Source organism: Pedobacter sp. UYP30, assembly GCF_040547165.1.
GTDB lineage: Bacteria > Bacteroidota > Bacteroidia > Sphingobacteriales > Sphingobacteriaceae > Pedobacter.
Map to the genome: position 1 here is coordinate 115,344 of NZ_JBEPPD010000006.1, position 115,343 is coordinate 230,686.

Annotated in this window: 102 protein-coding genes and 5 tRNA genes (2 of these 107 cut by a window edge); 49 read left to right on the forward strand and 58 right to left on the reverse strand. The window is 38.4% G+C overall.

From position 1 onward, the window contains the following. Positions 1 to 1,183, forward strand: the 3' portion of a protein-coding gene (locus ABIB40_RS09090; protein ID WP_354358220.1) for an ABC1 kinase family protein. The gene continues 119 nt to the left of window position 1, outside the view; only the last 1,183 of its 1,302 coding nucleotides appear in the window; the start codon falls outside the window, past its left edge; the stop codon is at positions 1,181 to 1,183. A gap of 18 nt (positions 1,184 to 1,201) precedes the next feature. Here ABIB40_RS09090 and ABIB40_RS09095 read toward each other — a convergent pair whose 3' ends face one another. Then, positions 1,202 to 1,558: a response regulator gene (locus tag ABIB40_RS09095; RefSeq protein ID WP_354358222.1), complete on the reverse strand. Its 357-nt coding sequence runs from the start codon at positions 1,556 to 1,558 to the stop codon at positions 1,202 to 1,204. A gap of 229 nt (positions 1,559 to 1,787) precedes the next feature. Here ABIB40_RS09095 and ABIB40_RS09100 point away from each other — a divergent pair, with 229 nt between their 5' ends. Then, positions 1,788 to 2,390 carry a GIN domain-containing protein gene (locus ABIB40_RS09100; protein ID WP_354358224.1) on the forward strand — a complete coding sequence of 201 codons (603 nt, stop codon included), beginning with the start codon at positions 1,788 to 1,790 and terminating at the stop codon, positions 2,388 to 2,390. An 81-nt stretch (positions 2,391 to 2,471) separates the two neighbouring features. On the opposite strand, the gene ABIB40_RS09105 is transcribed toward ABIB40_RS09100, so the two are convergent. Both ABIB40_RS09105 and ABIB40_RS09110 read right to left on the reverse strand, forming a co-directional pair. Next, positions 2,472 to 3,317 carry an aminotransferase class IV gene (locus ABIB40_RS09105; protein WP_354358226.1) on the reverse strand — a complete coding sequence of 282 codons (846 nt, stop codon included), beginning with the start codon at positions 3,315 to 3,317 and terminating at the stop codon, positions 2,472 to 2,474. A gap of 5 nt (positions 3,318 to 3,322) precedes the next feature. Next, on the reverse strand, positions 3,323 to 4,348 hold the full coding sequence (locus ABIB40_RS09110; protein ID WP_354358228.1) for an RluA family pseudouridine synthase: 1,026 nt from the start codon (positions 4,346 to 4,348) through the stop codon (positions 3,323 to 3,325). Positions 4,349 to 4,832: 484 nt separating this feature from the next. Here ABIB40_RS09110 and ABIB40_RS09115 point away from each other — a divergent pair, with 484 nt between their 5' ends. Both ABIB40_RS09115 and lat read left to right on the forward strand, forming a co-directional pair. Then, positions 4,833 to 5,702, forward strand: coding sequence for a 1-aminocyclopropane-1-carboxylate deaminase/D-cysteine desulfhydrase (locus ABIB40_RS09115; RefSeq protein WP_354358230.1), 870 nt, complete (start codon positions 4,833 to 4,835; stop codon positions 5,700 to 5,702). A 168-nt stretch (positions 5,703 to 5,870) separates the two neighbouring features. Continuing rightward, entirely contained in the window at positions 5,871 to 7,202 is a 1,332-nt protein-coding gene (gene lat / locus ABIB40_RS09120) for an L-lysine 6-transaminase (protein WP_354358232.1), read from the forward strand. A gap of 550 nt (positions 7,203 to 7,752) precedes the next feature. Here the strand turns inward: lat and ABIB40_RS09125 are convergent. Together ABIB40_RS09125 and ABIB40_RS09130 are read right to left on the reverse strand one after the other, a co-directional pair. Then, complete coding sequence (locus ABIB40_RS09125; RefSeq protein ID WP_354358234.1) at positions 7,753 to 8,181, reverse strand: retropepsin-like aspartic protease; 429 nt, start codon at positions 8,179 to 8,181, stop codon at positions 7,753 to 7,755. Positions 8,182 to 8,197: 16 nt separating this feature from the next. Further along, the gene (locus ABIB40_RS09130; RefSeq protein ID WP_354358236.1) at positions 8,198 to 9,136 is read right to left on the reverse strand and encodes a malate dehydrogenase; all 939 of its coding nucleotides are present in this window, start codon (positions 9,134 to 9,136) and stop codon (positions 8,198 to 8,200) included. A gap of 249 nt (positions 9,137 to 9,385) precedes the next feature. Here ABIB40_RS09130 and ABIB40_RS09135 point away from each other — a divergent pair, with 249 nt between their 5' ends. Further along, the gene (locus ABIB40_RS09135) at positions 9,386 to 9,994 is read left to right on the forward strand and encodes an OmpH/Skp family outer membrane protein (protein WP_354358238.1); all 609 of its coding nucleotides are present in this window, start codon (positions 9,386 to 9,388) and stop codon (positions 9,992 to 9,994) included. A gap of 107 nt (positions 9,995 to 10,101) precedes the next feature. Here the strand turns inward: ABIB40_RS09135 and ABIB40_RS09140 are convergent, their stop codons facing one another. After that, entirely contained in the window at positions 10,102 to 10,500 is a 399-nt protein-coding gene (locus tag ABIB40_RS09140; protein WP_354358240.1) for an RNA-binding S4 domain-containing protein, read from the reverse strand. 95 nt (positions 10,501 to 10,595) lie between these two features. Between ABIB40_RS09140 and ABIB40_RS09145 the strand changes: the two genes are divergently transcribed. The 6 genes from ABIB40_RS09145 to miaA all read left to right on the forward strand — a co-directional run bounded on the left by ABIB40_RS09145 (position 10,596) and on the right by miaA (position 16,580). Beyond that, positions 10,596 to 11,414 carry a 2,3,4,5-tetrahydropyridine-2,6-dicarboxylate N-succinyltransferase gene (locus tag ABIB40_RS09145; RefSeq protein ID WP_354358242.1) on the forward strand — a complete coding sequence of 273 codons (819 nt, stop codon included), beginning with the start codon at positions 10,596 to 10,598 and terminating at the stop codon, positions 11,412 to 11,414. 15 nt (positions 11,415 to 11,429) lie between these two features. Further along, a complete protein-coding gene (locus ABIB40_RS09150) occupies positions 11,430 to 12,647 on the forward strand; it encodes a glycosyltransferase family 4 protein (RefSeq protein ID WP_354358244.1) in 1,218 nt (405 codons plus the stop codon). Positions 12,648 to 12,658: 11 nt separating this feature from the next. Continuing rightward, positions 12,659 to 13,225, forward strand: coding sequence for an L-threonylcarbamoyladenylate synthase (locus ABIB40_RS09155; protein ID WP_354358246.1), 567 nt, complete (start codon positions 12,659 to 12,661; stop codon positions 13,223 to 13,225). 90 nt (positions 13,226 to 13,315) lie between these two features. Then, entirely contained in the window at positions 13,316 to 14,761 is a 1,446-nt protein-coding gene (locus ABIB40_RS09160; protein ID WP_354358248.1) for a CCA tRNA nucleotidyltransferase, read from the forward strand. A 99-nt stretch (positions 14,762 to 14,860) separates the two neighbouring features. After that, complete coding sequence (locus tag ABIB40_RS09165) at positions 14,861 to 15,493, forward strand: IS1096 element passenger TnpR family protein (RefSeq protein WP_354358250.1); 633 nt, start codon at positions 14,861 to 14,863, stop codon at positions 15,491 to 15,493. Positions 15,494 to 15,662: 169 nt separating this feature from the next. Continuing rightward, the gene (gene miaA / locus ABIB40_RS09170) at positions 15,663 to 16,580 is read left to right on the forward strand and encodes a tRNA (adenosine(37)-N6)-dimethylallyltransferase MiaA (RefSeq protein ID WP_354358252.1); all 918 of its coding nucleotides are present in this window, start codon (positions 15,663 to 15,665) and stop codon (positions 16,578 to 16,580) included. On the opposite strand, the gene ABIB40_RS09175 is transcribed toward miaA, so the two are convergent. The 7 genes from ABIB40_RS09175 to rplK all read right to left on the reverse strand — a co-directional run bounded on the left by ABIB40_RS09175 (position 16,577) and on the right by rplK (position 27,424). Beyond that, the gene (locus tag ABIB40_RS09175; protein WP_354358254.1) at positions 16,577 to 16,891 is read right to left on the reverse strand and encodes a DUF3467 domain-containing protein; all 315 of its coding nucleotides are present in this window, start codon (positions 16,889 to 16,891) and stop codon (positions 16,577 to 16,579) included. The genes miaA and ABIB40_RS09175 overlap by 4 nt on opposite strands. 69 nt (positions 16,892 to 16,960) lie before the next feature. Next, positions 16,961 to 21,250 carry a DNA-directed RNA polymerase subunit beta' gene (gene rpoC, locus ABIB40_RS09180; protein WP_354358256.1) on the reverse strand — a complete coding sequence of 1,430 codons (4,290 nt, stop codon included), beginning with the start codon at positions 21,248 to 21,250 and terminating at the stop codon, positions 16,961 to 16,963. Positions 21,251 to 21,333: 83 nt separating this feature from the next. Beyond that, positions 21,334 to 25,137: a DNA-directed RNA polymerase subunit beta gene (gene rpoB / locus ABIB40_RS09185; RefSeq protein ID WP_354358258.1), complete on the reverse strand. Its 3,804-nt coding sequence runs from the start codon at positions 25,135 to 25,137 to the stop codon at positions 21,334 to 21,336. Between the two features lie 156 nt (positions 25,138 to 25,293). Beyond that, on the reverse strand, positions 25,294 to 25,671 hold the full coding sequence (gene rplL, locus ABIB40_RS09190) for a 50S ribosomal protein L7/L12 (protein WP_354358260.1): 378 nt from the start codon (positions 25,669 to 25,671) through the stop codon (positions 25,294 to 25,296). 63 nt (positions 25,672 to 25,734) lie between these two features. After that, the gene (gene rplJ / locus ABIB40_RS09195; RefSeq protein WP_354358262.1) at positions 25,735 to 26,256 is read right to left on the reverse strand and encodes a 50S ribosomal protein L10; all 522 of its coding nucleotides are present in this window, start codon (positions 26,254 to 26,256) and stop codon (positions 25,735 to 25,737) included. Between the two features lie 5 nt (positions 26,257 to 26,261). Continuing rightward, positions 26,262 to 26,960, reverse strand: coding sequence for a 50S ribosomal protein L1 (rplA, locus tag ABIB40_RS09200; RefSeq protein ID WP_354358264.1), 699 nt, complete (start codon positions 26,958 to 26,960; stop codon positions 26,262 to 26,264). A 20-nt stretch (positions 26,961 to 26,980) separates the two neighbouring features. Beyond that, positions 26,981 to 27,424 (reverse strand): 50S ribosomal protein L11, encoded by a 444-nt coding sequence (rplK, locus tag ABIB40_RS09205; protein ID WP_354358266.1) that lies wholly within the window; start codon positions 27,422 to 27,424, stop codon positions 26,981 to 26,983. A 1,151-nt stretch (positions 27,425 to 28,575) separates the two neighbouring features. On the opposite strand from rplK, the gene ABIB40_RS09210 reads away from it, so the two are divergent. After that, on the forward strand, positions 28,576 to 29,133 hold the full coding sequence (locus ABIB40_RS09210; protein ID WP_354358268.1) for a LemA family protein: 558 nt from the start codon (positions 28,576 to 28,578) through the stop codon (positions 29,131 to 29,133). After that, complete coding sequence (locus tag ABIB40_RS09215) at positions 29,133 to 30,086, forward strand: DUF3137 domain-containing protein (protein ID WP_354358270.1); 954 nt, start codon at positions 29,133 to 29,135, stop codon at positions 30,084 to 30,086. Before ABIB40_RS09210 ends, ABIB40_RS09215 begins: the two co-directional genes overlap by 1 nt. A 217-nt stretch (positions 30,087 to 30,303) precedes the next feature. On the opposite strand, the gene ABIB40_RS09220 is transcribed toward ABIB40_RS09215, so the two are convergent. The 14 genes from ABIB40_RS09220 to ABIB40_RS09285 form a co-directional block, all read right to left on the reverse strand. Beyond that, on the reverse strand, positions 30,304 to 30,837 hold the full coding sequence (locus ABIB40_RS09220; protein WP_354358272.1) for a hypothetical protein: 534 nt from the start codon (positions 30,835 to 30,837) through the stop codon (positions 30,304 to 30,306). A 169-nt stretch (positions 30,838 to 31,006) separates the two neighbouring features. Beyond that, on the reverse strand, positions 31,007 to 31,510 hold the full coding sequence (locus tag ABIB40_RS09225; protein WP_354358274.1) for a hypothetical protein: 504 nt from the start codon (positions 31,508 to 31,510) through the stop codon (positions 31,007 to 31,009). A 429-nt stretch (positions 31,511 to 31,939) separates the two neighbouring features. Further along, a complete protein-coding gene (nusG, locus tag ABIB40_RS09230; RefSeq protein WP_354358276.1) occupies positions 31,940 to 32,479 on the reverse strand; it encodes a transcription termination/antitermination protein NusG in 540 nt (179 codons plus the stop codon). Between the two features lie 9 nt (positions 32,480 to 32,488). After that, a complete protein-coding gene (gene secE, locus ABIB40_RS09235; RefSeq protein ID WP_354358278.1) occupies positions 32,489 to 32,683 on the reverse strand; it encodes a preprotein translocase subunit SecE in 195 nt (64 codons plus the stop codon). A 93-nt stretch (positions 32,684 to 32,776) separates the two neighbouring features. Further along, positions 32,777 to 32,850, reverse strand: a tRNA-Trp gene (locus tag ABIB40_RS09240). 207 nt (positions 32,851 to 33,057) lie between these two features. Next, positions 33,058 to 34,245 carry an elongation factor Tu gene (gene tuf, locus ABIB40_RS09245; protein WP_354358280.1) on the reverse strand — a complete coding sequence of 396 codons (1,188 nt, stop codon included), beginning with the start codon at positions 34,243 to 34,245 and terminating at the stop codon, positions 33,058 to 33,060. A 123-nt stretch (positions 34,246 to 34,368) separates the two neighbouring features. Continuing rightward, positions 34,369 to 34,440 (reverse strand) — tRNA-Thr (locus ABIB40_RS09250). 78 nt (positions 34,441 to 34,518) lie between these two features. After that, positions 34,519 to 34,591: transfer RNA gene (locus ABIB40_RS09255), tRNA-Gly, on the reverse strand. A gap of 174 nt (positions 34,592 to 34,765) precedes the next feature. Then, positions 34,766 to 34,848: transfer RNA gene (locus ABIB40_RS09260), tRNA-Tyr, on the reverse strand. 77 nt (positions 34,849 to 34,925) lie between these two features. Next, a tRNA-Thr gene (locus tag ABIB40_RS09265) sits at positions 34,926 to 34,998 on the reverse strand. 672 nt (positions 34,999 to 35,670) lie between these two features. Then, positions 35,671 to 36,018, reverse strand: a complete 348-nt coding sequence (hpf, locus tag ABIB40_RS09270) for a ribosome hibernation-promoting factor, HPF/YfiA family (protein ID WP_354358282.1) — start codon at positions 36,016 to 36,018, stop codon at positions 35,671 to 35,673. Between the two features lie 13 nt (positions 36,019 to 36,031). Next, on the reverse strand, positions 36,032 to 36,916 hold the full coding sequence (locus tag ABIB40_RS09275) for a tyrosine-type recombinase/integrase (protein WP_354358284.1): 885 nt from the start codon (positions 36,914 to 36,916) through the stop codon (positions 36,032 to 36,034). A gap of 352 nt (positions 36,917 to 37,268) precedes the next feature. Then, positions 37,269 to 37,463 carry a 30S ribosomal protein S21 gene (rpsU, locus tag ABIB40_RS09280; RefSeq protein ID WP_354358286.1) on the reverse strand — a complete coding sequence of 65 codons (195 nt, stop codon included), beginning with the start codon at positions 37,461 to 37,463 and terminating at the stop codon, positions 37,269 to 37,271. A gap of 164 nt (positions 37,464 to 37,627) precedes the next feature. Continuing rightward, entirely contained in the window at positions 37,628 to 40,477 is a 2,850-nt protein-coding gene (locus ABIB40_RS09285) for a carboxypeptidase-like regulatory domain-containing protein (RefSeq protein ID WP_354358288.1), read from the reverse strand. Positions 40,478 to 40,715: 238 nt separating this feature from the next. On the opposite strand from ABIB40_RS09285, the gene ABIB40_RS09290 reads away from it, so the two are divergent. The 16 genes from ABIB40_RS09290 to ABIB40_RS09365 all read left to right on the forward strand — a co-directional run bounded on the left by ABIB40_RS09290 (position 40,716) and on the right by ABIB40_RS09365 (position 57,119). Further along, complete coding sequence (locus ABIB40_RS09290; RefSeq protein WP_354358290.1) at positions 40,716 to 41,114, forward strand: hypothetical protein; 399 nt, start codon at positions 40,716 to 40,718, stop codon at positions 41,112 to 41,114. 373 nt (positions 41,115 to 41,487) lie between these two features. Beyond that, a complete protein-coding gene (locus ABIB40_RS09295) occupies positions 41,488 to 42,603 on the forward strand; it encodes an acyltransferase family protein (protein ID WP_354358292.1) in 1,116 nt (371 codons plus the stop codon). A gap of 163 nt (positions 42,604 to 42,766) precedes the next feature. Next, positions 42,767 to 43,864: an acyltransferase family protein gene (locus ABIB40_RS09300; RefSeq protein ID WP_354358294.1), complete on the forward strand. Its 1,098-nt coding sequence runs from the start codon at positions 42,767 to 42,769 to the stop codon at positions 43,862 to 43,864. A gap of 567 nt (positions 43,865 to 44,431) precedes the next feature. Further along, a complete protein-coding gene (locus tag ABIB40_RS09305) occupies positions 44,432 to 45,628 on the forward strand; it encodes an acetate/propionate family kinase (protein ID WP_354358296.1) in 1,197 nt (398 codons plus the stop codon). Between the two features lies 1 nt (position 45,629). Next, positions 45,630 to 48,014: a phosphoketolase family protein gene (locus ABIB40_RS09310; protein ID WP_354358298.1), complete on the forward strand. Its 2,385-nt coding sequence runs from the start codon at positions 45,630 to 45,632 to the stop codon at positions 48,012 to 48,014. Continuing rightward, entirely contained in the window at positions 48,011 to 49,063 is a 1,053-nt protein-coding gene (locus ABIB40_RS09315; RefSeq protein ID WP_354358300.1) for a class I fructose-bisphosphate aldolase, read from the forward strand. The genes ABIB40_RS09310 and ABIB40_RS09315 overlap by 4 nt, the downstream gene beginning before the upstream one ends. 119 nt (positions 49,064 to 49,182) lie before the next feature. After that, complete coding sequence (gene atpD / locus ABIB40_RS09320) at positions 49,183 to 50,646, forward strand: F0F1 ATP synthase subunit beta (RefSeq protein ID WP_354358302.1); 1,464 nt, start codon at positions 49,183 to 49,185, stop codon at positions 50,644 to 50,646. Then, positions 50,643 to 51,026, forward strand: coding sequence for a F0F1 ATP synthase subunit epsilon (locus ABIB40_RS09325; RefSeq protein WP_354358304.1), 384 nt, complete (start codon positions 50,643 to 50,645; stop codon positions 51,024 to 51,026). Before atpD ends, ABIB40_RS09325 begins: the two co-directional genes overlap by 4 nt. 1 nt (position 51,027) lies before the next feature. Beyond that, positions 51,028 to 51,318 carry an AtpZ/AtpI family protein gene (locus tag ABIB40_RS09330; protein ID WP_354358306.1) on the forward strand — a complete coding sequence of 97 codons (291 nt, stop codon included), beginning with the start codon at positions 51,028 to 51,030 and terminating at the stop codon, positions 51,316 to 51,318. Positions 51,319 to 51,335: 17 nt separating this feature from the next. Beyond that, entirely contained in the window at positions 51,336 to 51,629 is a 294-nt protein-coding gene (locus tag ABIB40_RS09335) for an N-ATPase subunit AtpR (protein ID WP_354358308.1), read from the forward strand. Then, entirely contained in the window at positions 51,626 to 52,330 is a 705-nt protein-coding gene (locus ABIB40_RS09340) for a F0F1 ATP synthase subunit A (RefSeq protein WP_354358310.1), read from the forward strand. The genes ABIB40_RS09335 and ABIB40_RS09340 overlap by 4 nt, the downstream gene beginning before the upstream one ends. A 14-nt stretch (positions 52,331 to 52,344) precedes the next feature. After that, a complete protein-coding gene (locus tag ABIB40_RS09345; protein WP_354358312.1) occupies positions 52,345 to 52,614 on the forward strand; it encodes a F0F1 ATP synthase subunit C in 270 nt (89 codons plus the stop codon). An 8-nt stretch (positions 52,615 to 52,622) separates the two neighbouring features. Further along, positions 52,623 to 53,399, forward strand: a complete 777-nt coding sequence (locus ABIB40_RS09350; RefSeq protein ID WP_354358314.1) for a F0F1 ATP synthase subunit B family protein — start codon at positions 52,623 to 52,625, stop codon at positions 53,397 to 53,399. A gap of 4 nt (positions 53,400 to 53,403) precedes the next feature. Then, the gene (locus ABIB40_RS09355) at positions 53,404 to 54,951 is read left to right on the forward strand and encodes an alternate F1F0 ATPase, F1 subunit alpha (protein ID WP_354358316.1); all 1,548 of its coding nucleotides are present in this window, start codon (positions 53,404 to 53,406) and stop codon (positions 54,949 to 54,951) included. Next, complete coding sequence (locus ABIB40_RS09360) at positions 54,951 to 55,844, forward strand: F0F1 ATP synthase subunit gamma (protein ID WP_354358318.1); 894 nt, start codon at positions 54,951 to 54,953, stop codon at positions 55,842 to 55,844. Before ABIB40_RS09355 ends, ABIB40_RS09360 begins: the two co-directional genes overlap by 1 nt. A gap of 276 nt (positions 55,845 to 56,120) precedes the next feature. After that, complete coding sequence (locus ABIB40_RS09365; RefSeq protein ID WP_354358320.1) at positions 56,121 to 57,119, forward strand: type I phosphomannose isomerase catalytic subunit; 999 nt, start codon at positions 56,121 to 56,123, stop codon at positions 57,117 to 57,119. A gap of 393 nt (positions 57,120 to 57,512) precedes the next feature. On the opposite strand, the gene ABIB40_RS09370 is transcribed toward ABIB40_RS09365, so the two are convergent. The 8 genes from ABIB40_RS09370 to ABIB40_RS09405 all read right to left on the reverse strand — a co-directional run bounded on the left by ABIB40_RS09370 (position 57,513) and on the right by ABIB40_RS09405 (position 70,061). Continuing rightward, a complete protein-coding gene (locus tag ABIB40_RS09370) occupies positions 57,513 to 57,728 on the reverse strand; it encodes a hypothetical protein (protein ID WP_354358322.1) in 216 nt (71 codons plus the stop codon). A gap of 694 nt (positions 57,729 to 58,422) precedes the next feature. Beyond that, entirely contained in the window at positions 58,423 to 61,953 is a 3,531-nt protein-coding gene (locus tag ABIB40_RS09375; RefSeq protein ID WP_354358324.1) for a chemotaxis protein CheB, read from the reverse strand. A 154-nt stretch (positions 61,954 to 62,107) separates the two neighbouring features. After that, positions 62,108 to 62,863 (reverse strand): YoaK family protein, encoded by a 756-nt coding sequence (locus tag ABIB40_RS09380; RefSeq protein WP_354358326.1) that lies wholly within the window; start codon positions 62,861 to 62,863, stop codon positions 62,108 to 62,110. Between the two features lie 94 nt (positions 62,864 to 62,957). Further along, positions 62,958 to 64,478 carry a L,D-transpeptidase scaffold domain-containing protein gene (locus ABIB40_RS09385; RefSeq protein ID WP_354358328.1) on the reverse strand — a complete coding sequence of 507 codons (1,521 nt, stop codon included), beginning with the start codon at positions 64,476 to 64,478 and terminating at the stop codon, positions 62,958 to 62,960. A gap of 55 nt (positions 64,479 to 64,533) precedes the next feature. Next, positions 64,534 to 64,899: a hypothetical protein gene (locus ABIB40_RS09390; protein ID WP_354358330.1), complete on the reverse strand. Its 366-nt coding sequence runs from the start codon at positions 64,897 to 64,899 to the stop codon at positions 64,534 to 64,536. Further along, a complete protein-coding gene (locus ABIB40_RS09395) occupies positions 64,896 to 65,363 on the reverse strand; it encodes an adenine nucleotide alpha hydrolase family protein (protein ID WP_354358332.1) in 468 nt (155 codons plus the stop codon). The genes ABIB40_RS09390 and ABIB40_RS09395 overlap by 4 nt, the downstream gene beginning before the upstream one ends. Before the next feature lie 296 nt (positions 65,364 to 65,659). After that, a complete protein-coding gene (gene glgP / locus ABIB40_RS09400; RefSeq protein WP_354358334.1) occupies positions 65,660 to 67,315 on the reverse strand; it encodes an alpha-glucan family phosphorylase in 1,656 nt (551 codons plus the stop codon). Positions 67,316 to 67,364: 49 nt separating this feature from the next. Continuing rightward, complete coding sequence (locus ABIB40_RS09405; RefSeq protein ID WP_354358336.1) at positions 67,365 to 70,061, reverse strand: cation-translocating P-type ATPase; 2,697 nt, start codon at positions 70,059 to 70,061, stop codon at positions 67,365 to 67,367. A 373-nt stretch (positions 70,062 to 70,434) separates the two neighbouring features. Between ABIB40_RS09405 and ABIB40_RS09410 the strand changes: the two genes are divergently transcribed. Together ABIB40_RS09410 and ABIB40_RS09415 are read left to right on the forward strand one after the other, a co-directional pair. Next, complete coding sequence (locus ABIB40_RS09410; protein ID WP_354358338.1) at positions 70,435 to 71,652, forward strand: PAS domain-containing sensor histidine kinase; 1,218 nt, start codon at positions 70,435 to 70,437, stop codon at positions 71,650 to 71,652. After that, positions 71,627 to 72,676 carry a response regulator gene (locus ABIB40_RS09415; RefSeq protein ID WP_354358340.1) on the forward strand — a complete coding sequence of 350 codons (1,050 nt, stop codon included), beginning with the start codon at positions 71,627 to 71,629 and terminating at the stop codon, positions 72,674 to 72,676. Before ABIB40_RS09410 ends, ABIB40_RS09415 begins: the two co-directional genes overlap by 26 nt. 18 nt (positions 72,677 to 72,694) lie before the next feature. Here the strand turns inward: ABIB40_RS09415 and ABIB40_RS09420 are convergent, their stop codons facing one another. Beyond that, entirely contained in the window at positions 72,695 to 73,435 is a 741-nt protein-coding gene (locus tag ABIB40_RS09420; protein WP_354358342.1) for an SDR family NAD(P)-dependent oxidoreductase, read from the reverse strand. A gap of 410 nt (positions 73,436 to 73,845) precedes the next feature. Between ABIB40_RS09420 and ABIB40_RS09425 the strand changes: the two genes are divergently transcribed. From ABIB40_RS09425 to ABIB40_RS09445, 5 genes are all read left to right on the forward strand, one after another. After that, positions 73,846 to 74,937, forward strand: a complete 1,092-nt coding sequence (locus ABIB40_RS09425) for a glycoside hydrolase family 130 protein (RefSeq protein ID WP_354358344.1) — start codon at positions 73,846 to 73,848, stop codon at positions 74,935 to 74,937. A 177-nt stretch (positions 74,938 to 75,114) separates the two neighbouring features. Next, positions 75,115 to 75,885: an MlaE family ABC transporter permease gene (locus tag ABIB40_RS09430; protein ID WP_354358346.1), complete on the forward strand. Its 771-nt coding sequence runs from the start codon at positions 75,115 to 75,117 to the stop codon at positions 75,883 to 75,885. 5 nt (positions 75,886 to 75,890) lie between these two features. Next, positions 75,891 to 76,670 carry an ABC transporter ATP-binding protein gene (locus ABIB40_RS09435; RefSeq protein WP_354358348.1) on the forward strand — a complete coding sequence of 260 codons (780 nt, stop codon included), beginning with the start codon at positions 75,891 to 75,893 and terminating at the stop codon, positions 76,668 to 76,670. A gap of 5 nt (positions 76,671 to 76,675) precedes the next feature. Next, a complete protein-coding gene (locus ABIB40_RS09440; RefSeq protein WP_354358350.1) occupies positions 76,676 to 77,662 on the forward strand; it encodes an MlaD family protein in 987 nt (328 codons plus the stop codon). A 33-nt stretch (positions 77,663 to 77,695) separates the two neighbouring features. Further along, positions 77,696 to 78,379 carry a PRC-barrel domain-containing protein gene (locus ABIB40_RS09445; RefSeq protein WP_354358352.1) on the forward strand — a complete coding sequence of 228 codons (684 nt, stop codon included), beginning with the start codon at positions 77,696 to 77,698 and terminating at the stop codon, positions 78,377 to 78,379. Between the two features lie 181 nt (positions 78,380 to 78,560). On the opposite strand, the gene ABIB40_RS09450 is transcribed toward ABIB40_RS09445, so the two are convergent. Continuing rightward, complete coding sequence (locus tag ABIB40_RS09450) at positions 78,561 to 79,007, reverse strand: BON domain-containing protein (protein ID WP_354358354.1); 447 nt, start codon at positions 79,005 to 79,007, stop codon at positions 78,561 to 78,563. Between the two features lie 406 nt (positions 79,008 to 79,413). Here ABIB40_RS09450 and ABIB40_RS09455 point away from each other — a divergent pair, with 406 nt between their 5' ends. The 8 genes from ABIB40_RS09455 to nirK all read left to right on the forward strand — a co-directional run bounded on the left by ABIB40_RS09455 (position 79,414) and on the right by nirK (position 87,271). Then, positions 79,414 to 79,974 carry a helix-turn-helix domain-containing protein gene (locus ABIB40_RS09455; RefSeq protein WP_354358356.1) on the forward strand — a complete coding sequence of 187 codons (561 nt, stop codon included), beginning with the start codon at positions 79,414 to 79,416 and terminating at the stop codon, positions 79,972 to 79,974. 84 nt (positions 79,975 to 80,058) lie between these two features. Next, positions 80,059 to 80,871, forward strand: coding sequence for a DUF2231 domain-containing protein (locus ABIB40_RS09460; protein WP_354358358.1), 813 nt, complete (start codon positions 80,059 to 80,061; stop codon positions 80,869 to 80,871). Positions 80,872 to 81,236: 365 nt separating this feature from the next. Next, positions 81,237 to 81,485 carry a hypothetical protein gene (locus ABIB40_RS09465; protein WP_354358360.1) on the forward strand — a complete coding sequence of 83 codons (249 nt, stop codon included), beginning with the start codon at positions 81,237 to 81,239 and terminating at the stop codon, positions 81,483 to 81,485. 195 nt (positions 81,486 to 81,680) lie between these two features. Next, positions 81,681 to 82,157 (forward strand): Dps family protein, encoded by a 477-nt coding sequence (locus tag ABIB40_RS09470; RefSeq protein WP_354358362.1) that lies wholly within the window; start codon positions 81,681 to 81,683, stop codon positions 82,155 to 82,157. 226 nt (positions 82,158 to 82,383) lie between these two features. Beyond that, entirely contained in the window at positions 82,384 to 82,998 is a 615-nt protein-coding gene (locus ABIB40_RS09475; protein WP_354358364.1) for an HAD family hydrolase, read from the forward strand. Positions 82,999 to 83,022: 24 nt separating this feature from the next. Continuing rightward, positions 83,023 to 83,532: an RNA polymerase sigma factor gene (locus tag ABIB40_RS09480; protein ID WP_354358366.1), complete on the forward strand. Its 510-nt coding sequence runs from the start codon at positions 83,023 to 83,025 to the stop codon at positions 83,530 to 83,532. Between the two features lies 1 nt (position 83,533). Next, positions 83,534 to 86,071 carry a cation-translocating P-type ATPase gene (locus ABIB40_RS09485; RefSeq protein WP_354358368.1) on the forward strand — a complete coding sequence of 846 codons (2,538 nt, stop codon included), beginning with the start codon at positions 83,534 to 83,536 and terminating at the stop codon, positions 86,069 to 86,071. Between the two features lie 69 nt (positions 86,072 to 86,140). Continuing rightward, positions 86,141 to 87,271: a copper-containing nitrite reductase gene (gene nirK, locus ABIB40_RS09490; RefSeq protein ID WP_354358370.1), complete on the forward strand. Its 1,131-nt coding sequence runs from the start codon at positions 86,141 to 86,143 to the stop codon at positions 87,269 to 87,271. 109 nt (positions 87,272 to 87,380) lie between these two features. Here the strand turns inward: nirK and ABIB40_RS09495 are convergent, their stop codons facing one another. Next, positions 87,381 to 88,388, reverse strand: coding sequence for an NADP-dependent oxidoreductase (locus ABIB40_RS09495; protein ID WP_354358372.1), 1,008 nt, complete (start codon positions 88,386 to 88,388; stop codon positions 87,381 to 87,383). A 110-nt stretch (positions 88,389 to 88,498) separates the two neighbouring features. Further along, entirely contained in the window at positions 88,499 to 88,939 is a 441-nt protein-coding gene (locus ABIB40_RS09500; protein WP_354358374.1) for a pyridoxamine 5'-phosphate oxidase family protein, read from the reverse strand. 489 nt (positions 88,940 to 89,428) lie between these two features. Here ABIB40_RS09500 and ABIB40_RS09505 point away from each other — a divergent pair, with 489 nt between their 5' ends. Beyond that, the gene (locus tag ABIB40_RS09505; protein ID WP_354358376.1) at positions 89,429 to 89,827 is read left to right on the forward strand and encodes a hypothetical protein; all 399 of its coding nucleotides are present in this window, start codon (positions 89,429 to 89,431) and stop codon (positions 89,825 to 89,827) included. Positions 89,828 to 89,988: 161 nt separating this feature from the next. Here the strand turns inward: ABIB40_RS09505 and ABIB40_RS09510 are convergent, their stop codons facing one another. Then, positions 89,989 to 91,140 carry an acyl-CoA dehydrogenase family protein gene (locus tag ABIB40_RS09510; RefSeq protein WP_354358378.1) on the reverse strand — a complete coding sequence of 384 codons (1,152 nt, stop codon included), beginning with the start codon at positions 91,138 to 91,140 and terminating at the stop codon, positions 89,989 to 89,991. Between the two features lie 813 nt (positions 91,141 to 91,953). Then, positions 91,954 to 92,859: a ComEA family DNA-binding protein gene (locus tag ABIB40_RS09515; RefSeq protein WP_354358380.1), complete on the reverse strand. Its 906-nt coding sequence runs from the start codon at positions 92,857 to 92,859 to the stop codon at positions 91,954 to 91,956. An 86-nt stretch (positions 92,860 to 92,945) separates the two neighbouring features. Here ABIB40_RS09515 and ABIB40_RS09520 point away from each other — a divergent pair, with 86 nt between their 5' ends. Beyond that, positions 92,946 to 94,706 (forward strand): bifunctional lysophospholipid acyltransferase family protein/GNAT family N-acetyltransferase, encoded by a 1,761-nt coding sequence (locus tag ABIB40_RS09520; protein WP_354358382.1) that lies wholly within the window; start codon positions 92,946 to 92,948, stop codon positions 94,704 to 94,706. Between the two features lie 32 nt (positions 94,707 to 94,738). Here ABIB40_RS09520 and ABIB40_RS09525 read toward each other — a convergent pair whose 3' ends face one another. From ABIB40_RS09525 to ABIB40_RS09560, 8 genes are all read right to left on the reverse strand, one after another. Next, positions 94,739 to 94,954, reverse strand: a complete 216-nt coding sequence (locus ABIB40_RS09525; protein WP_354358384.1) for a hypothetical protein — start codon at positions 94,952 to 94,954, stop codon at positions 94,739 to 94,741. Positions 94,955 to 95,220: 266 nt separating this feature from the next. Then, on the reverse strand, positions 95,221 to 95,886 hold the full coding sequence (gene phoU / locus ABIB40_RS09530; RefSeq protein WP_354358386.1) for a phosphate signaling complex protein PhoU: 666 nt from the start codon (positions 95,884 to 95,886) through the stop codon (positions 95,221 to 95,223). A gap of 26 nt (positions 95,887 to 95,912) precedes the next feature. Further along, complete coding sequence (gene pstB / locus ABIB40_RS09535) at positions 95,913 to 96,671, reverse strand: phosphate ABC transporter ATP-binding protein PstB (RefSeq protein ID WP_354358388.1); 759 nt, start codon at positions 96,669 to 96,671, stop codon at positions 95,913 to 95,915. Next, positions 96,653 to 97,498, reverse strand: coding sequence for a phosphate ABC transporter permease PstA (pstA, locus tag ABIB40_RS09540; RefSeq protein WP_354358390.1), 846 nt, complete (start codon positions 97,496 to 97,498; stop codon positions 96,653 to 96,655). Before pstA ends, pstB begins: the two co-directional genes overlap by 19 nt. Positions 97,499 to 97,500: 2 nt before the next feature. Beyond that, positions 97,501 to 98,490, reverse strand: coding sequence for a phosphate ABC transporter permease subunit PstC (gene pstC / locus ABIB40_RS09545; RefSeq protein ID WP_354358392.1), 990 nt, complete (start codon positions 98,488 to 98,490; stop codon positions 97,501 to 97,503). A gap of 20 nt (positions 98,491 to 98,510) precedes the next feature. Continuing rightward, positions 98,511 to 99,623, reverse strand: a complete 1,113-nt coding sequence (gene pstS, locus ABIB40_RS09550; protein ID WP_354358394.1) for a phosphate ABC transporter substrate-binding protein PstS — start codon at positions 99,621 to 99,623, stop codon at positions 98,511 to 98,513. 64 nt (positions 99,624 to 99,687) lie between these two features. Next, positions 99,688 to 100,878 (reverse strand): hypothetical protein, encoded by a 1,191-nt coding sequence (locus tag ABIB40_RS09555; protein ID WP_354358396.1) that lies wholly within the window; start codon positions 100,876 to 100,878, stop codon positions 99,688 to 99,690. 222 nt (positions 100,879 to 101,100) lie between these two features. After that, positions 101,101 to 101,250 carry a hypothetical protein gene (locus ABIB40_RS09560; protein WP_354358398.1) on the reverse strand — a complete coding sequence of 50 codons (150 nt, stop codon included), beginning with the start codon at positions 101,248 to 101,250 and terminating at the stop codon, positions 101,101 to 101,103. Between the two features lie 740 nt (positions 101,251 to 101,990). Here ABIB40_RS09560 and ABIB40_RS09565 point away from each other — a divergent pair. Further along, a complete protein-coding gene (locus ABIB40_RS09565) occupies positions 101,991 to 103,184 on the forward strand; it encodes a hypothetical protein (RefSeq protein WP_354358400.1) in 1,194 nt (397 codons plus the stop codon). 116 nt (positions 103,185 to 103,300) lie between these two features. After that, positions 103,301 to 103,579 carry a hypothetical protein gene (locus tag ABIB40_RS09570; protein WP_354358401.1) on the forward strand — a complete coding sequence of 93 codons (279 nt, stop codon included), beginning with the start codon at positions 103,301 to 103,303 and terminating at the stop codon, positions 103,577 to 103,579. A gap of 204 nt (positions 103,580 to 103,783) precedes the next feature. Here ABIB40_RS09570 and ABIB40_RS09575 read toward each other — a convergent pair whose 3' ends face one another. The 4 genes from ABIB40_RS09575 to ABIB40_RS09590 all read right to left on the reverse strand — a co-directional run bounded on the left by ABIB40_RS09575 (position 103,784) and on the right by ABIB40_RS09590 (position 109,684). Then, positions 103,784 to 104,755 (reverse strand): hypothetical protein, encoded by a 972-nt coding sequence (locus ABIB40_RS09575; RefSeq protein WP_354358403.1) that lies wholly within the window; start codon positions 104,753 to 104,755, stop codon positions 103,784 to 103,786. A gap of 2 nt (positions 104,756 to 104,757) precedes the next feature. After that, positions 104,758 to 105,072, reverse strand: a complete 315-nt coding sequence (locus ABIB40_RS09580) for a hypothetical protein (protein WP_354358405.1) — start codon at positions 105,070 to 105,072, stop codon at positions 104,758 to 104,760. Between the two features lie 342 nt (positions 105,073 to 105,414). Further along, complete coding sequence (locus tag ABIB40_RS09585; protein WP_354358407.1) at positions 105,415 to 106,797, reverse strand: beta-helix domain-containing protein; 1,383 nt, start codon at positions 106,795 to 106,797, stop codon at positions 105,415 to 105,417. A 103-nt stretch (positions 106,798 to 106,900) separates the two neighbouring features. Further along, positions 106,901 to 109,684, reverse strand: a complete 2,784-nt coding sequence (locus ABIB40_RS09590; RefSeq protein WP_354358409.1) for a TonB-dependent receptor — start codon at positions 109,682 to 109,684, stop codon at positions 106,901 to 106,903. 358 nt (positions 109,685 to 110,042) lie between these two features. Here ABIB40_RS09590 and ABIB40_RS09595 point away from each other — a divergent pair, with 358 nt between their 5' ends. Next, positions 110,043 to 110,192, forward strand: coding sequence for a hypothetical protein (locus tag ABIB40_RS09595; protein WP_354358411.1), 150 nt, complete (start codon positions 110,043 to 110,045; stop codon positions 110,190 to 110,192). 562 nt (positions 110,193 to 110,754) lie between these two features. On the opposite strand, the gene ABIB40_RS09600 is transcribed toward ABIB40_RS09595, so the two are convergent. From ABIB40_RS09600 to pheT, 5 genes are all read right to left on the reverse strand, one after another. Next, on the reverse strand, positions 110,755 to 111,270 hold the full coding sequence (locus ABIB40_RS09600; RefSeq protein ID WP_354358413.1) for an Mpo1 family 2-hydroxy fatty acid dioxygenase: 516 nt from the start codon (positions 111,268 to 111,270) through the stop codon (positions 110,755 to 110,757). 168 nt (positions 111,271 to 111,438) lie between these two features. Next, positions 111,439 to 112,992: a ribonuclease Y gene (rny, locus tag ABIB40_RS09605; protein WP_354358415.1), complete on the reverse strand. Its 1,554-nt coding sequence runs from the start codon at positions 112,990 to 112,992 to the stop codon at positions 111,439 to 111,441. A 286-nt stretch (positions 112,993 to 113,278) separates the two neighbouring features. Then, a complete protein-coding gene (locus ABIB40_RS09610) occupies positions 113,279 to 113,569 on the reverse strand; it encodes a cell division protein ZapA (protein WP_354358417.1) in 291 nt (96 codons plus the stop codon). A gap of 33 nt (positions 113,570 to 113,602) precedes the next feature. Next, positions 113,603 to 113,893 (reverse strand): hypothetical protein, encoded by a 291-nt coding sequence (locus tag ABIB40_RS09615; RefSeq protein WP_354358419.1) that lies wholly within the window; start codon positions 113,891 to 113,893, stop codon positions 113,603 to 113,605. 31 nt (positions 113,894 to 113,924) lie between these two features. Further along, positions 113,925 to 115,343: the 3' portion of a phenylalanine--tRNA ligase subunit beta gene (gene pheT / locus ABIB40_RS09620; protein ID WP_354358421.1), read on the reverse strand. It continues 981 nt past the right edge of the window; only the last 1,419 of its 2,400 coding nucleotides appear in the window; its start codon lies off the right edge, out of view; its stop codon occupies positions 113,925 to 113,927.

The window sequence follows — 115,343 nt, forward strand, 5'->3', positions numbered from 1 at the left end:
AAATTTGGATGATAAAGAGCTAAATGAAGACAATGCGATAGACATTTATAATTCGCTAAGCGAACTTAAGGGAAGTGCGTTAAAAATAGCTCAAATGTTAAGTATGGATAAGAATATTCTACCAAAATCTTATGTAGATAGGTTTTCTCAATCGCAATATAATGCACCGCCCCTATCAGGACCGCTAATTGTTCGAACCTTCACAAAAAACTTTGGCAAATCTCCAGAAAAGATTTTTGATAGTTTCAACTTAAAGTCTAGTAACGCAGCTTCCATTGGCCAAGTACATCAGGCAACGCTTAACGGCAAAAAGCTCGCAGTCAAAATACAATATCCCGGCGTTGGAGACAGCATTGCAAGTGACCTTAAGTTGGTTAAGCCTTTTGCGTTTAGGTTGTTGGGAATGAGCGAAAAGGAATTAAATGTGTACATTAATGAGGTACAAGAACGCTTATTGGAAGAAACCGATTACGATTTAGAGGTTAGGCGGTCTATAGAATTTTCTGAGGCCTGCAAAAACCTAGACAATATCGTGTTTCCTAAATATTATCCAGAGCTCTCGGGTAACCGCATCATTACTATGGATTGGCTGGATGGATTACACCTTAAAGAATTCTTGCGTACAAACCCGTCTCAAGAACTTTGCAATAAAATTGGTCAAGCCTTGTGGGATTTTTACAACTTCCAGCAACACGAAATGCGCGCGGTACACGCAGACCCACATCCAGGTAATTTTTTAATTACTCCTGAAGAAAAATTGGGAGTGATAGATTTTGGCTGTATAAAGGAACTGCCTGATGATTTCTATGTGCCGTTTTTTTCGCTAATTTCTACTGATGTAATTAACGATAAAGAGCTTACGTTAGATGCATTTAGAAAGTTAGAAATGATTAGCAGCAAAGACACGCCCGCACAAGTTCAATTTTATTATAACTCTTATAAAGAGATGATAGAATTGTTTGCTAAACCTTATAGCAGTAGCACCTTTGACTTTAGCAAACCAGAATTTTTTGACCAAATCTATGCTTATGGTGATAAGATAGCCAAGATTCCAGAGTTTAAGCAAGCCCGTGGAGTGAAACACTTTATTTATGTAAACAGGACAAACTTTGGGCTCTACACCATTTTACACGATTTAAAAGCAACCATAAAAACCGACACTTACAAACCGCACTTTGACTAAAGTTCATCTAAAGTTCATCTAAGTATTTCTTTTTACCACGCTTATCATCTCGTCCAAATCAAACGGCTTTTGGATGTAGTCGTCTGCATCGCATAGTTTTGCTTGCTCTGGTAATTTACCCGAAGTAGAAGTAAGAACGGCAGCAACCTTTGCTGTTTTTTTATTGTCTTTAACTTCTTTAATCACTTCAGAACCTCGCTTTTTACCTTTGATATGGTCGTCTACCACAATGGCATCCGGTTTTATTTGCTCAATTTCTTCAATGGGCTTGGGAGCAAGTAAAGCAGTAACTTCGAAACCTTCGTCTTCCAACGCTTCATCCATTATTTCTAGAATTTCCTCATTATCTTGAACAAGAATAACTTTTTTCTTCATAAATCTTTTGGGGCGATTAGAATGTTTAAAGGTAACTATATTTTTAAATGTTTCTAAAACAGATTGAACACCTCCTTTACTAATTTTGGTAGCGTTTTTTTGCCCGTTGGTCGAGTTGTTTTTTACGCTGGTATAAAACCAACATTATTGATGCAACATTTTCTGCCTGCGCCAGTCTCACATACAAAACCTTAAAAAATTAAAATCATTTAATTAAAAGTTAAACATTATGAAAACTCAGATCAAAAACCTTATCGCAGCATCTTTTACCGTACTATTGTTAGGCGGTACAGTTTTATCTTTAAGTGCAAGTCCAATAAAAAACATCATTACAAAAACTACTCCTATTAAGCCGTTTAAAAAAATAACGGTAACAGGAAATGTGCAGGTTACCATAATACAAATAGGAAAAGAAGGTGTTTCTTATGCCGATGATAGCAACGGGACTGCAAAAGTTACGCAACAAGGCGACTTAATAACTATAAGCCCTGCTGATAATGGCATGGCGAAAGTAATTGTATATGTTAAAGATATTTATAGAATAACTGGAGATGATAATGCCCTGGTTAAAACAGAAGGCCTGTTAGAAACGACCTATTTACAAGTTTTTTTAAATGGAAATGCCAAAGCAGATTTAAATACCACTACATCAGGCCTTTGCACAATATTGGCAGATAGTTCTACATTAAGCTTAAGCGGGGCAACGGCATCTCACTCCTTGGCGAAAAGCACACAAAGCGTTTTAAAAATAGGACGGTTTGCCGCATTAAAAACAGAAATTAACAGAACAGATTACCCCGGAATAAATCAAGAAATGGCGGCCATTAAGTAGCTAATACTATTTTCAAACTAAAAGAGCGATTGATTTACCAATCGCTTTTTTGATGTTTAAAAGAATTAAGCCAATTTTCAGCTATTTTAAGCTAGCGTTTAATTTTCCTGAAAGAAGTTTAGCAACTTTATCAAAATAACGCTTTCTACCATAGCCCATTACCCATTGTAAGCCTTTTGTGGCATTTGTTATAAAGACTTCATCGGCCTCTGCCAAAATTTTTGGACTAATCTCTGCTTCAATTATCTCTATGTCGTTTATCTTAGAAAGGTGCAAGACGGCGCTACGCATCACTCCAGCAACACAACCTTCAGTAAGTGCTGGCGTATAAATTTTTTTATCATAAACTACAAATATGTTTGCGCTAATGCTTTCGCACAAAAAGCCTTTTTCGTTTAATATAAATGCCTCATCCAAACTATTTTGCTGTTTAAATAAACCTGCCATTACATAAAGTAAAGCATTTGCAGTTTTTAAGCTTGAAAACTTGTTTATTGGCTTTGACAAATCAGTAAACAAATCTACAATAAGTCCTTTTTTGTTTAATTCGTAAGTGCTAGAGGGTAGCACATTTCCCTCTAATAGATAACCATTTTTGTTGTGTTCTGGAGTATACAGGCCGGCTCCAGCCCTATAAACAGCCAATCGAAAGCGGGCGTTTCCAGCCCATTTGTTTCTCTTAGCTAAATCTGTTGTTTTCTGTTTCAAAAAATAGGCATCCATTAAAGAATGTCCCTCAATTTTAAGAGCTTTCATTCCGGCTGCCAGTCTATCTGCATGAAGTTCTGCAAATTGTAACTTGCCATCTATCATACGCATGCTTTCAAACAAGCCATCGCCAAATCTAAAGGCCCTATTTTCGGCGGTTATAATTGGAGTGTTTAAGGGATGAAAAATATCGTTATACAATAAATATTGTTGAGGCATAATGTCTAACTAACGGTATAAGCTCTCCATTTATTTAGCGCACTAGAAAAATCTTCTGGCAAAGCCGAGGTAAACTCGATAAACTGATGAGTGCTAGGGTGTAAAAAACCAAGAGATTTTGCGTGGAGCGCCTGTCTGGGTAAAAGATTGAAGCAATTTTCTACAAACTGCTTATATTTTGAAAAAGTAGTACCTTTTAAAATCTTATCGCCACCATAGCTTGCATCATTAAACAGCGGATGGCCAATATGCTTCATGTGCGCACGTATTTGATGCGTTCGACCAGTTTCTAGATGACAACTAATTAGCGTAACATATCCTAAACGTTCCAAGACTTTGTAGTGGGTAACCGACCACTTTCCCTTATCTGGCTCATCATAAACCTGCATAATTCTTCGGTCTTTCAAACTCCTCCCAATATAGCCGGTAATGGTACCATCTTCTAAAATATCTCCCCAAACAAGCGCAAGGTATTCTCTTTTTATGCTATGATCGAAAAATTGCTTGGCTAGGTAAGTAATGGAGCGTTCGTTCTTGCTCACTAGCAGTAGGCCAGATGTATCTTTATCTATGCGGTGTACCAGACCCGGTCGCCCGTCATTGCCAGGTAATTGCGGTAACTTCTCAAAATGGAAAGCAAGTGCATTAACAAGCGTGCCATTATAATTGTTAAAGCCAGGGTGTACCACCATTCCTGCAACTTTGTTTACAATTAGCAAATCACTATCCTCATAAATAATATCAATCGGCAAATCTTCAGGATAAACATGAGTATCTCTCGGAGGATGCGGCAATACGATAGAAATCGCATCAAAAGGCTTTACCTTGTAGCTGGATTTAACTGTGCTTCCATTTACCAACACATTTCCGAGTTCTATAGCATTTTGAATACGGCTACGTGAAGCATTTTCTATACGATGCATCAAAAACTTGTCTATTCTTAACAAAGACTGTCCTTTATCTGCAACAACTTTAAAATGTTCGTATAAATCTTGTTCTTCCGCGTCTTGAAGTTCTTCTCCGGTTTCCATGTTTGCAAAAGTATAGTTTTTCTTAGTAAAGTAATGTTGGAAACGCAAATTTCAGTACAGGTAATTGCCAAAAAAACAAGCTGATAAAATAACATAATTTAAAAAGAAACCCAGAAAACAGTAGGAATAATCGTTAGAATACACTTATTTTATCAGTCGCAAAACTTTCGATAAAAAACTGGTGTCTTTACAACCTTTAGGTGTGCAACAGTAATTATCCGTCGAAAAAAAGATGGAATTAAGAAACTAGCTTTTTCAAGTACGAGCCGATAAATACCTAAATCTAAGTATTTTAACAAAAAAAATAATTTTTGGCGCTATAATTGACGTAGAGAGGTGTCCCAAAACATACTTATTATGAAAAACTTTACTAAATCCCTGGTCATTGTCCTCAATTTTTTCCCTTATCTTATTAGGAAAATTTATTTTAAATAGAAACAGTCTGAAGACGCCTCATCAATAAAATAGTGTCTACCTTTATTTAGTGTTTAAAACCTTATATAGTCCGGTAGAAAAGCTTGATATTTTTCCGTTTAGCAACCTGTTTGTAAAACGAGATGACCTAATAGACCCGTTTATTTCTGGAAACAAGTGGCGCAAGCTAAAATATATTTTAGCCAAAGTCAATAGGTTAGGAAAGCCGCATTTAGTAACTTTTGGAGGCGCCTACAGCAACCATCTTGTTGCCACTGCCGCTGCTGCCGCAAAAAGTAATCTGAAATGCACTGCATTTGTTAGAGGCGAGATTGTAAGCAATGAAATGCTGTTTTTGTGCAGGCTTTACGGCGCTAAACTGATTTTTGTAAGCAGAGATGACTATAAACAAAAAGAGAAACTCTTCAAAAACTATTTTGAGCATGACCCAGAGGCATTTTTTATAGATGAAGGGGGAGCAAGTGAGGAGGCCGTACAAGGCTGCGCCGAAATTATCTCAGAACTACCAACAACCTATAAATACATATTCTGTGCAGCAGGCACAGGAACTACAGCCGCAGGCTTACTACAGGGCATAACGTCAGCTAAGCTCGATACAGAACTACACATTATTAATGTGTTAAAAAATGGAGAATGGCTAAATACAGAAATCGCCAAATATACCGACGTAACCAAAAAACTTGTAATCCATCAAGATTATCACTGTGGCGGATATGCCAAAGCAACCCCTCAACTTATTGATTTTATAAAAAACTTCGTGGCAACCACGGGCGTGCTTTTAGACCCAGTTTACACCGCAAAAATATTTTATGCCATTGTAGATCTGCAAGCAAAGGGTGCGCTGAAAGCTTCAGACAAAATTTTGGCAATTCATAGCGGTGGTTTGCTGGGATTAATGGGCATGAAAGACAAATTCTAAGGCTAGCTGTTAAAAAAGTTTTCCACATTTTACAGTTTTCGCGTGATGATTTTTCTAAACCCTACTTTAAACGGTTTAAAGCTATTTTATCGATTTTACATAAAAACCCCCTTCGATTGGAATTGGAGGGCGTTTTGATTAAATTTGAGTCTGACCAAAATAGCTAACATGTACAAATTAGAAATAACACCAGACCGAGTTAGGGAAACCCTCAGCAAGCACGTATTGGCAGATGGATTCGACATGACTTATGACATTGAAAAAAGCGAGGGGTCTTTCCTATATGATTCTAAATACAACAGAAGCTTATTGGACTTTTTTAGCTGTTTTGCTTCTGTACCCTTGGGGTATAATCATCCCAAAATGATGCAAGACGAGGCGTTCAAAAAAAATCTGCTCGAAGCGGCGATGGCAAATCCATCAAATTCTGATGTTTATACGCAACAGTATGCTCAATTTGTAGAAACATTTGGCAACACTGGGATCCCGAATTATTTGCCGCATGCATTTTTTATTGCCGGCGGTGGATTAGCGGTGGAAAATGCGCTAAAAGCAGCCATGGATTGGAAAGTGCAAAAGAATTTTGCGCGTGGCATTAAAGAAGAGAAAGGCACGAAAGTGCTTCATTTCGAAAAAGCTTTTCACGGACGGACAGGCTACACGCTTAGCTTAACCAATACCTTGCCCAATAAAACAAAATGGTTTGCAAAATTCGATTGGCCACGTGTCAGTGTACCCCAAGTGAAGTTTCCATTAGATGGGGAAAACTTAGAAACTGCGAAACAAACCGAAGAGCGTTCAATCGCGCAAATTAAGGAGGCCTTTAAAAAGTATCCAAATGAAATATGCGCCATTTTAATTGAGCCCATCCAATCTGAAGGTGGAGACAGCCACTTGCGTGAGGAATTTTTGATAGCGCTTAAAACCTTAGCCGACGAAAATGAAGCTTGTTTGATTTATGATGAAGTACAAACTGGGGTTGGTTTAACCGGAAAATTTTGGTGCCATCAAAATTTTAGCGAAAGGGCACGTCCAGACATTTTAGCTTTTGGAAAAAAAATGCAAGTTTGCGGCATCCTGGCCGGCAAAAAGCTCGATGAAATAGAAAAAAATGTATTTAAAGTGCCAAGCCGCATTAATTCTACCTGGGGCGGAAATTTGGTTGATATGGTTCGCGCAACAAAAATACTTCAAATTGTAGAAGAAGATAAGCTTTGTGAAAATGCTGCTACCGTGGGTAGTTATCTTCAAGAAAACTTAAAAAGCTTAGCTACAAAATTTGATAAGGTAAGCAATGTGCGTGGTCGTGGGTTACTTACTGCGTTTGACTTTCCTTCTAAAGAAATGCGAGATGAATTTCTAAAAAAAGGAATGGAGCACAATGTATTGTTTTTAGGTTGCGGAAACCGCACAATCAGATTTAGACCTGCACTTTGTATAGAAAAGAAACATGTAGATTTAGGAATAGAAGTAATGGAGAAAATATTGCCGGGACTTTAAAGATTAGATGTGAGACGATAGATATGAGATGTGAGATGCCTGCATTGCCCCAACTTATAGGTTAAAATTGTCGCTGCGCTACAATCGACGGATTCATGCAATTTATTAATTATCAGCTGGTTGCATACTGTGTTGTTTTTGTTCTTTCTCCCGGCAGTCTGACCAAGATTTACCTCCGATTTACCCAACGCTGTCCTTTCCGGACGGGAGTCCTAATTTTTCTTAAAAAAAAAGTAGCAAGACCGAGCATTTTTGCGAGCTCATAAATGCAATTAAAACAATAAACGCTGATCAATAAATTCAAGGATGGCACCTCTTTGGGTAAAAATTCGCCAAGTTGCCTAATATCGATGCTTCGAGGCCTTTCCCAGCGCGCCGGCTATAGCGACTTTGTTTCATCGAATTCTAAACAGACTCTCAGAGTAAAAGGTTAAAAAAGAATTTGGAGATTTGGAATTTCAACTTTTGTCAGACAAGACTTGTAAGCAATAGTCTCTTTATCATCCTAAAATATCATATCTGGTTCATCCAACCATGCGCAAATGCCGCCCTATTTCTTTCTCAACACCAACATTAACTTTTTATAATCAATCTTCGCTTTGTATTCCATTAGAATATCTCCTCCAACAATACAAGAAATTGGTGGATGCCCGAATTGCTCGTAAGTTTGACTTACCGATTGTAGATCAAATGCAACTGCTTCGTATTTTTTAATTTTAAGCTTCCCAATTTTCCAATATGGAATTTGGGCCTGTATGGTTGTGGTAGAAGTAAATAAAGTTGCCGCACTAATGTCTTCATTAACCATTTTCTCGGTTGGCAGATGTTCCTCTAGCAACGCTTTATCAAATACTGACCTAGAAGCGCCCGTATCGAGAACGGCGTAATGCATCTTCTTAAAAACAACAACTTCCATCAAAAGATGGAAGCCGTCGTCGTTTAAATTTATTAATCTAAGCGGAATTTTAAATTTTTTCATTCAAAATTAAAAGCAATTATATCAATTTCATATCAACCAACACATCGTTCATTTTACGAACAGCATCTGCGCTCTTATTAAAGCGTGTTTGTTCCTCTTCATTAAGTTCAAAATCAATGATTTTTTCCCAACCATTTCTTCCAATCACCACAGGTACGCCAAGGCTAATGTCTTTTTGTCCGTATTCTCCTTCAAGCGAAACGCAGCAGGTAAACAATTTTTTCTCATCGCGCAAAATGGCTTGCACCAATGCTGCTCCAGCTGCTCCTGGCGCATACCAAGCAGAAGTACCAATTAATCCCGTTAAAGTAGCTCCGCCAACCATGGTATCTGCAGCAACTTTATCTAGCGTAGCTTGATCTAGCAAATGGCTAACAGGCAAACTTTGGTATGTTGCCAAACGAGTTAAAGGAATCATCGTAGTATCGCCGTGGCCACCAATTACAAAGCCTTGTAAATCGTTAGGGCTACAATTTAATGCTTGCGATAGATAAAATTTGAATCTTGCACTGTCTAAGGTACCGCCCATACCTATGATGCGATTTTTTGGTAAACCCAAAGATTTTAAAGCCAAGTAGGCCATGGTATCCATTGGATTGCTTATTACAATAAAGATTGTTTCTGGAGAATATTTTAAAATGTTTTCTGCAACGCCTTTTACTATTCCCGCATTAATGCCAATCAATTCTTCGCGGGTCATCCCTGGTTTTCGAGGCAGACCCGAAGTAATAATCACTACATCAGATCCCTCTGTTTGGCTGTAATCGTTGGTTACGCCTTTTATTTTTGTATCGAAACCCAACAAAGTCGAGCCTTGCATCATATCCATTGCTTTGCCTTCTGCAAAACCTTGCTTAATATCTAGCAAAACCACTTCGTTTGCCAATGCCTTTCTCGCAATATTATCGGCACATGTGGCGCCTACCGCACCCGCGCCCACAACAGTAACTTTCATGTCTATTTTTTTAAGTTTATAATTCTACCAATATAAAAATAATAACAGGAAGACACCAATTCTGTTTCGTTTTTATGGCAATGAAATAGAATTCTTACAAATGAAAGCTTTTTTAAAACAGCGCTTTCTTTTTTCGAGGATTTGTAGAAAACATCGACACAAATCATCCAGACTTCTCCAATTAATCAAAATGTATGGTGTTGCTATTCAGCTCAATTTTATATATGTTTGCCAAAATTTTAAATCAAAATGAAACAAAAAAATTTTACACATCTTGCTGCAATTAGCGCCTTTGCATTAGCAATAACTTTTTCAGCCTGCCAAAACAACACGTCGAAAACTGGCTCTACAACGCCGAAGAAAGATAGTTCTACCGCAACTGTTGATCCAAGCCAAAAAATTGTTTTTGTTAACTCAGACTCCTTGTTAAGCAAATACGATTATTATAAAGATTTAAAGACCAAATTCGACTCAAAAACCAAATCTGCGCAAGCAGACATGCAGTCTAAAACTCAAGCATTTCAGCGAGAAGTAGCTGAGTACCAAAAAAATGCAGCCACTTTGGCCGCAGATGTTAGAAAATCGACCGAAGAACGTTTAGGCCGCAAACAACAAGAACTGCAAACTTACCAACAAAATGCAGGCGGGTCTTTGCAAAATGACCAAGCGGCAGAAAATGAAAAGCTATACAACAAAATTGCCGACTATTTAAAAGGCTATGCTAAAGATAAAGGCTACAAGATGGTAATGACCTATGCCAAAGGAAGCAGTGCAATTCTATATGCTGATGATAGTTTAGACGTAACCTCTGAAGTGATTAAAGGATTGAATGAAGATTACGCAAAAACAAAAAAATAAGCGTGCTTTTTTCTAACAGAACAAAATGCCCCAAAATATTTTGGGGCATTTTGTTTATATAACGTGTTCAAAATTTAAAGGTAAAAAAACGAGTTGGCACATAGAATTTACTGATCCTCAAAAAGCCCTTCTATTAAACCGTCTGTTTCTCTCCTATCTTTCTTGGTGGGTCTGCCTATACCACGCGCACGTTTAAGTACAGGCGCATGAAACGTACTTTTAAAACCCTGAGTTTCTTCAATAGGTGTAAGGTCTTTATATTTTGTTAGAGCTGTGGGAGAATCGGTTCGTTGATACGAGAAATCTATCACTTCTATTAATTTCTTCTCTATGCCTTTATTTACTTGATAGATATCGCCTATTTTAACAATGGCTGATGGTTTTAAGTTTTGCCCATTAAGTTTCACCCGACCCGCTTTACAGGCTTCTGTTGCCAAACTGCGGGTTTTGAACAGCCTAATAGACCATAAATACTTATCGATTCTAAGTTTTTCTTGAGCTGCCATCGCGTCAAAATTACATAACAAAAGACAATTTCTTCTACTAAAACCGTGCTTAATAGATAAAAATGGTTTATTTTGCGTAAAATTTAAAAACGAACATGTACTCAGATTTAAAAAAATTAATAGAAGCCGCTTGGGAAGATAGAAACCTTTTAAAATACAGCAACTATTGCGAAGCGATCGAATCTGTCATCTCGCGATTGAACAAAGGAGAAATCCGCGTTGCAGAACCGGTTTTAAATGCCTGGGGCGTTAACGATTGGGTTAAAAAGGCAGTGATTCTTTATTTCCCAATTAGGGTTATGAAAGAAATAAAAACAGGCCCTTTTGTTTTCCACGACAAAATGGAGCTCAAATCAGATTATAAAGAAAGCGGTGTACGGGTTGTACCAATGGCCAGCGCCAGGTATGGCTCATTTTTAGCAAAGGGAGTAATCATGATGCCATCTTACGTAAATATTGGTGCTTATGTAGACGAAGATACCATGATAGATACTTGGGCTACCGTAGGCTCTTGTGCACAAATTGGCAAGCGGGTACACCTTAGTGGTGGCGTAGGTATTGGAGGGGTATTAGAGCCCGTACAAAGTGCCCCTGTAATTATAGAAGATGACTGTTTTCTAGGCTCCCGCGCAATTGTGGTAGAAGGTGTAAAATTAGAAAAAGAAGTAGTTTTAGGCGCCAATGTTGTGTTAACAGCTTCGACCAAAATTATCGACGTAACAGGCGATACTCCTAAAGAATATAAAGGAATAGTACCCTCTAGATCCGTTGTAATTCCAGGTAGTTATACAAAGAAGTTTCCTGCAGGCGAATACCACGTACCCTGCGCACTGATTATAGGCAAACGGAAAGAAAGCACCGATAAAAAAACCTCGCTAAACGACGCACTTAGAGAAAATAATGTAGCAGTTTAAGCCAAAAGCAGAAAGGTGAAAGCTGAAAGCGAAAAGCAACTTCTAAAGGCCGAAAGTTCTGAACTTGAGCAATCAAGCATTGGTCTTTTGGCTCTAAGCTCTAAGCTTAATATAGGTTTCGATGGAAAACGTGCAACCAACAACCTTACTGGTCTTGGCAACTACAGCAGGTCGCTTATTAAACTTTTGGCAGAAAAGAGACCCGAAAATAGGTATTTGGTTTATACACCAAAAGTAAAATCTAACTTACGCATTGCCAGCTTTGTTGAGACTAAGGGTTTAGAGGTAAAAACTCCAAAAACCAGCAATTTTTTATGGCGTAGTTTTGGTATATTAAAAGACCTCATCAATGATGGAGTTGACCTCTATCATGGTTTAAGTCAAGAAATTCCTTTCGCAATAAATCACTCTAAAATCAAATCGGTGGTAACCATTCACGATTTGATTTTCTTGCGTTTCCCAAAATATTATAAATTTTTGGATCGAAAAATCTACACGTTTAAGAGCAAATATGCTTGCAAAAATGCCAATTCGATTATCGCGATAAGCGAAAAAACAAAAGCAGATATTGTTGAGCTCTATGGAATACCTGAAGATAAAATCAAAGTAATCTATCAAACTTGCGACGATATTTTTAAAACAGCTTCAACAGAAGAAGAGCTAGAACTGGTCTCGGCAAAATATAAATTACCATCAAGCTACCTATTAAATGTAGGCACAATAGAAGAGCGCAAAAACTTATTAAGTCTGATAAGAGCACTTCCGCAACTAAGCCAAGCAAATAAACTCGTGGTTATTGGCAAAGAAACCAGCTATAAAAAATTAGTGCTAGAAGAAATAAAAAAGCTGAAACTGCAAAAACAGGTTATCTTTCTGAAAAATGTTCCTTTTAATGATTTACCAGCCATCTATCAACTTTCAAAAGCCTTTATTTATCCCTCAAAATATGAAGGATTTGGTATCCCAATTCTGGAGGCACTTTATTCAAAAACACCTGTAATTGCAGCAACTGGATCATGTTTGGAAGAAGCCGGTGGACCAACCAGTTTATACGTCCATCCAGATGATGATCTGGCACTCGCAAAAGCCATAGAAACCGTTTTACATTCTACCGCATTGCGGAATGCGATGATTGAAAAAGGATTGCTGCACGCAAGTAAGTTTAACAGCGAAAAAATTACAGCAGACGTTATGAACACTTATTTGGCAGTAATGCAAGAAAATTTGAATTAAGAATTGAAGGAATGCTACAAGATGAAATAAAAAAAAGTTTAGAGGTTCTAAAATCCGGGGGAGTAATCCTCTATCCTACTGATACCATTTGGGGATTGGGCTGCGATGCTACAAATGAAGAGGCTGTACAGAAATTGTTAGGTTTAAAGAATCGTCCGCCAGAAAAAAGCTTGATCGTATTATTAGATACAGATAACAAATTGCAAAGCTACGTAACAGAAATTCCAGAAGTGGCGTACGAATTAATTGAATATGCAGAAAGCCCTTTAACAATAATATTCTCTGGCGCTAAAAACCTTGCTAAAAGTGTAGTAAATAAAGATGGAAGTGTGGGGATTAGGATTGTTAAGCACGATTTCTGCACCACCTTATTACAGCGCTTTCGCAAGCCTATTGTTTCTACCTCGGCAAATTTAAGTGGGCAACCTTCCCCACGCATCTTTGATGAGATGGATCCCGAAATATTATCTGGGGTGGATTATATAGTAGATTTTGAGCAACAAAACCGCACTCTGAATAAGCCCTCTACCATTGTTAAACTTGGTCCTTCGGGGCAATTTGAGTTCATTAGAAAATAGCGATAACTCTGTAGATTTCTAAAAATAACAAATAGAGCTGCAAATGTTTTATTATTTTCGCAGAAATAGCGTAACGATTCGATTTACCAGATGTTAAACTTAACCGAAGATATGGCAGAATTTCCCGATTTAAGCATTCATCTCCAGCATCCAATTTTTAAGGCGCTTAAAGACGTGGCAGACGAAAGTGCGATAGATGCTTATGTTGTGGGCGGTTTTGTAAGAGATCTTTTATTAGAAAGACCTTCAAAAGACATAGACGTGGTGGTGCTTGGCAGCGGCATTTCTTTTGCACAAAATGTAGGCAAAAAGCTAAACGAACAAGTTTCCATATTCAAAAACTTTGGCACAGCAAATCTTAAGCATCAAGGTTTGGAGGTTGAGTTTGTGGGCGCTAGAAAAGAGTCCTATCGCACTGAATCGCGAAAACCGATTGTTGAAAATGGCACCTTAGCCGATGATCAGTTAAGAAGAGATTTTAGCATAAACGCCATGGCCATCCAACTAAATTCGGCGCAGTTTGGTAAAATGCTCGACCCTTTTGAAGGTATAGAAGATTTAGAAAAAAAGCTTATTAAAACACCGGTAAATCCAGAAGTGACATTTTCTGACGACCCATTAAGAATGCTTAGAGCTATACGGTTTGCCACACAATTAGATTTTTTGATAGATCCTTTGGCTATTGCCGCTATAAAAGGAAAGAAAGAGCGGATAAAAATTATTTCTCAAGAGCGGATTACAGATGAACTGAATAAAATCATCTCTTCGCCTAAACCTTCTATTGGATTTAAACTACTGTTCGACACTGGTTTACTGGAAATTATCTTTCCACAAATGGCAAATCTATACGGTGTAGATTACATTGCTGGCAAAGGACATAAAGACAATTTCTACCACACCTTAGAAGTGCTGGATAATATTTGTACCGCTACAGACGACCTTTGGCTTAGGTGGGCGGCCATTTTACACGATATTGCCAAACCAGCTACAAAACGCTTTGAACCTAGTCATGGCTGGACTTTCCACGGCCACGAAGATCGAGGAGCGCGTATGGTTCCAAAAATATTTGGCCAACTAAAACTTCCTCAAAATGAGAAAATGAAGTACGTGCAAAAACTGGTAAGGTTACATTTAAGGCCAATTGTTTTAGCGCAAGAAACGGTAACAGACTCTGCCGTTAGAAGGCTTTTGTTTGATGCAGGCGAAGAGATAGATAGCTTAATGATGCTCTGTAATGCAGATGTAACGACCAAAAACGAATACAAAAAAACAAAATACCGCAGAAATTTTCTTTTGGTCGTTCAGAAATTAAAAGATGTAGAAGAGCGCGATCAATTGAGAAATTGGCAGCCTCCTGTTACTGGTCAAAACATTATGGAAACTTTTAATCTAGCACCAGGCAAAGAGGTTGGAGAAATTAAAAATGCAATTAGAGAGGCTATTTTAGAAGGAGAAATAAAAAATGATTTTAACGACGCCCACCAATTTATGCTCGATTACGCAAAAAACCTAGGTCTACACCCCACCATAAATTAAATAAACCTAAACACAAAGCAAATTAAATTGTTAATCGAACGCTTCGACTTTTTGCGATGCAGGAAATTAACTTTAATTTTACAAGTTGAAAACACACAAATGGCGATTTATAAATTTAAAATTACTTTCGAAGATTTCGATGATGTGATACAAGAGATTGATATAAAATCTAATCAAACCTTTCTGGACCTACATCGTGCGATTCATAAAACCACAGGATATGATGTAGAGAAGGCTTCCTCTTTCTATGTTAGCACAGATAATTGGTTAAAAGGAGACGAAATTGCCTACTTGCCAAATGATCGAAAAAAAGACCGTGTGGTATTGATGGAAAATTCTAAATTAAGCGGCTTTATAGAAGATCCACACCAAAAATTTTATTACATCTATAACTTTGAGCGGTCTTACGAATTCCACGTAGAACTTATCAAAATAATTTTAGAATCCAACCCGAACATCCAATATCCATATTTGGCAAAAAGTGTTGGTATTGCGCCAAAAATGATGGTTCAAAATAGTTCGGCAGAGGCAGATTCAACGGGGGAAACTTCTTCTGAATTTGACTTTTTAAACGCTATGGATTTTGTACCAGAAGATGCCGATGAGATAGAGTCAATGGGCGGGCTTGGAATTAATGAAGAGGAAAAAGAAGGTGCTGACGAAGAGGAAAATGAAGATGAATTTGGTGGAGATGACGAAGCTTACGGAGAAGAAGAGGAGAAAGACTATTAATTTGACTTCGATAAACACATCCAGACTGAAATACTAGTTAAATATAGAGTTAACTTTATTTAAATGAATAGTAATGATTGAGCCCAGGTTACCTATATTCTCAAATTGTAAATAATAGACCAAACCGGTAACGCAGAATAAGCTAGGGGTTTTTTTTTATAATTAACGTATGACGAAGCTTAAAACACTTATTGCTATTGTTGGGCCAACTGCTATTGGAAAAACCTGCATGGGCATAAAAGTTGCCAACTATTTTGATACTGAAATCATTTCTGCAGACTCGCGCCAATTTTATAGCGAAATGTCTATCGGCACCGCAAAACCCACCGTAGAAGAGCTTAGCCAAGCCAAACATCATTTTATAAATTCGACCTCCATCAACGAACTCTTCAGCATTGGCGATTTTGAAACAAATGCTTTACATGTATTAGACAAAATTTTCGCGACCAGAAATGTTGCCGTACTGGTAGGTGGTTCTGGTATGTATGTAAATGCCTTGTTAAACGGGCTAGATGACATGCCAGAGATTGACCTATCCATTAGAGAAAAACTAAATATACAGTTGGCTACTGAAGGAATAGAATCGATTAAGTCTCAATTGCAAGAAATAGACCCCGAATATTTTGAACAAGTAGATCAATACAACCCCCAAAGAATGATTAGGGGATTGGAAGTATTTCTATCTACCGGACAAAAACTATCTGCTCTGCGTTCTAAAACTAAAAAAAAACGCTCTTTTTCCGTGATAAAAATAGGTTTAAACACCGATAGAGAAAAGCTTTATCAACAAATAAATAAACGGGTTGATGAAATGATGGCCGCTGGGTTGCTAAGCGAAGTAACTTCACTTAAAGAATTTAGACAGCTAAATGCTTTAAAAACCGTTGGCTACAACGAGCTTTTTGAGCATTTAGATGGGAAAATTTCGCTAGAACAAGCAGTTACCTCCATTAAACAAAACACCAGGCGCTTTGCCAAAAGGCAACTTACTTGGTTTAGAAAAGATGAAGAGATACATTGGTTTGAATCTAACGATCAGCCAAAAATAATTAGCTTCCTCAACTCAGCGTTGGCGAACACCAACTAAGCCTGCGCAGTTGGCCCACCAAATCCCATTGGGAAAGACTGGTCTTCTTGCACTTTTATTTTACCATTTACCGATTCAAATTTGCTAATATTATCCTCTAGTGCTTCAGCCAATCTCTTTGCGTGAGTTGGTGTGAGGATAATTCTAGATTTCACTTTTGCTTTTGGAATGCCTGGCATTACTCTAATAAAATCTAAAATGAATTCTGTGTTGGAATGGGTAATAATCGCCAGATTAGAAAAAATTCCTTCTGCCACTTCTTCTGATAATTCTATGTTTAGTTGATTCTCTTCTTGTGCATTGTTTTCCATAAACAAAAATAGCAAAAAAAAGCCCTCAACGTGGAATGTTGAGGGCTAAACTTTTAGAAAAAATATTATTTATGCTTCTACTTCTTCCTCTTTTTTAGATGCTAGAAGTTTATCGTATTCTTCTTGAGAACCAACAATAATACGCTCATACCCTCTAACTCCAGTTCCAGAAGGAATTAAATGTCCAACAATTACATTTTCCTTTAATCCAAGCATATTGTCACGCTTACCAGCAATTGCTGCCTCGTTTAACACTTTAGTTGTTTCTTGGAAAGATGCTGCAGAAATGAATGATTTAGTACCCAACGACGCACGAGTTATACCTTGCAAAATTGAGCTTGCGGTCGCTGGTTTAGCATCTCTTACTTGAATCTGCTTCAAATCTTGACGTTTCAATTGAGAATTTGCATCTCTTAAGTTACGTAAAGAAATTATTTGACCAGCTTTAGCTTCGTTAGAATCTCCTGGATCTTCAACAACCTTCTTATCGTACATCAAATCGTTTTCGTCTCCAAAATCCCAACGATCCACCGCATTATTTTCTAAGAAAATGGTATCACCTGGATCTTCGATGTGAACTTTCTGCATCATTTGGTGAACAATCACCTCAAAATGCTTATCGTTAATCTTTACACCTTGTAAACGGTAAACTTCTTGTATACCATTAACCAAGTACTCTTGTACCGCAGCCGGGCCTTTAATTTTTAGAATGTCTGCAGGAGAAATAGAACCATCAGATAAAGGCATACCAGCCTTCACAAAATCGTTATCCTGAACCAAAATGTGTTTAGACAATGGTACCAAGTATTTTTTAATTTCTCCGTCTTTAGATTCAATGGTAATCTCGCGATTACCACGTTTAACGCCTCCAAGAGTTACCACACCGTCAATCTCTGTAACTACAGCAGGATTTGAAGGGTTACGTGCCTCGAATAATTCTGTTACACGTGGCAAACCACCTGTAATATCTCGGGTTTTACCAGTTGCTCTCGGAATTTTAGCAATAATTCTTCCGGTTTGAATGGTATCACCTTCATCTACAGAAACGTGTGCACCTACCGGGATGTTATAACCTTTAACTACTTCGCCTTTCTTGTCCAAAATTTGAACCGATGGATTTTTAGTTTTATCACGAGTATCTATAATTACCTTTTCACGGTGACCAGTTTGCTCATCAGATTCCTCGCGGAAAGTTACGCCTTCTATAACTGCATCGAAGCCAATCTTACCCGCAAACTCTGAAATGATTACCGCGTTGTATGGATCCCAAGAACAGATCTTGTCGCCTTTTGATAACTTATCTCCTTCTTTAACGAACAAAAATGCTCCATAAGGAATGTTGTTTGTTACAATAACACGTCCAGTTCCTGCCTCAATAATCTTAAATTCACCAGATCTACCAAGTACAATTTGAATAATACCGTCGTCAGTTTGTGTATCTACTGTACGAATGTTTTCAAATTCGATAACTCCATCAAATTTAGCTACAATGTTAGATTCTGCTGCAATGTTAGATGCAGTACCACCCACGTGGAAAGTACGTAATGTTAACTGTGTACCTGGCTCTCCAATAGATTGAGCTGCAATTACACCAACAGCCTCCCCTATCTGAACTTCTTTACCAGAAGCCAAATTACGTCCGTAACATAGACCACAAACGCCACGTTTAGCTTCGCAAGTTAATACAGAACGAATTTCTATTCCTTCTAACGGAGATTCCTCAATTGTTTTACCAATTTCTTCAGTAATCTGAGCTCCGGCGCTAACCAAAAGGGTATTATCTAATGGATTATAAACATCATGTAGCGAAGTACGACCTAAAATTCTATCGTATAACGACTCCACAATGTCTTCTTGATCTTTCAACGCCGTAGTGTACATCCCTCTCAAGGTACCACAATCTACATCGTTCACAATCATATCTTGTGCAACGTCATGCAATCTACGCGTTAAGTAACCAGCATCTGCAGTTTTTAACGCCGTATCTGCCAAACCTTTACGTGCACCGTGAGTAGATATAAAGTATTCTAATACCGATAAACCTTCCTTAAAGTTAGAAAGAATTGGATTTTCGATGATGTCTCCACCAGAACCAGATTTTTGTGGCTTAGCCATCAATCCACGCATTCCGCAAAGCTGACGAATTTGCTCTTTCGAACCACGTGCACCAGAATCCAACATCATGTAAACCGAATTGAACCCTTGGTTATCGCTAGACAACTGACTCATTACAAACGTAGTCAACCTGTTGTTTATACGTGTCCAGATATCGATAATTTGGTTGTAACGTTCGTTGTTTGTAATGAAACCCATGTTATAGTTGTTTCTTACTTCCTCAACTTCTGCTGCAGCCTGCTCTAATAACGTATGTTTCTCTACCGGAATATTAACATCTTGAAGGTTAAATGACAAGCCACCTTGGAAAGCCATTCTAAATCCTAATTCTTTAATATCGTCTAAGAAATGAGAAGCACGTGCCATACCGGTCATCTTAACCACTTCACCAATAATATCTCTAAGAGATTTTTTAGTTAAAAGTTCGTTAATGTATCCTAGTTCTTCTGGCACCATTTGGTTAAACAATACTCTACCAACTGTTGTGTCAGTTAATTGATTAACGATTGACCCGTCATTTTGCTTAACATTTACCCTTACCTTAATAAAGGCGTGCAAATCTAGTTTCTTTTCATTGTAAGCTATAATTACTTCTTCTGGAGAATAGAAAATTAAGTCTTGTCCTTTTACAACACGCCCTTCATCAGTTTTACGGCCTTTGGTAATGTAATAAAGACCCAAAACCATATCCTGAGAAGGTACCGTAATTGGTGTACCATTTGCCGGATTTAAAATGTTATGCGCTGCCAACATCAATACTTGGGCTTCCAAAATTGCTGCGTTACCCAAAGGTAAGTGAACCGCCATCTGGTCACCGTCAAAATCCGCGTTGAATGCTGTACAAACTAAGGGGTGCAATTGGATTGCTTTTCCTTCGATTAATTTTGGTTGGAAAGCCTGTATACCCAACCTGTGCAACGTAGGTGCACGGTTTAACAACACCGGGTGTCCTTTCAATACGTTTTCTAGAATATCCCAAACCAATGGATCTTTTCTATCAACAATTTTCTTGGCAGATTTTACGGTTTTTACGATACCGCGTTCAATCATTTTACGAATGATAAACGGCTTGTAAAGCTCTGCTGCCATATCTTTAGGGATACCGCACTCGTGCAATTTTAGGCTAGGCCCAACAACAATTACAGAACGGGCAGAATAATCTACACGTTTACCCAATAAGTTTTGACGGAAACGACCTTGCTTACCTTTCAAAATATCTGAAAGAGATTTTAAGGCACGATTACCTTCAGTTTTTACCGCGTTTACTTTCCGTGAGTTATCAAATAACGAATCTACCGCTTCTTGAAGCATACGTTTTTCGTTACGCAAAATAACCTCTGGTGCTTTGATTTCGATCAAACGCTTTAAGCGGTTGTTACGGATAATTACACGACGGTAAAGATCATTTAAATCTGAAGTTGCAAAACGACCGCCTTCTAAAGGCACTAATGGACGCAATTCTGGTGGAATTACAGGAACAATCTTTATAATCATCCATTCAGGACGATTCTCAATCCGTGTATTTGCACCACGGAAAGCCTCAACCACTTGAAGACGTTTTAAAGCCTCGTTTTTACGTTGTTGCGAAGTTTCGTTTGCTGCTTGATGACGTAAATCATAAGACAACTGATCTAAATCAATTCGTTTTAACAACTCTTCTAAAGCTTCAGCACCCATTTTGGCGATGAATTTATTAGGATCTTTGTCATCTAGATATTGATTTTCTTTAGGCAGTTTATCTAACAAATCTAAATATTCTTCCTCGGTTAAGAAGTCCATGCGATTTATGCCCTCTTCGGCCATTAAACCAGCTTGAATAACTACATAACGCTCGTAATAAATAATTAGATCTAATTTTTTGGTTGGCAAGCCTAACAAATAACCGATTTTATTTGGCAAAGAGCGGAAATACCAAATGTGCGCTACTGGAACCACCAATGCAATGTGGCCCATACGCTCACGACGTACTTTCTTCTCTGTTACCTCTACCCCACAACGATCGCACACAATGCCTTTGTAGCGAATACGCTTGTATTTACCGCAATGACATTCGTAATCTTTTACAGGGCCAAAAATACGCTCGCAAAACAAACCATCTCGTTCGGGTTTGTAGGTACGATAGTTGATTGTTTCTGGCTTTAAAACTTCACCACTAGAACGTTCCAAAATAATTTCTGGAGACGATAAGCTTATAGTTATCGAGGTGAAATTGCTTTTTAATTTATTATCCTTTTTGTAAGACATATTCTTTCTTTGAGTTATAAGTCTTAAGTTATACGTTATACGTTCATCTAACTTAGAACGTACAACGTAAAACTTAAAACTATTTAGTCTAACGTAATATCCAAACCTAAGCCGCGTAGCTCGTGCACCAAAACATTAAATGATTCTGGTATACCCGGTGTTGGTAGGTTCTCGCCTTTAACAATAGCTTCGTAGGTTTTTGCTCTTCCAATAACATCATCCGATTTAACGGTTAAAATTTCTTGAAGAATATTAGCTGCACCAAATGCCTCTAATGCCCAAACCTCCATCTCACCAAAACGCTGACCACCAAATTGAGCTTTACCACCCAATGGCTGTTGCGTAATTAACGAGTATGGTCCGATAGAACGTGCGTGCATCTTATCATCAACCATGTGACCTAATTTAAGCATGTAAATTATGCCCACAGTAGTTGTTTGATCAAAACGATCGCCTGTTAAACCATTGTATAGATAAGTTTTTCCAGAAGAAGGAACGCCAGCTTTTGCTACCCATTCTTCTACTTCCTCGTGCGTTGCACCATCAAAAATTGGTGTTGCAAACTTAACGCCAAGCTCTTTACCTGCCCAACCCAATACGGTTTCGTAAATTTGGCCAAGGTTCATACGAGAAGGTACGCCCAACGGGTTAAGTACAATATCTACTGGGCTACCATCTGCTAAGAAAGGCATATCTTCATCGCGCACAATGCGCGCAACAATACCTTTATTACCATGGCGACCAGCCATTTTATCTCCAACCTTTAACTTACGTTTTTTTGCAACATACACTTTGGCCATTTGTACAATTCCTGATGGAAGTTCATCTCCAACGCTAATGGCAAACTTGTCTCTTTTATAAGCACCAAGTTCTTCGTTAACACGGATGCCGTAGTTATGAATCAAAAGCTTAATCATCTCGTTCTTCTCATCATCAGTTGTCCATTTGTTAGGGCTGATGTGTGTAAACTCTAGATCGATCAATACCTTTTGAGTAAACTTAACACCTTTGGCAATTAACAATTCCTTATAAATATTAAATACACCTTGCGATGTTTTTCCATTTACAATGGTAAAAAGTTTGTCAACCAAATCTGCTTTAAGCTTCTCGGTAATGTTATTATAGCTCTTATCTAACTTTTCTATAGCTGTTTTCTCTTCTGCCTTGGTAGTTTTCTTAGCACGGCTAAAAAGCTTGGTATCGATTACCACACCACGAATAGATGGAGGAGTTTTTAAAGAAGCGTCTTTTACATCGCCTGCTTTATCCCCAAAAATTGCACGAAGCAACTTTTCTTCTGGTGATGGATCAGACTCTCCTTTTGGAGTAATCTTACCAATAAGAATATCGCCCTCTTTAACCTCTGCACCAACGCGGATAATTCCGTGCTCATCTAAATCTTTGGTAGCTTCTTCTGATACGTTTGGAATGTCTGGTGTAAGTTCCTCTTCACCACGTTTGGTGTCACGAACTTCCAATTCAAACTCTTCAATGTGTAACGAAGTGAAAATATCATCTCTAACTATGCGTTCGTTAATTACAATCGCATCCTCAAAGTTAAAACCTTGCCAAGGCATAAATGCCACTTTAAGGTTTCTTCCCAATGCCAGTTCGCCGTTTTCAGTTGCATAACCCTCGCAAAGCACCTGACCTTTAACTACTTTTTGGCCTTTTCTAACAATTGGCTTTAAGTTGATACAGGTATTTTGGTTGGTTTTTTTGAACTTTATTAAACGGTATGTTCTACTATCACCATCAAAAGAAACCAAACGATCGTCTTCAGTTTGCTCGTACTTTATGGTAATTTGGTTCGCATCTACATATTCTACCACACCATTTCCTTCTGCATTGATCAAGGTTCTAGAATCTCTAGCCACGCGACCTTCTAATCCTGTTCCAACAATCGGTGCTTCTGGACGTAACAATGGCACCGCTTGGCGTTGCATGTTAGATCCCATCAAAGCTCTGTTAGCATCATTATGTTCCAAAAACGGAATTAGCGAAGCTGCAATTGAAGTAATTTGATTTGGAGCAATGTCCATCAAATCTAACTTCTCTGGCTCTATAATCGGGAAATCGCCCTCATACCTAGCTTTAACCTGTGGTTGTGCAAAAACTCCCTTATCGTTATACTCTGCATTGGCTTGTGCAATGGTTTTTCCATCTTCATCTTCGGCAGATAGATAAATTACATCAGAATCTACCACAACCTTGCCATTTTCTACGCGTTTGTACGGCGTTTCTATAAAACCAAGATTGTTAATTTTTGCGTGTACGCAAAGAGATGAAATCAAACCAATGTTAGGGCCTTCTGGTGTTTCGATGGTACATAACCTACCGTAGTGGGTATAGTGTACATCTCTAACCTCGAAACCTGCGCGTTCTCTAGATAAACCACCTGGGCCTAAGGCCGATAGACGGCGCTTGTGCGTAATCTCTGCCAATGGATTTGTTTGATCCATGAACTGAGAAAGCTGGTTGGTACCAAAAAACGAGTTGATTACCGATGATAATGTACGTGCATTGATCAGATCTGTTGGGGTAAAAACCTCATTATCTCTAATGTTCATACGCTCGCGGATGGTTCTAGCCATGCGGGCCAAACCAACGCCAAACTGCGCATACAACTGCTCGCCAACGGTACGCACCCTACGGTTAGATAAGTGATCAATATCATCAACTTCTTCTTTAGAGTTGATCAACTTGATCAGATATTTAACGATCGCGATAATATCTGCCTTGGTTAACACCTTTACATCTTCTGGCGTATCCATTTTCAGTTTCCTGTTAATGCGGTAACGACCAACATCGCCAAGGTCATAACGCTTATCAGAGAAGAACAAACGGTCGATTATACCTCTAGCCGTTTCTTCATCAGGTGGTTCTGCGTTACGCAATGCACGATAGATATTTTCTACAGCCTCTTTTTCTGAGTTTGCTGTATCTTTTTGTAATGTATTATATATAATGGTATAATCTGCCTGGCTAGCACCATCTTCTTTAGAAAGAATAATGGTTTTTACGCCCGCATCAATAACCATATCAATGTGATCTTCTTCTAAAACGGTCTCTCTTTCGAGAATTACCTCGTTACGATCGATAGAAACAACCTCGCCTGTGTCTTCATCAACAAAGTCTTCTACCCATTTCTTTAATACTCTGGCAGCAAATTTACGACCAATGTATTTTTTCAACCCAGATTTGCTAACTTTTACTTCATCAGCCAGGTCAAAAAGTTCTAAAATGTCTTTATCAGAATCGTAACCAATTGCCCTTAACAAGGTAGTAACAGGAAATTTTTTCTTCCTATCAATGTACGCGTACATTACGTTGTTTACATCTGTCGCAAATTCTATCCAAGAACCCTTAAATGGAATTACGCGTGCAGAATACAATTTGGTACCATTGGTGTGACGGCTTTGGCCAAAAAACACCCCTGGCGAACGGTGCAATTGAGATACAATTACACGTTCAGCACCATTAATTACAAACGTTCCTTTCGGCGTCATGTAAGGAATGGTACCCAAATAAACATCTTGAATGATGGTTTCAAAATCCTCATGCTCAACATCGTTACACGAAAGCTTTAGCTTCGCCTTTAATGGAACATTGTAAGTTAAACCACGTTCGATACACTCATGTATATCATATCTAGGTGGATCAACAAAATAGTCTAAAAATTCTAAAACGAAGATGTTTCTAGAATCTGTTATAGGAAAGTTTTCTGCAAACACCTTAAATAAACCTTCGCTAGAGCGATTGTCTGAGGTGGTGTCTATCTGAAAAAATTCTCTAAATGATTGCAATTGCACATCCAGAAAATCAGGATAGTCTAAAATGTGCTTACTCGTTGCAAAATTTACTCTTTGTTCGACTTTCTTTGCCAAGGGACTAAAAGTTTTGTAGTTTAAGAATAAACTAATTGGTTTGGTTTTGGTTAAACCGCCTCATCAACCAAACAAAATGGGGTGGTTATAAACAGGTAAAGACACCGACATTTTCAGTCGGTGTCTGATACTTTTTAGCGAGCTAAAACAGCGTGATTATTTAATTTCAACTACCGCTCCAGCTTCTTCTAATTGTTTTTTCAACGCTTCTGCTTCGTCTTTAGAAACACCAGTTTTAATTTCCTTTGGTGCACCATCAACTAAATCCTTTGCTTCTTTCAATCCTAATCCGGTAAGGTCTTTAACAAGTTTTACAACTGCTAATTTAGCACCACCAGCTTCTTTAAGAATTACATCAAAAGTAGATTTCTCTTCTGCAGCAGCAGGGGCATCGCCACTAGCAGCTGGTCCAGCAGCCGCAACTGCAGCAGCAGGCTCTATACCATACTCGTCTTTAAGGATTTGAGCTAATTCGTTTACTTCTTTAACTGTTAAGTTTACCAATTGCTCAGCAAACGCTTTTAAATCTGCCATTTTATTAAGATTTTAAATTTACGTAAATAATGTTGTTTAATTTCTTCGAACTTAAGGTGTTCGTTAACCTTCTCTTTCTTGTAGAGTTTTAACAATTCCTGCAATTTTGCCTCCGCTTGATTTAAGCGCAGATATAACATTCTTCGCTGGCGATTGCAACAAGCCGATAATGTCTCCAACAAGCTCTTCTCTCGATTTTAAGCTCACCAAAGTATCTAACTGGTTGTCTCCAACATAAACAGAAGAATCTATATATGCTGCTTTAAGCACAGGCTTATCAGATGTTTTTCTCAAAGCTTTAATAAGCTTTGCCGGCGCATTTGCCGATTTAGAGAAAAGCAAAGATGATGAACCCTTAAGGCTTTCGTATATCTCAGAAGCATCGCCTTCTAAACCTTCGATCGCTTTGCGAATCAAAGAGTTTTTAGCAACTTTCATTACGATATCACTTTCAAAACATTTGCGGCGGATGTTGTTAATTTTCACAACAGAAAGGCTAGAGGTATCTGCAATATAAAAATTGCCATACTCTTGCATTTGTCCTTGTAGTTCTGCAACTACTTCGTTTTTTTCTTCTCTGTTCATAATAATTAGATCCCCGCTACTGATTTAGTTTCAATTGCTATACCAGGACTCATAGTAGAAGACACGTGAATGCTCTTAAAATAAGTTCCTTTTGCGGCAGATGGTTTTAATTTAGAAATAATTTGAAGCACTTCGAGAGCGTTCTCGTAAATCTTCTCTGCCGGGAATGATACTTTCCCTATCGAAGCGTGTATGATACCTGTTTTATCGACCTTAAAATCTATCTTACCCGCCTTAACCTCTGTAACAGCTTTACCAACATCGTTGGTAACTGTGCCAGATTTTGGATTTGGCATTAAGTTACGTGGGCCTAAAACCCTACCTAACTTACCTACCTTAGCCATACAAGCTGGTGTAGTGATAATAATGTCAACATCGGTCCAACCACCTTCAATTTTGGCCACATACTCGTCTAAACCTACAAAGTCTGCTCCTGCTGCTCTTGCTTCTTCTTCCTTATCAGGATTTACCAAAGCTAAGACACGTACAGTTTTACCTGTTCCGTGTGGTAAAGTTGCTATTCCACGTACCATTTGATTGGCCTTACGTGGATCTACGCCCAATGATACATCGATATCTACCGAAGCATCAAATTTGGTGGTCGTAATTTCTTTTACCAATTCAGCAGCAGCCTGTAAAGTATAAGCTTTACCAACCTCTAATTTAGCGTGCGCCGTTTTTTGATTTTTAGTTAATTTCGCCACTGTTGTAAACTGTTTAATAATTAATTATTCCAGGGTGCATCACCAGAAACGGTAATTCCCATACTGCGTGCCGTACCGGCAACCATACTCATGGCAGACTCAGCGGTAAATGCATTTAAATCGGGCATTTTATCCTCTGCGATCGCTTTGATCTGGTCCCAGGTCACCGATCCAACTTTTTTACGGTTGGGCTCAGCAGAACCACTAGCCAATTTTGTAGCATCTTTTAACTGGATTGCTACTGGCGGGGTTTTGATGATGAATTCGAATGACTTATCAGCATAAACAGTAATTACAACCGGCAATACTTTACCTGCCTTATCTTGGGTACGAGCATTAAACTGTTTGCAAAACTCCATAATGTTCACCCCTTTTGCTCCCAATGCGGGACCAACTGGTGGCGATGGATTTGCAGCTCCGCCTTTGATCTGTAATTTGATCAGTGCACTGACTTCTTTTGCCATTTTTGTTAATTGTTTATTTAAAACCTAATGTTAAATTGTTGGAAGCAAGTAACATTTAAGACCCCTTTAGATTACAGATTTTAGATTTACGACTTTAGATTGTTTCCGTTCCAAGGCGTCGAACCTTATTCTATAAACCCAAAAGGACTGCAAAGATAGAAATTATAATGCAGATACACAATAGTTTTGGAAAGATTGTTTATACCGGCGTTGAGTTGGTTAGGCGGGTAGAAGTTTAGGGGTTAGATTTGTTCGTGCCATACTCCGTCTTTGCGGGGTACTGCTTGTACAGATTAGCGCACGCGTGCCGCATCTGCTCAATCAATTAGCTAAAAGAAACTCAGTTTACAATAACAAATAGCATACTCGGCATGGACATGAGGGCTAAATATAATAAAAAAGTTGTTTTAAAAACGAAATCGCAGCATATATCGGCAATTGTAGCCCCGCTTTCCGCTATAGCCGCGCATGCTTCTCGGGCTGCCGCTGCAATCGGGTTTAGGTATAAAGTGAGGTGGTTCTTGGGCGGAGTTGTGTTGCGGTTAAGCCATGCGCGTCACATTGAACTCGTTTCAAAATCTCCGCCACCTATCCCCAGGACTCAAACTCACCGCTAGTAAACCGCCTTGACGCTGTCATCCTGAACTCGTTTCAGGGTCTGCCTTCTGTTCCATTCAAATTATACGGCGAGTTGTAACCCACCGCCAGTAAACCTGCCGACCATGTTGGTGTTTTTACATATTTATATAAGTCGATTTTTTTTACCGAATCCTGCAATAACCCTCTTGGGGATGTTAAGCTTGCGCATGGTGAAGTTTGCCTACTCCAAAGCCTAATGAACCGAATTTCTGAATCCAAAAAACCCAAAACCTGTCGTCCTCCTTTATGGGAATTTCAAATCCAGTTTTATTTAATGTTCGACATCTCCATGTTGAAGATGGTGAACGGCGAGGGACAGATTAAATAAGTTAAAGAAATTTTTAAAGCCCGATTATTAACGAACTTGCTGATAGAAAGGATAACCAATGCAACATCAAATTAGTATATGATTAAAATCAAATATAGCGAGGATCTGCTAACAGCTTCTCGAAGAACAAAACCGATAAAAATAATTCTCTATATTTATCCCTCAAACCAAAGAAACTAAAAACATGATTATTGTAGCTGTTATTGTCGTTGTACTATTAATCTTCGGAATTACTTTTTACAACTCGTTGGTTGCAAAAAAGAATCAGGTAACCAATGCTTTCTCTGCAATCGACGTAATGCTGAAAAAGCGTTTCGATTTGATACCCAACCTGGTTGAGGTTGTAAAGCAATACACCAATTACGAACAGAGCACACTAACAAAAATTACTGAATTGAGAACAAAGGCAATTTCTGGCAATGTAAGTGTTGAAGAAAAAGCTGAAATGGATGCTCAGTTAAGCAGTAGTGTTAAAGGCTTGATGGTTAACGTAGAAAATTACCCCGATTTAAAAGCAAACACCAATTTTTTACAATTGCAGGGCACGTGGACAGAGAGCGAAGAACAAATTGCGGCAGCTCGAAGAACGTACAACGCTTCGGTTACCGATTACAATAATGCCATTATGATGTTTCCAGGTAATATGTTTGCCGGCATGTTAAACTATTATCATATTCCGGTTCTGGCAACAGCCGAAGAAGAACGTAAAAACGTAAGCGCTAAAGATTTATTTAATAGTTAATGCCTGATTTATTGAGCGATCCGGCCTTGCAAGGTGTATTGGCCATCTTAGAAATTGAGCGGGCAAAAATTGCCAAGGCGCAAACTAAAGGTTATGCCTTTATTGTAGTTGGCGTTGTGGTGGGAATTGTTGGCGCAACTATGGTTATCCCAGTGCCGGCGATAATAGTTGGGGCGATAAGTGCGATTACTGGTGGCGTTTTTCTATATCGCATTGGCGATGCGCTATCCAGTTACAAATCTGCTTTTAAACTGGAGGTGATTGGCCATGCACTTAAATTTTTAGATCAAAGCTTATCTATCAACCCAAATGCAGGCATTGGCGAAACCGAATTTATCGATACTCAGCTTTTTACCAACAGCCCCGATAGATATAGCACAGAAGATTTGGTAAGTGGCAAGGCAGATAAAACATCTTTTTACTTCGCCGAAGTGAATGCAGAATATAAAACAGAAACGACCACCAAGAACGGTACACAGACAAACTGGCACAACATATTTAAAGGCATCCTATTTACAGCAGATTTCAATAAAAACTTTAATGGAGTAACCGTTGTAAGGCCCAAAGATTTTGGGAACGCCTTGGGTGCGTGGTTCTCTAAAAACCTATTTTCTATTGGCAGCAAGAACCTTGTCCAACTGGAAAACATAAACTTCGAGAAAACCTTTGTTACCCATGCGATCGATCAGGTAGAAGCCCGGTACATTTTAACACCGGCCATGATGGAAAGAATTTTGGCTTTAAACCATCAATCAAAAGATACCGTTTCCCTATCTTTTATCAATACCAAAATGTACATCGCTTTTCCGTTGGATAGAAATTGTTTTGAAGCGCCAATTTTTAAAACGTTGCTTAACCCAAATTTACTTAACGAAGATGTTGCAACTATTAAGTTTATGTATGATGTGGTACGGGAGATGGATTTGAATACGAGGATATGGAATAAAAGCTAAAAGACTAAAGCGGAAAGCGGAATGAGGTAGACGGCAGGAAGGCAGAAGATTAGTTAGCTGTTTAGTTGTTAAGTCGTTTATTTGTTAAGGCGGCTGGCTAATTAGATAAATCTAGCGCAAGCGTGCCACGTGTGCTCAAAATTAGCACTGAATATAATTAATAGCCAGAATGAGGCAAAGGGCGGAAAGGTTGAGGGCTAAGCAGCAAACTTAAAACTCAACTAAAACCTTCGCATCCTTTTTTTATCAATTCCCACTTTCCATTGGAGGCCTTCTCATAGATGTACATTTCATCATGCCCGCACCTACCGCCGCAGCCAAAGGCTATTTTAACAATTATTTTATTAAAATCTTCGTTTACAATTGGAGAGTAAATTACATAAAAACCTTTCGGATACTTTTCTCTAAACTCTGACCATGTGTGATCAGAGTGGTCATCTGGAAAATCAGACAAAGAAATAAATGTGGGCGAAAAATTTAGATGGTAATTATCTAGAGAATCTGTTTTATATTCCATATCATTAAAACCAAGCCTTGCAGATGCTTTGAAATTGTCTGTCACACAGCTCCATTCTCCATTTTTTTCGAACGTCTTTAATAATACGGGATGGTCTATTTTTACCACCTCGGTAAAATAATAATTTAAAAAATCGGCAACCAATAACTTTTCATTAGCATTGCGTTGTTGTTTAGATGTGCAGCTAGAAATTAAGATTACGAAAAGGCAGCATATAAAAATCAGTCGTTTCATAGGATAAGCTAAAGTTTCGGTTAATAAATCATCATTTTCTCTAAAACACAGCCTTTAAAAGGCCCTTAATTTTCAGAATTGATTTTCGCCCCTTTCGTCCTGGACATTCTTTATTATAAAATTTGGGCGCATAAAAAGCTAACCTCTTTATTTTTGGTTTAGTTATCATCTAGAGAAAAACTTTTCCCCCGTCAAAAACTTCAGCGTTAGACTTATCTGTCTTTGTTGGGCAGCCTTCTCCATCGACGGAGTCATCTTTCATTCGCCAAGGGCGAAAAGAGTTAATTCTTTTCCACAATTTTTCTGCTTTCTTTAACGAGATGTCTCTTACATTGAAATAGGCATTTGTATCTGCCTTTATTTGACTGACCTTAAAATCTCTTTTTCTAAAAAAAGCCCTGATTTCTGTCGGCATTTTAGTTTTTGCAAGTCTGCTATACGGCGAGCCATACCGATAAAGAGTTACAATGCCTTTGCTTTTGCTAATGATTAGGTAATCTACCACCTCGAATATCGAACCTTGATCGTGTGTTAGCACAATAGTACTGTCTGCGTTTTCTTGAAAAAATTTATACAACGGAACAATTTCATTTGGCTTCTGCGCGAAAGACTGATTGCTTATAAAAATGAAGCAGAAACCTAAAAAACATGTTATTGAAAGTGCTTTTCTCATAGATAAAACACGCCCTGATTATCAGAGCTATAAAAAGACGATGCTAAATGCTAGCAATATCCATAAATAATTGGATAATAAAACAGAAACGACTAGTTGCGAGACGTTTCGTTCCTCAACGACGAGCACCGTTAGAGATGCGTTAACCGTAGAAGCGGCAGCTTTTCTATTGCGCATTTAGCGTGATAGAAAACTATAGTCACGCACGTGCGGGATTAAAACGCCAAAAAAAAGATTGAGGCTGAGGTTGAGGCTAACAGCAAAAGACCAAAAAATCACATTGAACCGCCATAAGCTGAAAGACGGATTTCTAACGAACGCAATTATTTTAATTTGTTAGTTCTCAAATCTCCTTACTCCCTATTCAAATTTTTCAAAAACAAAAAAGCCCCCGAAATTCGGAGGCTTTTAGTATAAATATTTTAAGATTTACTCTTTTTCTACTTGCATATAGTTAAGCTCTAGCGGAGATTTTCTTCCAAAGATCTTAACCATTACTTTTAATTTTTTCTTCTCTTCGTTCACTTCTTCTATCACACCGTTAAAGCCATTAAATGGGCCATCCATTACTTTAACGTTTTCGCCAACAAAGTAAGGTACGTTCATCATCTCGCCTTGCTCACTCATTTCGTCAACCTTACCTAAAATACGGTTAACTTCTGCCTGGCGCATCGGGATAGGATTTCCTTCTTTATCGCCAAGAAAGCCAATAACACTATTTATACCTTTTATGATGTGCTCCAACTCGCCATCTAAAGTAGTTTCTATCAACACATAACCCGGATAAAAGTTACGCTCTTTTGCAATCTTCTTACCATCTTTCATTTGGTAATACTTCTCCATAGGAATTAACACCTGCGGAACCAAATGTGAATAGCCTAAACGGCTAATCTCTGCATCGATGTATTGCTTTACCTTTTTTTCTTTACCGCTTACAGCTCTTACCACATACCATTTCAACTCGCTCATCAGTAAAATTTAGTTAAGGGTTTTATAATAGGTATCTAAGATGAAGGTAGATCCTTTATCCATTGCAAAAATAATCATTGCGATAATGAGTGATGTGATGAGAACAACAACGGCAGAATTTTGCAACTCGCCCCAAGTGTCCCAAGTTACCTTCTCGGTCATTTCCTCGTAAGATTCTTTTATGAAGTCTACTACTTTAGCCATCTTTAAAATTTTGAATAATGTGATGCAATTTGAGGTGTTAAATGATAGATTCGAAACTACGATTCTATCATTCAATTTCAATCCTCAATCTACTGGCACGGGAACAAGGATTCGAACCCTGATCAAAGGTTTTGGAGACCTCTATTCTACCATTGAACTATTCCCGTGTTTTAGTATTTAGTGGTTAATATAAGGTATTTAGACAAAAACGCCACTTAATTCGAAAAATCAAAATAAGTTGCTCAAATAAAATATTTAGCACTTAGACGTTGACTTTTTTCGTCTAATCTAAGCACTAAATAAGTTTATCTAACTACTAAATACTATATATTAATTACTTAGTTTCCTTAAGCCACTTAAAGGGCTTGTAGGTCTTACTTTACTATTTCAGTTACCTGTCCGGCACCTACAGTTCTACCACCCTCGCGGATAGCGAAACGTAAACCTTTTTCCATTGCAATCGCGTTAATCAATTTTACACTGATGGTAACGTTATCGCCTGGCATAACCATTTCTGTACCTTCTGGCAACGAGATTTCTCCTGTTACATCTGTTGTACGGAAATAGAATTGTGGACGGTATTTGTTAAAGAATGGCGTGTGACGGCCACCTTCTGCTTTAGACAAAACATAAATTTCGCCTTTAAAGTCTGTGTGTGGAGTTACAGAACCTGGTTTACAAATAACCATACCTCTACGGATATCGGTTTTCTCTATACCACGCAACAATAAACCTACGTTATCTCCAGCTTCACCGTAATCTAATATTTTACGGAACATCTCTACACCAGTAACGGTAGATTTTAAGTTTTCTGCACCCATACCCAAAATCTCTACTGGATCTCCTGAGTTGATTACACCACGCTCGATACGGCCAGTTGCAACTGTACCACGACCAGTGATAGAGAACACATCTTCTACCGGCATCAAGAAAGGAAGCTCAGTTAAACGTGGAGGAATTGGAATGTAGCTATCTACAGCATCCATCAATTCCATAATTTTACCAACCCATTTTGGATCGCCATTTAAGCCACCCAAAGCAGAGCCTTGAATTACAGGAATATCATCACCTGGGAAATCATAGAATGATAATAGTTCGCGAATTTCCATCTCTACTAATTCTAGTAATTCTGGATCATCTACCATATCAACCTTATTCATGAAAACAACTAATGTTGGTACACCAACCTGGCGAGCCAATAAGATGTGCTCACGAGTTTGTGGCATTGGACCATCTGTAGCAGCAACAACAATGATTGCACCGTCCATTTGGGCAGCACCAGTAACCATGTTCTTAACATAATCTGCGTGACCAGGACAATCTACGTGTGCGTAGTGACGAAGTGCAGTAGAGTACTCTACGTGCGAAGTGTTGATGGTAATACCTCTTTCTTTTTCTTCAGGAGCTGAATCGATAGATTCGAACGAACGTGCCACAGATAATCCAGCATCAGCCAAAACTTTCGAGATAGCTGCTGTTAAAGTTGTTTTACCGTGATCTACGTGACCGATGGTACCGATGTTTAAGTGCGGCTTGCTGCGGTCAAATTTTTCTTTTGCCATTTTATTTATAACTAATTAGTAGGTTAAACTGTATTATTTTTCTTTTTAATCCTTTAATATTATACAACACAAAAAACCTTGTCGGTTCTGTGCTTTTAAACAGAGTTAACAAAGTGTTTTTTGAGCCAACTATGGGAATTGAACCCATGACCTCTTCCTTACCAAGGAAGTGCTCTACCGCTGAGCTAAGTCGGCTTATATTCGCTCATCGGTATTTCTGTTCTTCAATAGAGGTTAATAAAAACCACCGAATATTACCACTGAACTACCAAGAGCGGAAGACGAGGTTCGAACTCGCGACCTATAGCTTGGAAGGCTATCGCTCTACCAACTGAGCTACTTCCGCTTTTTTGATTTAAAATTTTTGAATTACAATTTACGATTTCTACATCGCACATCTCTAACGCTTCAAACTTTCAATCTTTTTTAAAATTTTAGATTTACGATAAGCACATTTGTCAAAACTCAAATCTAACGTCTCAAATCTAAATTAGTCCATCTACCATCGTAAACCTTACTGTGGGGAGAGAAGGATTCGAACCTTCGAAATCTTGCGATAACAGAGTTACAGTCTGTTCCATTTGGCCGCTCTGGAATCTCCCCATGCAAAATTTTAGAGTTACGAGTTATGATTGGAGTTCCAAATCTAAAATCGAAAATCTAAAATCTTAAATTAACTGAGCCTCCTATCGGGATCGAACCAATGACCTACTGATTACAAGTCAGTTGCTCTACCAGCTGAGCTAAGGAGGCTTTTATTTTCAACCTCCCAAATCCAATCGAGCCGTGTTAAGGCTAGACCTACTGATTATCCCGTACGTACGGGACTCTACCAGCTGAGCTAAGGAGGCTTTTAATCAAACGCTCAAAAAAAAATAGAAACGTTTATTGTTGTGTTATTTAATATAAATCTTTTAAAGAACAATCCATCTTTACAAGCATCAATGCCCTTTCTCAAATGGAATGCAAATCTACACATTTAAACTTCTATTCAAAATAAATCTCCAAAAAAAACATCGTATTTTCCTTGTTGCTATTTTCTGCAAAAAAGAAGTTAAACTAGTTGCTTGTTATTCAGTTATTTCGCACTAGCCTCGCTATGTTAAAATTATTGCATACTTGTTATGCACAGCGCTAGTTTTGAATTTATGTTTAGCATCCGCCCTTTTTAAAACACAAATTAAACGCTATAAATCTTTATTAGTCCAAAAATATACAACCTCCAATTACCAAAATAACCATAAAAAAGCTAGTTCAGCAACAATCACTGCCACCTACAACGTTAAATTTTTCTATTTTCCGTTTCAAACGCTTTTCCTTTACTGTTTAACATTAGCCTAATAAATCCAAAAAATATTTTCAGAATCAAGAAAAAAAAAGGCATCCCAATTTGAGATGCCTTTGCTAAATGCTCAACTAAAATACTTAATATGCCTGTGCCGCAACCTCGCTTAAAATAGCCTTACGCTCGCTCAACTTTACTCTTGTTTTCGCTTTGTGCTTGGTAATCTGCTTTTTTAAACACTCAATAGCCAAATCGGTCGCCTCTTCAAAAGACTTACATTGATCTTTTGCAAAAAAAGTTCCTCCCGGTACAATAAGCTTTATTTCACTTATTTTATTAGCCTCATGTTCTACATTCTCTAGTTTAAGATAAACCTCGCCGCTAATGATCTGGTCATAGAACTGATCGAGCTTGTCGGCTTTTTTCTGTATAAAATCTAATAACTTAGCATCTGCATTAAAGTGAATTGATTGAACTCCAATTTTCATGTTTCCTCCTTTTTTAGGCCTTTGGATGGGCTTGTTTATAAATTGATTTTAATCTTTCTATGGAATTATGGGTGTACACCTGCGTTGCCGCCAAACTTGCATGCCCCAGCAGCTCTTTTATTGCATTTAGGTCTGCGCCATTGTTAAGCAAACTCGTTGCATAGCTGTGCCGCAGCACGTGCGGACTTTTCTTATCATTTGTGGTTACAAGACTTAAATAGGCTGTCACAATTCGGTATATAAGTTTAGGGTAAGCAGGCAATCCTTTATCTGTAACGATAAGCGCTTCTACATTGTTGTCGAAATTTTGTATCTTCTTAGTTGCAATAAAATCCTGTATCTCTAAACTTAGCGCCTTCGTTACCGGAACCACCCGTTCTTTGTTTCTTTTGCCAAGTACTTTTATGGTTTGCTCGTAAATATTAAGGTCGCTTTCGCGGATGCCTAACAGCTCCGTTAGCCTTATCCCCGTGCCAAACAACAGCTCTATCACCAGATGGTCTCTTTTGTGAGGAAAATTGTTTCCAAAAACAATGTCGGAGTCTAGCAAGCTGTCCATTTTTGCGGCATCGACAAACACCGGCAAACGCTTTGGTATTTTTGGCGCTTTGATTACTGCCGCAGGATTGCTTTCTGTCTTACCCTCGCGTAGCAAAAATTTGTAAAAACTGCGCATGGTAGATATTTTGCGGTTAACCGTTTTTGCAGAAAATCCTTCTTCCATCAAATGCATCATATAACTACGGATGTAAGTTGGCTTCACCTCTAAAAAACCAAGTTCAAAAGTGGCCGCCAAATAGGCCTCGAACGCCAATAAATCTTTTGAATAGGAAGTTAAGGTATGCTGGGAGTACCGCTTTTCGTGAGATAGATAAGTGACAAAACTTTTTAACAGCATGAAACGGTTTTTCGGTTGTTTAAGATAGTTGAAGTTAGGATTTTTTAAGGGTTTAACGAACGAATAGTTAAATTAATTTTACGGCACCAACTTGAAAAAATCTACCTAAAACAAATTACCTGTTTTTTTTGAGGACGCTCACTAAACTACATGAAACTTTAACAAGATGACCAAAAAAGTGCGGCGCCATTTCTCAAACGCCGTGGCAGATACGAAAGAGCTGAGTTCTTACCTAGTCGAGCGGGGAGGCTGCGCTAGACGTAAAAAACTCCAACTTCTTACTCCCGACTTCTAAAACAAAAAATGCCCCCAAAATTTATTTGGAGGCACCTAATTATGGAGTAAACAGCAATTATAAAGCTGCTTCTTGATTCATATTTTGAACGTAAATAGCGTGTTTTACTTCAGTACGACGAGCTACAGATTTTTTCTCATAAGCTTGGCGACTACGCAATTCTCTTAATACGCCGGTCTTTTCGAATTTTTTCTTGAAACGTTTCAAGGCCTTATCCAAAGATTCGCCGTCTTTAATGTTGATCATAATCATAACGCTGAAATACCTCCTTTCGTGGTTTTTAAATTTTGCCCTATTGTTAGGGGTTGCAAATATATAGAAAAGATTTGTTGGGTTTTTATTTTTTTTCTAAACGTTTTTTTTGACAGGTTTTAAACTGATAGCGCCAATCTATTAAGCGCAACTGAGACTCCAATCTATTCTACTTTAATTTTAGCAGTCGTACCTCCAACCCCTCCCTGCAAATCTGCGCCTTGCACTATTACCGTATACATCGTCTTTTTCTGACCTGCGTTAAATTTAATTGTTGCATTTCCATTTACATCGGTTACAATATCAGGTTTCCAATAAACGGTAGATCTTAAGTCTTGATTTTCGGCTGTTTCTCTTGTAATGTATTTGGGCGCATAAAATTGTTTGGCATATATGCTGTTAACTGGGCGGTAAGTAATCCTATTTAAGTTATTATCTCCTCCGCCTGCGTTAAATCTTGTAGTAATAAAAATAGTACCTCGATATTCAACTAAACCTACAGCTGCAAGAAACCGATGACCTAAAAAATCATCGTCATTGGATGCTCCAAAACCTTTTAGTTCAGATTTTCGCAGAGAATCTTTGCTTAAACCCTGTTTTGGGTCAAAAAAAACATTGGCATTTGGCATATGCTCATCTGGCGTGCCAGCTCTAGTGTACTTTTGACTATATAAAACTTCTATTCCCAAGGCAGCGGTTATGTTATAGCCTTTTAGCGTAGCAATTACCTCTTCAATTGTTGGTTTGATGTATTTGAAAGAGAAAGGTAAATATCCTGCATCAATACTCAAATTCATTGTGTATTTTCCGTAAACTGCCGTTACGAGTGAGTTTTTCATCACAATTCTAAATCCAGGAAGTTGGGTTCTTAAAAAATCGTAAAGATTAGTAACTCCTGAAGCCTTGATAGCTTTTGGATCGAAGGTAAAATCCGCTCCTCTGGTGTTAAATGAATTGGGAATCTTCTTTTTCCCTTTAATTACCACTTCATTTAACGTCTTACCTGTTTTAAATGCAAAATCGTCTAATTGCTTTATGCCGTTTTCCGTCCTAACTTGGGTTACGCTATCGGTATCTAAATACCATGGTTTTATTGGGGGTGCATAATAGCTAACTGGTGCAGGTTCGAATTTATTTACCGTAGTTTTGCCAAACCTAGAAAGTTGCCCATTTTTTGTTTGCCTCATAATAAAAAACGAAGCGGTATCTAACAATGGTAAACTGTCTAACCTGTAAATTCCATCCTTATTGGTGGTTACCTGTTTAAAGAACACAGGTTTTTGAGAGGAAATTAATACTTGAGCACCCTCTACTGGTTTTTTATTTGCATTGGTAACTTTACCGGTAACTACAATACTTTTTTCTGCTTCAAATTTAACTGGCTTTGGGGTAAACACATTTTTCCAATTTAGGCCAACCCAACCTTGGGTAAGCATTAAGTTATCCAAAGCTTCGGCACTTTCTGGCGTATCCTTCAAATAAAAAGAAGGCTGTTCTACAAAGCCTTTTATATCTGAAGTAAACAACAATGAAGTTGCAATGCTATTGTTTCCCAACGTATCTGCTTTGTATTGTGCATCATCTGTAACGGCTACAGAAAAACTGCTGCCATTTACGGCAACACCTGTATTGTCTTTTACATTTAGGTTTAACACAATACTGTCTCTCGAGGCATAAATTGGTTTATCTGTTGTAAGGGTCAAAGAAAAATTATCGTGTTGGTTTATGTACACTAGACGCTCATTTACCGCAGTTGTATCTTTAAGCAGGCTAAAGTGCGCAATGCCACTGGGAAAAATATTCTTTGCTACCTTAATTATGGTGTTTTCTGCATCGATGGCTCTCGCATAACTAACAAAACCTCTGCTTTCTCCTACTAAATTATAATTACTGGTCGTTAATAAATTTTTTGAAAATTGAATTGTCAAGATTAAACTGTCTTTAGCAGCATTACTTTCTATATGCATCACAGTTCCATTTGTTTCTATTTTCGGCAAATCATAGTGGAGGTTGTTTCCGTTTACATCGTTAATTGTTGCAAAATAACTTTCGCCTGCACTTGGTGTAAAACTAACCTTGCCAATGCCTTTGTGCACGGTTTTAAACTCTGTTACTTTTTCATTTTTACTGTTAAAAATAGTTCCGCTAACGTCAACTCCCTTGCCATCTTCGTTTAACGCTTTTATGCCAACTACCGATTTTAATCCATTTACCAAATGGCCGCCTTCGGGCAAAAATTGTAGATCTATTTTAGCCGGTCGATTAAAATTTAGCGGTATCGACAACAATTGCGCAGGTTCGTCTTTTGTGGCATTGCTGATGTACAACCTTAATCCTTCGCTCTTTAATTTATCCGTTAGCTTTAGGGCAAGGTTTATTTCCCCGGCAGCGTTCGTTTGCATCTCTTTTCGATACACCACTTTATCGCTGTCTCGAATTAGTGCCATAATGTTTTTTGATGCGACGGGTTTTTCATCTGCGTTAGAGAGCACAAGTTTAACATCCAGTTCTCCAACATCATTAAGTTTTATGGCAGGATGGATTCTCCAGATTTGGGCAGATGGTTTGCCGATGTAGATGCGCTGCCTAAAAAAACTTGCAGACCCAGTATTCTGCATCCAATTGGTGTAGGCGGTTAGGGTGTAAGTGCCTTCATGAAATTGCTTTGGGGATAAGGGTATCTGAGCCCATCCAATGCCGTAACTTATCGGAATGCTTATTCTTTTTACATTATCTAAGGTGTCGTCGTTTAATTCTATGTACAAAATCTTGCTTTTCTCGGCCGCAGACAGACTCAATTTATCAAAAAGATATGCTTTGAACCATAAGGTATCGCCCAAAAAATAGGTGTTTTTGTCCGTTTGGAGGTACGCTTTTTCTGGGGCGTACGCATTTTGATGGACCTTAACTACCTTTAGCACGGTGTTTAAATCTACAGCATTTGTTTTTTGTGCAAATACACTTGTGATAAACAGCGTTACCATTACTATTTGGCTTAGAATAAATGTCTTCATATATGAATGCTACTATCGTCTACTTTCTTTAGAACGTGGAAAAATGATAATCTTTTGAAAACTACCAACACAACCCTAAAATTACCTACTTAATACACTGCTATTCATTATATTAGATAATTATTACCACATAATGTCTTTAAAAAAGAATACTAGTCTAGCCCCTAAAGATAAGCAATTACTGAGCGTGTTTACAAGTCATCTCAAGGGAGAACTCAATCTGGAAAGAATGCACCTGATGTACCTTTTTATAAAAGCGCTATGTAAGGTAAAATCTGGCAATTATCCCAAAACCTCTGCTGGATTGTTCTCCACACCTTTGGCAAACAGCTGTTTCAGGCGTATACAATGCTTTATGGCCGAGGCCGGACTGCCCATAAGGTTGGTAGCTAAGCTTATTTTCAGACTCTTGTCAAATCAAGATTCCTTTGTTCGGATAAGGGACAAGACCAACTGGAGATTTTGGGACATGAACATCAATAACTTGACGCTTTGGGTAAGTGATAGAAACGTTGTCATACCGCTGATTTTCAATATGCTTGATAAGAGGGCGAATTCCAATACAGCTGAGCGCATAGCATTGGTAAAGGATTCTATCGATTGGTTTGGGACGCATCGACTGCCTGTTGGCCGATAGGGAATTTATCGCGGAAGATTGGCCTAGCTTTCTAAACCGGACAGATTCCGCTACGATATCAGGATAAGGAATAACTTCAAAGTATTTTTGCTGGGAAAACAACATTGTTTAACTGCCTTGCACTTGCTCTAAAACCTGAATATTAATGAGTTTGGGCAGGATGAACTAGCCCTAATTTGCGATAGACTTACCGTATTTCTATGAATTATCATTATTCCTGAATTTTTTTTAGAATGTAGCTGATTAAATAAGCAGTAATTTTATTATAACTTTATCTGTTGATAGGTTTAAGTTATTTCAAATTTTAAAAAAATTAATTATATAAGCTTATGTTAACTATTTTTTACAAATTGTGCGTTTTGTAACCCATCAAATGAGCACAGACGCAAATATTCAGTTGGCTGCCAAGCCTCACTACCCCATATTGGACGGCCTTCGCGGAGTGGCAGCAATTATTGTTGTAACATTTCACCTCGCCGAACCATTCTCGACAGGCAACTTAGATAAAATGGTAAATCATGGTTATTTGGCTGTAGATTTTTTCTTCATATTATCGGGTTTCGTAATAGGCTATGCCTACGATGATCGATGGCAAAAATTAACAATTTCCAATTTTTTTAAACGCCGTATTATACGTCTGCAACCGATGGTGGTTATGGGAATGACGCTTGGTGCTATAGGATTTTATTATACAGATTCTACGCTATGGCCACTTATTCATACCATTCCCCTTTGGAAAATGTTGTTAGTAATGCTCATAGGTTATACAATCTTACCAATACCTCTATCACTCGATATTCGTGGTTGGGAGGAAATGCATCCGCTTAACAGCGTTGGATGGTCATTGTTTTTCGAGTATATTGCCAATATTCTGTATGCTATTTGGATTAGGAAATTTTCTAAAACTGCCTTGGGAATCCTAGTGATTATTGCTGCTATTGCACTCGCGCAAATGGCAATCACAAACGGTGATGTGAGCGGTGGCTGGACACTAAATGTAGAACAAGTGCGCATCGGATTTACACGAACTATGTATCCTTTTTTTGCAGGCTTGTTACTTTCACGTGTAGCCAAACCTACCAAAATTAAAAATGCTTTCTTGTGGTGTAGCCTTTTAATAGTTGCCGCACTTTATATGCCACGTATCGGTGGCGCCGAACACATGTGGATGAATGGAATTTACGATGCTGTTTGCATTATTATTGTCTTCCCACTTATCGTTTATCTTGGCGCAAGCGGACTAATGAAAACCCAAAGGGAAAATAAGCTTTGCAAATTCTTAGGCGAGTTATCCTATCCGCTTTATATGGTTCACTATCCATTGGTTTATTTTTATGTTGCCTGGATTAGTGATAACGAGGGAATAACTTTAGCACAGGCTTGGCCGTATGCTTTACTTATCTTAATAGGTTCAATTGGCTTGGCCTATGCCACATTAAAATGGTACGATGAACCGGTTCGCAAATGGTTAAAGAAAAAACTAGCCTAAAGATATGGTAGACCTTTAACGCTAATTTACTGGCATTTTTTTTATTATCAAATAATTACATTAAGATTGATTTCAAAATGTTTAAGTGTTAAACTCTTCTTGCCAAAATGGTTCATTTTACTAATTTTGGTCGGTTTCTTTAAACCGCTTACTTCGAATATCAATGACCGAATCCCAGTTAGCTCCAGATAACTTTAAAACAAAGCAACACTATAAAATTCTAGATGGTTTAAGAGGTCTAGCTGCAGTTGCAGTTGTTATTTTCCATTTTATGGAATGGGCTTACTCAGATTTTACAAAAAATTTTATCGCTCACGGTTTCCTTGCCGTAGATTTCTTTTTTTGTCTCTCTGGTTTCGTTATCGCCTACGCATACGATGATCGAGTTGAAAGAATGGGGATAGTGCAGTTTCTTAAAGCTAGGCTGATTAGACTTCATCCGTTAATTATTCTTGGTTCTGTGTTGGGCTTGCTAACTTTTCTACTCGACCCATTTGGAGGGCAGCCTGAAGCATACAGTTTAGGTAGAACAATATTGATATTCCTGAGTTCAATCTTTCTGATACCTTTTCCAATAATGGCAGAACGTGGATTTAATTTATTTGGGCTAAATGCACCCGCATGGTCGTTATTTTGGGAATATGTTGCAAATATTTTTTATGTATTCATCCTATTCCGAATCAGTCGTAAAGTGTTATTTTTTCTAACAGTTATTGCCGCTGCAACACTTTGCGTGGTCAGCTATAAGGCCGGAAATTTATTAGGCGGTTGGAGCGGCGAAACTTTTTGGGATGGTGGAGCGAGAATATTTTTTTCATTTCTAGCAGGTTTGGCTATTTATAGATTCAACTTAATTATCAAAAACAAGTTTGGTTTTTTGGGTCTAGGTATACTACTATCATTTGCGTTTTTAATGCCGTTTGGTAAGTGGAACTGGCTTACGGAACCTACCATTGTAATATTTTATTTCCCGCTTTTAATAGCGTTGGGAGCAGGCACAGCGGTAGCACCCAAATTGAAGAAACTTTGCGAATTTTCGGGAAAGATATCATATCCGCTATACATGACCCACTATGCTTTTCTATGGATGTTTGGCAACTACTATACAAGCAACAAACCTGCTGGCGTAGAGTTGGCGTTAATTATTGTAACTTCTTTAATCCTTTTGGTTGGCTTTGCGTACCTAGCAATGAGGCTTTATGATATTCCGATAAGAAGATATTTTAACAATAAAAGAAAAGTTACAACTGTTATTCAGTAGTATTTATACTTAGGCGATTTGTAGCCACAAATTTCATTCCCGAGTTTGTTTCTTTTTTAAAGTTTGATTTTTGGTTGCGAAAATGAGTCGAAATTTTAAGACTTGAAGAGTACCTATCTAAAAAAAACGCAATATTAGAGCCGCTACCAAGCCTCTAGATAATGATATTTAGAGGCTTCTGCTTACAGATCATGGAAGTACCGGAAGTGTTCGGGGTGGCATCAAATAGGCTAATGTTAAAAATTAATAAACCCATATCTACGTCTTTGAAAGTTATAAAACCATAATTGTGTAACTAAACTAAACCATTCTCAATGTGTGAATGATGCAACATATTTTATAAAATGTGCAACTCTAAAAATCTGTAAATGTGGATTTTTACCAAATCTATTGGTTGTTTTGATCTTACCTTTAAAATAAGGTCTTCTTCATTTTAAATATTGAACGAAATTCAAATTTTAATATATGGCGTCTACCAATAAAAAAGCAGGCACCTAAGTCATTCATATACATTGGCTGATTATACTCAAATCCAAAGACGCAGTTTTAAAAACTTGTCAAACAGTTATGAATAATTCCTCCAAAAATTGTCTTCTTACGATAAACGGCGGGTCGTCCAGCATTAAGTATGCTTTGTACGAAATTGAAGATGCTCTTAATCCAGTATTTTCTGCAGAAATGGAAGGGATTGGAAGCGGTAAAACTCAACTGCACTCCAAAAAATTAGAAGGTGTTCAAGAACATGCCATTATTGAAATTGCAAATCATACCGAAGCGGCAGAATGGATAGTTGAATGGCTTAAAAAAGAGTTCATTGAGGTAAAGGCAATTGGTCATAGAATAGTTCAGGGGATGGAACATACGTTACCTGATATAATTACCGAAGAATTAATAGAGCGGCTAAAATCCGTCAGTGCTTATGACCCTGAACATTTGCCCTCGGAAATCAAATTGATTGAAGTGTTTAGAAAACATTATCCAGATCTAGATCAGGTTGTGTGCTTTGATACCGCGTTTCACAACGATATGCCAGATGTTGCCAAATTAGTTCCCATTCCATTGAAATACCGAGATAAGGGAGTTAAACGATATGGATTTCACGGTCTTTCTTACGCATATCTTTTACAAGAATTTGAAAGAATTGAAGGCACTGAAAAAGCAAAAGAAAAAATCATTATTGCCCATCTGGGTAGCGGAGCAAGCCTGGCGGCAATTAAAGATAGAAAGAGCGTCGATACGAGTATGGGTTTTACACCAGCGTCTGGCCTAACCATGAGCACCCGCAGCGGAGATATAGATCCTGGAGTAGCATGGTATCTGCAGAAATTCGAAAAGTTAACGCCGTCGCAGTTTAATCACATGGTCAACCATGAATCGGGGCTATTTGCAATTTCAGAAACAACTGCGGATATGCAGCAACTCCTAAAGTTGGAGCAAAAAGACAAACGTGCCGCAGAGGCCGTTGATTTCTTTTGCTACCAATGTGTAAAATGGATAGGCGCATTTACCGCTGCACTTGGTGGCTTGGATACGTTAATATTTTCTGGAGGTATTGGAGAACACGCTCCAAAGATAAGGGAGAGGATTTGCGCGAAACTCCGGTTTTTAGGAATAGATCTCGATGTGCCAAAAAATGAAAAAAATGAGGAGGTCATTTCAAAAAGTGCCAGTAAGATATCTGTCAGGGTAATGAAAACCAATGAAGAGTTGATAATTGCACAGTCAGTATGTACAGCTTTGAATTATAATATAAAATTTAAATAAAATGAAATCAGTAGCAATCAACCCCGAGGTTGAAACCTTATCACCAGATTTATTAAAGAAGATGAATGCCTATTGGCGGGCGGCAAATTATCTCTCTGTTGGACAAATATATCTTTATGATAATCCACTACTGAGAGAGCCTCTGAAAATCGAGCACGTTAAACCACTCGTGGTTGGGCATTGGGGTACAACACCTGGGCAAAATTTCATATATGTACATTTAAATCGTGCTATTAAAAAGTATGATTTAGATATGTTTTACGTTGCAGGACCTGGGCACGGTGGCCCTGCTTTGGTAGGCAATGTTTATTTAGAAGGAACATGGAGTGATGTGTATCCTGATATGACCCAAGATGAAGCTGGGATGAAAAAACTGTTTACAAAATTTTCTTTCCCGGGTGGTATTTCTAGTCACGTTGCGCCGACTACTCCGGGTTCCATCCACGAAGGCGGAGAATTGGGCTATTCCTTGAGCCATGCTTTTGGTGCTGCATTCGATAATCCAGAGTTAATAGTAGCCTGTATTATTGGAGATGGCGAGGCAGAAACCGGGCCTTTGGCAACGGCTTGGCAATCGAACAAATTCCTTAACCCAATTAATGACGGTGCGGTGTTGCCTATTTTGCATTTAAACGGATATAAAATAAGTAATCCGACCCTACTTGCCAGAATTGAACACGAGGAACTAGAAAAATTTTTACAAGGCTGTGGATGGACTCCTTATTTTGTAGAAGGAGATGACCCAGAAACGATGCATAAGCTCATGGCCGAAACATTGGATAAAGCCATCACAGCTATTAAAGAACATCAGCAAAACGCGAGAGAAAATAACGACAACAGCCGGCCTAGGTGGCCGATGATTGTGTTAAGATCTCCTAAAGGTTGGACTGGTCCGAAAACGGTTGATGGTTTGCCTAATGAAGGAACATTCCGTTCTCACCAAGTACCTATTTCAGTAGACCATAAACACCTAGATCATCTTAGCCAGCTGGAAAGTTGGATGAAGAGTTACAAGCCCGAGGAATTATTTGATGAAACCGGAAGATTAATTCCTGAATTGGCAGATTTGGCTCCGAAAGGCAACAGTCGTATGGGCGCTAATCTTCACACCAATGGCGGCTTATTGCTAAAAGATCTTTGTATGCCCGATTTCAGGGTTCATGCCGTAAAAATACCTTCGCCAGGAGCTGTTAAAGTTGGCGACACCCCAGTATTAGGAAAGTTCTTTCGTGACATCGTAGACCTTAACAGAGATAATTTTCGAATTTTCGGTCCTGATGAAACGCTTTCGAATTTATTAGGGGCTGTGTTCGAAACGAGCAACCGCCAATGGGACGCAAAGGAAGAAGAAAACGATGAATTTTTGGCGCCTTCAGGGCGGATAATGGATTCGCAGCTCAGCGAACACCAGTGCGAGGGTTGGCTAGAAGGCTATTTACTAACTGGCAGACATGGTCTTTTTAACAGTTACGAAGCATTTATTCGTATTGTCGATTCCATGTTTAGTCAACACGCCAAATGGTTAAAGGTTACCAAAGAATTACCTTGGAGGCGACCTATAGCTTCGTTAAATTATCTTCTTGCATCACACGTTTGGCAGCAAGATCATAACGGATTTACCCATCAAGATCCAGGTTTTCTAGATCACGTTATCAACAAAAAAGCAGATATCGTTCGGGTGTACTTACCACCAGATGCAAATTGCCTATTATCTGTATTTGATCATTGCCTGCGTAGCAGAAATTACGTAAACGTAGTGGTCGCTGGTAAACATCCATTGCCACAATGGTTAAATATGGACGCCGCGATAATTCATTGCACCGAAGGTGTAGGAATATGGCAATGGGCTAGTAACGATCAAGAATCAGAACCAGATGTAATTATGGCATGTTGTGGAGATACGCCAACTTTAGAGATTATGGCAGCCGTTTCTATTCTTCGCGAGCATTTACCAGACCTGAGGGTTCGTGTTGTAAATGTGGTTGATTTGATGAAATTACAATCTGCGAGCGAGCATCCCCACGGATTGAGCGACCAGGATTATGATTCGCTATTTACAAAAGACAAACACATTGTTTTTGCATTCCACGGATACCCTTGGTTGATACATCGCTTAACTTATCGCCGTACCAATCGCAATTTACATGTGAGAGGTTATAAAGAAGAGGGAACTATCACAACCCCGTTTGATATGAGGGTGCAAAATGACATCGACAGATTTCATTTGGTACAAGATGTAGTTGACCGCGTACCAAATTTAGGCTCTAAAGGAGCTTATCTAAAACAAATGATGAAGGACAAATTGATACAGCACAAGCATTTTATTGATGTGCATGGCGAAGATATGCCCGAAATAGTTAATTGGGAATGGAACATTAAGCAATGAACAAAGTAGAGCTGATACAGACTGTCCGAGCACTTTTAGCTGATAACAAAGGATTGTTGGCAATGGACGAAAGCATTAGCACCTGCAATAAACGTTTTGCGGCGTTAGGAATTCCGCAAACCGAAGAAATGCGGCGAAGATATCGTGAACTGCTTGTTACCACGCCATACCTTAATGAGAGCATCAGCGGAGCTATATTATTTGACGAAACCATCCGACAACAAAAATCGGATGGTACGCAATTTATTGAAATACTTATCAATGCAGGCATCATCCCCGGCATTAAAGTAGATATGGGTGCGAAACCAATGGTAGAATTTCCTGGTGAGAAACTAACTGAAGGGCTTGATGGCTTGCCTGCACGGCTCGCCGAATACAGTAAAATGGGCGCTCGGTTCGCCAAGTGGCGAGCCGTATTAGCCATCGGCGAAGGTATCCCAAGTAAGGAATGTATTAAAGCGAATGCACAGGCGTTGGCTCGCTACGCACAATTCTGCCAAGAGGCAGGATTAGTACTTATCGTTGAACCAGAAGTAATGATGACCGGTAACCACTCTTTAAAAAAATGTGCTGAGATAACCGAAGAGGTTCTTCAAACTGTATTTGAGCAGCTTTACAAACAACATGTTTTATTGGAGGGAATGCTGTTGAAACCGAACATGATTTTGCCTGGACTGAATTCAAAAATTCCAGAGACTGTTGATGGGATAGCAGAAGCTACAGTAAGTTGTTTGTTAAAGGTAGTGCCAAAGGCCGTTCCCGGCATCGCGTTTTTATCTGGCGGGCAATCTGCAGAACTTGCTTCGGCCAGATTAAATGCGATGAACAAACAGTATAAAGCAGAATTACCTTGGGCACTTACCTTTTCATTTGGTAGAGCTTTACAGGAACCAGCTTTAGAAATATGGCGAGGCGAAGATGCTAACACAGTCAAGGCACAGCGTGCATTAAAACACAGAGCCGACTGTAACAGGGCTGCATGTATGGGCAACTATAATAGCAAGATAGAACAAGGGTTTTGGCAGGAAGAAGATGGCAATCGCAGGTAAAAAAAGTGTGAATTATATAACTTATTTTACGAATTGCGTAATCCCGAAACACCCTATAATATCCAATTTTGCGAAATGCTTTTTCCATTCATGACTTTAGATTTCAACATAAACTCGAAATGAAAGCCGATTTAAAACATATCAATGACAAATTAAACTACGGCAAAATTGTGTCCGTCCGCGGCAGCGTCATTGATGCGTACTTTGAAGAATCACTGCCCGCAGTTTACACCTTATTGCACGCGGGGGAAAAAAATGAAATAGCCATAGAAGTATTGTCTCAATTAGACGATCATACTGTTAGAGGAATTGCCCTAACTCCTACCCAAGGTCTTGCTCGCGGGATGCAGATAGAAACGGACGGCAAAGAACTGATGGTGCCAGTTGGTAAAAGAACGCTAGGCAGAATGTTCGACGTTTTTGGCAACACCATAGATCATTTAAAAACCTTACCAGAAGGCGAAACACGTAGCATCCATCAAAATCCACCGCCGCTGGACAAGCGCGCCACAAATTCTCAGGTATTCGAAACGGGCATCAAAGCAATTGACGTTTTAATACCGCTAGAACGCGGCGGAAAAGCTGGTTTATTTGGCGGTGCAGGCGTTGGCAAAACAGTTTTGTTAACCGAAATGATCCACAATATGGTGGGGCAGAATAAAGGCGTTAGTATGTTTTGCGGCATTGGAGAACGCTGCAGAGAAGGTAACGAGCTTTATAATGCGATGAAAGATGCAGATTTACTGGATAACATGATTATGATGTTTGGGCAAATGAACGAACCGCCTGGCGCCCGTTTCCGTGTAGGTCACGCCGCTTTAACAATGGCAGAATATTTTCGGGATGATGAACATAAAGATGTTTTATTGTTGATCGATAATATTTTTAGGTTTATCCAAGCAGGGATGGAAGTGTCTGGTTTAATGGGTCAGATGCCATCGCGTTTGGGTTATCAACCCACGTTAGAAACAGAATTGTCGGCTTTAGAAGAACGCATTGCCAATACAGACTCTGGTGCAATTACCTCTATACAAGCGGTATATGTTCCTGCCGACGATTTTACTGATCCAGCCGCAGTGCATGCTTTCTCGCACCTTTCTGCAACCATTGCCCTTTCTCGAGAAAGGGCAAGTGAAGGGCTTTATCCTTCCATAGATTTTTTGCAATCTAATTCTAAAATGGCAACCCCGGGTATTATAGGAGATAGACATTATCAGCTTGCACAGCAAATCAGACAGACATTTGCAAAATACGAAGACCTAAAAGACATCATTTCCATGCTTGGGATGGAGCAGTTATCCACAGGCGATCGGCTTGTAGTAAACCGAGCGAGGCGCTTGGAGCGCTTTTTAACTCAGCCCTTTTTTGCTACCGAACGGTTTAGCGGGGTAAAAGGAGAAGTTGTGAGTCTAAAAGATGCCTTAGATGGTTGTGAAAGAATCTTATCTGATGAATTTAAAGACTTGCCAGAGAATGCTTTTTATATGATAGGCAATATTGAGGAGGCACTTAAAAACAAAAATGCAACCAAAGAAAAACCCGTTGCAGCGAAACATGCGGTTAAGGAAGGGCAAACAACATGAACTTAAAAATATTACTTCCATACAAAGTCTTCGCCGAAGTAAAAGATGTTGATAACATCGTTGCAGAAACAAGTGAAGGATCTTTCGGCTTTTTACCGCAAAGATTAGACTGCGTTGCCGTATTGGTACCCGGCATTTTTGCTTATAAAACAGATAAAATGCATTACGTGGCGGTGAGCGAAGGGTTGTTGGTAAAAGCCGGATTAGAAGTGCTTGTTTCTGTTAGAAATGCCGTTGGAGGTGTAGAGCTTGGCAAATTGGCAGACACGGTTAAAAACGAATTTAAACATGTAGATGAGAATGAAGAAAAAGTTAGACAAATGGCATCTAAGCTAGAAAGTGGTTTTCTCTCCAGATTAAAGAAATTTCAACACCTATAAAATGGGAAAGCCAAAAGACGAAGACAATCTTTTCGGTAGGATAATCTCGCAAAAAGAGAAACGCAAATTAGAGGCGCTCAACGAAAAGAAAAGGGCAGAGTGGTTTGGTTTCGGCATGTTTGGTATGGTAGGTTGGTCTATTGTTGCACCCACTTTTTTGGGTACAATTGGTGGGATTTGGTTGGATAAAAATTATCCCCAATCCTTCTCGTGGACAGTAACCTGTTTAATATCGGGTCTGGTAATTGGCTGTTTTATCGCTTGGAATTGGGTAATAAAAGAAGATAAATAATAGAAAGAAATTTAATTATGATGGTAGTAGCATTAGTTAGTGGATTAATATTAGGGATAATATTTTTTGGTGGTTTATGGCTCACCGTGAAAAAGAGTTTGGGGACGGCTTATGCGGCGTTATGGTTTTTGGCGAGCTCGGTTATTCGTACAGCCATTGTGTTAACGGGTTTTTATTTTATTGCTCAAGGTAGTTTGCCTCGAATACTGATAAGTGTTGCAGGATTTGTAGCTGCTAGATTTTTGGTTTTGCGGTTCACCAAGCAGTTTGAACAAAAACAACTTATATCGGCAGCAGCCAACCAGTTATGAACTTGACGCCAGATCAGACCGTTTTTTGGAGTCGTGGTTTTATCACCATAAACCTTACTATAGTTACTACTTGGGCGATTATGTTATTTATGGTTATTGGTGCGAAGTTGGTCACTCGAAAATTGAAGACTACACATAAAATCTCTCGATGGCAGTGCATTTTAGAAATTATCGTAACGGCAATAAACGAACAGATTAAAGAAGTTGGATTGGAAAACCCCTCGCGGTACATAGGTTTTATCGGCACACTGTTTTTGTTCATTGCCGTAAGTAATTTTTGGATCGTATTGCCATGGTATGAACCGCCAACCGGTTCGCTTTCTACCACAGCAGCACTTGCCATCGCCGTATTCTTGGCTGTACCCTTTTTCGGGATTCAAAAAAGCGGCTTTTTTGCATACCTGAAAACATACATCAAACCCACAGTAATCATGTTGCCTTTTAACATTATAAGCGAACTATCAAGAACACTCGCGCTAGCCATCAGGTTATTTGGCAACATTATGAGCGGAGGAATGATCATTGCTATTTTATTAAGTATCTCGCCATTATTCATCCCAATAGTTATGAAAGCCCTTGGTTTGCTTACCGGCATGGTTCAGGCGTACATCTTTAGCATACTGGCTACGGTTTACATAGCCGCGGCAGTTCAAGAAAGCATCAAAAAGAAGAAGAAATTATCAACTCAAAAAAATCACTAATAAAAAAATATAAAATGGACAATGTATCATCAATCGCAATCGCATCAATTATAACTGCCGGATTAACGACCGGCATCGGCTGCATGTTTCCTGCTCTAAGCGAGGGTAAAGCTGTTGCGACAGCCTTAGGATCAATAGCACAACAGCCAGACGCCGCACCTACCATCACCAGAACCTTATTCGTCGGCCTAGCTATGATAGAATCTACAGCAATTTATTGTTTCGTGGTTTCGATGATTTTAATTTTCGCAAACCCTTTCTGGACACATATCATCGCTAAATAACAGAACCCATGCAAATTAACTGGTTCACAGTAATAGCACAGATCATCAATTTTTTGGTGTTGGTTTGGCTGATGAAAAAATACCTTTACAAACCCATTCTGCAGGCTGTTGATGAACGCGAAAAGAAAATAGCTGCTGAATTAACAGATGCAAAGACTAAGAAAAATGAGGCAAAAAAAGAACAGGACGAGTTCCAAAAGAAGAATGATACGTTTGACAGTCATAAAAAGAAAATGATGGATCAGGCGACATCAGATACAGAGAAAGAACGACAAAAGTTACTGGATCAAGCCCATAAAGAAGCAGCAGATTTAAAGCTGAAATTAGAGAAGGCATCCAAAGATTTACAAGAAAATTTGAACGACCAGTTAGCCCAACAAACTCAGCAAACAGTTTTTTCCATTACAAAAAAAGCACTTGCCGAAATGGCTTCCACTACATTGGAAGAACAGACCGTTCAGGTATTCGTCAAAAAGATAAAAGCAATAAACGATAAGGACAAAAAACAATTTTTAAAAGATTTTCATTCAAGTTCGAGTCCTATTTCCGTTAAAAGTGCTTTTGATTTATCAGATAAAGATCAAAAAAGCATAAAATCAGCAATTGGATCCATCCTTGGTGATGAGGGTAAATATAACTTCGAGACCGATTCTAAGATGATAAGCGGTATAGAGTTAGCTACCAATAGTTATAAGCTTTCTTGGAGTTTTACAGCCTACATCAATTCCCTTGAGAAAAGTATGGAGACCGAAAAAAACGACACCCGACAAACTGTTAAGCAGTAACAACATGCCATCAAAAACTTTAAAAGATACAATCGAAAGCACTTTCGAACACCTCGAAAAGGGCAATACGGAGTATGTATTCGAATTTGCCCCCAAAGAGATTGGCTATGTTACAAGTGTGGCTACCGGGATTGTAAAAGTCTCCGGGCTTGAGGGAGCAGGCTTTGAGGAACTATTAAAATTCTCTGAAGATCTTTATGGTATTGCCTACAACTTAGACGAGGCCGAGATTGGGGTAATTTTGCTCGGCGACGACACCTTGTTAAACGCTGGCGATGAAGTTGAGCGCACAGGTCGGGTAATGGATATTCCGGTTGGCAATCATTTAATTGGTCGAGTAATTAACCCTATGGGCATTGCCATTGACGGCAAAGGGGCAGTTTCTACGACCAAAAGATTGCCTATAGAACGGCCTTCGCCAGCAATTATGGATCGCTCGGCCGTAGATTCGCCGTTACAAACGGGCATAAAGGTGCTCGATGCTTTGATTCCAATTGGTCGCGGACAGCGGGAATTGATTGTGGGTGATAGACAAACCGGAAAAACCCAAATAGCCATAGATACCATTCTCAACCAGAAAGGAAAAGATGTGGTGTGTGTTTACTGTGCTATAGGTCAGCGCGCTGCCGCAGTGGCGAAGGTAATAGCCAACCTCGAACAAAAAGGGGCAATGGATTATACAGTGGTTATGGTGGCAGAAGGCAACAATGCAGCTGGGCTAAAATATATTGCACCTTACGCGGCCACCAGTATTGCAGAATATTTTATGGAGCAAGGCCGTAACGTGCTTATTGTTTATGATGATTTGACCCATCATGCAAGGGCTTATCGAGAACTTTCCTTGCTTTTACGCAGGCCGCCGGGCAGGGAAGCTTTTCCAGGTGATATTTTCTATATCCATTCCAGATTATTAGAAAGATCTACACACTTAAGTGATGAACTGAAAGGCGGATCGCTTACGGCTTTGCCAATTATCGAAACTGAAGCCCAAAATATCTCTGCTTATATTCCAACCAACCTCATTTCCATTACGGATGGACAGATTTACCTTTCGCCTAAATTATTTGAAGCTGGTAATTTACCTGCAGTTGATGTCGGCAAATCCGTTTCGCGGGTTGGATCTAATGCGCAATTGCCTGTTTATAAATCTATCGTAAACCTAAAATTACAATATGCACAATTTGAGGAGCTAGAAAATTTTTCCCGTTTCGGTACTCGACTTGATGAAAACACCAAAAAAGTTATTGATCATGGCCAACGGATCAGAATCTGCTTAAAGCAAAACGAACTCAACCCTTTTACGGTTTCCGAGCAAATAGTAATTTTGTTGGCGTTAATTAACGGGCTTTTCGATGATATTCCACTTAGCAAAATAGCCAATGCCGAAGCGGCTATCCTAAAGGATATGGAAAAATTTCCTGCTGCGATATTAAAAAGTATATTTGGCGATAAGCCTTTGAGTGATGGGGATCGAGACCAAATTCTAAAAATTGCTAAAGAAATTCTAATCCCATTGAAGGAGAAGCAGCCAGACGATCAAACCCCAAAATAATGGATACTTTAGAGGATTTGAACAGAAAGCTAGATGGCGCAAAAGATATAAAATCGGTAGTTAAAGCCATGAAAGCTATGGCAGCCGCCAACATTTCTCAATATGAAGCGGCGGTAGCGTCTCTTGGAGATTATTATCATACGGTAACCCTCGGCATTAAAGCTTATCTCACGGCAGAGAAAATTCAGACATTTATAGAAAAACCTGTCTACAGAAAAGAGGACAATCAAACAATTTGTGTTATAGTTTTTGGGTCAGACCTTGGTTTGGTTGGGCAGTTTAATGATTTAATCTCTGGATATGTGCAGCAAACCCTTGGTGGAGTTGCAGGCAAGAAGGAGCTTTGGGTGATTGGCGAGCGAGTACAGGCGCTTTTAGAAGATTCAGGGCTAAACGTTACAAAATCATATTCTGTTCCCGGTTCTATAGATGCGGTCACTCCCCTAATTCAAAATATTCTTATAGAAATTGAGGCCGCCCGAGAAAAAGAACACATTCATCAATTTTATGTATTTCACAACCAGCCAAAAGTTGGCTCTGGCTGTGAGCCTGTTGTGCAACGCTTATTACCGCTCGACCAAAAGTGGATGCAAGAAATAATAAATATCCCGTGGCCAACAAACAACATACCCGAAGTTGCAGGAAATCCTGAAACTACATTGACTGCACTACTTAGTGCTTACCTTTTTGTTTCGACGTTTAAGGCCTGCACAGAATCACTAGCAGCAGAGAATGCCAGCCGACTGGAAGCCATGCAGCGGGCAGAAAAAAGTATAACTGACATGCTGGAAGCGCTGAGCAAAAAATTTCAGAGTTTGAGACAGAGCATGATTGATGAAGAGCTTTTTGATGTCGTTTCTGGATTTGAAGCACTAAAAAAAGAGCGGCATTAAAATCATCTAAAAATAACTATTACTGTTACTATTTGTTGTGTCAAGCGTTCACATCTTAGAGCGTAGATGTTGGGGATTCTAAAATCTGCGAAAGCAAAAGCAACCTCGTTTTGCTTTATAAAGATTGCTAACACCTTTTACTTAAAGTATTCTCTCGTAATTGTGGGATTTATATAAGATTTTTCTAAACTTATATAATCTTTTATGTTGTTAAGAGTTGAACTTTACTGAAGAGAACCTGAGCCTGCGCGGTTGCAAGCGCCTAAATATTTACAGATGAGTAACATTCCACTTTACCCTTTACAATTTAAACCTATTTATCAATACCGCCTTTGGGGTGGAAGGAAATTGGAACGCTTACTTTCTAAACCGTTGCCAAAAGATAAGCCGATTGGTGAAGCTTGGATATTAAGCGACAGGAAAAATCATGCGAGTAAAGTTAAAAAAGGCGATTTAAAGGGTTACACCATCACTCAATTAATGGAGGAATATCCTAATGAACTTATGGGCAGGTTGGCGAACCGCTTTACACGTTTCCCGTTATTGTTGAAGTTTTTGGATTGTAAGGAAGTTTTATCGGTGCAGGTCCATCCCTCAGACAATCAAAAAGCGTATATCCCAAAAGGCGAAACAGGGAAAACCGAAGCTTGGGTGGTTTTACAGACAACTAAGGAAAGCCGCATTTACGCGGGCTTGAAGGATGGCACGAATGAACAAAATCTGCGAAAGGCTATCGAGAATGATTGTATAGTTAAAAAGCTCCATAGTTTTGTGCCTAAATCTGGAGATGCTATTTTTATCCAATCTGGCACAGTGCACACGTTGGTTGGAACAGTTGTGTTCGAAATACAAGAAAATAGTGATGTTACCTTTCGTCTATACGATTGGAATCGCATTGACCCAAAAGCCGGAAAGCCTCGCAAACTTCAAGTAGATGATGCAATAGCAAGTATCGATTTTGAACAGGTTGGCATTTGTCCGATTGAGCCACTCCCAGACCCTAAAACCCCCGACACGAAAGAGCAGTTATTTAATTGTAGATATTTTTTGGTTTGGCGAACAACGGGAGATTTACCATTTAAAGTTGGCAAGACAAATGAACCGCGGGTACTCGTTTGCCTTGATGGGAAAGGCAAATTAAACTATCTTGAAACAAGCTATCCAATGAACAAAGGAGATGTATTTCTTTTGCCCGCATCGGTTGGAGAGTGTATGTATGAACCAGAGGAAACGGTTACCTTATTAGAAATAGCGATACCGCGAAACCCGAGCTAGCGCTTTTGAAACTTCCAAAATAACACTCAGCAAAAAATCAATTTCTCTCGCTCTTCTGAATGTTAAGCTGGCGCATTACGAAGTGCAAATACAGCGGATTTTTGAATCAGCAAAGGCGAAAAATTTTTTCAGTTTGCCTTATCGCGATTGCAAACACCCTCTCTCAAAATTTCGACCTGCTCCCTAGAAACATGTCGAATACCAACATAAAATATAGAAAATGAACGTACTTAATTGTTCTATATTTTAATGAGCGCGCCAAAAAAACACTAAATCAAATAAAAAATGGGCATCATTAGATGTGTGGTTATTTACCAATGAATGCCATAAAACACTAGATGCATTTTCTGTGCGGTGAAGAAAGCTACAGCCAGTTGAGCGCAGAGCTCTAAATTAAATTAATGATTCTTCCATCTCAACTTCTTCCTTGGTATACGCCTCTATCGCATCCAAAATAGATAAGGCAAGTCTTCCTTTCCTCGTTTCAGATAAGCGGAGCGCAATGGTCAAATAATCTTTTATCTCGCCTTTATGAGATAAGTCAAACGAAATGCTACTCTCATCCTCGATAAGCTTATAACTCAACTCTGCGATAATGTTTTGTTTCATAACTTTAATTTTTAATAGTCATCTAGCGACTAAAATTTACAGGCACCTATACATATTTAAATTAACTGTTGCCAAGAAAACCTAAACAAAAAACGTGCGAAACACCTCTTTTATTCTTTATAGCTATTCTTTAGTGTGTTTTTTTAGCATCATGATCAAAAGCCAAACCGCGAGAAAATAGCCACAATCTATGCTATAAGCAAAGAGGAATAGAAAATTATGCAAAAACAGCTATTAATAACAAAAAATAAAATTGATTTCAAAAAATCACCTTTTGAATTTAAATTTCTTCATCTCAGAATTTTAACTTTTCGGCAATATTCCTTACATTAATTAAAGTTTAGTTAACTTTCTTCTTTGATTATAAGCTTCCACTAAGTTTCTTATGAAGCAATCTACCCTCGTTGCAGGGATTATTTCCTTATCGGAATTGCAACAGGGATGGTAATTAAAATTTTGAAAAAATTTGCCCGCAGGGCCGCAGCGATAGCGGAGTAATGCACAGCCCGACCGTTGCCCAAAAAATTATCCAAATCAGTATTATGGAATGGAAGGAGATTTTGCCAAATATTTCTCTCCACCGCGCACATCTTGCTGCCAAAGGAAGGACCTTACATATAAGAACTTCTAGCGAGTGAGACCTTTTCTCGAAGAAGAAGAGAGAGGCGCAGGCTCAACTTGACAATACCTTTCTTTAAACTGGCAAACTAAAACAGAAAGTCGAACCCTTTCCTAGCTCACTTTCTACCCAAATCTTTCCTTTGTGAAGCTTAATAATCTCTGTAGAGAGATAAAGGCCAAGGCCAAAACCAGCAACCTTTCTGGTTTGTAAATTATCTACTCTAGAATATCTTTCAAACACCTTTTTATAATCTTTAGCTTTAATACCGGGGCCGTGATCTTTCACTTTAATAGTAACTGTTTTTTTTAAAACCTCTATCGAAAGTTCTACCTCGGTGCCCATTGGAGCATATTTTGCAGCATTGCTGATGAAATTGTTAACCACTTGTCCAATTTTGTCTCGATCTGCAGTTATGTTACAGCTGACATGAGGCAACAGATGTATCGGATGTTTCAACAAAATAATTTTGGCCTCTTCTATAATTTCGTTCAGCAGTTCATTTAACTCAAAGGTCTCTGCATTCAAATAAATTTTGCCGACCTCAAAGCTCGAAGTATTTAAAAAACCGTTGATTAACGTGTTCATCTTTTTGACCTGTATATGCACTTTTTCAACTGAATTAATCAGCAAAGGATCGCCAACGGTATTGATCTTTGAGCCAATAAGCTGAATGTAGCTTTGAATGGTAGTTAAAGGTGTCTTAAGTTCGTGACTGACCATTGCAATAAAATCATTTTTCCTAATCTCGTCCTCTTTATGGCCGGTAATATCATTAACCAATCCTGCAAAATAAACAGGCTTAGTTCCGCCATCGTACACTACATTACCAAGAGCCCTAACCCATCGCGGCTTATGGTCTGATGGTATATTAATCGGATATTCGATATCCATTTTTTCTCCCTTAGTAATGCTATTTTCTATGGAATTGGTAAATAGGAGCCGGTATTCTTCGCCTATTCTAGAAACAGCGGCCTCAAAAGACATCTCCTTCGCACCTCCAAATCCAAAAATCTCCTTTAGTCGTTGCGAAGGGCTAAATGCCCTTGTTGTTACGTCGATAGAATAGGTGCCCATTTCTGCTGCATCTACAGCCATGGCTAAGGTTCGATTGCTAACATCTAGTTTCCTCTGCACCTTTTTAAGTTCAGTAATATCGTTAAAGGTAATGATCGCGCCATTATTTTTCTGGTCAGACTGCCGCACGTAAGGCATGGTCATCACCTGATACCACTTACCGTTATTGGTCTCAATTTCTTTTGTGATAATATCTCCATCTTTTAACACCTGTTTAATGTCCTCAATAATGGTCTCGAACTTAATGTTTGTCGTAATGTTGCTTAACGGCCTCCCTATATCGCTTTCAAGCAAATTTATTTGCTTTACCGTGCCGGGAGAGAATTTCATTAACAGTAAATCGTTATTGATAAATAGTTGCCCATTGATGTTGCTCCTGAAATAATTATTTAGATCATCATTAATATCGAGCAACTCTTTATTTTTGAGCTGATATTCTGAATTTATTGTATCCAATTCCTCGTTAACTGACTGCATTTCCTCATTAGTACTTTGCATCTCTTCATTTGCAGAAATCATCTCTTCGTTAAAAGACTGCATGTTTTCATTAGAGGCATCGAGCTGCTCGTAGGTAGATTTTAGTTTTTCTTTAAGCTCCCTAACTTCTTCTTCCAAGTTGAGGGTATATTCATCATGGTATGCTTTTTCATTGAATTCAGCTCCCTGCTGAATTGAAATGGCAAGCGACTTATCCTCCATAAAAGTAACCATAACCAGCTTTTGTTCACCTCCCTTTACTGATATTGGGGCCAAAGAGAGATTAATTTGGATAAACGAGTTTTCCAGTTTTACCTTTATGTGATTAAGCGTAACCTTTTCTCCGGTTTTTATAACTTTGCTGGCCATAGTATGAAATACCATGGCAAGTTTCTTAGGCAAGAGTTCTTCAAGATTTGAGGTAAAGTGTTTTGCAAGCAGGAATTTGGCCGTATTCCCGTAAGATTTAATAACGTTTTTGTTTTCATCGATACAAAGCACAAGATAATCCATATCTTCTGCAAGCGTTGTCTGCATCGTTTCTAAAAGAGACCTATCGCCCCCATTGTTCATATTTTCGCTAAACGCAAAAGTTGGGCGAGGCTTTACTTCTAATGTATCGGGCATCGAAAAGGCATCAAAACTAAACATCCGCTTTGATTTGATATTCCTATAAATTTTATACTGGTTACTTACCACTTCTAGGTTTTGGATGATTGGCATTGGGTTTTCGCTCGATCCCAAAAAAAGATAACCATCCATTTTAAGCCCGAATAATAACATAGAAAAGACCTTTCGCTGCAATATAGGAGCCATATAGATTAGCAGATTTCGGCAACTGATAAAGTGCATGTTACAATACGGCGGGTTTTTGACTAAGTCATGTTGGGCAAAGATTGCCATTTTCCGAAGCGCTGGTTTTATGCGATACTGATCTCCATCTTGAGTAAAATATTTCTTGAGTCTTTCAGGGTTCATATTTTTTACGGTATCAGGCTGATATATTCCCTTACCTGCGTGCGCCAAAGCCGCGCTGTCTATGTCGGTCGCAAAGATTTTAACCACTGTAAAGGCAAAATCTCCCGTAAGTTGTTCATCAATGAGCATGGCCAGCGAGTAAACCTCTTCTCCCGTTGCACATCCTGCAACCCAGAGTTTAAGCTCCTCATTGGGTGCTAGTTTTTTTAAGATTTTTGGAAGTACATTATTTTGGATATAATCAAAGGCTTCTTTATCACGAAAGAATGCAGTTACGCTAATGAGAAAATCCTTAGAAAGCACTTCAATTTCCTCAGATGAACTTTTTAGAAAATCGTAATACTTGGCAAGTGACGTAAAATCATGGTGAGCAGCCCTACGTTTGGTCCTCCGCAGGATGGTGGTTGGTTTATAGCCCGAAAAATCAAGTGCTGATCGTTGTTTAATCAGTTCGACAATTAATCTAAGGTTTTTCTCATCATTCTTTATTTCGTATTTCGAACCCGTTTCGTAATTCACATAATCCTCAATGGCGCCAGGCATGGAGGCGGGTTCCAGAATAAAATCGACCATTCCGGTGGCAATGGCTTTTGATGGCATACTGGGAAAAGAAGAAGTTTCAGGATTTCGAGCCATAACCATTCCACCGGCTTTCTTTATGGCGCCTATTCCGTCCGCACCATCATTTCCCAATCCAGAAAGCACCACCGCAATAGATTTATCTCCAAAGTCTAGTGCAAGAGACTTAAAAAATGTATTGATAGTAAGGTGTGGAATCTTCGAGTTCCTCTTATCACCCAAGTGTAGTCTTCCCTGTCCGATGGTCATAAACTTATCGTGGGGAATGAGGTAAACCCTATTCGTTTCCACAAGTCCGCCTTCGGTTGCTACTTCTACCAAAAGTTTGCTATGCTTGGCAAGCACCTCTACCATCCTACTCTTAAAATCTGCTGACAGATGCTGCACAACAATATATGAAACTCCGTCAATCGGGGTATGATCGAAAAAAGAGTTAATTTCTTCGAGTCCGCCGGCAGATGCGCCAATGGCAATGATATATTCAGGTTGTTTCATTCCTATTAAAGTATAAAATGTTTTAAAAATATTTGTGTTGATGGGCAAAAGGCAACATGATGATGGGCTGATAAAAAAGTGGTGTTAAGACCAATATAGTATGTAGAAAGGTAGTCATTAATAAGCCTTAAATCGGCACTTTTATCATCTTGTCCTAATTATCTTTTGATGTTTGGAGTCTAGCTTTTTTGCGGTAGCGAAAGTTAGAGTAATACCTTTTGATGTTCAATCTAGAAACATCATACAGCAGTGTAAAGCATAGGATAGAGACTGGTACTAGAAATGCTTGGAAGCTGATGTATTTGAAAAGATAGGCACCTGACAACGCGCCTAGCATAAAGAACAAAATTATTGAGGAACGGAGTTTGATTCTCGAAAGCAAATCATCCTGCGCTGCCAAGTTGTGGATTCTTAATTGTGCAAGCTCAATACCCAAATCGGTAAAGGTGCCAGTAAGGTGAGTCGTTCTTACTACTGAGCCCGAAATTACTGAAACCAACGCATTCTGCATACCCATCGCAAACAGCAAAATTCCCGCAAAAAAAACTTTCGAAAGGCCAAAACCAATTCTTGTTGTAGAGAAAGCACAAAAAAGCAAAATTATTATTTCTAGAACAATGGGTAGTGCAAACGAAAAACGCCCATTGTGTCCCAGCTTGTTTACAATTAAGCTACTTGCAAAAGCACCTGCCAAAAAAAGGATCATCCAAATGGCTATTAACCTTGCCATGTTCCAGTCTTGCTTCGCAATACCCTCTGCAAAAAGCGCCGCATGGCCTGTTACATTTGTGGTAAGTGCAGCAAACCCGAGAAAACCAGCCGCATTTACAAAACCAGCAGTTAGGCTCAACAATACGGCAAGTTTTAGGTTGTGGCCGTAGGTTCTTTTAACTCCAAAATGTCTTAACACAATCTAACTTTTTTATTTTTTCCTAACGGGAGTTGTTATTATTTTCTCTTTCTCGTTCCTAAAACCGCAAATATTTAGAAAATAGACAATGGCGTTAAAAGTGCTCATCAAGCTGTGGCTTTTTTATTATCTTTCTATCTAATGCAAGCATTGGCGTGCTACCATACATAGCTCTTTCTAGGCTTTTGTCTTCAGCATAAATGTCTTTATAGATAACAACCTGACTATCATTCATCTCACAAGTAAGGTAAACCAATGTAATTGGGAAAGGAGTTTTTAACAAAAAATCCTTTTTTTGATATGCAGAAACAAGCTTATGCATCATTGGTATTTTTGCAGGCGTTCCATCCTGAGCCAATAGCAAACCCGCTAGTTTTTCTGTTTTATCAATACCAATACAGCCATTACTGATGGCACGTTGTGGCAAGAGCAATAATTTAGGTTGGGGTGTATCATGCAAATCAATATCGTTGGAGTTTGCGAAATAAAAAACAATTTTACCTAATGCATCATCAACGCCAGTTGATTGCCGTGCAGAATAATTATGTGGATGTGCTTTTATAAACAGTAATTTCTTCCTCGTAATCTCAACAAATCTTCCTTTAGCATCGTAAATAGCATAGTGGTTATTTTCTAAATAATTGGCATTGTTTATGGCCTTGGGCAATACCTGATTGACAAAGGTTTTCAAAGGCACTTTCAAATCTGGTGCGACTGTAAAATGAGTAATAGAACTTTCTACTATTGGTGTTGGAGAAGACGGTTTTCCTACAATAACCTTAAAAAGATAGGTCGAATCCTTAAGTTTCAGTTTTGCCGTATAAGCCGGAATATTGATGATTAGATTTGGAGTTTGGCTTGTTGATAACCACCTAAGGCGTTCCATGTTAATTGCCATTTTTCTTACACTTTCCTCCGGAAATTCGTAATTGTCTTCCATATACTGGCCACGTACCAAAAGCATATATGTTTGCAACTCATGGTATTCCTTTGAAAGCGGCTGAACTTTAATAATTTCTGTATAAAAATCCTTACCCTTTAATAGTTCTGTTAATTTGCTTACTGCATCGAGATCACCTGAACCGCCAGAGTCAGTTTTCGAAGGCGTTAAATTTGTGTTAAACTTTCCATAATGCAGTTGGTTGATAAAGGTAATAATGGCATCGGTTAGTAAAATGTCGAGACTTGCCCGCCTATTGTCTCCCAACACAAACGACTGCTCAGTTAGAACTTTTATCTGTTTATAGAGCAGTTCGGTAGGATGAAAATCTTGCTTATTAAGCCCAAACTGATATACGCCATCCAATAACATCATAGCCGGATCCAGCTGAATGCTGTGGTTGTCTTTTTCAACCCAAGCCAATTTATAAGATTGCAGCTTGTAAAAACGCTCCACAGATCTTGGATAATTGAGAAGATTTCGACACTCACTCAGCTGTGCTTTCGTTTGCTCCGCAATTAAAGCACTTGACCTTTCTCCGTCTTTGTTAAAGGCAGTTAGCGGATTCTGCGCCAGCGCATTAAACGAAGTATGAAGAAGTAAAAATATCATCAACATGATAAGTATCGGAATATATATTTTTGAATGGCAAGCAGATTTGGAAATGGTTTTCATCAGTTTATGTTTCTTAAATTGCTACAGGGTTTAAGAGAAAATAGTTTAGAAATATTTAGGATGGAAAGATCAGCAACGGCGCCGGTTTATAACGCGCGCAATTGTCCTTAAAATATTGCTTGATTATGGTGTTGAAGTGAAAATGCTGATTAACAAGAACCAATAAATCGGCCTTCATTTGGCCTACCATAACCTCAAGCGTATTTTCTTGATTGTTTTTATCAAGCATATTTAAGAGCAGGTATCTATAATTTATATTAGGACATACCGCTTCGTTAAAAATACTTTCGGCTTCTTCAAGTTCGATTTTTGGAAGACCACTTACCGAAGTGTGCGCAATTACAAGGCTAGCGTTCCATTTTTCGGCAAGCTCTGCGAGAAATCTTGCAGTCTGGATGCCACAGAAGCGTAGATCGGTCAATAGACCAATCGCTTAAATCCTTTTTCCTTCCAAGAAGAGGGAACCAATAAAAGCGGAACTTGGAGTTTATTAATTAAGGTGTTGATACACAGGTTTACATGTAGCAAGGCCTGTGGTAAAAACTCATTCATTCCCTTTACCACCATATAGATATCATTTCTTGCTGCCAGAAAAAAGATGCTTTCCGGGTCGTCGGCAAGTTCAATCTCCTGTATTTTCGGAAAAAACCCTGATTGAAGTTTTATTCTACAGCGAAGTTTTCTCATCAGTAGAGAATGTACTGGTTCTGCAATAATGTCGTCATACAAATCTTCGGACCATCCGTAATCCGGTTCATCCATTTTTAGAACCACCGTATTTGCCAGAATAATATTGGCTTGTATATGTTGCGCCAGTACAAGTGCAAACCAAGCAGCATGTTCAGCTTCAGGGCTCTGATCGTTGATGATGAGGATTGTTTTCATTTTTATTTTACTTAAACCAGTTGCTAACCATAAAGGTCGGCAACCGCTTAACTAAAGTAAATGACAGCCGTCACGACAGAGGTTGTTTATCATCATCAACCTCCAATGTGAAATTATTAAGTTTAAGGAAAAAACCAATAAAATGGTATCACCCAGAACCTCCCGAATGGTCGGAACAAGTAGTCGAAGGACAGCCATTTTGTTGGTTTTTGGCTATCTGAAAGGTTTTCGACGGGCTCAGACCGACAGTAATTTAGATTAACTTATGACTGTTACTTGTGTCATCAGATTTAACCTCAGTTAACCGTATCGTACATTTCGCGGTAATATTCTTTTACCATTCTTGCAGATTCAAAAGCAGGAATTACACCTTTCAATCCATTTTGTATCATCTCACTCCACTTAGCCGGATTGTGATAATAGGTTGGCAAAACCTTATTTTCGAGCAATGACATTAAGTTTGCGTTTTCTTCCCAATCGCGATCGTTTTCAGAAAGTTCATTTGATGCAGGTTTTATAATAAAACAGTTTTCATCATCTATTGCAAATTCTGGGATCCATCCGTCAGGAATTGAAAGATTTACCGAGCCGTTCATCGCTGCTGTCATTCCACTTGTACCAGAAGCCTCTCGGTACATTTTTGGGTTATTCAACCAAACATCCGATCCTTTTTTCAACATCGCAGATAAGCCAAGCTCGTAGCCAACAAGTACGGCACAGTTTCCAAGTGCTTTTGTTTTGCTAATAATTTCATTAAAAATATGGTTTGCGTACACATCCTCAGGATAAGGCTTGCCAGCCCATATTACCTGAATGGGCATTTCTGTCTGATTTACCAATTTTAAGAAACGATTCCAGTCGCGCATAAGTAGATCTGCCCGTTTGTATTCTGCAAAGCGCCTTGCCCAAACAATGGTAAGTACGTTTTGATGAAACAATTTCCCAGTTTGGTTGGCAACCTCCTCAAAAAGCAAAGATTTCATTTCCCGTTTTCTTGTTTGCAGGCCTATATCATCTTTACTTTCCAGCTTTTGTGAAAATATGGCGTCTTGCCAATATTTTTGGTTTTGGGCGTTTGTAATAGAAATGATTTCACAAATGCCATTATAGCCGCTCCACATTTTCCTGGCTACATCGCCGTGCAGTTTAGAGACACCATTTGCCTTACCAGAAAATTTTAACGCAGCCAGGGTATAGTTAAATCTATCGCCTTCTAGCCCCAGCACAAACTTTACCTCATGGTCTTGCATGTGGTAAAAGAAAGACATTTCTTTAAGTAACGAGAAATCATGTTCTTCATTACCAGCCTGTTCTGGGGTATGTGTAGTAAAGACCATCCGTTTTTTTATCTCTTCTAGATTATTGAATTTAGAATACAGATAGAAATTCAGCGGAACTGCATGGCCTTCGTTCATGTGATAGATGTCGGGCTGAATGTTCAGCTGGTCCAGAAGCATTCCGCCTCCAATGCCAAGAATAATTGATTGCGCAATTCTAGTGGTTTCGTTTGGATCGTACAAACGATGGGTTATGCTTCTGCTTACCTCGTCGTTTTCTTCAAGATTGGTACTCAAAAGATATAAGGGAGCAGAACCAAAAGTTTCTGGTTTTAGTAAATAAGCCTTTACTTTTACTGTCGCGCTGTGGACAGGAACAGAAAAAACAATCCCAGTATCTTCCAAAAACGAATAATCTTTCTCTATGAAAGTTGCCTTCATATTATTTTGTTCGTCTCGAACCTGATCGTAATAGCCATATTTCCAAAGTATGCCAATACCAATAAGGTTTTGCTTGAGTTCAAAAGCACTTCGAAGATGAGACCCAGCGAGAAAACCCAAGCCTCCGCTGTAAATTTTAAGAGATTGATCTATCGCAAACTCCATAGAAAAGTAAGCTACAGATTTATGAAATTCTGTATTTGGGGTGTATCCTAAAATGCTGGTCGTATTCATGTGGCAATAATAAAGATTAAATCTGGCTAAAACATTGCAAACCTCAATCCTATATTTTTAAAGATGAGGTTCTTTTCCTTACGAAAAATTTATATAGTTGTACGCAAATCAAGGGAAAAATACTAGCCATTAATGCTATAACCCAGGCGTTCAATGATATAAAATTAAGATTAAGTGCACTACGGCTCTGTGAGAAAACGTAAGCTGTTGCAAGGATAGAGAAGCACAACAGAAAAGCAATCCATACGAATTTATTTTTGGTAACCTCGTTAATAATCATCCCAGAATGTACCGAAGACATGTTAAAAACATGAAATAATTGGCACGCGGTAAGGGTAATAAAAGCTACATTATTAATCACAGCTGGTTCAGCACTCACATAATGTTTACAAATAAAAATTGCCATCAGTACAGACCCCGTCATCAGCACAGCATAAATTAAGATAGCCCGCCAATTACGATTAGAAATAATGTCTAATTTTGGGTCTCTTGGTGGTATTTGCATAACACTTTTATCTCCTTTGCCTAATCCCAAAGCAAGCGCAGGAAAAACGTCGGTTATAATGTTAAGGAATAAGATTTGCAAAGGAAATAGTATGGAACCCGGGGCTAAAAAACCTAGAAAAGTAATAATTATAATCTCACTAAGGTTGCAGGAAACCAGATAGATTACGAATCGCTGAATGTTCTGAAAAATTTCCCTTCCATGGGCCACGGCCTGAGAAATAGAGACGAAAGAATCATCTTTAAGCACAATACTTGCCGTTTCCTTTGCTACCTGAGTTCCCCGCAGCCCCATCGCAATACCAACATCTGCTTTTTTTAATGCTGGTGCGTCATTTACCCCATCTCCGGTCATTGCCACAATATAGCCTGCTTTTTGATAAACATCTACAATCTCTAGTTTTTGCTTAGGGGTTGTTCTGGCAAATACCGATGTGGATAGAATCTTGTCGCTCCACTCCTGCTTTAACGATTCCATATCGGGTAGTTCGCTTCCTGCAATTACCTTATTGTCTTCGGCTGAAGTTATCCCCACCTTTTTGGCAATATTTAATGCGGTCATCGGATGATCGCCGGTAATCATCACGATTTTTATACCTGCAGATCTGCAACTATTTATCGCCCCTTTTATGTCTGTTCTTGGCGGATCTAAAAAACCTACCATCCCAACGTAGATTAGTTTTTGAAGATAATCTTTACCAGGCATTTCAGCAGATTTAAGGTAGGCAAATGCCAACACTCTTAATCCTGATGCCGACAGCTCCTCTGCTTTGGCAAGGATTTCCTTTCTTTTATCATCACCCAGAACCGAAATATTACCATCAATTTGAACGGATTTGCATTTTACCAGTAGATTCTCTACAGAACCCTTAGCAGAAATAAGAAAACTGCCTTTGTCTTTGTGCAGCGTGCCCATAATTTTGGTTTCCGAGCTGAACGGGATTTCAGACATCCGTTTAAACTCACTCGCTGTCTTTTTAGCAGGAAATCCTGCAGCATCAGCAAAAAGCAAGAGTGAAATTTCAACAGGATCACCAGACGATTTTTTTCCCTTATCTGAAGAATCCAACGGCGCATCGTTGCAAAGTGTCCCGATCCTAACGAGCAATTCAAAATTCTCCTTACATGTTTCTATCAGGGGCTTCTTAAACTTAAGTGTTCCCTTTGTTATCGAAACATTAACCTCTTGATGCAGAAAAGACAACACTTCTACCGTTATCTTGTTCTCGGTAAGTGTGCCTGTTTTATCGGTCAAGATTACGTTTACACTCCCGAGCGTTTCTACCGAAGATAGCTTTTTTACAATCGCATTCTTTCTGGCCATTAGTAACATGCCGTAAGCCAATGCAACCGTGGCAACTATTGGAAGTCCTTCTGGAACAGCGGCCACCGCAAGTGCGATGGAAGTTTTTAAAATCTGCTCCCAAGGTCTGCCTTCAATTATGCCTGAAAGGGCAAAAAAACAAGTCATAACCAAGGTAATCCAAATTAAACTTTTAGTAAGCCGACCAATCTTTAAATCTAGTGGGGTCTTTGTAGATGCGGAGCTTCCTACCATTTCACTAATTTTTCCAAGCTCAGTCTGTTCTGCAATCCCAGTAATAATTACTTTGGCATTTCCATTCATTACTGCGGTTCCCTTGTACACCATATTTTCCGCGCGCGAGGATTCTATTTTTCCCTTTAAGACTTCGGTAGTTTTGAAAACTGGGAACGATTCGCCTGTAAGCGATGACTCATCAACCTGGAGTTCATTCGAACTAATTATTCTTCCGTCACCAGAGACAACATCGCCTGCTTCGAGCAACAGTAAATCGCCTGGCGTAAGTTGTTCCGAAGGAATTTCTACCGTTTTCCCCGCTCTAATTACCTTTGAATAGCTCACATCCATTTCTCGTAAAGCACGCATCGAACTTCTGGCCTGCAACTCCATAAAAAAGCCGATCACTGCATTAACGAGGATCACAATAAAAATCGCGATAGCCTCTATAAGATTTTTAAAATAAAGAGAAGCAAATGCAGCTAAAAAAAGAAGATAAACAATTGGGCTATTAAACTGATCAAAAGCAATGCGCCAAAGGCTTTTTTGTTTTTGGCTTTTATATACATTAAGTCCAAATTGCTTAGAACGTATTGAAGCTTCTGCGCCGCTAATGCCATCTTTCTCTGCTGTAGATAACGCCTTTACCAGACTTTCAATTGTTTTGGAATAAGGTGCTTTAATCGGATACTCAATCTTCATGTTTCAGCTTTTAAAAAATTTGTATGCTTTGAGGGTTGATTTATTTAACTCCACACACATTTTTTTATGCGCACAGAAAGATATACTTGTGTCAATAAAGTTTTTCTCCATATTCATCTACGGATAAGTAACATTAAAAGAAAATGAACATTCCAATAACAAAGGTAGTTTTTGGGCAATTCGTTGCAAATGACTGTGAACCACAGAAATCTTGATGGTCATCACACACTATCAGATAATTTTATCTACATTGCTCGAATTGGGGATGTTTGCAATTTTGCTTATCTAGTAGATAAGGACGCAAAACAAAACAAATCCCATTGCCAATCGTCCATCTTAAGCAGATTATTACTAATCTGTAAATCAATAATTTATGGAAAAAGCTGCATTACTCGAAGCAATTATTGAGAATGCTATAGACGGTCTGATTACCATGGACGAGCGTGGTATTATCGAAACCATAAACCCTTCTGCATGCAAGCTTTTTCATTATTCGGCAGATGAGATAATTGGCCAAAATATATCCACGCTAATGCCGCAACCAGACCGAGCATTCTTTGAAAGTTATCTGTTTCATCATAGAAAAGATGGATATCTCAATGGCTTTGGAATGCCTAGAGAATTGGTTGGAATAGCAAAAAATGGACGTCAATTTCCTCTTAGGCTTGGTTTTAGCCAAGTGAAGTATTCTGGCAGAATTATTTATGCTGGTTTTATCCATGATTTAACAAGAGAGAAAGACGCTGAGGGTAAATTACAGGATCATACTGCGCTATTTGAAGAACAAATAGAAGAAAGGACGCGATCCCTCCGAACAAATGTTTCTACGCTACAGAAAAGTCAAGACGAATTAAATCTTTCTTTGGATAAGGAGAAAGAACTTCACCAGCTGAAGAGCAGATTTGTATCTATTGCCTCGCATGAGTTTCGCACGCCTTTGAGCATGGTGCAGCTTTCAGCGTCGCTAATAGACAGCTACAGCGAAACAATGGATCGTATAAATATTAAAAAGCACGTTGTAAAGATTAAAGAAGCAGTACTTAACATTACCGCAATCCTTAATGACTTTCTCTCGCTTGAGAAGCTGGATTTAGGAATGGTTAAGCCAGATATTAGCACGTTTAACCTATATGAAATGGCTAGCGAACTTGCACAGGAAATGCAAATTGCACTGAAGGGAAACCAAAAGATTATTTTTAAGCACAGGGGATCTGATAAGATGGTTAATCTCGATCAGAACCTACTTAAAAACTGTATTGTAATTTTGATTGACAATGCCATTAAATATTCTGGTTCAGATAGTCAAATCTATTTCTACACCAAAGTAAATGAAAAAAACTGCACCATACGGATTTGCGATAACGGCATGGGGATTCCAGAAAGCGATCATAAGCACCTTTTCCAAGCATTTTTTAGAGCGCACAATACCGGAAAAATCTCAGGAAACGGACTGGGTTTGAGTATCCTCTCCAGATATACAGGTCTTATGAACGGTACGGTAAATTTTAGTAGCAAAATCAACAAAGGCACATTGTTTACACTTACATTTCCACTCAACAAAAACCATGAGCAAAAAAATACTGATTATTGAAGACAATGATGACCTACGTGCAAACGTGGCCGAAATTTTAAAAATGGCTGTTTACACCGTATTTGAAGCAGAAAATGGCAAGGAAGGCGTAACTATGGCATTGGAGCATTTACCAGATATTATTCTTTGCGATATTATGATGCCAGAACTTGATGGCTATGGTGTACTTTATATGCTGGGTAAACACCTAGAAACTTCCAGCATCCCTTTTATATTTTTAACGGCTAAGGCAGAACATGCAGATTTGAGAAAGGGAATGGAACTTGGCGCAGACGATTATTTGATTAAGCCATTTGACGGAATTGAACTGCTCAACGCGATAGATATTAGACTGAAGAAAAAAGCGGCCGCCGAAAATTCGCAGAAAAATAGTTCGAACGAACTTAATGTTCTCGTAGCAAAAACGGATGGCCTGGCCCAACTAAACAAAATTATTGGGGATAGAAAGAACCGAAAGTTTAAGAAGAACCAGGTTATTTACTACGAGGACGATTATGGAAAAGGTCTTTACATGATCACCCAAGGTAAAGTCAAAACCATTAAGTTAACGCAAGATGGCAGAGAACTGATGACAGGTATGTATGCTGAAGGCGATTACATAGGTATAAATGCAGTATTAAGCGGCAGTCCTTATGCAGATACCGCGACCGCGATAGAGGATAGCCTACTCTGCCTAATCCCAACCGAGGAAATGGAAACCCTGTTGCATCTCTACCCAGATGTGGCCAGAAAATTTATTCAACTGCTTTCTAAAGACAATCGAGAAAAAGAAGACCAGCTTCTGCAACTTGCCTACCATTCCGTGAGAAAAAAAATGGCGGGAACGATTGTAAAATTGTATAACAAAAACGAAAAAAATGCTGTTTTTTTTGTTTCCAGAGAAGATCTTTCAGCTATGGCTTGTATGGCCAATGAGACCGTTAGCCGAACGCTCTCTGACTTTAAGGATGAGAAACTTATAGACCGGACCGGCACTAAGATTACAGTACTTAATTTTGAAGGACTTTCTAAAATGAAAAATTAGAAACTGAGCTTAACGCTTTTATTTAGAAAGATATCCCCCGTCAATTGGGTAGTAGCTGCCTGTTGCAAAAGAAGACTTTTCACTTCCGAGCCATAAAATCAGCTCCGCAACTTCTTCGCTTTTGCCAAGCCTGCCAATGGGATGCATGGCAATAAGCTGAGATTTCATTTCTGGGCTAAGTGCATCCAGCAACGGGGTGTCTATAAACCCTGGACCAACGGCATTTATACGGATATTTTTAGCCGAATACTCCAATGCCGCCGTCTGCGTAAGTCCGACAATTCCATGTTTTGCGGCGCTGTATGCCGCAGAACCAGCAAAGCCCACGGCACCAAGTATAGATGTAATGTTAACTATGCTACCGCCACCGTTTTTAAGCATGGCAGAGATTTGATATTTTAATCCGTAGAACAAACTGTTTAAGTTTACGGAGATTACTTTCTGCCAACCCTCAACGCTCATGTCCGCTATTGGACTTTGTTCCCCTCCTATCCCGGCGTTGTTCACCGCTATATCAAGCCTTCCATAAGTATCAACAGCAAACTTAACCAAAGCTTCCATTTCCTCGGGTATGGATACATCGGTCTTAAAAAAAGAAGCAATGCCGTCTGCAGCACGGATTTCCTCCACCAATTTATTGCCGTTTAGGGTGTCGATATCAGAAACCACCACATTGGCACCTTCAATAGCGAACAACCGAACTGCTGCTGCACCTATCCCAGAAGCGCCACCTGTAATTATAACTGTTTTATCTTTCATTTTCTTGATTTTATTTGCGGTAAATGTAGGACAATTAGCAAACAGGTGCTATGACCGAGGTCATTCTAACGCGTGACTGAAAACATGCTTGAAACCATGTTCACGAGCACTAGGACTTATAGTTGAGCATATATTATTCTCTATTGGTGAGCAGGTAGATCGTTGATTACCAATAATCAAACACCCCGGTCTTCGACCACCCCTTTAAAAGAGGGGAATTTCCCCTCATGTTTTTTTACATATCTGTAAAATTAAACCTCTTAAAAGTGTGAATGATGCAACATACCTCGACAATTAGGTAAGACTTCCAAACAAGAAATGATGAGATTGCTAACGCGACATCATCCGCATAACGCAGGTGTTTCTTTGAAAAGATTAGCGCATTTAGTTTGTTGTTATATTTTGTTATTATGAATCCTTTTAAACTGCAGCGGCTGGGTATTATTATGGAACCAGAACCTGGAAATGACCTGGAAACAGAGGGCGTTCTTAATCCCGCGGCGGTACGTGGGCCTGATGGGAACCTATACCTTTTCCCAAGATTGGTTGCCAAGGGGAATTACTCACGTATCGGCATTGCCAAGGTACTTTTCAGTCCAGATGGTGATCCCGTTGGGGTTGAACGCATCGGCATTGCCCTTGAACCTGAGGCCGATTATGAAAAAAGACCAAACGGCGGCGGCGGTTGCGAAGATCCAAGAATTACATTCGTTAAGCCTTTAAATAGCTATATAATGACTTATACCGCATTTTCTAGTTTCGGCCCTCGAATAGCTATGGCAGTATCTGCAGACCTTTTACACTGGCAAAGACTTGGTTTAGCCAAGTTTGCGAAGTATAAAGACATTGAATTTAATGGCGTTAACAATAAAGATGCGTGCATTTTTCCATCGGCACTAATTAGTCCTCATGGCCACAATTCTATCGTGATGCTCCATAGGCCGTTGTTTCCTGGTACGCTTCCAGAGCAAATTGTAAAGGCTCCAGATAATAGGAGAGTTAGAGATCACCACGAGTGTATCTGGATATCTTATAGCCATATTAATGATGAACCCTATCACAGCAGCCCACTGCCAATGTTTGTTTCTAATAGTCCGCTGGCACTTCCAGAATTTCCTTGGGAAAAGCTTAAAATCGGTGCGGGCGCACCACCAGTAATGAGCAAATATGGCTGGTTATTGGTCTACCATGGCGTTATGCAGGGCTGTTTAACACCAGATCTTAATGATGAACTGGCTTATTCGGCAGGTGTGATGATTCTCGACAGCGAGCATCCACACAAAATCCTTTACCGTTCTCCGGACCCCATACTCTCCCCAGAAATTCCTGAAGAGCGCATTGGCACAATTGGAGATGTGGTTTTCCCAACAGGTATTGATCAACGTAACGACATTGGCCGTCCGGATCGCTATGATATTTATTACGGTATGGCAGATAATCGAATCGGCGTGGCCAGACTGGATTTGCCAGCAAGCCTACCGATGGAGAACAGCAGCCAATAAGTGTGAATCATATAAGACATACAAAAAATTCCATAACGATTTCTAATGCCAAAACAAGCAGTTTTGTACTGGCACAACACCGTTAAAATTCAAATTCGCTTAATTATCAAAAATTAAATTTATCCTACAGAAAGCCTGTATTTTTAGCTTTACTACCCTTAACTAAATTAACCCTATATGTCTATAATTTCAGTTACGCGTGATTTTTTGGATCAAACGGGGCAAATCTCAAGGTTTACAGGTCGTTTTTTCTCACACGGACTTAAGCCTAAGTTTGAAGTGAAGGAACTTTTGGCGCAATGCTATCTTATTGGTTACAATTCTTTACCTCTGGTGGCGCTGACGGGATTTATTATGGGCCTAGTGCTCACCATGCAACTCCGCCCGTCTTTAGTAACTTATGGCGTACAGTCTGAGCTCCCCGTTATGGTGGGTATAGCAATAGTTAGAGAAATAGGACCTGTAATCACCGCACTGATTTTTGCTGGGAAAATAGCCAGCAGTATAGGGGCAGAATTAGGCTCAATGAAAGTAACAGAACAGATAGATTCTATGGAGGTAAGCGGCACAAACCCGTTCAAATATCTTGTTGCTACTCGTGTAATTGCCTGTAGCCTGATGCTACCCTTATTAACTATCATTGGGGATGCTGTTTCCCTGTTCGGTGCTTATATCGGCGTAAACATCAAATCGGTTACCAATATCCAATTCTTTTTTGTCCAAGTATTTGAGAGTCTTAGCTATAGTGATATTATACCGGCAGTAATCAAAACCATATTTTTTGGTTTTGCGGTTGGCTTGATTGGGTGCTACAAAGGATTCAATTCTACCAAGGGCACGCAAGGAGTTGGCAGATCAGCAAATTCTGCTGTTGTATTGTCTTCGGTTTTAATCTTTGTGATCGATTTGCTCAGCGTTCAGGTTACAAACTTACTGGGTTTAAACTAAGAAGCATGGGAAAAACCATTAAAACAGACATAGTAAACGACAAAGCATATACAATAAACGATTCGGTAATCGTGATCGAAGGCCTTTCTAAAAAATTTGGCAAAAACATCGTGTTACAAGATTTTTCTTTAACTGTAAAAAGGGAGGAAAATGTGGTAGTCCTTGGAAAATCTGGGGCAGGAAAATCAGTGCTGATCAAATGCATTATTGGGCTTTTAAAACCAGACAAAGGGAAAATACTCGTTTTTGGAGAAGACATTGCGAATATGGACGAAGATGGTCTTATGAAGGCGAGAGCAAAGATTGGTTTTCTCTTTCAGGCTAATGCCATTTATGATTCGATGACGGTAAAAGAAAACCTAGAATTCCCATTGCGTAGGCACTGGTTAAATTTAGAAGAAGCAGAAGTTTTAAAAATGGTAAAGGAGGCACTTGATAACGTCGGGCTTGCTCATACAATGGATATGATGCCAGCCGAACTTTCGGGTGGAATGCTTAAACGTATTGCCCTGGCTAGAACATTGATTTTAAAGCCAGAAATTATCCTCTATGATGAACCTACTACTGGACTTGACCCTATTACGGCAAGGGAAATTGACCAATTAATACTTACCCTACAGAAAAAATTCAAAACTTCTTCCATCATTATCTCTCATGATATGAACTGTGTTAAAACTATTGCCGACAGAGTGGTTTTACTGCTAGACGGCCGATGTTATGCGGACGATACCTATAAACAGCTTGAAAATTCAAGTGATCCGAAAATCAATCAATTTTTTCAATAATCATTATGGCAAAGACAGGGGGAAATAACATCAAACTAGGCCTATTTGTAATGGCAGGACTGCTACTACTAATTGCATCATTCTATATGATTGGAAAAAGTAGCAATCTATTTGGAAAAGACTTTGAAATTAAGGCGCGCTTTAACAATCTAAGCGGACTAATGGTGGGCAACAACGTGCTTTTTTCGGGTCTTCAAGCGGGCACAGTAAAAAAAATAGATATGATTGGCGACACAGTTATAGAGGTAACGATGCAAATCAATAGCAAGGTGCGCCCTTACATCAGCAAAAATGCGCAGGCTGCGATCGGAACCGAAGGATTAATGGGCAATAAGGTTATAAATATTGAACCTGCAAAACAGCCTGGAAAAAAGGTATCAGAAGGAGATATGCTACCGGCGCAAAAACTGGTTAGCACAGACGAGATGCTAAAGACGCTCTCGAAAACCAACGATGATGTTGCCGCAATTGCCAATGCTTTAAAGCAGACGGTTCTTCGGCTAGACACCAGCGAAATATTCAATCTGATGAATGACCCTCAAATTGGACTAAGTGTAAAATCCTCACTTAATGAACTTAATATGGCAACTAAAAACGCAAACCAAATGAGTTATAGCCTTAATACCCTCGTTGGCCAGATTAGAAGGGGCAAAGGAGCTGCAGGAGTGCTATTGACAGATACGCTACTCGCATCAAACCTAAAACATGCAGTAGCAGATTTTAGCGCAACTGGAAGCAATGCAAAAAATATTACCAGCAAATTAGGCACAACGGTAAATGGCATTGATTACCAGTTGAATAATGGCAAAGGCCCTTTGCATGCACTGCTCCGAGACTCCTCCATCACAAAAAAACTCGGTTCTAGTTTAGAAAACCTTCAAAACGGGACAAAAGGATTTAGTGACATTATGGATGCCACCAAACACAGTTTTCTGTTTCGGGGATATTTTAGAAGGCAGGATAAACTGAAAAAGAACAATGAGAAAGAATAACGATAGAGCGAACTTCATCTAAAATAAAAAATCATGGAACACAACATCACAAGTTTACTTGGATTTAAAATGGGCGCCAGAGATGGTGAAATAGGCCATGTAAGAGATTTTTACTTCGAGGATACCACTTGGGATATCCGATATCTAATTGTAGAAACTGGAAATTGGTTTAACGAAAAAAAGATACTGATTGCCCCGCAGGCACTTCTTAAGCCTGACTGGAAAAATAAGATTTTTCCAGTGGACTTAGCAATAGATCAGGTAAAGAATAGTCCGGATATAGAAACTGAGAAACCAATATCTATGCAACAGGAAATTGAGTTGTATGGACATTATGCTTGGCAGCGCTATGGCGGAAGCGGTTTTTATGCTGGAGCATCTAGTGGAGTATTTGACCAACCGATGGTTATTGATGAGCGAATACAGAAGCAAAACGAAGATAAAAAGAATAACGACCTGCATCTACGTAGCACAAAGCTCGTTACCGGCTACCGCATTAAAGCTACCGATGGAGGCATTGGCCACATTTGTGATTTTTTGATAAACGATGTGAGTTGGAAGATTGAATCTATTATTATTGATACCCATAATTTACTTGGGGTAAAGAAAGTATTGATGAAAGTGGGTCATGTAATAGGAATTGGTTGGGAAGATGAAACCGTTACGGTAGATATAAGTATTGAAGTGATTAAGACCTTGATGACAGTTGATGCCTAACAAAAATTTAGGCCGGTTAAACGCAGCAAATAAGAGCGTGTGAATAAATTTAACTTTTGCTTGCTATTTCTTTAGGACAGAAAGCCAAACTGAATACCAAGAACAGTAACTTCAATTACCTATATGTGTATCGCTCAATTTCTTAACACTCATTTTCAATTGTCGCTTTTTCTAAATCGTCTCAGCTTTCGGGTAGAATTATAATATTGTTATTAATTATCCTCACGCCCAAAATACTGGAAATTACCCTTTCCACCTCTTCCTTTTGGGCAAGGTTTTTGACGTTTCCAGACAGGGTGACGCAAGCATTTATCACAGAGAAGTTTATACTGGACTCAGGGAGATTTGGACTTAATTTTAGTAACTCCAATATTTCCGAAGTAAGTGTTTCATCTGTTTTCATCACATCGAATTCATATTCTACCTTGATTTTCTCTATTACTGGATGCACTCCACTTACGCTATTTACCACTTGCTCTATAATGCTTTTTTTAACGTAACTGTCAACTGTTCCTGATAATGTAATGACGCCTTCTTCTACCGTAACTTTTATGCGTACTTCCTCAAGAAATGGCTCAAACCTAATGGCTTCCCTCACTTTATTTTTAAGTGTTTGATTCTGATTCATTTGCCTTCAAATTGGTATCCCACAAACCTTCAAATTTTAGCTCTAAATGCTCCGACAGGCGGAGCGGATTTCCCGGCTGCTTAAAAAGTGTTGGTCTTACAAATGTCTAATTATTGTGTGTGTAATTAGATGATAGAAATCATGCTGAGATAGAATGCTCATCAAAACGAAAATAGTACTACAGTGGGCCGGACAGGTTACTGTGACACCATCAAAAACTACTTTATGCACTCATGTGTGAAAGAATTAAAAAATCTTGCGAACAACCTATTGCCAGGCTTTTTTTGGTGTGATGATGAACATTCATAATTAAAGTGATGGCCGTCATTCCAATAAGACCGATCAATATGGAATTTTGTTAAAAGAGCAAAACATCTTTTTGCTCTCAAAAAAAAAGCGATTAATCATGAAATTACATATTAAGAATATGGTCAGCAAATCTTGCAAGATGATTGTAAAAAACGAGCTTGACACTATTGGATTGGGGTACAAAAGTATAGTGCTTGGGGAAGTTGAGATGCAGGAAATACCGACCAAGGAAGAGTATAGAAGATTAAAAGCAGCACTATCTAAATTCGATATGGAGTTGATGGTAAACAAAAAAGCAATGCTGATTGAGCGGATCAAGAACACGATAATTGATATGGTGCACTATGCCGACGAGTTGCCCAGGGTTAAGTACTCTAATTACATAAGCGAAAAAATAAATCATGATTATACTTATTTGGCCAATGTATTCTCGAATGAAACGGGAATGACCATTGAACACTACATCATTAACCATAAAATAGAGCGAGTAAAAGAGCTAATTCGTTACGATGAACTGAATCTGACCGAAATTTCCTACTTATTAAACTATAGCAGTGTCGCACATCTCTCAAGGCAGTTTAAACAAGTAACCGGATTGACGGCCTCATTTTTTAGGAATGCACCTCTAGAAAACCGCATTGCGCTCGAAAATGTATGAGGATATTGAAGGCGATTATTAGTTATGGACAAAAGCGCTCATTAAAGGAGAGAAATTATAATTTATCCCATATCAATTAAAATTATGGATCAGTTACACGTTCATTTAATCATTAACCATCTTCCAATTATTGGAACGCTATTGGCAATACTCGTACTGGTTTACGCCATTTTAGTTAAGAGTGTTCAAACAGAAATTGCTGCTTATGGTCTATTTATCTTATGTGCGTTAGGTGCGGTCGTTGCCTATTTAACCGGCGAAGGCGCTGAAGATGGTGTTGAAAAAATTCAAGGCATTACAAAACATGTGATAGAAAGACATGAAGATTTCTCAGTATATGCACTTACAGCACTGATTATATTGGGGGTGCTTTCCATAGTTGGGGTTATTGCCGCTGTGATAAAATTTAAGTTCTCAAAAACCCTATCTTCTTTCATATTAATTATCTCAATTATTGCTTTTGGTCTTGCCGCTTGGACGGGTTATCTGGGTGGTCAAATAAGACATACGGAACTTAATTCGCCGATTATCGCCACAGAAATCCACGGTCAAGAAAAGCACGATAGTGTGGCTGTATCACAAACAAAAGTCAAATTAAACAAGGGCAAAAAATGGCAAAGTGATTCAAGCACCAACAAGGGAATAAATGATTTGATTGCATTGATCAATTCTTCCCCGAGCGAAAGTGCTTCCAGTTTAAAAGAAAAGTTAATGGGAAGGGTAAACCAAATGATCAAAGAATGTACAATGCCCCCAAAAACAGATGCGCAGCTGCACAATTATTTAATTCCGCTTATAGACAAAATTAAAGGGCTTGAAAACGAACCTTCTGCCTATTATAATATGCGGCAAGATATACTTTCTTACTTAAAGACTTACGGAGACTATTTCGAATAAAATCCTCGAAAACATAATTTCTTTAAGATGGATATGATTTTAGATAAGAGCACTTTTTTATAGAAATAAAATTGGTAATCAATAGTTTGCCGCTGTGGGTTGAAAGTTAAATAGATATTTAAAAAGCATGTTGTTACAGAACATAAGGCATGGGTAAAACCGTATTAATGGGGGCAGAGTTCAGTGCAGCTTGTTATTTCCTTTAGAAATTCTACTTAAAGAGCTTCAGCCCATATTACTTGCCCATCTGTAACTTGGTTTTCGTGCGGTATATTGTTGATGAACATCTTTGTCTTTAGTGACAGCCGTCATAAGGTGTTTATGGACTTTAACCGACCTTTAAAAAAATATAATATAATCAGCAGATGGATATATTCGCATTCTTCCAGGCAGAACAGCACATTCGGGATACCGATAACTTGCTTGAATCCGATTATCTAAATCAACTTCACAATATAGAGGAGAAATTCAAGATATGGCAAAACATGAAGTTTTTGGAGCGGGCTAAAATCTTTAAAAAGGTTGAAGGGCTCAGTAGATATCATAATGATATGCTCTCAGAATGGGTTGTAGGAGAAATGGAAATTTTACTAAACAAAAGTGATGTCGCTTAGTTAGTTACCCCAAGAAACACGCGCAAAACATACGGCTATTGCCTTACGCAAATTGTTAAACCTCTGCATATTAAGATTAGACAAGTTATAAGTCACTTTATTAGCAATGCAGAGAAATATACTCACTTCGGCATTGAGACAGGAATATTTTTTAACACGAACAGTTTAATACAATTTTAATTTAAATCATAAAAAATGAAAAAAGCTAACATCGGAATTTCCGACAAAAACAGACAAGAAATTGCAGAACAATTATCGATAATACTTGCAGACGAATTTCTGCTTTATTCAAAAACGCTCAATGCACATTGGAATATCGAAGGTCCTGATTTTCATGCGGTGCACTTGTATTTAGAAACCCTATACAATGAACAACAGGGTATAGTTGACACTGTTGCCGAAAAGATAAGGGCAGTAGGCCATTATGTACCAGCTCAACTTAGTAAGTATCTTCAACTTACACATCTGTCTGAAAAGACGCTTGATAAGAACGATAGCCAAACCCTGTTTGCAGAGTTATTAGAAGACCACGAGAGTATTATTGTTTTTTTGAGGGAAAACATAAAGCCAGTTGCAGATAAAATGAAAGCAGAAGGCATAAGCGATTACATTACAGGTTTGATGGAATATCATGAGAAGACTGCATGGATGTTAAGGGCTCATTTAAGTTAGAGAATGCAGGTGTCTCCAAAATTATATTACCAGGAGACAATTAGCCATTTAGATTTTTAAGCGTAAACAAAATTTCTCCTTTGCTGAGGCCCCGTATTTGGACGTAGAAATGTCTCTCTATACTGTTTGTATGGGATTAGACAGTTGAGCATAGGCGTATTTTTTAATGCTTTTTACTTTTGCTTTTAATTAGGCAGTGGAGCGAAAATTATAAAAAATAAATGATATGAAAACCATTAGTTGTTTATTCTTAGATATTGGAGGCGTTCTACTTTCTAATGGATGGGGGCACGATTTTCGACAGCGCGCTGCCGAACGATTTCATTTGGACATTGCGGAAATGGAAAAACGACACAAATTATTTTTTGTGGTGTACGAAGAAGGAGAGATATCCCTTGATAAATATTTGGACTGGGTTGTTTTTTATGTTGGGCGGGATTTTACCCCTTCTGAATTTAGAGACTATATGTACTCTTTAACCACGCCAAATTTGGAAATGATCGCGTTTTTTAAAAGTTTAAAACTGCAGTACGGTTTAAAAATAGTTGCGGTGAGTAATGAAGCCAGAGAGTTGAATGACTATCGAATACATGAGTTTAAGTTGAATAATTTAATAGACTTTTTTGTTTCATCTTGTTATGTGCACATAAGAAAACCTGATGTAAGAATTTTTCAGTTGGCAATTGATATGACGGTTGTACCAAAAGATGAAATCGTATATATTGATGATGTGCAACTGTTTGTCGATGTAGCAGCAGACTTGGGAATAAAAAGCATTTGTCATAAGGATTACCTGTCAACCAGCATCGCTTTGGCCGACTTAGGACTGATTGTTACATAAAGCCTTTAAATTAAATAGAGAAACATGTTAGAAAAAGAATTTAATTCTAAAATCGACAGCCACATTTTATCCCTCAGGCAAAATGCGTTAAGATTTACAAAAGATTTAGACAAAGCAAATGATCTAGTACAAGACACTTTTCTCAAAGCCATTCGTTTTTACAAGCAATTCAAGCCAGATACCAATCTTAGAGCGTGGTTGTTCGTAATTATGAAGAATACCTTTATAAACGATTGTAGAAGGAAAGCCAAAAAACAAAAATTGGTAGAACAAGCTGATAAAATCACTTCCGAAAATCTCTTATTTAGTGCAGTGCAGAACAAATGTACTGGATCTATGATTATAAATGACATTCAAAAAGTATTGAATAGCATACCCGAAGCGCACCGTATCATCTTTATGCGCTACGTAGAAGGTTATAAATATATAGAAATTGCTCAGCAGCAGAACATTCCATTAGGTACAGTCAAGACACGTATTCATGAGGCAAGGGTAGTATTGAGGAAGCAGTTGAAAATCTATTCTGTTTTATAAAATGGCTCAATTTTTAAAGACTAAAAATGTACCCTTCTCCGGATTCGACATCAAGGGATTAACTGATGCGCAGGTTCTTCAAGCAAGAAAGCATCATGGAGACAATAGGTTAGCCTATAAAAAGGAAAACGGGTTTCTAACTGCCGTAAAAAGTTTGGCGAAAGAGCCAATGGTCATTTTATTATTGGCCACATCTTCTATTTATTTTATCAGTGAAAAAACAGGCGATGGTATTTTCATGACCTCAGCTATCGTATTGGTTGCCGCTATTTCCCTATATCAGGATTCCAGAAGCCGGAATGCGCTCCAAAAGTTAAAAGATCTTACCCAACCCGTTTGTAAAGTCATTAGGAATGGGGAAATAAGGCAGGTTAAAACCGAGGAATTGGTAGTGGGTGATAGCCTGATAATCGAAGAGGGAACTGCTGTTGCTGCAGATGGTATAATTATTCATTCTAATGATTTTTCGGTAGATGAGTCTATTCTTACTGGGGAATCTTTGTCCGTTTTTAAAGATGCATCAAAAGATGATAATTTAGTTTCTAGAGGAACAACGGTAGCCACTGGTTTGGCCATAATTACAATAACGGCTATTGGTAATGAAACAAAACTTGGTAAAATAGGTAAAAGCTTAGAAGCGATTAAGGAAGAAAAGACCCCGTTAGAAATTCAAATCAACAGCTTTGTTAAAAAAATGGTGGTTGCGGGGGTGGTGGTCTTCCTCATTGTGTGGACGATTAACTATTTCCAATCCCTGAGTTTTTCTAATAGCTTAATAAAAGCGCTGACCCTCGCAATGAGTATTCTGCCCGAGGAGATTCCAGTTGCCTTTACCACCTTTATGGCATTAGGCGCTTGGCGATTAATGAAAATGGGGATTATTGTGAAGCAGATGAAAACTGTGGAGACTTTGGGCAGTGCAACCGTAATTTGTACCGATAAAACCGGAACGCTGACTGAAAATAAAATGAGCTTAGCTAAGATTTTTACTTTGTCTTCGGGTAAAATCTCCAATCCAGAAAACATAGCAGATGACGAGGAAAAAGAGCTCATTTCTTTTGCCATGTGGGCTAGCGAACCAATTCCTTTTGACCCTATGGAAATATCACTTCATGCGATGTATAAAAATACCTGCACATCAGATAGAAGAAGCCAATTTAAAATGGTTCACGAATATCCGTTAGATGGAAAGCCTCCAATGATGACGCATATTTTTGAAGATAAGTCTGGCAATCGAATTATCGCTGCAAAAGGTGCTCCAGAGGCAATGATGAATGTGTCTGATTTAACCAAAGTTAAAAGGCAACAAATTGAAGATGCGCTTAATACGCTTACCGCTGAGGGATATCGGGTGCTTGGTGTTGGAGAAGCAAATTTTGAGGGCAGTAATTATCCTACAACGCAACAAGAGTTTAAATTTACTTTTAAAGGCGTTGTGGCATTTTACGATCCACCAAAGAATAATATAGCCAAAGTACTGTCAGATTTTTATGCGGCAGGCATAGCCATTAAGATTATTACTGGAGACAACTCAACAACCACAACGGCAATTGCCAAGCAAATTGGGTTTAAAGGTTTTGAGAAAAGTATTTCTGGCGATGAATTGATGGGTTTATCAGACGTAGCAATTCAGAAAAAAGTAGAGGATGTAAATGTTTTCACGAGGATGTTTCCAGAAGCCAAACTGAAAATAGTTAATGCGCTAAAAAAGAATAAAGAAATTGTAGCGATGGTTGGCGACGGTGTAAACGACGGACCAGCGCTAAAAGCGGCGCATATTGGTATAGCCATGGGAAGTAAAGGAACAGAAATTGCTAAACAGGCTGCTTCTCTGATTTTAAAGGAAGACGATTTATCTAAAATGGTGGATGCCGTTGCAATGGGAAGAAGAATTTATGCCAATCTTAAAAAAGCCATTCAATACATTATCTCTATACACATCCCGATTATCTTAACGGTGTTTCTTCCATTGGCTTTAGGGTGGATTTATCCCAATATATTTTCGCCGGTGCATATTATTTTTTTAGAATTGGTAATGGGTCCAACTTGTTCCATAATTTATGAGAATGAGCCGATGGAAAAAAATAGTATGTCTCAGAAACCCCATGCGTTTACCAATTCGTTTTTCAATTTAAAAGAACTTGCCACCAGCATTACGCAAGGCTTAGTAATTACAGCCGGAACTTTATTTGTTTATCAGTACGGTGTGCATCAAGGTTTCAGCGAGGCGACTGTCAGAACTATGGTTTTTACGGTGCTTATTACCGCGAATATATTTCTTACCCTAGTCAACCGCTCATTTTATTATTCTATTCTCACTACGGTAATGTATAAAAACAATCTGGTTTTACTCATTATATCTATTACTGCCTTTATTACTGGCTTATTGCTTTTTGTTAAGCCGTTCGCTACATTTTTCCAATTTGAGAGGCCAAATTTTAGTCAGCTAATAATTTGTGTAGTAATTGGATTTTTATCCGTTATTTGGTATGAATTGATAAAATGGAGAAAGCGATCAAAGGTATATTCGGATAAATAAAAGAGCATTGAGGGGGTATTTCGCAGCGTCATAAAATTAAAAAATAACCATAGTATAACAATATACATCATGAAAAATAGTATAAACACCGAACAAGAAGAAATGCTCCAAAATCCTATATCTCGGGCCAGTTTTATGAAGACCTCTGCGTTGGTAGCAGGCAGCAGCCTTCTATTCGGACTTTCTTCCTGTCAGTCTTCCCCAAAACCAACAGTAGAGAAAGCATCTGTTAAAGTAAGCCCCGTTGCTGATGCGGCAATAACCGCAAAACCCAAGAGGGTAGCGGCAAATCCTGCGCTACTGCCTCCGCCCATAAAACAAAAAATTACTCAAACGCATAAAATAACGTTGGAGTGTACCGAAGTAATTGGGGAAGTAAAAGCGGGCCAAAAATTTCGGTATTTAACTTTTAACGGACAAGTGCCTGCGCCTATGATTAGGGTGAGACAGGGCGACACGATAGACTTAACGATTACCAATCCGACTACCAGCATCCATCCGCATAACGTAGATTTCCATGCGGTTTACGGAACAGGTGGTGGTGCCGAAGCCACGATGGTTGCGCCAGGCCAAACGAAGCACATTCGTTTTAAAACAATGTATCCAGGTGCTTTTATTTACCATTGTGCCGCACCCGGATTAGATTTTCACATAAGTAGCGGCATGTTTGGATTGCTATTGGTGGAGCCGCCAGAAGGCCTTCCAGAAGTTGACCATGAATTCTATTTTGGCCAAAATGAAATTTACACAAAAGATGAAGTGGATGCCAACGGATTTCTGAACTTTGATTATGAAGCAATGAAGAACGAAAATCCCAATTTTGTAGTGCTAAATGGAGAAAGCTACGCGATTACAGATGCGGTTTATGGCGCTGTAAAAGTGAAAAAAGGCGAAACGGCACGAATATTTTTTGTTAACGGTGGCCCTAATTTAATTAGCAGTTTCCACCCAATTGGAAATATTTGGACCAAAGCTTGGCGCGAAGGAGCATTAGCGAACAATCCAGAAAAATATATCCAAACGATTGGAGTAAGCCCTGGAAGCTGTGCCGTACTAGAAATGGAATTTCCAGTAGCAGAAACCATTAAACTTGCAGATCATTCACTTAGCAGGGTAGTTAGCAAAGGGCTAATGGCCGTGATTGAAGTGGAAGGAACTGCGGACACCGAAATATTCGATGCGAATCCTAAATTTAATTAGGTGATTTTGACTGGTTAAGTTAATTACTGCTGCTGAAGCACACGGGTTTCATTTGGACTGCTCTTTAAACTAATCTTTTTATTTTTAACTTCAGGCATCTCAAAATGGTCTAGCTTACAGCAGCTTCAACTATCATCTTGCCTATGTTGGCTCCTTTAAATAATGAAATAAATGCCGTTGGCAGCTGATCGAAACCATGAACTGTCGTCTGCTCAAATTTTAGTTTCCCTTCTGTCAACCATTTAGATAATTGCTTGATTCCTTCGGGAAATTGATCTTTAAAATTACTGACGATAAAGCCCTGCATTAAAACACTACGCGTTAGCAACATGGGTTGTAAGCGTGGCCCAACAGGTGCGTCTGTACTATTGTATAATGATATTTGGCCACATAATGGAATACGTGCATGAAAGTTGATGTTGCTAATAGCTGCATCAGATATTTCTCCCCCTACGTTATCAAAATAAATATCTACGCCTTTAGGACACGCTTTTGCAACCGCAGCTTTGATATCTGTTGCCGTTTTATAATTAATGGCATCATCAAACCCATATTTCTCTTTTAATAATTTAACTTTTTCGTCAGACCCAGCTATCCCGACTACGTGGCAACCATATATTTTGGCAATTTGGCCAACTACAAGGCCAACAGCTCCTGCAGCACCAGAAACAACTAATGTTTCACCAGCTTTTGGTTTTCCTATTGCCATCAAACCAAAATAGGCAGTTAGTCCAGTCATGCCAAGCACGTCGAGATGATAGCTAATCGGCGCATTAGATTCATCGATTTTTGATAATCCTTTGGCAGGAACAATTGTTTGAACTTGCCAAGGTAAATTACCAGAAACAATGTCGCCAGCTTCAAAATCAGTTGATTTGCTCATCATTACTTTACCAATAACTGTCCCAGTAATGGATTGGTTTATTTGAAAAGGTGGAACGTAAGATTCTGCATCATTCATCCTACCGCGCATGTACGGATCTACCGAATAATACATTCCCCGCAGCAGTACTTCGCCATCCTGCAAACCTGGCAATACCTTATTTTCGAGTCGAAAATTATCAAGAGTCGGTGTGCCTGTTGGTCGTGATGCAAGAACAATTTGTTGTGTGTCCATAATTAATTTTTAAATTCGCTAATGTTCGAAAATAGAAAGCCGTTGCTTTGGTAATCCATCAAATGTTGCATAAATAAGCTGTGACTTAGAGCATAAAACTCTTGAACAGATTAATTATTGTGTACCTCAAAACGCCCGGTAATGTTTATAATATCTATGCGATAAACAATAACATTACTTCTTTCTTCCTCGGCAATTCCATGAGAAGGTTCTTGTGTTGGTTTATAAGTAAGCGGCGTAATTTTATGAATGATGCCCTGCATTGCTTGTTGTCTTTCTTCTCCTTCAAGTTCGTTAAAAACACCTTGAATAATAACGCTTCTCCAAGTAAAGGTGTCAACAATGTCATCCACTATAAAACAGACGTTTGGATTTTCGCGCATCATGTCAATCTTCTTCCCATGCCCCGAATGGGCATAAATAGCGTCGTTTCTAAACACAAAATTTATAGGAACAACGTAAGTTCTTCCGTCGACACTACATCCGAGCCTTCCGTATATGCGTCGCTCCAAAAAATCGATCATCTCTCTTTTACTTAATTCTCCAAGCATAATTGTTTCTGTTAATGATTTAATAATCCCGTTAGCAGTCAGCGCCACCACTCAGCGTAATGATGGTAAAAATTATTAGCATCAACAACAGAGGTTTTAAATCCTCAATTAATCATCGGGCAAAAAATACTTTAGTGATTTTATGCTCTAGCCAACATTATTACCCATCGCTCTAAAGTAAAGATCCGTAAATCAAATGAATAAAGTGTTACACATCTTTTTAAAGAACTTACATCATTCACACCTTATAGGGCAACGCATCTTTTAAAAGCTTCCATCGTCTTCATATTTTACTTAGGGTTAGATAGCTTAATTTCCCAGCTAACCTTCGACAACTTCTTCATTTTTTTTGTGAGGCTCAAACGGTAATTTTCTTAAATTATTGACATTTCACAAGGCTTTCTTGAAAAAACGGCTGATTTTTTTATCCCTAACCGAAACACAATCAAAACATTTCGGTTATCTTTAACAAATCATTAAATGTTTACCATGACCACAGGAAAAAAAGTAGTTACCATTATTGTAGTGGTAGCCATTGTAGTTTTAGCAGCGCTGGCTTATTACAGTTATTTCTTTGTTTTTGGCGAAGGCGTAAAAGCTGGGGAATTAAACTATGTGGTTAAAAAAGGTTATGTTTTTAAGACATACGAAGGTAAACTCATTCAAAGTGGACTCCAGTCTAAGGCAGTGGGGAACATACAAAACAACGAGTTTGAATTCTCTATAAGTGATAAGGCCGTGGCGGATAGCATGATGCAACATAGCGGTAAATTTTACGAATTGCATTACAAAGAGTACAACCATAGTTTGCCCTGGCGCGGTTTCAGCGTATTTGTGGTAGATAGCATTATTTCGGTGAGGGATTTACCGGTTGCGGTTGCCAGGTAACGAGACTTGGGTTTAGGGTTTAGGCAAAACGCTTGCAAAAGCTTATTGGTTTTCAGAAAATAAAAAAATCCGGCGACAATTAATTGTCTGCCGGATTCAGTTTAAATACTTGTTTGGTTGGTATTTATCTTGTTGGCCAATTAAGCCATTTCCTTGTTATGCTAGGTTAAAATCTCTCTGGCAATCACAATCTTTTGAATTTCTGAAGTGCCCTCTCCTATTGTACACAATTTGCTATCGCGATAAAATTTCTCCACCGGAAAATCTTTCGTATAACCATAGCCGCCAAAAATCTGCACTGCATCTGTAGCTACCCTTACACATACTTCTGAGGCGAAATATTTTGCCATGGCAGATTCCTTAGTCATTGGTTTGTGCCTGTTTTTCAAATCTGCAGCTTGTCTAATCAACAATTCTGCGGCTTCAATTTCTGTCGCCATATCTGCAAGCTTAAAACTAATTCCCTGAAAACTGGCAATTGGTTTACCAAATTGCTGGCGTTCTTTTGAGTAATCTACCGCAGCATCGAAAGCGCCTTTTGCAATACCGAGCGCCAAGGCCGCAATAGAAATTCTACCACCATCCAACACCTTCATGGCCTGCTTAAAACCGTCGCCCACGTTGCCCAATAAATTGGCTTTTGAAACGCGGCAGTTGTCGAAAATCATTTCGGTAGTTTCTGACGCACGCATGCCTAGCTTATTCTCCTTTTTCCCAGCGCTAAAGCCTGGCGTTCCACGTTCTACCACGATGGCAGATATTCCGCCCGACTTCCCTTTTTCGCCAGTTCTAACCATTACCACCGCAAGATCTCCGCTTTTACCATATGTTATCCAATTCTTGGCGCCGTTTATCACATAATCGTCTCCATCTTCTACAGCGGTCGTCATCATTCTTAACGCGTCGGATCCTGTGTTGGCTTCGGTAAGCCCCCAAGCGCCAAGCCATTCTGCAGTTGCCAGTTTGGGCAACCATTTTTCCTTTTGCTCTTCGTTACCAAAAGCCAAAATATGACCAGTGCACAACGAGTTGTGGGCTGCCAAAGACAAACCAATAGAACCGCAGACTCTAGAGACCCCTACAATAACATCGACATATTCTTGATAGCCTAAACCAGAACCTCCATATTCTTGAGGCACAAGTACGCCCATTAATCCCAAGCTACCTAATTGTTTAAACAACTCTTTAGGAAAAATTTGCGCCTCATCCCACTCCATAATATGTGGACGAATGTTTTTCTCAGCAAAATCTTTAACCATCTTCCTTATATCTCTTTGCGTATCGCTTTCTGAGAAATTATAACTTTCACTCATTAATAGATTTATTTTAAGATTTATACTTGATTTAACACAAAATTAAGCATTTAAAAAGCTAAATATTCACTCAAAGACAAGCGCGGTTGATAGAACGAAACGGTATTGGGTTCAATTAAGATGTTGCGTTAATCGTTAAGACCATAACCATACTTCAATTTTGTTTAGTATTTTTTTGAAAAAATATTCAAATGCTTCCCATCAAATGGTCTATCCTCAACTTTATAGAATAAACAACATAAAAACTCCCTTTATAATTGCGATCGCCAACTCTGTGGGATTGGCCCAACAACTGTTTGGAGGGGAAATACAAAGGGAAATCAGAAGTCAGAAATCAGTTATTTGTCGTCCAAAAACTAAATTTATCTCGCAATATCCACTGTGCTTTGCCATCTCGCTAGTCCCGGCCTAGCAACTGTTTGGAGGAAAAAACGCCTAAAGCTGCTTGCAGAGAACTGCCAGGTTACTGTTGCGAAGATGATTCGCAGCCATGCGTGGGAAAAAAGCAAAGGGAAAGCCTCGAATCATCGATATTAAACAGCTTGGCGAATTTTTACCCAAAGAGATGCCAGCCTTGACTTTTTGCTACTTTTTTGTCAAGCAAAAAGTAGGGCTTCCGTCCGGACAGGACAGCGCTGGACGAAGCAGAGCCCAATTTTGGCAAGGTTGAAGCGCGCACAAAAAATGAGGTAGGGTGCAATTATCTTCAAAATTATCAGCTTACAAAAAAATTAAATGATAGCTTTTCTAAATTTTTTAGTCAGAAGTCTCAGAAATAAAATCGTAACATTTAAACAGGCTCTTAGGTTCTTTTCAAAAACTTATGTAGGGAAGCATTCTATCAATAACCTGTTGATTTAGGATCGCCACTTTCTTCAAATCGTCTGCCATATTAAAATTGCCATGTTGCTTTCTGTATTGAATAATGGCATTTATCTGCTTATAGCTTAAATAAGGAAAACGTTTCAGCGCTTCAAAATCTGCAACGTTTATATTTATTGTTTTAACTGTAGAAGCATCCACCGAAACCTGCGCCTTAATTTCCTCAAATTTTGCAGAATCTAAACCATACACCTCTAACAATTGCTCTTTTTTAATAAAACCGCCTAATCTAGTTCTATATCTCACAATCCTCCGCGCAAAAGCAGGGCCAATTCCTCTAATTTGTTGCAGTTGCGAAGAGTCGGCACTATTTATTTCGACCACAATTGTTGATTTTTTCGTGAAGGTACTCGTGGTTACAACGCTCGCAGTCGGGTGTGTCGAAACGGCGGTTCTCGGTTCTATCTTAATAAAGGGAAAGAATCTGTTATACATTTCTGGCGAAATGGTGTACATTTTCTTAAGATCTTCTGGTTTGTAGAATTTCCCTCCTTTGTTTGTATAGTTTACAATAGCTTGTGCCTGTTTTTGCGATAAGCCAAGATTCTGCCAACCAACTACATCGATGGTATTTGGATCGAAATAAAATAATTTACTTTCTTTTCTTTCTTTAAAGGATGCCTTCGTTCCATTTTTTTTATAGTCGTAGCGTTGCCTGTCTGCTATCTCTATCTTTTGAATTTTAGACATCACATCTACATCATCGACAGCATCTTTGCTAAAAACATCGTACAAAAACGGCAAAGATTTAAGGATTACGATAAGAAAAATGAGCACCAATAAACCATTAAATTCTGCCTTGTTAAAACCAAAATTTTTGTTCAGCCAAGTTTTCATAAAGCGATTTGACATCTGAATTATAAATATAAACCATATTTTTGATTTTGCAAGGTAAACGTTACCGCTGTTGACCAATATTTTATATGGATACCAAAAAGATCATTACTACCGAAGAATTTGCCAAGGCCACAAAGATAGATAAGTTGAGGGTGCCTGGTTTGGCTGATTTGATGATGGAGTTGATGAAACTTAACGACATTAACGAGGTTTTCTCTAAAAACGCCAATTTTTCAGGCCTAGAGTTTGTAGATAAAATATTAGAAACGATAGGCGTTTCTATTGATTTTGATGAAGATGATTTAAAGAACATTCCAAAAACAGGCGCATTTATTGCCATAGCAAACCATCCGTATGGTGGTGTAGAAGGTTTGGCGTTGGTAAAGCTTTTATGCATGGCAAGGCCTGATGCCAAAGTGATGGTAAATTTTATCTTAAAGAAAATCCCCAATTTAGACGAATTTTTTGTTGCCGTAAACCCCTTCGAAAATGTTCAGCATTCCTCGAGCATTAGTGGATTAAAAACCACTTTAGAAATGCTTAAGGGCGGCACTCCTATCGGAATTTTCCCTGCGGGCGAAGTTTCTACCTTTAAAATAGATGCCCAGCAAGTTACAGATAGAATGTGGCAACCTATTGTGGGTAAAATTATTGCAAAGGCAAAAGTGCCTGTTGTACCCATTTATTTTCACGGCAACAACGGCGTATTTTTCAACATTTTGAGTTTTATACACCCAACGCTCCGTACCGCCAAACTACCATCAGAATTTTTAAATAAACAGGGCAGAACCATTAAGGTTAGGGTTGGAAAAACAATTGGTGTTACCGAAATAGCCAACATGAACACTGGAAACAAGTTGATGGATTTTCTGCGTGCTAGAACCTATGCTTTGGGAGTGGGATTAGACAAAGAGAAGAAAATATTCAATCCACTCAACCTTTTCAAAATCAACAAACATCCCGACGAGATTATTGAGGAAACGCCGAGGGAATCTATCAAAACAGAAGTTTCCACCTTAGGTGCTTTTAAGGTTTGGGAAGAGAAAAATTACGAAGTGTACATTGTTCCTACGTTAAAAATACCACATATATTAAGAGAAATTGGCCGGTTGAGAGAAATTACCTTTAGAGGCGTTGGCGAGGGAACGAATAAAAAAATAGACTTAGACAACTATGATATTTATTACAGCCATTTATTTATTTGGGATAAGGATTTAGAAAATATTGTTGGGGCTTACAGAATTGGCAAGGGCGATGAGATTTTAGACAGTATGGGCAGAAAGGGTTTCTACCTTTCTGAGTTGTTTAAAATGAAAGACCAATTTTTGCCAATTTTAAGGCAAGGGATAGAATTGGGTCGATCTTGGATCAGGCAAGAATACCAAGGCAAACCACTGCCCCTTTTCTTGCTGTGGAAAGGCATTCTGAAATATTTAATGGACAATAATCAGTATCGCTACATGTTTGGGCCGGTAAGTATAAGCAACACTTTTTCTAAATTTAGCAAGGCACTTATTGTGGATTATATCATCAAAAATCATTTTGATTACGAAAAAGCCAAATACGTTCGTCCGAAGAACCAATTTAAGGCCGATTTATTGCCAATTTCTACAGATACGCTGGTAGACAGCAGTGGCTCTTTTAAAGATCTAGATAGTTTAATTACCGAGATAGAAAACACCCATTTAAAGGTGCCCGTATTGCTAAGACAATACATGAATCTAAATGCCAAAATAATCTCGTTCAACATAGATCCGAAATTTGCAAATTGTTTAGATGGGTTTTTATTGGTAGACACACACGACATACCGCCAGAAATTATCGAAAAAATAGGAAAGAATCTTTAGTCATCCCTGTTTCAGCAACTGTAGTAGAAAGACTATTTCAAGGTAAGCTTCAAAAAATCGTGGCTATCTTCGTGATGGAGAAATAAATCGTAAGTGTAGTTTAGATTTACAAACTTGGTTTCCAACTTTTTAGCAAACACCTTTATGTCGATCTCTTTACCAAGGATAATGGTCAACGCTTCTGCATTGCCACGCACCTCAACAATTTCGTTTGGAAACAACTCTTTAAGTTCATTTGGAAACTCCATAAAAGATTAACTAAAAATTGGGAATTAAGTTTTAAAGATTTTTTTGGGCGTTTTAAGGTTTCCACCTTAACAATATTGATCAACCCGCATATTTATCTGGCGATGCCTCTTCTGCATAGATGGTCTCTTCAAGTTTCTACTTGTCGCAGTTGTATTTTCTATGACAAAAACAATGAGGGCAACTGAAATGATGCTCACAATTGCAGTCAAAATATAATTTATGTTCATGTCTTCAGTTTGCCATCTTACAGCTAGTTAATCTAGGCTTAAATCCTATCTCCACTATGCTTTAAAACTTTTGCTTCGATATAAAAAATACATTCTTCTGCAATATTTTTTGATTGATCTCCTACCCTTTCCAGCTTCCTTATTATAGATAGTATAATTAAAGCTTCATTAATGTTTTTGATGTCTTCTTGAATATATTTGGAAATATTGTCGTCTGCTTTTTTGTTTATCGTATCTAGAATAACATCTTTAGAAAAGATAGTCCTCGCTAAAGTCGTATTTTCGAACTCAAAAGCAGTCTGAGCATCAGTTAATATATTTATGGAATTATTATACATTTGAACGAGCTGACTTGATTCTAAAAAATCTTTGTTGAATTTTACTTTTGAGTCTGCAATATACATGGCAATACCATCTGCAATGTCGCCAATACGCTCCAGATTGGTGTTTATTTTAAGCACAGCCAATAAAAAACGTAAATCTATAGCAACCGGGCAATAAAGGGCAAAGATGTTTTCGCAATCTCTATCTATTTTCAACTCAAGAGCGTTAACCCTTTTTTCATGCGCCATTACTTCACGTGCCAGGTCTTTATCAAACGTAAGCATGGCTTCTTTCGCTTTAGTTAATTGCGAAAGGACCAATTGCCACATATTGATTACTTCTGATTTTAAATCCTGAATTTCTCTTTCAAATTGAGTCATATTTTTTTTAAATTTTTTTAAGTCTATTAGCTAAACCTTCCGGTGATATAATTTTGGGTACGTATGTCTTTCGGATTGGTAAACATATTTTTGGTTATATCATATTCTATTAATTCTCCAAGATAAAAGAATGCAGTTTTATCACTTACCCTCGCCGCCTGTTGCATATTGTGGGTTACCACCACTAGCGTATAGTTTTTCTTTAGCTCTTGCATTAGTTCTTCTATGCTCGATGTAGAAATAGGATCCAGTGCAGAAGTCGGTTCATCCATCAACAACACATCTGGTTCCATCGCTATCGCCCTTGCAATACATAAGCGCTGTTGTTGCCCTCCTGATAAAAATGTTCCTTTTTTATGAAGAGATTCCTTTACCTCTTTCCACAGAGAAGCTTTTTGCAAAGATTGTTCAACAATAACATCTCTGTCAGGCTTTGATATTTTCATACCATTAAGTTTATATCCGGCTATTACGTTATCGTAAATACTCAAATTAGGGAAGGGATTAGGGCGCTGAAAGACCATTCCTATTTTATGCCTAACCAAAATTGGGTGCATGCTGTAAATATCTTCGTTGTTAAGCAGCATAGCGCCTTTAGTTGAAGTACCTTCAATTAATTCGTGCATACGATTAATGCACCGAAGAAAGGTCGTTTTTCCGCAGCCAGAAGGCCCCATCACGGCAATTACATTGTTTTTAGGTATTTCGATATTTACTTTTTTTACAACAAGATTTTCGCCAAAGTAAGCATCAAAATCAATCGTTTTTAGAATTGTACTCTCCATTTCCTTGTTATAATCTTAGTAATAATATTTAATAATAATACCCATAAAAGCAAGATAAGCGCCGCTCCCCACGCCAGGTTATGCCAATCGTCATAAGCGCTTGTTGCATAGTTAAAAATCAACAGGGGTAAACTTTCCATTGGTTTTAAAATATTGGTAGAAAAGTATGGATTGCCAAATGCGGTAAATAATAACGGTGCTGTTTCTCCTGCTATTCGTGCAACGGCCAATATAACACCAGACATGATACCACTAATGCCGCAAGGCAAAATAATTCTTAAAATTACTTTATGATAAGGCAATCCTAATGCAAGTCCGGCCTCTTTTAAAGTATCAGGCAAAAGTTTTAAAGTTTCTTCAGTGGACCGAACAATAATAGGCAACATCATTATTGCAAGCGCTATGCTGCCAGAAAGGGCCGAAAATGTATGTAAAGGTTTAACGACCCAAAAATACACCACAATCCCCATCACGATGGAAGGAGTTCCTTGCAATACATCTACCGAAAGTCTGGTCCAGTTTGCCAATCTTGTATTTCTGTTTTCACTTAAATAAATACCCCCCAAAATACCAATAGGAATGGCAATAAGCGACGCATAAAAAACAATTAGCAAACTTCCGACTAACGCATTGGCAATGCCCCCACCAGTTTCACCCACTGGTTTGGGCATGTTAATAAGGAAATGCCAGTTTATTTTGCTAAACCCCTCTCTTAGAATATATATAAGAATTAAAACCAAAGGAACTGTACAAAGCACAGAAAGGGCAATAATCAATCCTTTAAAAAACCTGCTTTTACCGAGCCGATATTGAATGTTCTGATTCATTTCTAACTAGTTGTAAATTTTTTAATAATTCCTTTTCCTACCAAATTTATAATTACAGTAACCAGAAATAATACCAGTCCGATCTCAATTAACGAAGATAAATAAAGGCTACTTGCCGCTTCTGTAAATTCATTGGCTATTATACTGGCCATTGTATTTCCAGGAGCAAAGATGCTATCCGGTATCACACTGGTATTGCCAATAACCATTGTTACGGCCATAGTTTCGCCGAGCGCTCTTCCAAGAGATAATAAAACTCCTGCAAACAATCCAGATTTTGAATATGGTAAAATCACATCTCTAATTACCTCATATCTTGTTGCTCCTAATGAATAGGCTGCTTCTTTTAATGATGACGGAACCATTTGAACCATTTGGCGCCCTAAAGATGCAGCATAAGGAATAATCATTATGGTTAAAATTAATGAGGAAGAAAATATCCCGATACCATAAGGAGTTACGCCAATTTTTAATTCCAAACTTCTTACTATTGGCACCAGCACAAACAAGCCCCAAAAACCATAAATAACGGATGGAACTGCTGCAATTAACTCGATAGCATTTTTTAAAAAATCAGAAAACCAACCTGTTGGATAGTATTCTCCTAAAAAAATGGCCGTTGCAAATGAAAAAGGAATAGAAATGATTAATGCCAGAAACGACGTTAATAAAGTTCCAAGCAAAAAGGGATAGGTACCATAAATATTATGGACTGGATCCCATGTTTTACCATACAAAAAACCAAAGCCCAACGCCTTTATAGAGGGTAGCGATTGAACGACCAAAGTAAGCAAAAAGGCAACCGCAATAACAAGAATACTTAACGAAATGAGAACAAGCGATGCCCTGAAAACCTTTTCTGCGCGAATTTGCTTTACAGATCGTTTTATTTTTTTTGCTTTCCAAACATTCATGGTGTTAGGTATAGATGAAATTTCCCGCAGCAATTTATTGCCGTGAGAAATCTCTAATTTTGTTGTTGATAATTTCAATTATATCGGACTAAAAATTGCTATAATATTGCCTTGCCATTGTAGGTAGCAGACTTAAGAATATTTTCGGCAATGGTTACTGCGGCGGGCGATAATGGCGCATAATGCAAACCTTCGCAATATTTTTGCCCTTCATGAATTTCCCACGATAATAATTTTAAAAGATCCTGCGCTTTTTCGGCCGAACGCTTGTTGTAGGCTTGTTCCTTGTAAATCAAAGCCCAAGTAAACCCACTAATCGGGTAACCGTTAGGCGCATCTGTATTGCCCAAAAATATTTTTGAATCTGCAGGAAGTTTTACATTACTCGCTGCACTGGTAGAAGCTATATTTGGCACGATATAATTGCCTAATTTATTTTGCACTTTTGCATAACTTAGCTTATTCTGGCTCGCGTAAGCTAATTCTACATAACCAATACCGCCAGGAGTTTGCTTTATAAGCCCTGCTACACCAGCATTGCCCTTACCACCAAGACCTGTTGGCCAATTAACAGAAGTTCCTTTACCAACTTTGCTGCTCCATTCTGCATTTACTTTAGATAGATAATCTGTAAAAATATTAGAAGTTCCGCTGCCATCTGAACGATGAGCTACCAAAATTGGAGTCGCAGGAATTTTTACTCCGGGATTAATTGAAGTAATCTTCGAATCGTTCCATTTGGTAATTTTTCCGAGAAAGATATTCGCAATTACGTCTGGTGTAAGTTTAAGCGTGTCTTTCACTTCGGGCAAATTATAGCTCATCACCACCGCGCCAGAGCACATAGGGATATGTAACACGGGCATGCCCATGTTTTGTGCTTGTTCTTCGGTCAACGGCGCATCAGAATCTCCGAAGTCAACTGTTTTATTTGTTAATTGAAGAATACCTCCGCCAGAACCAATTGACTGATAATTTATTTTTAATCCGGTAAGGGTGTTGTATTCTGAAAATTGTTTTGAAAACAATGGATATACAAATGTGCTTCCGGCGCCTAAGAGCGTTTTATCAGAACTGCCCGAGGTGTTAGTAGAATCTGACGAAGAATCGCTATTGGAAGTGCCGCTGCCACAGCCCGTGCTAACGCTCCCTAAAACTGCTAAAACAGAAATAGAGTAAAGGATGCTTCTGATTTTTAATTTTAACTTCATAACTATTTTTTTTAGATTAATTTAAGTTTAAGATTGATGTAGTTTTTTCATAAAACCTTATGATTTACTTTCCAAACACGAAATAACATGTGAGGCGGTAAACAAGATCTATACCAGTGTATTTTGGGTTAAAGCCTTGGTTTTTATACGTATCAGCCCAGATGTTAGGCATAAAGTGTACATTCTTTATCGGCGTATAATCTAGACCAGCAGTAATAAATTGTTCTTTTGTTGATGGATCGGAATAACCCGATGTAGGTTGAACGTATTTGTTATAAAAGCTGTTGTTAATTTTATTATCTGGATTGAATGCATCGTATCTTGCAAAGAAATTTAACTTATCTTTCAAAATAATTCCGTGGGCAAAAATAGAGATTCCCTTGGCCTGCACCGTGAGAAAATCAGTTTTGCCTGTTGCGATTTCTGTTGCCTGATCCCCGTTTTTAAGCGTGTTAGTAAATGCTTCTACCCCAAACGTAAATTTTGGAACTGTATATGCCACGAAGCCCTTAATCATGTTTCTGGATTGATTCATGCCAGCAATCGGGTTAGAACCATTATAATCCAAATAAAAATTGACGTATAGTTTTTTATCTAAGAATTTCGCCCAAATATCGCCAGAAAGCCATTTTCGGTTATCGACTTCGGGTCTCGCTCCGGTGCCGTTACCCACCATCACATCATAGCCAAAATTCTTTGTTTTAGAATCAAACGTACCCTGTAAGGAAGCTCCCAAATCATAAGAAGGTGTTCCTAGCCTATCAATTATTGTTTTTTCTATCGAGCGATAGCCCCAAATTGGTTCTGAAGACATAGAAAAGCCAGGTGTGCCGACTTGGCCAATAACCAGATCAGTACCTTTCCAAAGATCTTTAACGCGAAGATTTGCGAGCTTTATATAAAAAGCAAGCTTATTGTCAAGTAGTGCATCTCCAGGTGCCGCTTCAAGCAATACCTCTGCAGCGAATTTTTTAGAAATATTGTAATTATAACCCAGATAAAGCCTTCTAATTTGAAAGGCGTTTCTGTCTTTAGGCACACCCGTATACTGATTGCCGCCACCCCGATTAAGCGAATCGGCATTGCCTTTATCATAATAATCTCCAAACATGTACCCCCATAATTTACCCGAATTGGGGCTACCAGCTTTAAAAGCTGAATCTGAATTTACTGTAAATTGGGCTTTGAGAGAAGTGCTGGAAAATAAAGCTAAACTAAAAAATAATGCAAAGAATAAAGGTTTTTTGTTTAGCATAGTTTGCTATTTTATTAGTGTGCAAACTAAGACATTACATATTACCAAATTGTTAATCACACATTAAGTTATTGTTATCAAATCAAAAACCATTATTTTAATAGAGCCAGTCAATGTGAGACTTTATGAATATTTCTTATAACTTATTGCTGCGCAACGATTTTACAGCTCCAAAATGGGTAAATATTCTTTCTTAATTTTTTTCTTGCTAAAAGTAAATCATCAGTCCTTATGTTTATCTGGTGACACCTCTTCTTCATAGATGGTTTCTTCAAGTTTCTTCTCTTCCTTATTGTTCTTTCTGATGGTAAAAATAATGATTGCAAGAGCAACCAGCCCTACAACAGCAATTATAACATAATTTATAGTCATTACTTAAGATTTAAAAAAGCTCATTTAAAATTTTTGGCGGTTAAATTCTTACCAGATAACCATTTGTAATTGAAATTGTTGCCACCGCTTAAATATAAAAAAGCCGAACATCCGTGCGGCTTCTTGTTTATCAACTAACCTAACCTCAAATATCAGCTGAAAGCCAAATATTTAACAATTCAAAAGTACTAATGGCATGTTAACTGCATGTAAATTAAAGATTATCAAAATACTTACTACCAGAAACCTAGATACGAGCCCAAGAGCCGCTTTAAATTTTACAATTTTTTTAACTTCTTTGTCAAAAACTCCCTCTACTTTACCCAGTGCTGTCCTATCCGGACGGGAGTCCTAATTTTTCTTGATAAAAATTAGCAAAACCGAGCATTTCTGCGAGCTCATGAACGCAAATAAAACAATAGGTGCTAATGAATAAACTCAAGGCTAGCTCCTCTTTGGGTAAAAATTCGCCAAGTTGTTTAGTATCGATGATTCGAGGCCTTACCGTTGTTTTTTCCCTGCCCGCGGCTGCGAATCCACTTCGCACGAGCAACCCCGATACTTCTCTGCAAGCAGCTTTAGGCGTTTTTTCTTCCAAACAGTCGCTAGGCCAATTCCACCAAGTGGCTATAGCGATTTCATTTTATCGAACTTTAAATAGCCGGATCTGAACGCTACTAAACTATTTTCATTTTAGTGTTAATTTTTTGTACATTTAATGTTAACAAAATGTTAACCAATTGAAAAATATAGCCATATACACCATTAGGGCAATCTTTTTTTTAACGATTGCATTTTGCTTCAACGCAAAAGCACAGATTTATAGCGTCGATTTTTATGATGGGGCTTTTAATTTTCAGGCGGATACTACGTTTAACATTCAATTTAACGATTCGCTCAGCAATCAATCTATCAAGCAATTTTACAATCGGCTCGCATCAAGCAATTACCAGCCTGTGTTGGCTCAGTTATCTGCATGCCAGAAAAAATACAAGCTAAATGATTGGCTTTATTATCAGCTCATTAGAAAAACAGTAGAGCAAATTAGTCCTAAAAAAGAGAATTATGCTCGCTATACGCTGTATAAATGGTTTTTGATGTGCAAATCTGGCTATGATGCAAGAATTGCGATAGGTAACAGGCAAATTATTTTTTACATTAGAAATGAAGAAGATATTTCTGACATTCCTTTCTTTCAAATCGAGCATAGAAAGTATACCTGCTTAAACTATCACGATTACGGAAAACTATTTCAGAAAGAAAACACTTATGTTCCGGTAAATATAACCGTTGCTGAAGCAAAACGAGCTTTCAGTTATAAAATAACAGAGATGCCCGAATTTAAACCCGAAGATTATGTGGTTAAGCAGTTAACCTTTGCTTATAAGAACAAAGCTTACCATTTTGAGATTAAGGTAAATAATGAAGTAGAAAATATATTTGCCAATTACCCTGGAGTAGACTTCGAAAGCTATTTTAACATTCCCTTGAGTAGAGAAACTTATCAATCGCTTATTCCAACCTTAAAACAAAATTTAAAGGGGATGAATAACAAAAAAGGGGTTGATTATTTGATGCGTTTTACCCGATACACCTTTCTTTACGAAAACGATGAAGACAATTTCGGGAAGGAAAAGCGACTGTCGCCAGAGCAAACTTTATCTTCAAAGTATAGCGATTGCGATGATAGAGTAGCGCTATTCTTCTACTTGGTAAAAGAAATCTACCATCTACCGATGATTGCAATGCTTTACCCTACACACATTACCATGGCTGTGCAATTTAAAAAACCCATCGGCAATGCCATTTACTATAATGGGAAGGCATATAGCGTTTGCGAGCCTACGCCTCAAAAAGAAAACCTTAAAATCGGAACACTTTCCGCCTCGCTCAAAAATCAAAAATATCAAATAGTTTACGCATACCAACCGTAAAAATTAACTTTTTGATTATCAATGCAAATAATGCTAAATTTAAGGTTGTTAACATAACGATAATATTGGCAAATTCTTTTAATAGTTATCTTTGAGGTTGGTCAAATTTATTTAAAATGAAGAAACAGACATCGAAATCAAAAAAAGCTGTAGAAGCTAAAAAACTGAAGAAAGAATTAGCATTGAAGTTGCAAACGGTATTTTCTGAAACCGTATCGGGCTACGGAAAAGCAAAAAAAGCGACAGCTATTATAGAGAATTTTGCAAAAAAATTAGCTAAAAAAGTAGCGTTAAAACGAGTTAAGCTAACAGAATCACTTGTTGAAGATTTAAAGAGCGAAACAACCGAAACAAAAAAGCTGAGCAAAGCGAAAGCTAATCCAGCAAAAAAATAGTTTTTTTGATAGAAAAGCCGAAGCATTAAATGCTTCGGCTTTTCTATTAACTCTTTATTTTAAATTGTCTTCTCTATGAGGAAAGGTTGAAATTTGCAAACAACATACTTAAAATCATTGGTGTAAAACACAAAAAAAAGCCGAACATCCGTTCGACTTTTACTAACTATTATCAATTTAACTACTTCACTTTTTCAGGAAAATTTAATTGGCATCATAATGGTAAGCATAGAACGCAATTTGAGTGTTGTATAGACCATCATTGATGTCCGCATCACTTGAAAGATAAACCTGTATCGGAGCATTCTTGTGGCTACATTTATAAACAGGTATCGTACCCGAAACCTGAGTGTTAAATGCATAAAATGCTACAATAGAACTTTCCAGTTGATAACTATATCCGGGAAATGGAGTAGGAGATATGGATGTATTTGGTGAGTAAAAAAATATTTCACTTGGATCTCCCTGGCCGCCAGTAGATTGATCTATAACTTTATATTTATACTGATAAATGGGAACAGCTCCTAGTCGACTTACAGAATTTACACTTGTATAAGCTTTAAAATCTATACCACCGTAGTTCCAACCGAATGGAGTTGCATAACTATTTTGTAGTTGAAAAATATCTTGATATTTATTATTGCCTTTGTGGGAGACTAAGTAAATGGGCATTTTAACTGGCAAAGGGCTTACATTGATAGTATTGTAAACAGTCGATAACATAAAATAATTAGGACTATAGTTCGGCTGCCAATTATTGGCAGCATCTTTATACCTGTATTTAATGCGAATTTGTGAATCCTTTAAGCTTTCAGGAATCGCTATTTTGACAACATTATTTGCGGAAGGCCCACTTGCGGGATCTTCGTTGTAATAAGCTAACCAAGGGCCATCAAATTGCGAGGAAGTTATATTAATTACCTTTAGGTTAGTTTCGATATTATTCAAAACTGCGTAGATAGTCACCTCCATCTGTACATTTTCATAACCAGAAGGAGAGTATGCTCTTGAAGCGCCTATGGTTGCTAAAAACTCGGTAGATCCATTATCATATACCTTTATTTTGCCACTTTGTAGAAAATTTGATCCTACACTAAAAGTAGTTAGTTCGGGATTCGCGAATGCGAAACGTGCCGAACTGCTAAAAATCAATATTAAAAAAAAAAGCTTTCTCATAGTTATTTTGTTTCTTGTGTTAATTTATACTCATTTGCCTTATTATATTCTTCTTGAACTCGCGAATAAGCCTGTCTAACAGGTGTATTTGGAATGGTAAATTCACTTTTATTTACATCAAACGTGACACTGTCTTTTGGAACTCCCAGGCTCCAAGCAAAAAAAGACAAGACTTTTTCATAATCTTTTTTTGTCTCCTTAGTATTTTCAATTTTCGGTGTTTCTACACCATCTTTTTTCTTACAACTTGTAATGGTTGCAGACATTAAAACCCCAACTATTGAGATTTTAAATAGGGACATATTTAAATTTTTCATGAAACAAATGTATTAACTCAGATATTAGGATATCATTACGAAATGATTAAGCATTGATACACAAAAAGGCTAAATTCAAGCTTTACCACCATCAGCTAATATTGTCGTTCTGGTTAAGCATGGCGTGTCAGCTTCTCAAAAAGCCCAGCCTTTATGGGAAAGCCCCTCATTAAAGCTGAAAGAATTTACGACATATTCGAAATTACTAGTAGAACACAAAAAAAAAGCCGAACATCCGTTCGGCTTTTACTAACTATTATCAATGCTAACTATTTTGTAATTTTTGGAGAGGCTAATATTAGGCGCTTTGGCTTTGCCTAACTTTTCCCTAAAGCGCTGTTACTAAAAAGCTGCACCAGTAGTAGCAGCAGAACCACCTTTAACTGTAAAGTTAGGAGCAGTTAAGCTAAAAGGCGAATTTAACAAAGCTGCAGCAGCAGTTTCATCAATTATTGTATTTCCTTTAGAGGTTAAATACTGTTTCAATAAATCTGCACTGGTGAATGAAGGTGTATTACCATCAGCTACAACATCTTTTCCCGCCGTAAAAGACTGATAAATATTGTTTTTTATTAATGATGTACCATCTGTTAAAGCATCGCCAGTTTCTTTATCGCGTATATCAGCACCCCATTTAAAACCAAGAAAAAGCGAGTTGGCCAATATCATTTTCGAACCTCTTCTCCAAAGATTTGCATATTGATGATGCTCATCAACAGCTACATTTCCAGGCCCAATCAAGGTCATGTTCGAAATTAATGGACGAGTTCTTGGACTAGAATCAAAAACTTTCTCTGAGTTATCTGACTCAATACCATTCGACTGGCCTTTCTGATCTGCCAACGCTGGGTCTCTTTGACCAACTAAAAATTGCAATTTACCTGAAAATCCATTGTCAAAATCGAAAACATCATCCACGTTCGCAATCGAAACTAAATGCTTTGCATTTACCGTACCGCCAAACCATTCATAAGAATCATCGCCAGAATAAGAAACTTGCACATAATCTATTGTGGTGCCCGAACCAACCGAACCAAAGGTAATGCCGTTGATTTCGTTGTCGGTAGTGTATGCAATCCCTGGGAATTCTACCCGCACATATTTCAACGTTCCAGAATTATCGGCAGGATCTGTACCGCCATGGTTTCCTTCAGGTTCTGTTAATCCACCTTCTATTAAGCCTTTACCACCGGGGATGTTATTTATCGATTTACCTAAAAGGATAATTCCGCCCCAATCGCCGGGCGCTCTAACCCCAACCGCTTGGTTTGAAGTAAATACAATCGGTTTTGCAGCAGTTCCTTCTGCAATTAATTTACTTCCACGGGTTACAACCAATGTGCCTTTTGAAACTTTATCACCACGAATAACAGTTCCGGCAGGAATGGTTAATGTAACGCCATCCTTTACGTAAACAAAGCCGACCAATTTGTAAACCTTAGTTGCATCGAGCGTTCTGTTTGCATCTATTGTGCCCTGCAAAATTTCAGTTGCATCTGCGTAGACTGTTACTTTAGGTGTAAAATTAGTCCAGCTAGCGGTCCAATCTGTAGAACCAAATGCTCCTTTGTAAGAAACTTTTTCAAAAAATGCATTTGCTAATGTTTCGTTAGAATCTTGTTTTGGTGGATCGATCACGGGAGTAGTCCCCTTTTTACAACTCGAAACTACTGAAGCACCGGCAACTAGAACTGCCAATAAGCTTAAATTTAAATTGTTTTTCATTTTCCTTTTCCTTTTTAATTATTGTTCAAAGATACTTTTGGTATATTAAGCCTAAATAAACTCAATATTAAATAATAGATATTAGTGTTAAAAAATTGTTGAGTTATTTGAATTTATAAGAAAGCGTTAGTGATATGGTAGAACCAAATCTATCGGCAATATTAATGTTGTCGGTATTTTTATCAAAACTTGCATTTGGATCAGAACCTTTAACTTTTTGATAGAAATAAGCCTTATTATTAAATATATCGCTGTAGTTTACTTTTATTTCTCCCCTAGATTTGGCAAATTTTTGTGAAACCTGTAGATCCAGAATATTTCTAGAATATTCGTAAATATCTGGATCTTCTACATTACCAATCGCCCAAATTCGTGGGCCTACCCTATTATACAATAATGTTACACCTGTAGAATTTTCCTTGGCTGAAGCGTAAGATAGGCCTGCATTAATTAGATATGGAGACTGACCTTGTAGTGGTCTTGTGCCCTGAGCGTTAACTAATGTAGAAACTTGGACTTTTGATTTGATGTAGGAACCATTAACATTAAATGTGAAGTTTTTATAATCATCACCTATAAATTTTAATGATTTTCTTAATTCGAGCTCTACTCCATAAACGGTTGCAGATGCAGAGTTTGCATAACTTAACGACCTTCCAGAGTTGCCTACTTGCAAAGTTTGTTCTATAGGAGAATCAAAATACTTGTAGAAGGTTGATATAGAAAAAGTTTCTCCAGAGGCAGGATAGATTGCATAGCCCAAATCTATGTTCGTAGTTTTAGATTGCTTTAAGTCCGCATTACCTCTAACGTTAACATTTTTATTAAAATCGTAAAAAGGAAACGGTGCCAATTCTCTAAACTCTGCTCTGCCTACCGTTTGCGACCCTGATAAGCGTAGGTTTGCCTTGTCGTTTAAATTGTAAATCAAATTTGCTGAAGGGAGTAAATTTGTGGCAGTAGTATCTATGTTTACGGCCTTACCGTTATCTTCACTGGTTAAAGATAATTTATAAGATTCTAGTCTTGCACCAATACCCAACCTTAATTTCTCTGTCAAATACCCATCAAACATCACATAGCCCGCATTTAAAAAAGAGTTGGCCTGATATTCATCTCCCCCATTAGTAATCTCACCCAGTACAAAACCGTTAGGATGAATGTTTTGAGGATCGAAAATCTGATCTTGCGGAAGAGTTAATAATGAGGTATCGAAATTTCCATCTCTAATAAACCCTAATGATCGTGCATTAAAAGATCTTTCGCGATATTGCGAAAAATAGCCTGCCTTAATTTTATTATTATCTTTAAATAAGTCAATAGGAAAAGTTACATTAAATGCACCGCCATAAGCATTTTCAGTCAAAATAGAGGAGAAATTACCAGCAAGACCCAAGTCAACAGACCCTGGTTGAACCGATGCAATGCCATCCTTAGAATAATCCATACGTTTATAGCCAGGTTCCTTTCTATCTGTATTCGCGAAGTTTAAATTCCAGTCTATTTTTATCTTGCTTTCGGTAGAAAGCAAATGTTCGCCTGTTAGTTGACTTGATAGTAATGAACGTTGAAGCAAATAGTCACCGGTTCTAATGAATTCACTACCTGCATCATCTACGCCAGCGCGATACGTAAACTGATTTTCTAAAACCTTGTTATATAAATTCTTTAATGAAATTTTGTTATTTCCCCAAGAATAAGCAAAATTAGCAAGTGCGCCGATACTGGTGTTATAATTGTACATATCATCATGGAAAACATCTTTAAGTGCCTGGCCAGAATAGGCTTTTTGATCACTTGTTTTTAGCCTTTGATCATATCTGTAGGTTAATGACAATACAGTACCGAACTTGGATTGATTTTCGAATATTTTACTAGTCCCATAATTCAATTGAAAATTTGGAGTTAACGTTGATTTACTTGGACTATAGCCCCAGTTATTCTTAAATAATCTAGAAAGCGCAAAAGCCTCACTCGCACCATTTGGCAAGGCACGGTAAACTTTAGCCGACGGGAAACCTGCCGGAATGTTTCTGTCTTTATTATAAAATCCAAAAACCTCATTACCACCTTTTGGCGATGAAAGAAAGTTTTTAAAAGTAGACTGTGTGTTGTACGACGTTCCTAACGAAGCATTAAAAAACGTATTGACGGGAAAATCCTTGGTTGTTATCTGAACAACTCCTCCAGAAAAATCTGCAGGAATATCTGCAGAGGCAGTTTTATTAATCACAATGGCATCTATTAAATTAGATGGGAGAATATCAAACGAGAATGCTCTTTTATCTACCTCTGTATTCGGAAGCACTGAGTTGTTTAACATTGCAGAATTATATCTGTCTGATAATCCACGAACAATAACGAATTTATTATCTTGGATACTTGCTCCACTTACTCTTTTTAAAACCTCAGAAGTATTACGATCCGGACTTTTTTTGATTAATTCTGCCGATATACCGCTCGAAATGCTGATGCTTGATTTTTGAATGGCGTATAGCGTATTAATAGATTCTCTATTTGCGCTTCCAGTAATTACCACTTCGTTCAAATTCTGAGAACTCGCTTCGCTTAGTAAAACATCTAAATTGGTAGAAGTGTTATCTTTTACTTCTATATCTGTAATGTTTTTAGTTGTATAACCTACAAAAGAGGTTTCGATAGTATATTTACCAGATCCCAAACCCGAAATAACATACCTACCCTCAATATCGGTAGAAGTTCCTTTTTTTGTTCCAAAAATTTTAACCGTAACGCCGATTAGAGTTTCTCCCGTTTTTTGATCAGATACTTTACCAGAAATCTTTCCTGTTTGTGCATAACTTTTTAAGCCTGTGCTAATTAGCAGGAAAATAATTGCAAGCAATTTGAGTGTTGTTTTTGTTTTCAATTTGTGTGGTTTTTAAATTCACACAAAAGTATTACGCCAATGTTAGGTGTATGTTACCTAAAAATTAAGGTTAGTTTACGCTAGGGTTAATTTAATGTAAACAATAACCTGCATTACAGTAGTTGAAGGTGGTTAACTAGCAGGTGGATAGGCGCTTTCTCCATTAATGAACAAATGCCTCACTTCTTTAGTTTTAGAACTTGCCTTCTTAACTGGCGTTAACAAAGTCTCAATTCTATTCGGGAGGGTGTGGCTGCGGCACGGAGAATATCGTTGCCAGAATTGAAAGCGCGACCCGAGCGTTGCGCCATGCGGGGAAAGGGTAACGCCGAAATTATAAATAAACCGAGTTCGATAAATGAACAAGTCGTTCATTACATTTAAGATTGTTTCTAAACCGATTTTAACACCCCGCCCTTTGTACCAATGTCATAAAGTTAAGGAAAAATCTACCGAATGGTGTCATCCTGAACTTCCCGAATGGTCGGGACAAGTAGTCGAAGGATAACTATTTTGGAGGTTCTTGAGAGGCCTTAGACAAGCTACCATTGACGTTATTTATAATCAACTAATTATCACAAGATTATGATGTTATCTGGCTTCTATCATTCCTCCATTCAGCCAAAAACGACCTTCGCTAGAGCTGACGCTGTCCTATCCGGACGGGAGCCCTACTTTTTTCTTGACAAAAAAGTAGCAAAAACTCAAGGCTGGCACCTCTTTGGGTAAAAATTCGCCAAGCTGTTTTACATCGATGCTTCGAGGCCTCCGCTTGCTCATAACCTCGCGCGGCTGCGAATCCTCTTCTTAGCTGCAAAGTGTCCGGCTTCTGCAAGCAGCTTCTGGCGTTTTTTCCTCCAAACTGCTGCTAGGCCGGTCGTAGCGAGATGGCTATAGCGCGTTAAAAAACGTCATTTATATTGATTTACATGAAATATATTAAACCTCAGACTGACAGTAATTTAGTTTAACTTTATGACATTACCCTTTGGGTAACCCTCTAAACGAGGGGAATTACCAGCGCCATTCCTCTCTTTGAGTGGTCGTAGACAGGGATGTTAAAACAAGACCTAATATTTCAACCCTAATTTAATGCAGATGAAATGCAGCAGCCAGATGGGGCCGATTAGCAAAAACCTCAAGTCGTCTAAAAATGAAGGCTTTTTACCTTCTATTTTATGGCCAATAAACTGGCCTATCCATGCCACCACAAAAATTACTGCGTAAATGATATATGCGCTGTTGCTTCCCAAACCGACTAAAAGTTCTATTTGTACAATGACGTAACTCATAATACCTATAACCCAAATCATTAAAAAGGCCAAAAGCGGCGACAGCGTGAAGTAATAATAAAGTGTAAAGGCGATCAATATAGATGCCCAATTAAAGAAGCCGTTGTAGCGCCCAATAAATTCTAAATGCGGAAAAGGGATGTTCCAAACCAGTCCCAATAAACTAAAAACAATCAGCGGCACACAAACCCAATGGATCAACTCATTGGTGTGGTTGTTGTGGCTTTCTTCGTATTTATCAAAATAAACATCTACAGGACGCTTAGGTTCGATAATTTTAGGTTGCTTTTTCATAGTTAACTTGATGAAAAATATAAATGGGAAACAATATATTTAAACCATACGCATATGCTAGCACTCTGGTAGTTTATAATAATCTATTACGTTCCTCTTTAAAAGTAAACACAGCGACACCAAAAAGATGCGCTGTGTTTTAATGCTAATTATAAATATTCCTATCTCTTATTTGGCAAATGCAACGGATCTGGTTTCTCTAATTACCGTTACCTTAATTTGGCCTGGATAGGTCATTTCGGTCTGAATTCTCGTTGAAATATCTGCAGCTAAAAGTTCTGCTTGGGCATCTGTAATGCGTTCGCTTTCTACAATTACCCTTAATTCTCTACCCGCCTGTATGGCAAATGTTTTTTCTACACCAGGATAAGAAAGGGCTAAAGCTTCTAAATCTTTTAAGCGTTTAATGTAACTTTCTACCACTTCTCTACGTGCACCTGGTCTAGCGCCAGAAATAGAATCGCATGCCTGCACAATAGGAGAGATCATCGAAGTCATTTCTATTTCGTCATGGTGAGCACCAATGGCATTGCAAATTTCTGGATGTTCTTTATATTTTTCTGCAAGCTGCATGCCTAAAATTGCGTGTGGCAATTCTGGGTTGTCATCTGGCACCTTACCAATATCATGCAATAATCCTGCTCTCTTGGCCATTTTTGCATTTAAGCCAAGTTCTGAAGCCATAGTTGCACAGAAATTTGCAACTTCTCTGCTGTGTTGCAATAAATTTTGTCCGTAAGAAGAACGGTACCGCATACGCCCTACCATCCTAATTAATTCTGGATGCAGGCCGTGTATACCTAAATCTATTACCGTACGCTCGCCAATTTCTACAATCTCATCTTCGATCTGCTTTTTGGTTTTGGCTACAATTTCTTCAATCCTAGCGGGATGAATTCTCCCGTCTGTAACCAAACGGTGCAATGCTAACCGTGCAATCTCTCTCCTAACGGGGTCAAAACCAGAAAGAATAATGGCCTCTGGCGTATCATCTACAATAATTTCTATACCTGTAGCGGCTTCTAACGCTCTAATGTTTCTTCCTTCCCTACCAATAACGCGGCCTTTAATTTCATCACTTTCTATATGAAAAACAGAAACCGAATTTTCAATTGCCATTTCTGTAGCTGTACGCTGAATGGTCTGTATCACCACTTTCTTGGCCTCTTTATTGGCGGTCAGCTTTGCTTCGTCTACAATATCTTTAACCTGCATCATGGCTTGTGTGCGGGCTTCTTGCTTTAAATTTTCTACAAGTTGTTCTTTGGCTGCCTCGGCAGAAAGTCCAGCGATGGTTTCCAACTGTTTTAAATGTTGGTTTTTTAGCACTTCTACTTCTTCTTGCTTCTTTATGGCAACATCTGTTTGTCGTTCTAAATTGGCTTTTTGTTTATCTAATTCTTGTTCCTTTTTATTAAAGTTCTCCATGCGCTGATTCACCGATTGCTCCTTTTGCTTCATGGTGTTCTCGCGCTGGTTAATGGTATTATTCTTTGCGTTTACCTCTTTTTCATGTTCTTGCTTTAAATAAAGGTATTTTTCTTTTGCCTCTAAAAGTTGATTCTTTTTAAGCAACTCTGCATTATTCTCTGCATCTTTTAAAATCTTCTTTACTTTGGTCTGGGCTGCTATTTCTTGCTTCTTAAACAAACCTCTCAGCAGGAATCTTCCCACCAAAACACCAACCACCAGGCCGGCCAATACGTATAAAACTATTTCCATTTTTTGTTTTTAAATAAAAAAACCGCAGGTAATCTTATAAGTTCCATCAATTTAAACCTCAACTAAGCATAGTTAGGATTTAAGCCATTTTCAGGTGCTAAAAGCAGATGAAATACGCCCTCTTAACCCTATAGATATTGAAGTGTTAAGTTTAAAAAATTTGAAACTCAAAAACTAGCTGCGGCTATATTTTTGTACCAATTATCTGTTTGAATGGACAAACGGAACATTACCCTTTAACTAAGGCAATCTATCCAAAATCCAACCAAACTATAAAGAACGAACCTTATTTTGAAAAAAAATCATTTAATAAAACATCCAACTCCTCTACCTTATCGGCCACTGCGGTATCTTGATTTTGCACCTTGTTTTCTGTTCTCAATACCGCTGTTGCGTAATGCAACAATGCCATACTAAGCAGATCTTGTTTATCTCTGACCGCATAATTTTCTTGGTATTCTTTTATGCGCTCATTAATCATCTTCGCCGCCCGCCTCACAATTTCTTCCTCTTCCGTGTTTACCTTAAGCGGATAAATACGATCGGAAATGGTTATTTTAATAGAGATTTCTCCCATTTATTAGCTTAGTTTCTGTTTTGCTTCGCTCACTTATTTTTTAAGCAAAGCGATACTTCTATCAATCTCCCGCACAAAATCGTTAATTTTTTGCTTAATATCAAGAGATTTCTCGTTGTTTCCCTCAATACTTTTAGCCAATTTCAACACCCTCATCTTCTCGTCTAAGTCTTTGCACTTATCCTTGGAGGTGGTAAGCGCAACGTTCAACGATTGATTTTCGAGTTTTAACAAATCATTTTCTTCTTGCAATGCAGCACATAACTCGATTAACCGAGTTGTTTTATCTAAAATGCTTTCTAACTGTATTGCAACCGAGCTCATGAATTTCTTTCTAAAAATACGAATTTAAATCTTATTTCCTAATTTCTGCCCCTGCTTGCTGTTCAAAATTTTTAATCAGGTTTTGCATTACCGCCTCTATCTGGTTATCACTCAGGGTTTGCGCCTCATCTTGTAGGATAAAATAAAGTGCATAAGACTTTTTGCCTTCAGGCAATTTGTTGCCCTCATACACATCAAAAACGCCAACTTCCTTAATAAATTTCTTATCTGTTTTAAAAGCGATGGTTTTTAAACTTTCGAAAGTGATGTTTTTATCTATCAACAAGGAAAGATCTCTTCTAACTTGAGGAAATTTATTAACCTCTTTATTTATAACCTTATTTTTTTTGATGATGTTCAATAAAACATCCCAATCAAAATCTGCATAAAAAACTTCTGCATGTACACCTGCCAATTTCCTATCGCTCTGCGTGGCAGCACCAAGTTTTACCAACATCTGCTGGCCTCTAAAATATTTTAGGCCATATACAAATTCTTCGTCCTCTAATGTGTCTGTTTGATAACTTGCGACGCCCAACCTACTCAACAAACCATCTACCGCTGCTTTTAAATTATAAAATGAGCTTGCCTTACTGTCTTGGTTCCACTGTTCAGTTTCTTTACTCCCGGTTATCAACAACAACAATCGCTGGTTTTCTACATAACCATCGTTTTTTGTCTGATACGTTTTTCCAAACTCGAAAAATTTTAAGTTTGGATTCTTTCTGTTTTGGTTATACGCAACACTTTCTAATGCGGGCATCAAAAGGCTTTGGCGCATCACGCTTAAATCGTTGCTGAGTGGGTTTAAAATATGCACCGCAGCATCTATATTTTTAGAATATGCAGGTTTTGTTAGCGAGTTGCACATAATCTCTGCAAATCCATTCGCACTAAGCAAATCTGCTATGGTATTGTTGGTGTTTTCTTTGTCGGGCTTAATTCCATACCCAAGCGAAGCATTTATTTTGGTTGGAATAGGAATGTTGTTGTACCCGTAAATGCGCAACACTTCTTCTATAACATCAACCTCTCTGGTAACATCTACCTTGTAAGGCGGCACACTTAGGGCTAGTGTTTCTACATCCATTTCCTTTGCGCCAATGCCCAAGGCTACGATTATTTCTTTTATTTCATCTTTAGAAATATCAACGCCAATAAGCTTGTTGATGTTTTGATACTTTACCTCAAATTCGAAATCTTTTATAACCGCTGGATAAATATCTGAAATCGAAGAGGATATTTTGCCTCCTGCGAGTTCCTTTATCAGCATTGCTGCAATTTTTAAGGCATCTACGGTAATATTTGGATCGGCGCCGCGCTCGTACCTAAAAGACGCGTCGGTTTTTAAGCCATGTCTTTTTGATGTTTTGCGTACAGAAACCGAATTGAAATATGCGCTTTCTAGAAAAATAGTTTTTGTATCTGCATCTACGCCAGAAGACTTTCC

What these genes read in the sequence shown, in the direction of transcription:
- ABIB40_RS09505 (WP_354358376.1), top strand. Translation starts at nt 89,429, where the DNA reads ATGACCACAGGAAAAAAAGTAGTTACCATTATTGTAGTGGTAGCCATT.
- ABIB40_RS09440 (WP_354358350.1), top strand. Translation starts at nt 76,676, where the DNA reads ATGGCAAAGACAGGGGGAAATAACATCAAACTAGGCCTATTTGTAATG.
- ABIB40_RS09460 (WP_354358358.1), top strand. Translation starts at nt 80,059, where the DNA reads ATGGATCAGTTACACGTTCATTTAATCATTAACCATCTTCCAATTATT.
- ABIB40_RS09445 (WP_354358352.1), top strand. Translation starts at nt 77,696, where the DNA reads ATGGAACACAACATCACAAGTTTACTTGGATTTAAAATGGGCGCCAGA.
- ABIB40_RS09465 (WP_354358360.1), top strand. Translation starts at nt 81,237, where the DNA reads ATGGATATATTCGCATTCTTCCAGGCAGAACAGCACATTCGGGATACC.
- ABIB40_RS09355 (WP_354358316.1), top strand. Translation starts at nt 53,404, where the DNA reads ATGCCATCAAAAACTTTAAAAGATACAATCGAAAGCACTTTCGAACAC.
- ABIB40_RS09595 (WP_354358411.1), top strand. Translation starts at nt 110,043, where the DNA reads ATGAACAAGTCGTTCATTACATTTAAGATTGTTTCTAAACCGATTTTA.
- ABIB40_RS09130 (WP_354358236.1), bottom strand. Translation starts at nt 9,136, where the DNA reads ATGAAAGTTACTGTTGTGGGCGCGGGTGCGGTAGGCGCCACATGTGCC.
- ABIB40_RS09340 (WP_354358310.1), top strand. Translation starts at nt 51,626, where the DNA reads ATGAACTTGACGCCAGATCAGACCGTTTTTTGGAGTCGTGGTTTTATC.
- ABIB40_RS09210 (WP_354358268.1), top strand. Translation starts at nt 28,576, where the DNA reads ATGATTATTGTAGCTGTTATTGTCGTTGTACTATTAATCTTCGGAATT.
- phoU (WP_354358386.1), bottom strand. Translation starts at nt 95,886, where the DNA reads ATGACTCAATTTGAAAGAGAAATTCAGGATTTAAAATCAGAAGTAATC.
- ABIB40_RS09145 (WP_354358242.1), top strand. Translation starts at nt 10,596, where the DNA reads ATGTACTCAGATTTAAAAAAATTAATAGAAGCCGCTTGGGAAGATAGA.
- rpoC (WP_354358256.1), bottom strand. Translation starts at nt 21,250, where the DNA reads ATGTCTTACAAAAAGGATAATAAATTAAAAAGCAATTTCACCTCGATA.
- ABIB40_RS09125 (WP_354358234.1), bottom strand. Translation starts at nt 8,181, where the DNA reads ATGAAAAAATTTAAAATTCCGCTTAGATTAATAAATTTAAACGACGAC.
- ABIB40_RS09225 (WP_354358274.1), bottom strand. Translation starts at nt 31,510, where the DNA reads ATGAGAAAAGCACTTTCAATAACATGTTTTTTAGGTTTCTGCTTCATT.
- ABIB40_RS09475 (WP_354358364.1), top strand. Translation starts at nt 82,384, where the DNA reads ATGAAAACCATTAGTTGTTTATTCTTAGATATTGGAGGCGTTCTACTT.
- ABIB40_RS09135 (WP_354358238.1), top strand. Translation starts at nt 9,386, where the DNA reads ATGAAACAAAAAAATTTTACACATCTTGCTGCAATTAGCGCCTTTGCA.
- rplK (WP_354358266.1), bottom strand. Translation starts at nt 27,424, where the DNA reads ATGGCAAAAGAAGTCAGTGCACTGATCAAATTACAGATCAAAGGCGGA.
- ABIB40_RS09520 (WP_354358382.1), top strand. Translation starts at nt 92,946, where the DNA reads ATGGATACCAAAAAGATCATTACTACCGAAGAATTTGCCAAGGCCACA.
- ABIB40_RS09375 (WP_354358324.1), bottom strand. Translation starts at nt 61,953, where the DNA reads ATGAAACAACCTGAATATATCATTGCCATTGGCGCATCTGCCGGCGGA.
- ABIB40_RS09105 (WP_354358226.1), bottom strand. Translation starts at nt 3,317, where the DNA reads ATGCCTCAACAATATTTATTGTATAACGATATTTTTCATCCCTTAAAC.
- hpf (WP_354358282.1), bottom strand. Translation starts at nt 36,018, where the DNA reads ATGAAAATTGGAGTTCAATCAATTCACTTTAATGCAGATGCTAAGTTA.
- ABIB40_RS09095 (WP_354358222.1), bottom strand. Translation starts at nt 1,558, where the DNA reads ATGAAGAAAAAAGTTATTCTTGTTCAAGATAATGAGGAAATTCTAGAA.
- ABIB40_RS09140 (WP_354358240.1), bottom strand. Translation starts at nt 10,500, where the DNA reads ATGGCAGCTCAAGAAAAACTTAGAATCGATAAGTATTTATGGTCTATT.
- ABIB40_RS09350 (WP_354358314.1), top strand. Translation starts at nt 52,623, where the DNA reads ATGCAAATTAACTGGTTCACAGTAATAGCACAGATCATCAATTTTTTG.
- ABIB40_RS09175 (WP_354358254.1), bottom strand. Translation starts at nt 16,891, where the DNA reads ATGGAAAACAATGCACAAGAAGAGAATCAACTAAACATAGAATTATCA.
- ABIB40_RS09325 (WP_354358304.1), top strand. Translation starts at nt 50,643, where the DNA reads ATGAACTTAAAAATATTACTTCCATACAAAGTCTTCGCCGAAGTAAAA.
- ABIB40_RS09495 (WP_354358372.1), bottom strand. Translation starts at nt 88,388, where the DNA reads ATGGACACACAACAAATTGTTCTTGCATCACGACCAACAGGCACACCG.
- ABIB40_RS09515 (WP_354358380.1), bottom strand. Translation starts at nt 92,859, where the DNA reads ATGAAAACTTGGCTGAACAAAAATTTTGGTTTTAACAAGGCAGAATTT.
- ABIB40_RS09570 (WP_354358401.1), top strand. Translation starts at nt 103,301, where the DNA reads ATGAAGAAACAGACATCGAAATCAAAAAAAGCTGTAGAAGCTAAAAAA.
- ABIB40_RS09610 (WP_354358417.1), bottom strand. Translation starts at nt 113,569, where the DNA reads ATGGGAGAAATCTCTATTAAAATAACCATTTCCGATCGTATTTATCCG.
- nirK (WP_354358370.1), top strand. Translation starts at nt 86,141, where the DNA reads ATGAAAAATAGTATAAACACCGAACAAGAAGAAATGCTCCAAAATCCT.
- ABIB40_RS09360 (WP_354358318.1), top strand. Translation starts at nt 54,951, where the DNA reads ATGGATACTTTAGAGGATTTGAACAGAAAGCTAGATGGCGCAAAAGAT.
- ABIB40_RS09405 (WP_354358336.1), bottom strand. Translation starts at nt 70,061, where the DNA reads ATGAAGATTGAGTATCCGATTAAAGCACCTTATTCCAAAACAATTGAA.
- rpsU (WP_354358286.1), bottom strand. Translation starts at nt 37,463, where the DNA reads ATGATTATGATCAACATTAAAGACGGCGAATCTTTGGATAAGGCCTTG.
- rplL (WP_354358260.1), bottom strand. Translation starts at nt 25,671, where the DNA reads ATGGCAGATTTAAAAGCGTTTGCTGAGCAATTGGTAAACTTAACAGTT.
- ABIB40_RS09365 (WP_354358320.1), top strand. Translation starts at nt 56,121, where the DNA reads ATGAGTAACATTCCACTTTACCCTTTACAATTTAAACCTATTTATCAA.
- ABIB40_RS09580 (WP_354358405.1), bottom strand. Translation starts at nt 105,072, where the DNA reads ATGAAAAATTTAAATATGTCCCTATTTAAAATCTCAATAGTTGGGGTT.
- pstA (WP_354358390.1), bottom strand. Translation starts at nt 97,498, where the DNA reads ATGAATCAGAACATTCAATATCGGCTCGGTAAAAGCAGGTTTTTTAAA.
- ABIB40_RS09315 (WP_354358300.1), top strand. Translation starts at nt 48,011, where the DNA reads ATGAACAAAGTAGAGCTGATACAGACTGTCCGAGCACTTTTAGCTGAT.
- ABIB40_RS09385 (WP_354358328.1), bottom strand. Translation starts at nt 64,478, where the DNA reads ATGAAAACCATTTCCAAATCTGCTTGCCATTCAAAAATATATATTCCG.
- ABIB40_RS09480 (WP_354358366.1), top strand. Translation starts at nt 83,023, where the DNA reads ATGTTAGAAAAAGAATTTAATTCTAAAATCGACAGCCACATTTTATCC.
- ABIB40_RS09285 (WP_354358288.1), bottom strand. Translation starts at nt 40,477, where the DNA reads ATGAAGACATTTATTCTAAGCCAAATAGTAATGGTAACGCTGTTTATC.
- ABIB40_RS09500 (WP_354358374.1), bottom strand. Translation starts at nt 88,939, where the DNA reads ATGCTTGGAGAATTAAGTAAAAGAGAGATGATCGATTTTTTGGAGCGA.
- ABIB40_RS09600 (WP_354358413.1), bottom strand. Translation starts at nt 111,270, where the DNA reads ATGAAAAAGCAACCTAAAATTATCGAACCTAAGCGTCCTGTAGATGTT.
- ABIB40_RS09335 (WP_354358308.1), top strand. Translation starts at nt 51,336, where the DNA reads ATGATGGTAGTAGCATTAGTTAGTGGATTAATATTAGGGATAATATTT.
- ABIB40_RS09395 (WP_354358332.1), bottom strand. Translation starts at nt 65,363, where the DNA reads ATGAAAACAATCCTCATCATCAACGATCAGAGCCCTGAAGCTGAACAT.
- ABIB40_RS09275 (WP_354358284.1), bottom strand. Translation starts at nt 36,916, where the DNA reads ATGCTGTTAAAAAGTTTTGTCACTTATCTATCTCACGAAAAGCGGTAC.
- ABIB40_RS09525 (WP_354358384.1), bottom strand. Translation starts at nt 94,954, where the DNA reads ATGGAGTTTCCAAATGAACTTAAAGAGTTGTTTCCAAACGAAATTGTT.
- ABIB40_RS09555 (WP_354358396.1), bottom strand. Translation starts at nt 100,878, where the DNA reads ATGCTAAACAAAAAACCTTTATTCTTTGCATTATTTTTTAGTTTAGCT.
- lat (WP_354358232.1), top strand. Translation starts at nt 5,871, where the DNA reads ATGTACAAATTAGAAATAACACCAGACCGAGTTAGGGAAACCCTCAGC.
- ABIB40_RS09510 (WP_354358378.1), bottom strand. Translation starts at nt 91,140, where the DNA reads ATGAGTGAAAGTTATAATTTCTCAGAAAGCGATACGCAAAGAGATATA.
- ABIB40_RS09110 (WP_354358228.1), bottom strand. Translation starts at nt 4,348, where the DNA reads ATGGAAACCGGAGAAGAACTTCAAGACGCGGAAGAACAAGATTTATAC.
- ABIB40_RS09305 (WP_354358296.1), top strand. Translation starts at nt 44,432, where the DNA reads ATGAATAATTCCTCCAAAAATTGTCTTCTTACGATAAACGGCGGGTCG.
- ABIB40_RS09310 (WP_354358298.1), top strand. Translation starts at nt 45,630, where the DNA reads ATGAAATCAGTAGCAATCAACCCCGAGGTTGAAACCTTATCACCAGAT.
- ABIB40_RS09485 (WP_354358368.1), top strand. Translation starts at nt 83,534, where the DNA reads ATGGCTCAATTTTTAAAGACTAAAAATGTACCCTTCTCCGGATTCGAC.
- pstS (WP_354358394.1), bottom strand. Translation starts at nt 99,623, where the DNA reads ATGAAGTTAAAATTAAAAATCAGAAGCATCCTTTACTCTATTTCTGTT.
- ABIB40_RS09290 (WP_354358290.1), top strand. Translation starts at nt 40,716, where the DNA reads ATGTACCTTTTTATAAAAGCGCTATGTAAGGTAAAATCTGGCAATTAT.
- ABIB40_RS09165 (WP_354358250.1), top strand. Translation starts at nt 14,861, where the DNA reads ATGGCGATTTATAAATTTAAAATTACTTTCGAAGATTTCGATGATGTG.
- ABIB40_RS09450 (WP_354358354.1), bottom strand. Translation starts at nt 79,007, where the DNA reads ATGAATCAGAATCAAACACTTAAAAATAAAGTGAGGGAAGCCATTAGG.
- ABIB40_RS09410 (WP_354358338.1), top strand. Translation starts at nt 70,435, where the DNA reads ATGGAAAAAGCTGCATTACTCGAAGCAATTATTGAGAATGCTATAGAC.
- ABIB40_RS09425 (WP_354358344.1), top strand. Translation starts at nt 73,846, where the DNA reads ATGAATCCTTTTAAACTGCAGCGGCTGGGTATTATTATGGAACCAGAA.
- ABIB40_RS09575 (WP_354358403.1), bottom strand. Translation starts at nt 104,755, where the DNA reads ATGAGAAAGCTTTTTTTTTTAATATTGATTTTTAGCAGTTCGGCACGT.
- ABIB40_RS09430 (WP_354358346.1), top strand. Translation starts at nt 75,115, where the DNA reads ATGTCTATAATTTCAGTTACGCGTGATTTTTTGGATCAAACGGGGCAA.
- ABIB40_RS09370 (WP_354358322.1), bottom strand. Translation starts at nt 57,728, where the DNA reads ATGAAACAAAACATTATCGCAGAGTTGAGTTATAAGCTTATCGAGGAT.
- ABIB40_RS09300 (WP_354358294.1), top strand. Translation starts at nt 42,767, where the DNA reads ATGACCGAATCCCAGTTAGCTCCAGATAACTTTAAAACAAAGCAACAC.
- secE (WP_354358278.1), bottom strand. Translation starts at nt 32,683, where the DNA reads ATGGCTAAAGTAGTAGACTTCATAAAAGAATCTTACGAGGAAATGACC.
- atpD (WP_354358302.1), top strand. Translation starts at nt 49,183, where the DNA reads ATGAAAGCCGATTTAAAACATATCAATGACAAATTAAACTACGGCAAA.
- ABIB40_RS09415 (WP_354358340.1), top strand. Translation starts at nt 71,627, where the DNA reads ATGAGCAAAAAAATACTGATTATTGAAGACAATGATGACCTACGTGCA.
- ABIB40_RS09615 (WP_354358419.1), bottom strand. Translation starts at nt 113,893, where the DNA reads ATGAGCTCGGTTGCAATACAGTTAGAAAGCATTTTAGATAAAACAACT.
- ABIB40_RS09345 (WP_354358312.1), top strand. Translation starts at nt 52,345, where the DNA reads ATGGACAATGTATCATCAATCGCAATCGCATCAATTATAACTGCCGGA.
- rny (WP_354358415.1), bottom strand. Translation starts at nt 112,992, where the DNA reads ATGGAAATAGTTTTATACGTATTGGCCGGCCTGGTGGTTGGTGTTTTG.
- ABIB40_RS09435 (WP_354358348.1), top strand. Translation starts at nt 75,891, where the DNA reads ATGGGAAAAACCATTAAAACAGACATAGTAAACGACAAAGCATATACA.
- ABIB40_RS09100 (WP_354358224.1), top strand. Translation starts at nt 1,788, where the DNA reads ATGAAAACTCAGATCAAAAACCTTATCGCAGCATCTTTTACCGTACTA.
- nusG (WP_354358276.1), bottom strand. Translation starts at nt 32,479, where the DNA reads ATGAGCGAGTTGAAATGGTATGTGGTAAGAGCTGTAAGCGGTAAAGAA.
- pstB (WP_354358388.1), bottom strand. Translation starts at nt 96,671, where the DNA reads ATGGAGAGTACAATTCTAAAAACGATTGATTTTGATGCTTACTTTGGC.
- ABIB40_RS09215 (WP_354358270.1), top strand. Translation starts at nt 29,133, where the DNA reads ATGCCTGATTTATTGAGCGATCCGGCCTTGCAAGGTGTATTGGCCATC.
- ABIB40_RS09220 (WP_354358272.1), bottom strand. Translation starts at nt 30,837, where the DNA reads ATGAAACGACTGATTTTTATATGCTGCCTTTTCGTAATCTTAATTTCT.
- ABIB40_RS09330 (WP_354358306.1), top strand. Translation starts at nt 51,028, where the DNA reads ATGGGAAAGCCAAAAGACGAAGACAATCTTTTCGGTAGGATAATCTCG.
- ABIB40_RS09420 (WP_354358342.1), bottom strand. Translation starts at nt 73,435, where the DNA reads ATGAAAGATAAAACAGTTATAATTACAGGTGGCGCTTCTGGGATAGGT.
- ABIB40_RS09160 (WP_354358248.1), top strand. Translation starts at nt 13,316, where the DNA reads ATGTTAAACTTAACCGAAGATATGGCAGAATTTCCCGATTTAAGCATT.
- ABIB40_RS09560 (WP_354358398.1), bottom strand. Translation starts at nt 101,250, where the DNA reads ATGACTATAAATTATGTTATAATTGCTGTTGTAGGGCTGGTTGCTCTT.
- ABIB40_RS09155 (WP_354358246.1), top strand. Translation starts at nt 12,659, where the DNA reads ATGCTACAAGATGAAATAAAAAAAAGTTTAGAGGTTCTAAAATCCGGG.
- ABIB40_RS09585 (WP_354358407.1), bottom strand. Translation starts at nt 106,797, where the DNA reads ATGAAAAACAATTTAAATTTAAGCTTATTGGCAGTTCTAGTTGCCGGT.
- ABIB40_RS09470 (WP_354358362.1), top strand. Translation starts at nt 81,681, where the DNA reads ATGAAAAAAGCTAACATCGGAATTTCCGACAAAAACAGACAAGAAATT.
- glgP (WP_354358334.1), bottom strand. Translation starts at nt 67,315, where the DNA reads ATGAATACGACCAGCATTTTAGGATACACCCCAAATACAGAATTTCAT.
- miaA (WP_354358252.1), top strand. Translation starts at nt 15,663, where the DNA reads ATGACGAAGCTTAAAACACTTATTGCTATTGTTGGGCCAACTGCTATT.
- tuf (WP_354358280.1), bottom strand. Translation starts at nt 34,245, where the DNA reads ATGGCAAAAGAAAAATTTGACCGCAGCAAGCCGCACTTAAACATCGGT.
- ABIB40_RS09455 (WP_354358356.1), top strand. Translation starts at nt 79,414, where the DNA reads ATGAAATTACATATTAAGAATATGGTCAGCAAATCTTGCAAGATGATT.
- ABIB40_RS09295 (WP_354358292.1), top strand. Translation starts at nt 41,488, where the DNA reads ATGAGCACAGACGCAAATATTCAGTTGGCTGCCAAGCCTCACTACCCC.
- rplJ (WP_354358262.1), bottom strand. Translation starts at nt 26,256, where the DNA reads ATGAACAGAGAAGAAAAAAACGAAGTAGTTGCAGAACTACAAGGACAA.